Annotated in this window: 62 protein-coding genes, 1 tRNA gene, 8 pseudogenes and 1 other annotated feature (1 of these 72 cut by a window edge); of the genes and pseudogenes, 46 read left to right on the plus strand and 25 right to left on the minus strand. The window is 46.0% G+C overall.

Annotated elements, in window-relative coordinates:
• Positions 1-158, plus strand: the 3' end of a protein-coding gene (locus ACW5MY_RS19825; RefSeq protein WP_013352413.1) for a YndM family protein. 292 nt of this gene lie to the left of the window's left edge; 158 of the gene's 450 nt are visible here — the last part of the coding sequence; its start codon lies off the left edge, out of view; the stop codon is at positions 156-158.
• A gap of 27 nt (positions 159-185) precedes the next feature.
• Here ACW5MY_RS19825 and ACW5MY_RS19830 read toward each other — a convergent pair whose 3' ends face one another.
• The 3 genes and pseudogenes from ACW5MY_RS19830 to ACW5MY_RS19840 form a co-directional block, all read right to left on the minus strand.
• Positions 186-1,016: a prohibitin family protein gene (locus ACW5MY_RS19830; RefSeq protein ID WP_013352412.1), complete on the minus strand. Its 831-nt coding sequence runs from the start codon at positions 1,014-1,016 to the stop codon at positions 186-188.
• Entirely contained in the window at positions 1,003-1,152 is a 150-nt protein-coding gene (locus tag ACW5MY_RS19835) for a hypothetical protein (protein WP_013352411.1), read from the minus strand. The genes ACW5MY_RS19830 and ACW5MY_RS19835 overlap by 14 nt, the downstream gene beginning before the upstream one ends.
• Positions 1,153-1,258: 106 nt before the next feature.
• Positions 1,259-2,078: pseudogene (locus ACW5MY_RS19840) on the minus strand (poly-gamma-glutamate hydrolase family protein).
• A 205-nt stretch (positions 2,079-2,283) separates the two neighbouring features.
• Between ACW5MY_RS19840 and ACW5MY_RS19845 the strand changes: the two are divergent.
• The gene (locus ACW5MY_RS19845; protein WP_013352409.1) at positions 2,284-2,469 is read left to right on the plus strand and encodes a DUF4177 domain-containing protein; all 186 of its coding nucleotides are present in this window, start codon (positions 2,284-2,286) and stop codon (positions 2,467-2,469) included.
• Positions 2,470-2,519: 50 nt separating this feature from the next.
• On the opposite strand, the gene ACW5MY_RS19850 is transcribed toward ACW5MY_RS19845, so the two are convergent.
• Together ACW5MY_RS19850 and ACW5MY_RS19855 are read right to left on the minus strand one after the other, a co-directional pair.
• On the minus strand, positions 2,520-2,954 hold the full coding sequence (locus ACW5MY_RS19850) for a dUTP diphosphatase (protein WP_013352408.1): 435 nt from the start codon (positions 2,952-2,954) through the stop codon (positions 2,520-2,522).
• A gap of 170 nt (positions 2,955-3,124) precedes the next feature.
• Positions 3,125-3,364, minus strand: coding sequence for a TM2 domain-containing protein (locus ACW5MY_RS19855; RefSeq protein ID WP_013352407.1), 240 nt, complete (start codon positions 3,362-3,364; stop codon positions 3,125-3,127).
• A 287-nt stretch (positions 3,365-3,651) separates the two neighbouring features.
• Between ACW5MY_RS19855 and ACW5MY_RS19860 the strand changes: the two genes are divergently transcribed.
• The 4 genes from ACW5MY_RS19860 to ACW5MY_RS19875 all read left to right on the plus strand — a co-directional run bounded on the left by ACW5MY_RS19860 (position 3,652) and on the right by ACW5MY_RS19875 (position 7,761).
• Positions 3,652-6,069, plus strand: coding sequence for a peptidase G2 autoproteolytic cleavage domain-containing protein (locus ACW5MY_RS19860; protein ID WP_013352406.1), 2,418 nt, complete (start codon positions 3,652-3,654; stop codon positions 6,067-6,069).
• 165 nt (positions 6,070-6,234) lie between these two features.
• The gene (locus tag ACW5MY_RS19865; RefSeq protein WP_014472556.1) at positions 6,235-6,390 is read left to right on the plus strand and encodes a hypothetical protein; all 156 of its coding nucleotides are present in this window, start codon (positions 6,235-6,237) and stop codon (positions 6,388-6,390) included.
• Between the two features lie 328 nt (positions 6,391-6,718).
• On the plus strand, positions 6,719-7,255 hold the full coding sequence (locus ACW5MY_RS19870; protein WP_462061936.1) for a stress protein: 537 nt from the start codon (positions 6,719-6,721) through the stop codon (positions 7,253-7,255).
• Positions 7,256-7,671: 416 nt separating this feature from the next.
• Positions 7,672-7,761: a YjcZ family sporulation protein gene (locus ACW5MY_RS19875; RefSeq protein ID WP_016935991.1), complete on the plus strand. Its 90-nt coding sequence runs from the start codon at positions 7,672-7,674 to the stop codon at positions 7,759-7,761.
• 161 nt (positions 7,762-7,922) lie between these two features.
• Here ACW5MY_RS19875 and ACW5MY_RS19880 read toward each other — a convergent pair whose 3' ends face one another.
• The 11 genes from ACW5MY_RS19880 to ACW5MY_RS19930 all read right to left on the minus strand — a co-directional run bounded on the left by ACW5MY_RS19880 (position 7,923) and on the right by ACW5MY_RS19930 (position 15,469).
• The gene (locus tag ACW5MY_RS19880; protein ID WP_013352403.1) at positions 7,923-8,543 is read right to left on the minus strand and encodes a lytic polysaccharide monooxygenase auxiliary activity family 9 protein; all 621 of its coding nucleotides are present in this window, start codon (positions 8,541-8,543) and stop codon (positions 7,923-7,925) included.
• A gap of 195 nt (positions 8,544-8,738) precedes the next feature.
• Positions 8,739-9,812: an LLM class flavin-dependent oxidoreductase gene (locus ACW5MY_RS19885; RefSeq protein ID WP_014470356.1), complete on the minus strand. Its 1,074-nt coding sequence runs from the start codon at positions 9,810-9,812 to the stop codon at positions 8,739-8,741.
• A gap of 228 nt (positions 9,813-10,040) precedes the next feature.
• On the minus strand, positions 10,041-10,670 hold the full coding sequence (locus tag ACW5MY_RS19890; RefSeq protein WP_013352401.1) for a DUF3885 domain-containing protein: 630 nt from the start codon (positions 10,668-10,670) through the stop codon (positions 10,041-10,043).
• A 344-nt stretch (positions 10,671-11,014) separates the two neighbouring features.
• Positions 11,015-11,494, minus strand: a complete 480-nt coding sequence (locus tag ACW5MY_RS19895; protein WP_013352400.1) for a DUF4944 domain-containing protein — start codon at positions 11,492-11,494, stop codon at positions 11,015-11,017.
• Positions 11,495-11,573: 79 nt separating this feature from the next.
• On the minus strand, positions 11,574-11,975 hold the full coding sequence (locus ACW5MY_RS19900; protein ID WP_118977610.1) for a DUF3902 family protein: 402 nt from the start codon (positions 11,973-11,975) through the stop codon (positions 11,574-11,576).
• A gap of 123 nt (positions 11,976-12,098) precedes the next feature.
• A complete protein-coding gene (locus ACW5MY_RS19905) occupies positions 12,099-12,458 on the minus strand; it encodes a hypothetical protein (protein ID WP_014470358.1) in 360 nt (119 codons plus the stop codon).
• 279 nt (positions 12,459-12,737) lie between these two features.
• Positions 12,738-13,280 (minus strand): GNAT family N-acetyltransferase, encoded by a 543-nt coding sequence (locus tag ACW5MY_RS19910; protein ID WP_013352398.1) that lies wholly within the window; start codon positions 13,278-13,280, stop codon positions 12,738-12,740.
• A 142-nt stretch (positions 13,281-13,422) separates the two neighbouring features.
• Positions 13,423-14,178: an N-acetyltransferase gene (locus ACW5MY_RS19915; RefSeq protein ID WP_013352397.1), complete on the minus strand. Its 756-nt coding sequence runs from the start codon at positions 14,176-14,178 to the stop codon at positions 13,423-13,425.
• A gap of 138 nt (positions 14,179-14,316) precedes the next feature.
• A complete protein-coding gene (locus ACW5MY_RS19920) occupies positions 14,317-14,715 on the minus strand; it encodes a UPF0715 family protein (RefSeq protein WP_013352396.1) in 399 nt (132 codons plus the stop codon).
• Between the two features lie 315 nt (positions 14,716-15,030).
• Complete coding sequence (locus ACW5MY_RS19925) at positions 15,031-15,321, minus strand: YozQ family protein (protein ID WP_013352395.1); 291 nt, start codon at positions 15,319-15,321, stop codon at positions 15,031-15,033.
• 28 nt (positions 15,322-15,349) lie between these two features.
• Positions 15,350-15,469, minus strand: coding sequence for a hypothetical protein (locus ACW5MY_RS19930; protein WP_014470359.1), 120 nt, complete (start codon positions 15,467-15,469; stop codon positions 15,350-15,352).
• A gap of 863 nt (positions 15,470-16,332) precedes the next feature.
• On the opposite strand from ACW5MY_RS19930, the gene adhP reads away from it, so the two are divergent.
• Positions 16,333-17,349 carry an alcohol dehydrogenase AdhP gene (gene adhP, locus ACW5MY_RS19935; RefSeq protein ID WP_013352392.1) on the plus strand — a complete coding sequence of 339 codons (1,017 nt, stop codon included), beginning with the start codon at positions 16,333-16,335 and terminating at the stop codon, positions 17,347-17,349.
• Positions 17,350-17,499: 150 nt separating this feature from the next.
• On the opposite strand, the gene ACW5MY_RS19940 is transcribed toward adhP, so the two are convergent.
• On the minus strand, positions 17,500-18,000 hold the full coding sequence (locus ACW5MY_RS19940; RefSeq protein ID WP_462061939.1) for a DinB family protein: 501 nt from the start codon (positions 17,998-18,000) through the stop codon (positions 17,500-17,502).
• A 259-nt stretch (positions 18,001-18,259) separates the two neighbouring features.
• Between ACW5MY_RS19940 and ACW5MY_RS19945 the strand changes: the two genes are divergently transcribed.
• Positions 18,260-18,682 (plus strand): hypothetical protein, encoded by a 423-nt coding sequence (locus ACW5MY_RS19945; protein WP_013352390.1) that lies wholly within the window; start codon positions 18,260-18,262, stop codon positions 18,680-18,682.
• 14 nt (positions 18,683-18,696) lie between these two features.
• Here ACW5MY_RS19945 and ACW5MY_RS19950 read toward each other — a convergent pair.
• Both ACW5MY_RS19950 and ACW5MY_RS19955 read right to left on the minus strand, forming a co-directional pair.
• Positions 18,697-19,222: pseudogene (locus ACW5MY_RS19950) on the minus strand (hypothetical protein); the annotation flags it as partial.
• 65 nt (positions 19,223-19,287) lie between these two features.
• Positions 19,288-19,593: a DUF948 domain-containing protein gene (locus ACW5MY_RS19955; protein WP_013352493.1), complete on the minus strand. Its 306-nt coding sequence runs from the start codon at positions 19,591-19,593 to the stop codon at positions 19,288-19,290.
• Positions 19,594-19,722: 129 nt separating this feature from the next.
• Here ACW5MY_RS19955 and ACW5MY_RS19960 point away from each other — a divergent pair, with 129 nt between their 5' ends.
• From ACW5MY_RS19960 to proB, 4 genes are all read left to right on the plus strand, one after another.
• Positions 19,723-20,439, plus strand: coding sequence for a 3-ketoacyl-ACP reductase (locus ACW5MY_RS19960; RefSeq protein WP_013352492.1), 717 nt, complete (start codon positions 19,723-19,725; stop codon positions 20,437-20,439).
• A gap of 264 nt (positions 20,440-20,703) precedes the next feature.
• Positions 20,704-21,072 (plus strand): replication termination protein, encoded by a 369-nt coding sequence (gene rtp, locus ACW5MY_RS19965; RefSeq protein WP_014470319.1) that lies wholly within the window; start codon positions 20,704-20,706, stop codon positions 21,070-21,072.
• Positions 21,073-21,245: 173 nt separating this feature from the next.
• Entirely contained in the window at positions 21,246-22,094 is an 849-nt protein-coding gene (gene proC / locus ACW5MY_RS19970; RefSeq protein WP_013352490.1) for a pyrroline-5-carboxylate reductase, read from the plus strand.
• Positions 22,095-22,117: 23 nt separating this feature from the next.
• Positions 22,118-23,236 carry a glutamate 5-kinase gene (gene proB, locus ACW5MY_RS19975; RefSeq protein ID WP_013352489.1) on the plus strand — a complete coding sequence of 373 codons (1,119 nt, stop codon included), beginning with the start codon at positions 22,118-22,120 and terminating at the stop codon, positions 23,234-23,236.
• A 54-nt stretch (positions 23,237-23,290) separates the two neighbouring features.
• Here proB and ACW5MY_RS19980 read toward each other — a convergent pair whose 3' ends face one another.
• Positions 23,291-24,193: a LysR family transcriptional regulator gene (locus ACW5MY_RS19980; protein WP_013352488.1), complete on the minus strand. Its 903-nt coding sequence runs from the start codon at positions 24,191-24,193 to the stop codon at positions 23,291-23,293.
• A 145-nt stretch (positions 24,194-24,338) separates the two neighbouring features.
• On the opposite strand from ACW5MY_RS19980, the gene gltB reads away from it, so the two are divergent.
• The 5 genes from gltB to ACW5MY_RS20005 all read left to right on the plus strand — a co-directional run bounded on the left by gltB (position 24,339) and on the right by ACW5MY_RS20005 (position 34,609).
• On the plus strand, positions 24,339-28,898 hold the full coding sequence (gltB, locus tag ACW5MY_RS19985) for a glutamate synthase large subunit (RefSeq protein ID WP_014471884.1): 4,560 nt from the start codon (positions 24,339-24,341) through the stop codon (positions 28,896-28,898).
• A gap of 16 nt (positions 28,899-28,914) precedes the next feature.
• Positions 28,915-30,396, plus strand: a complete 1,482-nt coding sequence (gene gltD, locus ACW5MY_RS19990) for a glutamate synthase small subunit (protein ID WP_014470321.1) — start codon at positions 28,915-28,917, stop codon at positions 30,394-30,396.
• Positions 30,397-30,757: 361 nt separating this feature from the next.
• Positions 30,758-30,981 (plus strand) — a binding site (T-box leader).
• A 52-nt stretch (positions 30,982-31,033) separates the two neighbouring features.
• Entirely contained in the window at positions 31,034-32,962 is a 1,929-nt protein-coding gene (gene thrS / locus ACW5MY_RS19995; RefSeq protein ID WP_013352485.1) for a threonine--tRNA ligase, read from the plus strand.
• Between the two features lie 31 nt (positions 32,963-32,993).
• Entirely contained in the window at positions 32,994-33,296 is a 303-nt protein-coding gene (locus ACW5MY_RS20000; RefSeq protein WP_007407355.1) for an ArsR/SmtB family transcription factor, read from the plus strand.
• Between the two features lie 137 nt (positions 33,297-33,433).
• Positions 33,434-34,609, plus strand: a complete 1,176-nt coding sequence (locus ACW5MY_RS20005) for an MFS transporter (protein WP_462061943.1) — start codon at positions 33,434-33,436, stop codon at positions 34,607-34,609.
• A 46-nt stretch (positions 34,610-34,655) separates the two neighbouring features.
• Here the strand turns inward: ACW5MY_RS20005 and ggt are convergent, their stop codons facing one another.
• On the minus strand, positions 34,656-36,428 hold the full coding sequence (gene ggt / locus ACW5MY_RS20010) for a gamma-glutamyltransferase (RefSeq protein ID WP_013352483.1): 1,773 nt from the start codon (positions 36,426-36,428) through the stop codon (positions 34,656-34,658).
• Positions 36,429-36,671: 243 nt separating this feature from the next.
• Here ggt and ACW5MY_RS20015 point away from each other — a divergent pair, with 243 nt between their 5' ends.
• The 3 genes from ACW5MY_RS20015 to ACW5MY_RS20025 all read left to right on the plus strand — a co-directional run bounded on the left by ACW5MY_RS20015 (position 36,672) and on the right by ACW5MY_RS20025 (position 37,878).
• The gene (locus ACW5MY_RS20015) at positions 36,672-36,902 is read left to right on the plus strand and encodes an excisionase family DNA-binding protein (RefSeq protein ID WP_013352482.1); all 231 of its coding nucleotides are present in this window, start codon (positions 36,672-36,674) and stop codon (positions 36,900-36,902) included.
• Between the two features lie 315 nt (positions 36,903-37,217).
• A complete protein-coding gene (locus ACW5MY_RS20020; RefSeq protein WP_013352481.1) occupies positions 37,218-37,763 on the plus strand; it encodes a site-specific integrase in 546 nt (181 codons plus the stop codon).
• A gap of 42 nt (positions 37,764-37,805) precedes the next feature.
• Positions 37,806-37,878, plus strand: a tRNA-Arg gene (locus ACW5MY_RS20025).
• A 130-nt stretch (positions 37,879-38,008) separates the two neighbouring features.
• On the opposite strand, the gene ACW5MY_RS20030 is transcribed toward ACW5MY_RS20025, so the two are convergent.
• Positions 38,009-38,551, minus strand: coding sequence for an IseA DL-endopeptidase inhibitor family protein (locus ACW5MY_RS20030; RefSeq protein ID WP_013352480.1), 543 nt, complete (start codon positions 38,549-38,551; stop codon positions 38,009-38,011).
• A 228-nt stretch (positions 38,552-38,779) separates the two neighbouring features.
• On the opposite strand from ACW5MY_RS20030, the gene ACW5MY_RS20035 reads away from it, so the two are divergent.
• The 14 genes and pseudogenes from ACW5MY_RS20035 to ACW5MY_RS20100 all read left to right on the plus strand — a co-directional run bounded on the left by ACW5MY_RS20035 (position 38,780) and on the right by ACW5MY_RS20100 (position 64,597).
• A complete protein-coding gene (locus ACW5MY_RS20035; RefSeq protein WP_013352479.1) occupies positions 38,780-40,168 on the plus strand; it encodes an MATE family efflux transporter in 1,389 nt (462 codons plus the stop codon).
• A 114-nt stretch (positions 40,169-40,282) separates the two neighbouring features.
• Entirely contained in the window at positions 40,283-41,251 is a 969-nt protein-coding gene (locus tag ACW5MY_RS20040; RefSeq protein WP_013352478.1) for an aldose 1-epimerase, read from the plus strand.
• A gap of 18 nt (positions 41,252-41,269) precedes the next feature.
• Entirely contained in the window at positions 41,270-42,745 is a 1,476-nt protein-coding gene (gene dacB / locus ACW5MY_RS20045) for a D-alanyl-D-alanine carboxypeptidase/D-alanyl-D-alanine endopeptidase (protein WP_013352477.1), read from the plus strand.
• Between the two features lie 488 nt (positions 42,746-43,233).
• Positions 43,234-50,861, plus strand: a pseudogene (locus ACW5MY_RS20050) (amino acid adenylation domain-containing protein).
• Between the two features lie 19 nt (positions 50,862-50,880).
• Positions 50,881-54,680: pseudogene (locus tag ACW5MY_RS20055) on the plus strand (non-ribosomal peptide synthetase).
• A 72-nt stretch (positions 54,681-54,752) separates the two neighbouring features.
• Positions 54,753-55,133, plus strand: a complete 381-nt coding sequence (locus ACW5MY_RS20060; protein WP_013352474.1) for a DUF1360 domain-containing protein — start codon at positions 54,753-54,755, stop codon at positions 55,131-55,133.
• 121 nt (positions 55,134-55,254) lie between these two features.
• Entirely contained in the window at positions 55,255-56,799 is a 1,545-nt protein-coding gene (locus ACW5MY_RS20065; RefSeq protein WP_013352473.1) for a glycoside hydrolase family 10 protein, read from the plus strand.
• Between the two features lie 135 nt (positions 56,800-56,934).
• The gene (locus ACW5MY_RS20070; RefSeq protein WP_013352472.1) at positions 56,935-58,077 is read left to right on the plus strand and encodes an acyl-CoA dehydrogenase; all 1,143 of its coding nucleotides are present in this window, start codon (positions 56,935-56,937) and stop codon (positions 58,075-58,077) included.
• Positions 58,078-58,121: 44 nt separating this feature from the next.
• Positions 58,122-59,762, plus strand: a pseudogene (locus ACW5MY_RS20075) (AMP-binding protein).
• Positions 59,763-59,783: 21 nt separating this feature from the next.
• Positions 59,784-61,133, plus strand: a complete 1,350-nt coding sequence (locus ACW5MY_RS20080) for an acetyl-CoA carboxylase biotin carboxylase subunit (protein WP_013352469.1) — start codon at positions 59,784-59,786, stop codon at positions 61,131-61,133.
• Complete coding sequence (locus ACW5MY_RS20085; protein WP_013352468.1) at positions 61,130-61,342, plus strand: acetyl-CoA carboxylase biotin carboxyl carrier protein subunit; 213 nt, start codon at positions 61,130-61,132, stop codon at positions 61,340-61,342. The genes ACW5MY_RS20080 and ACW5MY_RS20085 overlap by 4 nt, the downstream gene beginning before the upstream one ends.
• A 15-nt stretch (positions 61,343-61,357) precedes the next feature.
• Positions 61,358-62,257 carry a hydroxymethylglutaryl-CoA lyase gene (locus ACW5MY_RS20090; protein ID WP_013352467.1) on the plus strand — a complete coding sequence of 300 codons (900 nt, stop codon included), beginning with the start codon at positions 61,358-61,360 and terminating at the stop codon, positions 62,255-62,257.
• A gap of 13 nt (positions 62,258-62,270) precedes the next feature.
• On the plus strand, positions 62,271-63,050 hold the full coding sequence (locus ACW5MY_RS20095) for an enoyl-CoA hydratase (protein WP_013352466.1): 780 nt from the start codon (positions 62,271-62,273) through the stop codon (positions 63,048-63,050).
• Positions 63,051-63,067: 17 nt separating this feature from the next.
• Positions 63,068-64,597 (plus strand): acyl-CoA carboxylase subunit beta, encoded by a 1,530-nt coding sequence (locus ACW5MY_RS20100; protein WP_013352465.1) that lies wholly within the window; start codon positions 63,068-63,070, stop codon positions 64,595-64,597.
• A gap of 55 nt (positions 64,598-64,652) precedes the next feature.
• Here the strand turns inward: ACW5MY_RS20100 and uptA are convergent, their stop codons facing one another.
• The 3 genes and pseudogenes from uptA to ACW5MY_RS20115 form a co-directional block, all read right to left on the minus strand.
• Positions 64,653-65,243: an undecaprenyl phosphate transporter UptA gene (gene uptA / locus ACW5MY_RS20105; RefSeq protein WP_013352464.1), complete on the minus strand. Its 591-nt coding sequence runs from the start codon at positions 65,241-65,243 to the stop codon at positions 64,653-64,655.
• A gap of 74 nt (positions 65,244-65,317) precedes the next feature.
• Positions 65,318-66,211 (minus strand): UTP--glucose-1-phosphate uridylyltransferase GalU, encoded by an 894-nt coding sequence (gene galU, locus ACW5MY_RS20110; protein ID WP_013352463.1) that lies wholly within the window; start codon positions 66,209-66,211, stop codon positions 65,318-65,320.
• Positions 66,212-66,217: 6 nt separating this feature from the next.
• Positions 66,218-66,677 (minus strand): annotated as a pseudogene (locus ACW5MY_RS20115) (GtrA family protein).
• Between the two features lie 223 nt (positions 66,678-66,900).
• Between ACW5MY_RS20115 and ACW5MY_RS20120 the strand changes: the two are divergent.
• The 12 genes and pseudogenes from ACW5MY_RS20120 to ACW5MY_RS20175 all read left to right on the plus strand — a co-directional run bounded on the left by ACW5MY_RS20120 (position 66,901) and on the right by ACW5MY_RS20175 (position 89,523).
• The gene (locus tag ACW5MY_RS20120) at positions 66,901-67,671 is read left to right on the plus strand and encodes a 6-carboxyhexanoate--CoA ligase (RefSeq protein WP_013352461.1); all 771 of its coding nucleotides are present in this window, start codon (positions 66,901-66,903) and stop codon (positions 67,669-67,671) included.
• Positions 67,668-69,014 (plus strand): adenosylmethionine--8-amino-7-oxononanoate transaminase, encoded by a 1,347-nt coding sequence (gene bioA / locus ACW5MY_RS20125; RefSeq protein WP_013352460.1) that lies wholly within the window; start codon positions 67,668-67,670, stop codon positions 69,012-69,014. Before ACW5MY_RS20120 ends, bioA begins: the two co-directional genes overlap by 4 nt.
• The gene (gene bioF, locus ACW5MY_RS20130; protein WP_013352459.1) at positions 69,004-70,164 is read left to right on the plus strand and encodes an 8-amino-7-oxononanoate synthase; all 1,161 of its coding nucleotides are present in this window, start codon (positions 69,004-69,006) and stop codon (positions 70,162-70,164) included. The genes bioA and bioF overlap by 11 nt, the downstream gene beginning before the upstream one ends.
• Entirely contained in the window at positions 70,161-70,862 is a 702-nt protein-coding gene (bioD, locus tag ACW5MY_RS20135; protein WP_013352458.1) for a dethiobiotin synthase, read from the plus strand. Before bioF ends, bioD begins: the two co-directional genes overlap by 4 nt.
• A gap of 2 nt (positions 70,863-70,864) precedes the next feature.
• A complete protein-coding gene (gene bioB, locus ACW5MY_RS20140; protein ID WP_013352457.1) occupies positions 70,865-71,884 on the plus strand; it encodes a biotin synthase BioB in 1,020 nt (339 codons plus the stop codon).
• Position 71,885: 1 nt separating this feature from the next.
• A complete protein-coding gene (locus ACW5MY_RS20145) occupies positions 71,886-73,082 on the plus strand; it encodes a cytochrome P450 (protein WP_013352456.1) in 1,197 nt (398 codons plus the stop codon).
• 181 nt (positions 73,083-73,263) lie between these two features.
• On the plus strand, positions 73,264-73,965 hold the full coding sequence (locus tag ACW5MY_RS20150; RefSeq protein WP_013352455.1) for a CoA transferase subunit A: 702 nt from the start codon (positions 73,264-73,266) through the stop codon (positions 73,963-73,965).
• A 17-nt stretch (positions 73,966-73,982) separates the two neighbouring features.
• Positions 73,983-74,639: a 3-oxoacid CoA-transferase subunit B gene (locus tag ACW5MY_RS20155; protein WP_013352454.1), complete on the plus strand. Its 657-nt coding sequence runs from the start codon at positions 73,983-73,985 to the stop codon at positions 74,637-74,639.
• A gap of 12 nt (positions 74,640-74,651) precedes the next feature.
• A complete protein-coding gene (locus ACW5MY_RS20160) occupies positions 74,652-75,437 on the plus strand; it encodes a 3-hydroxybutyrate dehydrogenase (RefSeq protein WP_014471876.1) in 786 nt (261 codons plus the stop codon).
• A gap of 61 nt (positions 75,438-75,498) precedes the next feature.
• Positions 75,499-75,609, plus strand: a pseudogene (locus tag ACW5MY_RS20165) (hypothetical protein); the annotation flags it as partial.
• Positions 75,610-76,353: 744 nt separating this feature from the next.
• Positions 76,354-77,556, plus strand: a complete 1,203-nt coding sequence (gene fabD, locus ACW5MY_RS20170; protein WP_289394417.1) for an ACP S-malonyltransferase — start codon at positions 76,354-76,356, stop codon at positions 77,554-77,556.
• A 19-nt stretch (positions 77,557-77,575) separates the two neighbouring features.
• Positions 77,576-89,523 (plus strand): annotated as a pseudogene (locus ACW5MY_RS20175) (non-ribosomal peptide synthetase/type I polyketide synthase).
• The last annotated feature ends 48 nt before the right edge of the window (positions 89,524-89,571 follow it).

Below are 89,571 nucleotides of genomic sequence, written 5' to 3' on the forward strand. Positions count from 1 at the left end.
TTACTGTTTTTGAAGCATTTTTTCATCGGTATTTGCAGCAATATGTGCTGCCTGAAGATTATCAGGCCACAACAGAGACAGACAACACGCTATTGAGCTATCAAACCGAGGCGTCTGAAGAGTTAATGCCGGAAAAGGATCCTCAGGAAAAAACATAAAAAGGAGGCATTCGCCTCCTTTTCTTTTTATTTTTGCTTCTGCTCGTCCAGCGGCAGCTGCAGCAGTGAGTCTGTGCCTGTCGCTTTCGGTGTTTTTCCGTCCCATTTTTCAATCCATTTATATTTGATCATTTCATCAGACATTGATTTTTTTATAATTTCGTTATAATCAGCGATCCCTTCCGCTTCAATTTTTTTCTTTTTCGCTTCGGCTTCGGCTATTTTAATTTCAGTTTGTGTCCGTTCAAGCTCCTGTGAAGACTTCACCCTTGCATCAATGGCTTCCTGTGTGGCTTTATCCGGCTTCGGTACGCCAAGCGTCAGATCATCAATTAAAAATCCGAGATTCTTCATATCATCAGCAAACCTTTTTTGAACATCTGCAGCTGCTTCCGCAGATTTTTGCCCGTATGTGTCAATAACCGAGTATTTGCTGATTGATTTTCGCGCCGCGTCCCACAGCCTTGTTTTTAAATATGTATTTTCAATCGTTTCAACGTCTACCGCTCCGAATTTGTTAAACAGATCCACTACTTTGTCAGGCTGAACGACATAGTTGTAAGCGATATCCATTTCAATATTTTTACCGTCTGAAGTTGCCACTTTTATATTTTCATTATTCACTGTCTGCATACGCACCGGATATTCCGTTACTTTATTAAATAAACCGACTAAGTGCCAGCCTTGGTCCAATGTTTCGGATTTTACCCCGCCGTTCGGTGAATATACAACCCCGACATAACCATTCGGTATTTTTTCAATGAATAGTGACGCTGTAACGCCCGCAATCAAAAGGGCTGCGCCTATTATCACACCGCCGAGTATTTTTTTTGTGTTTCTCCGCTTATTTTCGCTCATGCTGATCTTCTTCCTCCCATGACTTTTTGAATTTTTTGGCTTTGCTTCCCACTTGTTTAAAGATAGGACTCAGCATCAGCCATAAACCGAATCCGATAATGACAAGAAGAATGATAGACCCGATCATCACTTTCATTTGCCCACCTCTTTTCTTTCATCCTGTCAGTTATGTATACGATCTTAAGAACTTAAAGTTTCATAAATTTCAAAAGAAAAAGCTCCGCCACCCAAATGCGGCGTGCTTATTTATAATTGTCACTGATAAAATCAGAAATCGTTTTTGTGAATTGGTAAAAGGTATTGTTCTGTGTGGACGCTCTGCTTTTCAGCGTAAAAGTATCAAATAGTGATTTTCTGAAGCCGGTGCTCATTTCGATTTGAATACTCAACCCGGATGAAGAATGATTGGCAAGGTTATTCGGACTGACGCCTGCATACTTATCATTCGTGTCGAGAAAAACGGCAGGATACCCATGCCCTTTCAGCACATCTGTCAAAAGTTCGGCCCGTGCTCTGTCTGTACCGCCGATTTTTATCTTTTTATCGACGCTGCCGTAGCCGTGCAAAGAAATGACATTTGAGTGCTCTTGCACCATTTGAACAGCCCTAGGTTCGTCAAAATGCGAACTGGTCAAATGCAAATCAGCATTACCGGCTGATTTTAATCCTTCAAATAAATACAAGCTCCGGTTTTCAGCAATTTCTCTGGCTAACTCACTGGTCCCCGGCTCTATGCCTCCGCCGTGTATAGCTAATATGAGAACATAAGGGTCATGCTCTTTCGTTGAAATAGAATAAACGGAGGGATTCTCATGCAGCTTTAATTTCTCGAAACTGCCGTAAGTATCTGAAGCGGCATCAGCCCGTAAAAACGGCAGAAGCAAACGATAAAATTAAAACTAAAATTCCTTTTTTGGTTATTGATGGCAATTGTATGTTTATGTTACAATACAAATGCTTCAGCCTTTGAAGCGAACGGCAGAACAGGGTGACTTTGGACGGTTTCTTCTGCTCTGCCTCTTTGCCAGCAGCTCGGTTTTCTCTTCTAACCCTTTTTTTCATAACATCATCCTTTCTTTTATTTACACTTTTGTCACAATATTATATACGTTGGACAAGACCTCCGTTCATCTTAAAGAATAAAAACATCAGAGCAGCCTCCATCCTTTACGTAAAAAGCCTTTCTGTTCAGAAAACGGAATGCTTACATGATAAACATGAAACCCTTCTCCCTTTGTTCCGTATAAAACAAGAGGAGGATTTTTTTATGAAAGAATACGAATTTGTAAAAGTTGAGCTAAGCACGATGAGAAGAAGACCGAAGGAGGACTACCGGGAAATCATTCATCAATATGCTGAACGCGGCTGGCGTCTGGTTCAAATATTTGCTCCCAGCATAGACGGATATGGGGCAGCGGCTTATTTCGAAATTATATTTGAACGTGACATATGACTTTTTATTTCCATAGAAAAAAGACTGCCGTTGAGCAGTCTTTTTTCATTTTATTTTGTGCCTGTTGATCCCAGTCCTCCGCGGTCCTTGTTCCCGAGGTTATCTACTTCGATCAGCTCCACTTGAGGCATTTTCTTCATGATTCTGAATTGGCAGATCCGCTCTCCTTTGGAAATGTCGGTATCCCGAAGTGCGTATGCAGGAAAAAACCAGAAATCATTGTCACCTTTATAAGATTCATCAATGACACCCATTGAATTTGTCTGAATAATACCGAAATGCTTATATGTACTTGAACGCGGAACGACATGGGCCTCGTATCCTTCCGGCAGCTCCATCGCAACTCCCAGCGGAATAAGTTTGAATTCGTCTTTTTTGATTGTTATATCCTCTGCTGCCCGCAGATCAATCCAATCGCCCTGTTCAATTTTACTGATTCTCGTTTGTGTATCATCTGAATATTTAATTTTGATTTGTAAAGTCATGTTCGCTGCTCCTTTTGATTCCCTATTTTAGTCGTATTTATGACCAATCCGTGCCCCATTATACCATTTAACGTTGCTTTTTGAAGCCGGAGCAGCTGAAGGAGGATTAACCGTGAGGAAAAGAAAATGCAGAATTGAGAAGAAGCCTGAAATGAGGGGGACACCCCCTGTCAGGCTTTTGATTGCTGTTGGTAATAATAAAAATTATACTTTTGATCAAATGCTTCTTCGCTTCCGCACAGATAAATAATAAATTCAATAAATGCAATAATTGAAGGAATTGAAGTCCAGCAAAACAAAAGATAGAGAATTCCTTGTCCGACTCTTCCTAAATAAAACTTATGAATGCCGAAACCGCCTAGAAAAAATGCTAATATTGCAGCCACAATCCTGCTTTTCTTACTTACCATCATGTCCTCCTATGAGTCTTTTTTCGTCATTTTCATATGACAGCTCTAATTATAATACAATTTCTCTATATAGAGTAAAATTTTTTATATATTGTTACTGGTTTTCCCAGAACTTTTTCAGATCCGTTCTTTTCACTGAAATATTGGCATTTTTTTAAAATTCACCCGGGTGCAAAAAGGAATTTCGTCCCGAACAAAGAATTTGATGAATAAGCGCATAAAGGCGCGCGGCTATTTTCTGTCCTCTGCGTCAGGCGCTTATATCAAAAGAAAGAGGTGTCTTTAGAATGGTTCAATTTAAAAACTTTCCTGATCCGTCTTTAAACGCCGCATTGCAGTCTCACCCTGCCCATTCCTCTGAATTGGAACATCTCAAAGCAAGGATGCAGAATTTTATTAAGCATTCCGCAACAGATGATAATCTTGAGATCGCAGATGCCCGGGTGACGGCGGAAGGAATGGTCACCTCACTTTTAAAAGATCGGCTTGATACAGAATACAAAATGCTTATGAATAAAATCACCCGGGAAGTGAATGTGGAGGATTACGGAGCAGTCCCTGACGGCCGGGACAATACGGAAGCCTTTCGGAGAGCGATCGGGAACGGCCGCGTCAAAGTCAATGTTCCCTCAGGAGAATTTTTGGTTCAAGGGATAAAACTCCCATCGTGGACAACCATCTCCGGTGAGGGACAAGGGATTACCGTGATTAAACTCCATGAGGACGCTCCCGCATATGAATGGGTCATAACTAATAATGATTACGAAAATGGAAATCGTAATATTTTTGTAGAGGGCATGACTTTAGACTGGAATCCTGATCGTCAATGCGGAGTCAGAAACCCGGGAGGACAGTTTTACAGCTGTTTAACGTTTGCTAACGTGCAATACGGCTGGATTAAGAATGTTGAAGCGGTTAACGCAGGTCTGCATGGTATTGATATCACATCTCCCGCTTACGATCATTTGCCTGAAACTGAATGGACAAAAGACGGCTGCCGTTATATATGGATAGATAACTGTGTGGCGTACGGCGCCGGAGACGACGGCATTACCACCCATTACAGCGAATATATTTTCATTTCCAACTGCCATTCCGGAAATCCCCGCGGCACAGAGCATGCCGAGGGCAGCGCAAATTCGAACGGTATTGAAATTGATGACGGCTCTAAACATGTGTGGCTTTTGAATAACTATACGAGCGGAAATATCCGAGGGATTGAAGTAAAAGCGCACAGCCTGTGGCCGGCTTCTCAAAATGTTCATATTATCGGCCATGTGTCATATCGTGATGTACGTTCTTTTGATATTCGTCATATCGGCCACCACCAGGCCTCAGACCCTGAAAGCACGACGGCTTATGATGTTACTTTAACCGATTGCACCGCGATTGAACCGGTTTTCAATGCTCTCTATGACGGTGTAACCCCGCGGGCGCTGGTCATCTCCGCCTATAAAAATGTCAATGTAAACGGATTCACAGCCATTGGCGACCCTTCATACGACTATGGCGGGAATCCTGTCGTAGCTCTTCAATACCGCAGTCAAAATATTACGATCAGCGGCATTAAAATACGCGGCTTTACACAAGCCGGTGTTGACATCAATATATCCGGCGGATCAAATAAAACCGATTATGTTAAAATTTCAAATTTTGATATTTACAAGTCTTCTCCTAAAGGGATTTCAATCGGCGGAGGGCAATATAACGTAAATATTATGAACGGAACGATGATCGGAGACGGCGGTTCCGTCGGAATTACGTCCCCTAACAGTCAGGCTGTCATTCTCGGCGTGCAGGCGGAAGGTTACAGCGCTGCCGCTTCTATAAAAGGACAGACTTACGAGCAGATCCCGGTCAATTTAAAGGGAGGCGCACAGCTTGCGACGAGCTCTGGTTTTGCATTTAACCCGACAAGCGCCGTTATTGCGGGAACAGGCGATATTACGGCAAAGGGTGACAGAAATGCGATCATCAGCTCTTCTGGAGGTTCAAGTTCTGAAGGTTCAAGGGCATTTATCGCCGCTTCAAACAATGCCCATATTACGGGCAGTAAAGTCTCCAGAACAATTCTGTCATCAGAAAGCATTACCTTGGAAGAACCGTACACAGTTGCCGGAGGGCATCAGTCCATTAAATGGAAACTGGACTCAGCGGGCGGCCACGGAACTTTCGCCGGAGCTGTCACCTCTTCCCTGTCAGGATACGGAGAATATTTTGAAAGTGTAAACGGCCAGTTTATCCCCGCCGGGACGATCGTCACAGTAAGGGGAGAAAAAATCGAACCGGCTCACGTTGGAGATTATATGCTCGGCGTCATTTCAGAAACAGCCGCTTTTATATCAGGAGCTGCAAGCTTCGGATGGCAAAGCCGCTTTTTGACGAACGAGTTCGGCGGTTTTATATATGAAAGCGTGACTGACGAAGAAACAGGAGAAACGATACGCGTGCCGAAACAAAACCCAGACTACAGCCCGGCTCTTGAAGCTGACTATGAAGCACGTGCTGCCAGGGACGAATGGCATATTGTCGGACTAAGCGGCCGGCATTACGTACGGATTGACAGTACGGTCAACCCGGGAGATTATATCACGGCTCATAACGGAATCGGAACTAAAGCCGCGGAAGGCTGGAAGGTATTGAAACTGACGGCCTTATACAGTCCTGAAAAAGGGTACGGCATTGCCATTGCGGTTATCAAATAGCGGTTTTAATATCAGGATCATCTCCTCTCTTATCTATCGGCGGGTATGGTCCTGTTCTTTTATACCGAACGAGCCGCCTCTTTTTAAGCCTATCGTTTCATTTGTCCAAGCCATCAGGTCCTTCAGTCATAGAATATTACCGTCAGATGAAAAAGGAGGATGGATATGGATATGGATATGGATATGGATATGGATATGCATTATGATCACGGTGAAAAAGAACAAAAGCAGCCTAAACAAAAGAAAAAGAAACAAGATAAAAAGCATCTTGATTATGATTACATCGTCGTCTATAAAAGAAAATGCAAAAAATACTGCTGACCTGATATATCAACGCTTGTTACACCCGGTAAACACCGGGTGTTTTTGTTATTATGCGTTTCTGTATAGGCATGGAAGGAATACAGCCAAAAGAGTTCAGGTTTCCGGGCCATTTTCACCTAAAATCCGGTCATCCTATCACGATACATAAAAGCATTCTATTATCTTCTTCCCATCCCCGCCGAATTAAAAGTATTTTATTTACAGAAAACAACACAAATAGAATGACATGACATTTGAGAGGATGTGCTCTTTGCTTGATTAATTTTTCTGCGCTACCATGAATTTGCAACAATTTTTCAAAAAATTCCCTCAGGAGGTCATAGTCATGAAAATCGCCAGAACAGCAATCGGATCATGCTTAGCTTTATCTCTAACAATTCCTTTCACAGCCAGTGCCTCAGCAGCCAGTCAGTCTGAACACGCGAATGCGCCTCAAGTTGCACCCGTTGCAAATCCGTTAGAAAGTAAATTATCCCAAAAAGCAGACTCAAACGTGAAAGCAGTAGGTGTGGATGCCGGGCTGAATGTAGACGTAGATGTTCTCGGAATCTCTGATCGCATTGCTGAAGCGGTTAAATCAAATCAAAATCGAACCGGCTGGGTAAAAAATGTCATGGAAACAACATTTTACGCATCAGGACAGAAGTATAACGTCATGGTGTTTAATTTAAATCAAGAATACGAAGACCGCTTTAACGGTGTTCAATTTTACGGATCAGCCGTTTATGACGGCATTACTTACGGAATCTGGGTCTTCGAAGACGGGTCCTTTGATAACAAGGGAGACGGAGGCTGGATTAACTGGGCATTCAGAGGCTGGTTCGATCGTGATAATCAGCATATTGAATTCCACAGACCTTAACACGAAAAAACTTGCGGCTGCGCACCGCAAGTTTTTTTATTGCACCGGATTGTTACACATTTTTCACCCTTATAACGACTATACTTGAAGTGCGGGCCTCCGATCGCGGACCCAGTAAAGTGTTTCAAAGTGAGGGTGCGTCATGTCAAAATTTTTAAAAATAACTTTGTGGAGTATATTGGTGTTGATCATCTTGTTAGTGATTATCGGAATCGTTTCTTACAATCAAACTCCTTCCGCAGGTAGCACAGCTGAAAGAATGCTTAATGACGTCTTATCAGTTTAAAGTTCTGCATACTCCTCTATCGATTTTTTCATTTCTTTTTATAATTTTTCAGAAAAATAAACTAGCATCCCTATCAAACTTTTACATTCAGCATAATATGTATTAATCCTCTTAAGGGAGGTGAGATCATATGGGCGGTTATGGTAGCTCCTTTGCGTTAATCGTGGTGCTATTCATTTTATTAATCATCGTCGGGGCTTCTTTCCTCGGCGGTTATTAAGAGTCCCCTTGCCTCTGCATCCATGTGAGCAGCACCTTCATGATCGTACGGCGCCATAATGAATTTTTTATGGCGCTTTGCTGTTTCCTCATTTAACTAACTTTTTCAAACGAAAAAGATCGGCAATGCATGAACATGCTGCCGATCAGTAATTTCATAGATTATTTTGTGAGGTTTACATCGATGACGTTATAGAAGGCATTAGAAGTATCCGCAACATCCCACACCCCTAAAATGATATGGTAACCGCTTCGATCAGTCGGCACAAAAATCTTATGAGTCAGATTCGTATCTGCCTTGGAGCCGTCGTGGTTTACCGTCCCGATTAATTCGAATTCATCTCTTGACAAAGGTTTATTCGGATTCCAGTTTTTCTTGGTGATATAATAGTGCCACTTTGATGTCGCATGAGGTGCGGTGTAGTGCCAAGTAAAGGTGTTAAAGCCGCCGCGGATGTTTTGTTTTACCCAATGATCTGCAGTCTGCTTGTCCAAACCGAAATCAATTTGTCCAGATCCTCCGTTTGCAGACGCAATTCTACCATCCGGCGGACCTGCAGCCGGAAATCCTTTCGGCCCTTCCACAGACTGAGGATTATCAATGACGGAGCCATATTTCTGCGCAGCAGCCGTCCAGCCCATTGTTTGCTTCTCTAATGCCCCCATGTACGCTCTGCTGACGGGCTCTTTTATATACCCGTGTGCAGACGCATCACTTGAATAGAAAGCGCCTCCAATACCAAGAGTAACAGTTAAAACTGCAGCTTTGACTAAACCCTTCATCTCTACGTCATCCTCCCTTTTTTGTTAATGAAAACCTTTCAGTATATACATTTCACGATGGAGAATGAAAAGACCTTCCTTTTCTTGATAGGAAAAAGCAATGAGGTTTGCGCTCTTCCCTTTGTTTTTTATAATCATAAAAAAAGACGGGCCGTTTCTGTGGTCGAAAAACCGGCCCGCTCCGCCTGACTTCATTCAATCGCTTGCTTTACTGGTTTCTTTTCGGATAACCGGTGCTACTTCTGTTGCTAATCGTTCGATGTTTTCCGCGGCTTTTTTAAACGGCATACCGCCTATATCGATTTGCGCGAGGAACCGCTGATGTCCGAACAGCTCGTATTGGTGCATGATTTTTTCAATGATCTGCTGTGAGCTTCCCACAAATAAGGCTGTTTCTTTACCGGCTGCCCGCTCAAAGTCTTCCTTCGTTAAAGGCTCATGAATCCCGTGATATGAATGTACACGGGACCAGTAATTAGAATGATACGGATAAAATTCTTGTATTGCCTGTTCATTCGTTTTTGAAATGAACGTATGTCCGGTTACGGCAACCTTCACATTTTCCGGCGGATGACCGGCTTTAGAAGCCGCTTCCCGATATTTGTCAACAAGCGGTTTAGATGACCTCGGATCACCGCTCAGTACAGCTAATGCCAGACCGGCCCCTGCACTTCCGGCCCGTTCCGCACTTTCCGGAGTGCCCGAAACACCTAACCACAGCGGAATGCTTCCGTGAAAAGGCTGCGGGGAAATTTCTGCATTGTTAAGCGGCGGCCGGTAACATCCTTTCCAGGTAATCACTTCTTCCTCGGAGTTTAATGTTAAAAAAAGCTCAATGTGTTCTTCAAACAATTCTTTATAATGACCCACGTCATAACCGAAAAGAGGAAACGAGTCTAAAAATGCCCCCCGTCCCGCAATGATTTCTGCCCGGCCGTTTGATATCAGATCAAGTGTTGCAAAATCCTCAAATAAACGAACGGGATCTTCGGTAGATAATACAGTCGTGGCACTCGTCAGCTTAATGTTTTCGGTGAGCTGTGAAATCGCTGATAAGATGACGGGCGGCGATGACACCGCATAATCCAGACGATGATGCTCGCCTACGCCGAATACATCAAGACCCGCATCGTCAGCCAATTTTGCCAGCTTTATCAATTCATCTAACCGTTGCTTTGCGCTGACTGTTTTCCCTGTCAGAGGATCGGGGTATAATTCTGCAAATGAATAAATTCCAATTTCCATACAATCATGATGTTCAGCCCTCACATTTCTCTCCTCCTGCACTGTGTAAAAAAAGCTTTTATTTGTTATTCTATTCAGCCGTTTTCAAAAAGGAACTCATCCAAATAAATACAACAGACTAGAATCCAGAAGTTCCGATGTTTCTGGCCGCCTTATGCTTATGCTCTGCTCATTAGATTCCTGCTGCCGGATAGACCCGGATGGGATACCGTCCCGAGCAAGAACACAGCCATTCGAATTCATGTCATGCGTTCAATCTTCAATCCAATCATGATATTGATCATAAAGCGGACGTATTCTTCCGGCATCACGAGCGATGACTTCACACCCTCTGTCATCATATATAAAGAAAATAATGTCTTTTGTGATATTCACAAAGAAAACATCGGGATAATCAACAGAGTAACCCCCGAATCTTGGCTTCAGCGGAAAATCTTCGTGGGCAGCTGCCTTAAGTAATTGAGTAATACGCAAATCTTTCCGTTTACATATTAAAGAAAACTGCTGCATTTCGTATTCTTCTGCATCATCTGCTTCAAACGGGTACGGGCATGTTTTCACCTGAATCCGATATAAATCATCCTTACACTTCAGAAACGGCTGATAAATTTTTAATTTTCTTGCGTAAATATCCTTAGTTTTGTACTTATATACATTTGCAACAAGAAATAAGTCATCATTTTGTTCAAACAGTTCATCGAAAATAGCGGCAGTTTGATGATGGACAAGCTGAAAATAATCAAGATTCAAACCCCCGCTTTCATCAAATTGATACATATTGCCGCCAAGAGAAAAATGGATCCCAACGCCCCATTGGTGATAAATGCCGGGCATTAATTTTAGAGTTGGAAACCTTTCCTTCAGATAATCCTTTATTTCCATTTAAACAGACTCACTTTCTGTTATTGATCGGCTCACTTTTTTCTTTTTCGCTGTTGTAATATTATTCCGATTGGAATACAATGAAATAGAACACTGTAAACCCCATTGATCAGGATGGATGCTGGTCACATTCATCTTGATCCTTTTTTCACAAGCTCACCTCCACTGCGGACCCTTCCATTTCCGAAGCTGCTCATTGATTTTACACATTCCAGGGTATTACTTTCTTATACATAAGCAGCAAGTGACTCTTTTATCGACCCAGATCAATTTAGAAAATCGAGAAAAAACAGACAAAACTAATGGTTTTGGATGAAAGAGAGGGTTATACCGCCCTTTTTACTTCAGTCATACCAATGTATTCTTTTCAGTTTAAATTTTTCTTTATAGGACTCATGATCGGTTTTCCATGCTGCTTCAACAGTGATTTCATGACCGATTACTTCATTTTCCGGCATATATTCAAACGTCTGAATATGATCTTCCCCCGTTCCGCCGCCTTCTAATTTCTCTCCAGTGTATTCTGAAAGATGATAGTCTTTATCTTCTTCATATTTCCGGCCGTCAATAAATAATGTTAATCTCTTAATCACCGTTTTCTTTTCATTCTCTTTATTGCCTCTGTAGTACAAATTCAAGAAATAATTAGGACCGATAGAGGTCTTGCCTGATTTTTCAATTGACGCTTCCCACGTCTTGTTCTGGCTATAGCCGATATATTTGACTTTCTCTCCTGAAATTAAAGAAAACAGTGCAATTCCGGCCGTTATGGTCAGAACAGTGATAATAATCAGCAATTTTTTAATGACTTTATACTTCTTCATTGCATCCCGCCTTTATCATTTAGAACGTATGGACATTAGAATTGTTACATTTAAATTCAAAAACTTAATAAATAGAGGTTCAGATTCCAGTCATCAAAAAAATACGAAAAATAAGGCCATATTCCCCCTTAGCAGATTGCCACGCGATCATGATAAAAGTCGTCCAAAAAATTGTGACTAAAAAAAGCATAACAGTTACAATCATTAAAATGAGACAACTTATCGATAGAACTGAGTCTTTGTTTTTGTTAAGAATCAGAGTAACTGCTGCTCCGGCAGCAAATATATACGACAAAATCGCGCCGATCCAATACCATAGCATTGAGTCATTGCTCCAATAAGCCATTGATTGCATATAAATGCTGAATATAAATCCTATCAAAGCTAATACGAGCGAAACTAAATTTGACTTCAAGTCAGAGTTCCTTTCATCATACGTTTTATTTTTTAGCAACGACTTCGGACAACGCCTTCTCATCATTAGCTCCTGATCATAATTAATGTGAGCAATACAATAAAAACCATCTTCAAATAAGTTTTAACTGAACGCAGATGTACTTCCCCATCATTTCCAATGAGATTGACGGCAGGGACTTTTTAAAAATTAAATAGATGTTTTATACGCGTTCATTGCTTGATTTCTCAAAAGCATATTATCTTTCGTAACCATTCCAAGATTGTATGCTTGTTTGATTATAGCCAACACTTGATTATCAGTTTCAGTTACAGCTCGTCCTCCAGTTATTCTGGACTTCCAGTAATCGAACTGGTGATGTAACTCTGAACTGCTTTTAAGGTTTTTATGATCAACCACTTTCCCATTCTCCAGCGCATCTTTAAATTCATCAAAATTAATTGAACATTGCTGATTCGAACTGATTCCTGCACCTTCTGTCGCTAAACTGCAAAACGCTAAAAACTTCGGATCTTTCGTGATATTGTAAGAGTTATTTAGGCCTTCCATCACATTCACCCTCTCTCGAATTTTACAACGTTTGATCGTTACTAAACTAAGCATTTTTCTCCAATTTCGCAATCCATTGGTATTATCGGTAATTTAATTGAAGAATTTAACTTAAATGCAAAAAAACCTGCCTCCGGCAAGGTTTTTTTCGTGTTGAACGAAATAGAAGAGATATGAAAAACAGCCGCCTGGACAAAAAGCTGCTGTGCTCGTTATTCAGCTAAAGATTTCTTCATAAACGCAGGAGGAAAATGGGAGATTATTTCCCCACAAATTCTATTAACTATGTTTTTGGTTTAACCATTCTTTCTTTAGCAGTGCGTATTGGAAAGTGTTTTCATATTTAGGTGTTCCATCCTCGTATTTCGTAAATGAAATAAATTCAAGAAAATAACCTTCTTTACGCATACCTAATCTTTCAGATAATTTTTGTGACTTGTAGTTATCATCTTCAACATATGCATAAAGCCTTCTTGCGTCTTTTTGCATAAAGAGATACTCAAAGAAAGCCTTTGCACTTTCACTGGCGTATCCCATCCCTTCAAATCGAGCATTGAAATTCCAACAAACGGAATAAGTATCAGGCTCTTCTTTTAAATAAAATAGTTCTCCGATCAAATCATTACTGTCTTTTAAACAAACTGCAATATAAGAATCATCTCTGCTTCTTTTTTGAACGGTTAAGGAAGCTTCTTCTATCGTAGAAATTCTGTCATCAAGAAAGCAGTTCACTCTCGGATGTGCCGAATATTCCAAAAGGCCTTGCGAATCTGCCTCGGTAAAATTTCTTAAAATTAAGCGGTGGGTTTCAATTTTTTGCACTTGTTAGTCTCCTATTTTTGAAATGAACATCTTCAACAGGCCTCGCCCGTTTGTTAAAGAACTATCTCAATCTATTTGTACTATACGGTTTTTTAAAACCATCCTCATTTCTTATAATATGGATAATAATCAAATTAAGCCATTAATTAAGCTTATTGAGTAATTTTTCAAACTTATTCACGCTCATAATTTCATGAGTGAGAAATTCTCCATTATAAAACACGCTGAAAGTTGTCCAGATGGCCGGTGATGTTTGCGCCTTTTCTTTTGAGGATAATCGATGGGCCTGAAAATGAAGCCCTTTCTTTTCAGTCAGTTTCTTTAAATCCTCTAACACTCCGACTGCAAATGGGCATTGAGCTGTATAAAATATTGTGATGCCCTCATCATTAACGAAATAACTTTTAACCTGTTTTTTAAATACAGGAGGAGCTGCATGTTCATTCCAGGTCAATGACATTAACTGAAAATAGGGTTCTGCTTCATCTTGCAAAGTAAATCCCATATGCTCGAAGAATTGCTTATCACTTAAATAAGGGAGTTTTTTCTTACCGACTATATGAACGATTCCATCCATACCGCGGGCCTTTGCATCTGCCGCACATTTATCTAGCAAGTGTTTCGCATGGCCGTTATTCTTATATCTCCCCGACACCCAAAGACAATTAATAAACATAAAATTAGGTGCGCTTATCGGAACCCACGCTTTTTCTGCAGGTAAATATTCAATAAAAACTTTTGCCCGTTCGTTTAATCGATAAAATACCAAGCCATCAGCCATTCGATCTTTGAGCCAGCTCTTTTTTTCATTTACCGCCCCCTCATATTGTTTCGCACCTAATGCGCAGCAAATATGATTGTCATCAATATTCTCCTTTTTCAATTCAATGTATTCCATTTTCTCCTCACCTGCTTTCTGGATTCATCACATGATTTCAACTTGTACAATGCAGACTGGGCATGGCGGAATGAGTGAGCATCTATATTAGTAGTTTCGGTCCGTCTTTTTTACCCGGCGATATAAATATAAAACACACTACTTTCGCAGAAATATAGAGTCCCAAAACCAATATATTAGCGCAGCAACAATGCTCATTATGTAATAAATGAAATTCTCGAAAACTCTAACATCAATAGACGGATTGCCAATGCACCAAAACAAGTACACAGCTAAAAAAGCGGCTGCTGTATAAATGAAAAGATGAATCAACCTAAACTTTTCAGGCTTCTTTCTTAGCCATAACTGCACAGGAACAGCAAATAAAAAGTAAGTGATGAACGCGTAAAAAGCAATGATAACTACCGTGATTAATGCAATCGGCACAAAACCTGAGTATACAAACATATACAATCCGAAGATCAAACCATACGAGAAGCTTGAAAAAGCCAATGTGAGAGCATAACATTTGATTTTGCTCCAAGTCGCCATTTTCATTTATTTCACCTGCTTTTTAAACTAAGGTCTCGAATTTACAATTTCTCCCCATTGTTTAAATCAGTATATATTGATCGCTTTAAAAGATCTATGTTTTTTTAGACCTTTCTTGCAGATCAGCAATTCAATCAGTTTAATATCTAAATACCTGTAAATTTTATGGCATGAAAAAAGGTCAAGGTTATACCTTGACTATGATCTTGTAACCTGTAGTAATCCTACATGGTGTCAGCCGCGCTCTTTCAAAAAATCACCCAAGACATTCTTTGAATGGTGAAACGGAACTAACTCTTTCAAGAAAGCCCCGTTATATGACTATTCCAAGTTTTGATCAATAGTTCCTTCAAAATAGTCATCGCTGACTTGTTCATGTGTTTCAGCCAATCCTTTTTCCAATTGCGTTGTTCCCTCATAATCTGATGAATCAAAATATTTTCCAGCGACATTTGTTGTTTCAGTTTCTTTATGATTAGTTTGTGTTTCCGTGTCTGCCTGGTTTGTTTTGGTGTCGCCGGCCGATGATTGCTGCTGAAAATCATAATCCTTATCCAAAGAAGAAAATCTTTTATAGTCGTCCGGTCTGTCTGCTCCATTTTTTTCAGCCATGTTATTCACTCCATATTAAAAAATTTTGTTATTTCATTTGTTTACGGTTTGAACTTTGTTTGGGATCATCCGCTTTAAAAGCTGTTTCGGTCTCATGGTCTTTTTTCAATTGTTCAATACTTGAATTTTGAATTCCTTTTTTGCTCATTGGTTCTCACTCCCTTACCAATAGAATATAGTCTGTTTGTATTGTGTCTATGGAGATCATATTCATGCACTATTCAATGAATTTTTCTAAAAAAGAAGCTTCAGACAAAAAAGGTCAAGGATGTACCTCGACTATGTATCAGGCTCACCAATCTTCATCCGGCTCATCATGTTCGAAACCGTAAAAGCCTTTAATCCATACGTCACCGCATCCGGCTCCTTTTGTGATCTTTAAGTAATGGTTTCTGTTTGCATCACCATTCACCTTGTCAGATGCGCTTAAATGTAAGTGATTACCCGTAAAATTCTTTTCACTAAGAGTAAACTCATACCCTGCCAGCGTGATTCGCTCTGAAGTTTAACATTCAACGTACAGCCTTCTGCATTGAAAATGGTAAACCTGTACCCCAGCTTAGTCGGCCAATACCGCTCATTTGTGTCATCGGCCATAAAAAATCCCGCTTCATTCTCTGTCATTTTAAAGCTGACCTTATGCTTATCTTTTGTTCCTCCTCTTCCAGATTATACAATTTTAACAATCCGATGATACGTACTTCACAAAAAACAATCCCCTTCTAATGAGATGGGGATTTTCTGTCAGCTTTTTCTTGTGTATCTACGTCGGCTCCGTAGGGAATAAACGATTTGGTGCACTTCGCGGCCTCCTTTGAGAGCGTGTCTATACTATGGAAATTCCGTTCATGGAAGACGACAAAAAATCCGTGGGAACTTCCCTGCATGCCGCCTCAATCGATTTTTAGAAACACTTGTCTGCAAATAAATGTAAGGGTTTTCAAAAGGAGGTTATTGTGCTAAATTGTAATCCAAGTATTATTTTTCCAATAAATGAAAGGGGTGTATTTTTTGAAAGCCGTAATAGCGACGAAAGACAAAAATATAGCGATCGTACAAAAAGAATTACGTCCTTTGCGACATGGTGAAGCCAAAGTTAAGATGGAATACTGCGGTGTATGTCATACTGACTTGCATGTTAAAAATGCTGATTTCGGGGATGTGACAGGCGTCACTTTAGGTCATGAAGGAATAGGCATTGTAACCGAGATTGGTGAAGGCGTATCAAGCCTGAAAAAAGGAGACCGCGTCTCTATTGCGTGGATGTTTGAAAGCTGCGGCCGCTGTGAATATTGCTTAACAGGCCGTGAAACCCTGTGCCGTGATGTAAAAAATGCCGGCTATACAGTTGATGGCGCGATGGCTGAAGAAGCAATCGTAGCGGTTGATTATGCAGTGAAAGTGCCTGAACATTTAGATCCGGCAGCAGCAAGCAGCATTACTTGTGCAGGCGTAACAACTTATAAAGCAGTAAAAGTCAGTGAAATTAAGCCTGGTCAATGGATCGGTGTATTTGGAGTCGGCGGTTTGGGCAACTTGGCTGTTCAATATGCAAAGAATGTCTTTAACGCTAAAGTGATTGCTTTCGACATTAGCGATGAAAAGTTGAATTTTGCTAAGAGCTTAGGTGCTGACGCGGTTGTAAACAGTTTAAACGAAGACCCTGTCGAGAAGGCTAAAGAAGTGACCAGCGATTTAGGACTTGATGCTGCGGTCATTACCGCTGTCTCTAAAACCCCTTTCAATCAAGCGATTGATGTTGTAAAAGCAGGAGCGCGAGTAGTTGCTGTCGGTTTACCGGTAGATAAGATGGACTTAGATATTCCCCGTCTTGTGTTAGATGGAATTCAGGTAGTAGGTTCATTAGTAGGTACCAGAGAAGACCTGAAGGAAGCTTTCCGATTCGCTGCAGACGGTAAAGTTGTACCTAAAGTGACAAAGCGCCCGATCGAAGACGTGAATGATATATTTGAAGAAATGGAGCAAGGTAAAGTGACCGGCCGTATGGTTATAGATTTTACTTGTTAATATATAAGATTTCTAATCATTGTAGCTGCCGGGAATAAGCCGGCAGCTTTTGGTTCTATTCTTGCTCATTGCCCCATCTTGACTGAAAGAGACTTGCCAATTTAAAAAAGAAGTTTTAAGAGCCGCTTGACGGTTATTAATTTGCAATGACTATCTGGCCTCATCCTGATACCAATATAAAGAAAGGTCATTCATTGCCAAAGCGTAACTTTGTTGTCTTAACATAGTTGTTATGTTACCTCGATGATAAGTACCGTGATTCGCAACATGGAATAAAATTTCTGAGTAAGCAGTTTCTCTGGAACCTAACCAAGGATTCTTCAAATTTATTTTTTGTTCGAAATCTGTTTGGCTATTAATCCATTCTTCAAACTGTGAAGCCAGTTCTTCATAAGACTTAGTAAATTCTTCTGCAGAATATAAATGAGACCTTTCTGCATAAGCCATAGAAGGTTCTAATGCTTCCTGCATGTCTATTCCTTTAAGTACTTGCAGCCACATAACATCCGCCGCGTAGATGTGACTAAACGTTTGTGCAATTGTAGGATATGAACTGCGAACCTCTTCGTAAAGAACGCCGCTTGGTAATTCCTTCATTCTTTCTAATAGCGCCTTATTCGCCCAAACATGGTACTGATACATATTTTGCATGTTTATAAACTTTCATTATTTTTTCGGCTTCAGCGATTAATTTTGATTGCAGCTGCGCCGGTTCTGCTATAAGTTTGGCTTCAGAACATGGGGGTGAAATCATCTTCATGCTTTGAACCAGTCTGCTCCAGTATATTATGACATTTTTTTGTCTACCTTAAAATTTCCTTATTTCCTTATACTGAAAAAGGAGGGATTTTTTTATAAATATTGTATATATATAACTGTATCATATTCACTATTAAGAGGAGGAATACTAATGAAAAAGAAAATTATTGCCGGTGCTCTTGCTTTTGGATTAATTCCACTGATGGGGACTGCAGATGTATCTGCAAAAGCCTTGCCAAATCAAGATAAAGTCATGAAACCTGCTGGCTGGTCATGTGACGCTCCGTATATTGCTTGTCAGCCTTTTTCTGGTGGTACTGGTAAGGTTTCATTCAACTATCAGGGCAGCTCTCCGGGGAAAATCAGAGTTTTTGTTGCGAATGACGGCAGCAAATCTTTCAAATTCACAATTTATTATCCTAATGGGAATACACTCTTATCCACTACGACACTGAATGCAGGGAAAACTTTTATTCAAGAATTTAGTGTTAACCAAAAAGGAGAATACCTCCTGAAATATGATAGCGGCACTGGTGATAGTGTCGATGGTTTCTTTAGATCTGTTGAGATTTAAATTTTTTAGGAAGAACATTTCAGCGCATAACGGCTGAGGAGAGCCGACCTGCTGATTGTCGGCCGATGTCCCGTATAGTTTTTGTGTTTATAAAAAACAGGGTGTTTGATAACAGACGTTGTATGAAGCAGCTCCCGTTTCGTATTGAATAATTGGGATGAATCCTCAAGGTGAAGTGCGGCCGGCTGACCGCATTCATTAAGCATTTCAATGATATGCTGTCTCATTGAACCGGAAAGGCCGGCCGCTTTTTTTGTCTCATATGCTATCGTCTCAAGAGAGCCACCGCTTTTTAAAAGATGCGCCGCTGCTTTGTAAGCCCGCTGCATCTGAGAAAAACCGGGTGTGATTCCGGAAATGGCAATCACTGCACGGGGGTTGATATATTCATTTGTGGGGGGAATAAAACATGTCCAGATCTCCGTCCTTGGCTAAATGGAAATTCGCAGTCAGCAAATCCGCCTTTGTAAATCCTCCCGAAAACGAAGGTGATTTAAGCTTCTGCAAATAAAGCGAAAGCCGCTCACGGCCGCATATCATGTTACGCCTCCTTGAATCCGTCAGTTCCTTATAGTGTCATCAAAAACGGCGGATGACATCCAGGCTCATATATCGCTTTTTCCGGCATTCCAGAGCATTTTCAGGACGTGGGGCGTTCCTTTGACTTCGGCAGCCGTTGTTTGCATGGCTGTTTTTTTAGTGAGAAAGTCTTCCTGCAGTTCTTTCTGCTTTTGCGATAACAGCTGGGTTTCTGTTTTGATTTCTTCAACGGACGTCTGCATGGACGCTGCCGTCCCGTTGATCTTCTTTATATCCGGCTTTGTGTTTCTTTTAAAACGCACGGCGGATACGGCTAAATAAATCAATGCGGCAGCTGCTACGGCAGCACTGATATACAAGATGATGATCATCTCTTTTTCACTCCTTTTTCTCTGTTGATACCCTTTATGGAGAGTGTTGAATCGTTTTATTTGCTAATTGTTTTTTTTCTGCTTATAATGTGAAATCGTACATAAGGACATTCAGAAAGGGTGAAAGACATGGAAAGCTTACAGAACAAAACGGCTCTTATCACGGGCGCAGGCAGAGGAATCGGACGCGCCGCCGCTATCGCTTTAGCCAAAGAAGGAGTCAATATCGGTTTAATCGGCCGCACTGAAGCAAATGTCGAAAAGGTTGCAGAAGAAGTGAAAGCCCTTGGTGTAAAGGCATCCTTCGCTGCTGCCGATGTGAAAAAACAAAACGAGGTTGAACAAGCCGTCTCCTCTATTAAAGAAGAACTTGGTGAGATTGATATTCTTATTAACAATGCAGGAATCAGCAAATTCGGCGGATTTTTGGATCTCACGCCTGAAGAGTGGGAAGACATCATTCAAGTCAATGTAATGGGTGTATACCATGTGACACGCGCTGTTCTTCCTGAAATGATTGAGAGAAAATCAGGAGATATCATTAATATTTCTTCTACGGCAGGCCAAAGAGGCGCCGCGGCGACAAGCGCATACAGCGCTTCAAAATTTGCCGTTCTCGGCCTGACTGAATCTCTCATGCAGGAAGTCAGAAAACACAACATCCGTGTCAGCGCAATGACTCCGAGCACGGTTGCCAGCGACATGTCTATTGAATTAAATCTGACAGACGGCAATCCGGAAAAAGTTATGCAGCCTGAGGACCTTGCAGAATATATGGTGGCTCAATTGAAATTACATCCGCGCATTTTTATCAAAACTGCCGGTTTGTGGTCAACAAATCCTTAAACAAAAGGGGACCTGTCTTCATGACGGGTCTTTTTTTGTTACCGCAAACCGAATGAACAGACAAAAGAAGTGAAAAAGGAACCGAGATCAGTTATAATTAAACTAAATAAACTATGTACCAAATGTTCATTAAATTTATTTTCCCCGCTTCCAAAAAAACAAATAAACATGAGTCAAACTGTTCGCGCAATAAAAGGAAAAACGGGATATAAAGAGAATATTTAGTACATGGAATAATTTGTTAGAGGGAAGGGCGTGCACATATTGAAAGAAGAAAAAAGAAGTTCAACCGGTTTTTTAGTGAAACAAAGGGCTTTTTTAAAGCTTTACATGATTACGATGACAGAGCAGGAACGGCTTTACGGACTGAAGCTTCTTGAGGTGCTGCGCTCTGAATTTAAACCCATCGGTTTTAAGCCGAATCATACCGAGGTGTACCGTTCACTCCATGAACTTTTGGATGACGGGATTTTAAAGCAGGTAAAAGTCAAAAAAGAAGGAGCCAAACTCCAGGAAGTCGTTCTCTATCAATTTAAAGACTATGAAGCTGCGAAGCTTTATAAAAAGCAGCTGAAAGTTGAGCTCGACCGCTGCAAAAAGCTGATAGAAAAAGCCATTTCCGATAATTTTTAAATCCGTCCGGAACACATCGGCCTCCCGGGCTCAAACGGTGTGTTCTGTGTTTCATTATACATAATGACAGGCAGGGGACAATACATTTAATAAAACCTCAAACTTGACATCGAGTCCTGACATGGTAACATAAAAAACGTGTGAAAAATACGAACAAAATACGAACAAGGGAGATGTTACCGATCTTTGATCAAAAGAAAATTGCTTTTATCGGAGCAGGATCAATGGCTGAAGGAATGATATCAGGCATGGTCCGAGCAAAAAAAATTCCCAACCAAAATATCTGCGTGACAAACCGCCGCAATACAGAGCGTCTCGCTGAATTGGAACATCAATACGGAATTCAAGGCGTGCCTTTTGACAGCATGAAAACCGAAGACATTGATGTTTTTATTTTAGCCATGAAACCGAAGGATGCTGCAATCGCTCTGACGACGCTGAAACGGCGTATTCAACCCCATCAAATCATTCTGTCTGTCCTGGCAGGCATAACGACCTCATTTATACAACAATCATTACATGATCGCCAGCCTGTTGTCAGAGTCATGCCGAACACATCCAGCATGATCGGCGAATCGGCAACAGCTGCGGCTTTCGGAGACCATGTCTCTCACAGTGCAGCAAAAACCGCGGTATCCCTTCTGGAATGTCTCGGAGAAGTGTATGTGATCAAGGAAGAACAGATGGACATTTTCACAGGCATCGCAGGCAGCGGTCCGGCGTACTTTTATTATTTAATGGAGTTTATCGAAAAAGCAGGTGAAGATGCAGGATTAGATAAACGGCTGTCCCGCAAAATCGGCGCGCAAACGTTATTAGGCGCAGCTAAAATGCTGATGGAGACGGGAGAAAAGCCGGATGTGCTGCGGGAAAACATTACCTCTCCAAACGGCACGACGGCAGCCGGCCTCGATGCGCTCAGGTCAGAAGGCGGCGGGGAAGCAATCGCCAAAGCCATTAAACACGCAACCGAACGTTCTATTGAGATCAGTAAAACATTTGAAAAAACAGCAGCACTATAAAAGACAATAACAGGAGTGATACAGTGACGTCTCGGACAGAGATCAAAAGAGTCGCGGTGAAAATCGGCAGCAGCTCACTGACGAGCCTGCACGGAGAAATCAGCAGAAGAAAACTGGAAACTTTGGTGGATCAAATCGCACAGCTGAAAGACAGAGGCTATGAAGTGATTTTAGTATCTTCCGGGGCGGTGGCGGCAGGTTATCGAAAACTCGGATTTATTCAGAAACCGGAAAGCCTCCCTGAGAAACAGGCTTCTGCTTCCATCGGGCAGGGATTATTAATGGAGGCCTATTCAAAGCTGTTTTTAGCGCACGGTTATGTCGCGTCACAAATTTTAATTACAAGAAGCGACTTTTCCGATGAATACCGCTACCACAATGTCCGCAATACGATGAACGTCCTTTTGGAACGAGGCATTATTCCGATTATTAATGAAAATGACACCGTCACAGTCAACCGGCTGAAATTCGGTGATAACGATACACTCGCAGCAAAGGTGGCAGGTTTAATTGATGCCGACATGCTTGTGATTTTATCAGACATTGACGGATTATATAATGATAATCCGCGCAGCAACCCGAAAGCGCAAAGAATCCGGCATGTAAGTGACATCACCCCGGAAATAGAAGCAAGCGCGGGAGATGCCGGAAGTGAGATGGGAACCGGCGGAATGCGCTCAAAACTGGATGCTTTTAAAATTGTGATGGCCTCCGGTATTAAAGGCTTTCTCGGGCAGGCTAACGCTCCGGACATACTGCTGGAGGCGGTAGAAGAGGCGGCTGAAGGAACTTATTTTGAAGCGGAAGGAACCCTGCCGTTAAGCCACAAAGAACAATGGCTTGCATTTAATTCCGGCCCCGAGGGCGAAATTGTAATGGAAAAGGAAAGCAGCCGCGATGTAGCGAACGGAAATGTGGCGCTGTCACCGCAGGACATTGAACAGATTAAGGGCAAATTCAGCAGCGGGGCGGTTGTCAGACTGCTTGATCAGCAGGGAGAAGAGCTCGGGCTCGGCATCGTCAATTATTCCTCGGCCCAGCTGATGACATTTAAAGAAACGCCGCACAAACAGACCGAGCAATCGGTTATTGATCCAGAAGCGTTTGTCTGCCACGTTGAACTGTCCATCCCGATCGGCTGACAAAATTCAATATAAACATAAAAAAGCCCGAGGCTTCGTTTTGAAGCCCGGGTTTTATTGATATTGTTCAAGTTTGGAGAAAAATTGAATGACAAAATGATAGAAATCATTCGCAGATGGAGCCAGTTCTCTGTTTTTTGGTCTAATAATGCCTACGGTGCGCTTCACTTGAGGAAATTCAATGGGAATTTTGACCGTGAACCGAGGTGTGATTTCTGCAAAAGTGCTTTCAGGTAATAGAGTAACTCCCATCCCGGCGGAGACTAATCCTTTAATGGCATCTAAATCCTCGCCCTCCGTTGATACTAGCGGCGCAAAGCCGGCTTGTCTGCAAGCGTCAATTGCCATGTTGCGGAGAATAAATCCTTCAGGAAATAAAACAAATTGGTCACCGCGCAGATCAATTAAATGGATATTTTTCTGTTTTGCAAGCGGATGATGCAGCGGAACAAGCGCGTAAATCTTTTCCGTGAATAAGATATTGCCTGTTATGTCGGGAAATTCCGTCGGAACGGGGCCGAGCAGCGCCGCATCTATATCCCTGTTTCTTACGGCTTCAATTAAAAACTTATAAGATCCTTGGCGGAGCAAAAACTCGACATTCGGGTATTCCTCTTTAAATGCCGAAATCACCGTCGGTAATAGCTGGCTCGCAAGGCTCGTCGGAAATCCTATTTTGACGGTTCCGCGATTCGGGTCAAGGTATTCATCGATTTGTTCCTTCGCGTAATCAATTGCTTTCATTGCCGTTTTAACATGTTCTAAAAATTGTTTGCCGATCGGCGTTAATTTAATATTTCTGCCTTCCCGTTCAAATAAAGTGACCCTCAGCTCTTCTTCAAGATTTGCAATCTGCCTGCTGATGGCGGATTGTGCGACATGCAGATGATCAGCCGCTTCTGACACATGTTCCCGTTCTGCTACCTCCATAAAATACCGAAGCTGGCGTAATTCCATTGCGTCCACACCCATCTATCTCATTTTGAGATGTATTTGATCTAAATTATATATTGTTTATATTGTTTTGAAAACTTACAATTAATTTAAAGTTGTCAGATTTTATGACCGATAATTAACGGAAACTGATCGGGGGAGAGGAATTATGACTTACAATCAAATGCCGAAAGCACAAGGTCTCTACCGTCCGGAATTTGAGCATGATGCATGCGGAATCGGCTTGTATGCCCATTTAAAAGGGAAACCTTCACATGACATTGTCAAAAAAGGACTGCAGATGCTTTGCCAGCTGGATCACAGAGGAGGGCAGGGCAGTGACCCGAATACGGGTGACGGCGCCGGCCTGATGGTTCAGATCCCTGATGCTTTTTTTAAGACAGAGTGCGGAGAAATGAAGCTGCCGGAAAAAGGCCGTTACGGGGTAGGAATGGTCTTTTTCTCGCAAAATGAAGAAGAAAGAAAAAAGATAGAAAAACAGGTGAATACATTCATTGAGCAGGAAGGACAGACCGTGCTCGGCTGGAGAACCGTCCCTGTTAATGTCGGAAAAATCGGAACAGTGGCACAAAGTACTTGCCCGTATGTTCGCCAAGTATTCATCGGTGCCGCAAACGATTTGCAGGACAGCCTAGCTTTTGAACGCAAACTGTATGTCATCCGGAAACAGGCGGAAAATTGGGGCATTCAAGAACAGCTTGATTTTTACTTCGCAAGCCTGTCAAGCCAGACTATTGTTTATAAGGGTTTGTTAACGCCTGAGCAGGTTGACGCGTTTTATTTGGATTTGCAGGATGAGACATTCGTATCTGCATTTTCACTCGTGCATTCACGGTTCAGCACGAATACCTTTCCTACCTGGGAACGGGCCCATCCGAACCGCTATCTGATCCATAACGGAGAAATCAATACGCTCCGTGGCAATATCAATTGGATGAGAGCGAGAGAGCAGCAATTCGTTTCAGAAAGCTTCGGAGACGATCTTCATAAAGTGCTGCCGATTTTAAATGCCGAGGGCAGTGACTCATCCATCCTTGATAACGCGTTTGAATTTTTCGTGATGGCAGGGCGGAAACCGGCACATACGGCAATGATGCTGATTCCGGAACCATGGACGGAAAACACTCACATGTCTAAAGCGAAACGGGCTTTTTATGAATATCACAGCTCTTTAATGGAGCCGTGGGACGGACCGACCGCCATTTCATTTACGGACGGAAAACAAATCGGCGCCATCCTTGACCGTAACGGCCTGCGCCCGGCGCGTTACTATGTGACAAAAGATGACCATATTATTTTCTCATCTGAGGTCGGTGTTATTGAAGTGGAGCAGGAGAACATTCTTCATAAAAAACGCCTGGAACCTGGGAAAATGCTCCTTATTGACTTAGAGGAAGGCCGGATTATTTCAGATGAAGAAGTGAAAACAGAAATCGCCAATGAATTCCCGTATCAAAAATGGCTTGAAGAAGAATTGGTTCAAGTGAATCCTGATCCGGAAATTCGGGAAGAGGAACAATTTGATGATCTTCTCGTCCGTCAAAAGGCGTTTGGCTATACGTATGAAGATATTCAGAAATATTTAATTCCTATTATTAAAGAAGGCAAGGACCCGCTCGGCTCCATGGGAAATGACGCGCCGCTCGCCGTTTTATCCGACCGCGCCCAATCACTGTTTCATTACTTTAAACAGCTGTTTGCGCAAGTCACAAACCCGCCGATTGACGCGATCCGCGAGCAGCTTGTGACGTCTACGGTAACCTGGCTGGGAGCTGAAGGCGATCTGCTGCATCCGAATGAAAGAAATGCACGCCGCATAAAACTGTACACTCCTGTATTATCAAATGAACAGTTTAATGCGCTGAAAACACTTGTGCATCCAGATATTAAGAGCCAGAACATCCGCACGCTGTTTTCCGATGATCTTGAGAAAGGCCTGAAGGATTTGTTTCAACAGGCGGAAAAAGCGATCAAGCAAGGTGTATCTCTGTTAATTTTATCTGACAGAGCAATGAGTAAAGAATTGTACCCGATTCCTCCGCTTTTGGCTGTCAGTGCGCTGCATCAGCATTTGATCCGCCAAGGCCTGCGTACAAAAGCAAGCATTATCGTTGAATCAGGCGAAGCGCGTGAAGTTCATCACTTTGCGGCTCTCATCGGATATGGGGCCGATGCTGTCAACCCGTATTTGACTTACGCTACGTATAAGCAGGAAATCGATGAAGGCCGGCTTGACATTCCGTATGAAGAAGCAGTCAGCAAATACGGAAAGAGTGTGACAGAAGGCGTCGTTAAAGTGATGTCAAAAATGGGGATTTCAACTGTGCAAAGTTACAGAGGCGCGCAAATTTTTGAAGCGGTCGGCATTGGTGAAGATGTGATCGCCAAATACTTTACAGGGACTGCATCCCAGCTTGGCGGAATCGATATCGAAACTATCGCGCAAGAAGCTAAACAGCGTCATCAAGCGGCATATAAGGATGATTACAGCCAAACGCTTGAGCCGGGAAGTGAATTCCAATGGCGAAACGGAGGAGAGCATCACGCTTTCAATCCGAAAACCATCCATACTCTGCAATGGGCGTGCCGCAAGAATGATTACAGCCTGTTTAAGCAGTATTCTCATGTAGCGGATGAAGAACGAATCGGATTTTTACGCAATCTGTTCGCCTTCCAAGAAGACCGCAAACCTTTGAAATTAGAAGAAGTTGAATCAGCTGCGTCCATCGTGAAACGTTTTAAAACAGGGGCGATGTCATTCGGTTCATTAAGCAAGGAAGCCCACGAGGCTTTGGCGATAGCGATGAACCGGCTTGGCGGAAAAAGCAACAGCGGAGAAGGCGGCGAAGACCCGAAACGTTTTGCTCCGGATGAAAATGGTGACGACAGAAGAAGTGCGATTAAACAGATCGCATCCGGCCGTTTCGGGGTAAAGAGCCATTATCTCGTCAATGCGGATGAATTGCAGATCAAAATGGCGCAAGGAGCGAAGCCGGGAGAAGGCGGCCAGCTTCCGGGCAACAAAGTATATCCTTGGGTCGCGGATGTCCGCGGTTCTACACCTGGTGTCGGGCTGATTTCACCGCCTCCTCACCATGACATTTATTCAATTGAAGATCTGGCGCAGCTGATTCATGATTTGAAAAATGCCAATCGAAACGCGCGAATCAGTGTCAAGCTCGTATCAAAGGCCGGCGTCGGCACTATTGCAGCCGGTGTGGCAAAAGGCACCGCAGATGTCATTGTCATCAGCGGATACGATGGCGGAACGGGTGCTTCCCCGAAAACGAGTATTAAACATACCGGTCTCCCGTGGGAGCTGGGTCTTGCAGAAGCTCATCAAACGCTGATGCTGAACGGTTTACGGGATCGCGTGGTATTGGAAACGGACGGTAAGCTGATGACAGGGCGTGATGTCGTGATGGCCGCCTTGCTAGGAGCGGAGGAATTCGGCTTTGCGACAGCGCCGCTCGTCGTTCTCGGCTGCGTCATGATGCGCGCCTGCCATTTAGATACATGTCCTGTAGGGGTCGCGACGCAAAATCCGGAGCTTCGGAAAAAATTCATGGGCGATCCTGACCATATCGTAAACTACATGCTGTTTGTCGCGGAAGAAGTGCGTGAATATATGGCGCAGTTAGGGTTTAAAACGCTTGATGAAATGATCGGCCGTACTGACGTTCTTCGTGTCAGTGAACGTACAAAAGCGCATTGGAAAGCGGGGCAGCTTGATTTATCCACGCTGCTGTATCAGCCTGAAGGCATTCGCACTTTCCGCACGGCGCAAAACCATAAAATCGACCAGTCGCTTGATATGACGGATATTCTTCCGGCAGTGCAGGCTGCAATTGAAGCCGGTCAGGAAGCGGAAGCTGACATCAAGATCAATAATACAAATCGCGTAGCCGGAACCGTGACGGGAAGCGAAATTTCTAAACGCTACGGAGCGGAAGGACTGCCGGATGATACGATCAGACTTCATTTCACAGGGTCAGCAGGCCAGAGTTTCGGGGCATTTGTCCCTAAAGGGATGACGCTTCATTTGAATGGCGATTCAAATGACTACGTAGGAAAAGGGCTGTCAGGCGGAAAAATTATCGTAAAAGCACCTGATGCCTTCAATTGTGAAACACATGATAACGTTATTATCGGGAACGTCGCCTTTTACGGGGCAACAAGCGGAGAAGCTTACATTAACGGGCGTGCCGGTGAACGTTTTGCAGTCCGCAACAGCGGTGTCAATGTCGTTGTTGAAGGCATCGGGGACCACGGCTGTGAATACATGACAGGCGGCCGGGTTGTCGTCCTCGGTGAGGTCGGCAAAAACTTCGGAGCGGGGATGTCAGGCGGTATCGCATACGTCCTCTGTGATGATGCCAAGGCATTTAAACGCAAATGCAATACAGAAATGATTTCATTTGAAAAACTGACGGATGAGACGGAGATCAAAGAAGTGAAAGAGATGGTGAAACGGCATTCGGCGCTGACAAACAGCAAAAAAGCAGCAGGTCTCCTGGACAATTGGGAAGAAGCCGTACAAACCTTTATCAAAGTCATTCCGAAAAACTATAAACAAATGCTCCTCAGCATCGAAGAACAAAAAGCGGCGGGTTTATCAGAAGAAGACGCAATTATGTATGCTTTTGAAGCCAATACAAAGGCTCAGCAAACGCCGGCCAAAGATCAAAAACAAGCGGTAGTGCAGTAAGAAAGGGGAGAGGAACATGGGGAAACCAACTGGATTCATGGAAGAAAAACGAGAAAAACCGGCTGAGCGGGACCCTCTCACTCGCTTAAAAGATTGGAAAGAATATTCGGCTCCATTTTCAGATGAAGCGTCCAAGCGGCAGGGGTCACGGTGTATGGATTGCGGCACACCGTTTTGCCAAATCGGCGCTGATATCAACGGTTTTACATCCGGGTGCCCGATTTACAATCTGATCCCGGAATGGAATGATCTCGTCTATCGGGGGCGCTGGAAAGAAGCATTGGAGCGTCTTCTGAAAACGAATAACTTTCCTGAATTCACAGGGCGGGTCTGTCCCGCTCCTTGTGAAGGATCTTGTACGCTGGCCATTTCAGATCCGGCTGTTTCAATTAAAAACATCGAGCGGACGATCATTGACAAAGGTTTTGAAAACGGATGGATTCAGCCGAGAATTCCTGCGAAACGCACAGGAAAGAAAGTCGCAATCGTCGGTTCAGGCCCGGCAGGTCTGGCAAGCGCTGATCAGCTGAACCAAGCGGGACATTCCGTGACGGTCTATGAGCGTGCTGACAGAGCCGGCGGCCTGCTGATGTACGGCATTCCGAGCATGAAGCTTGAGAAAAATGTCGTCGAACGCCGGATTAAACTTTTGACGCAGGAAGGCATAGATTTTGTGACAAATACCGAAATCGGCGTAGACATAACAGCTGATGAGCTCAAAGAACAATTTGATGCCGTCATTTTGTGCACAGGCGCCCAAAAACAGCGCAATCTGCTGATTGAAGGCCGGGACGCAAAAGGCGTTCATTACGCAATGGACTATTTAACATTGGCGACGAAAAGCTATTTAGATTCTAATTTCAAAGATAAACAATTTATAGACGCTAAAGGGAAAGATGTCATCGTGATCGGCGGCGGGGATACAGGAGCTGACTGCGTAGCAACCGCCCTGCGCCAAAAAGCGCGCAGTGTGCACCAGTTCGGGAAACATCCTAAGCTTCCGCAGACGCGCACGAACGACAATATGTGGCCTGAACAGCCGCACGTCTTTACCCTTGAATACGCCTATGAAGAAGCGCAGGCAAAGTTCGGCAAAGACCCGAGAGAATATTCAATTCAGACGACAAAAATGGTGGCCGATAAACAGGGCCGCTTAAAAGAGATTCACACCGTTCAAATGGAAAAAGTAAGAAATGAATTCGGAAAGTACGAGTTTCATGAACTGCCGGGAACGGAAAAAGTATGGCCTGCTCAGCTGGTGTTCATCGCCATCGGTTTTGAAGGAACCGAACAGCCATTATTGAAACAGTTCGGTGTCGATTCGGCAAATCATAAAATTCAGGCAGCATATGGGGATTATAAAACGAATGTTGACGGCGTTTTCGCCGCAGGGGATGCGAGAAGGGGCCAAAGCCTGATTGTATGGGCGATTAATGAAGGCCGGGAAGCAGCGCGCGAAGTCGACAGTTATTTAATGGGGAGCACTGTTTTACCGTAAACAAAGGGGATTATTTATAAAACCGGCTGGAATCAGCCGGTTTTTTGCATTGAAACGAAACCTCTTTCTTCCTGCGTTGGTCATATAAGGGTAACATGATGGAAATGGAGGATAACAAATGGAATTTCGTTTTACAGCTTGGAGAGATTATTTTCATAGAAATCAATCAGCAGTCAGAGATATGAAGATATCATTCATTTACGGCGTTTGAAGAACTGCTGAATGGATTAAAAGCATTACAGAACGGAAGATGAGAAAACCGGAAAGCTGTAGACGCCAACCTTTTCTTACCGATATTTTTCAAAAAAACTTTCTTTTTCCGAAAATTTATGTATAATAAAAGAAAGTTTTTTCTGATAAAGAATCTGCAATGATAAGGACATGAGTCATTCTAACCGGCATACAGAGAGGGAGGGCGCGGCTGAGACCTTCCCGGCACGAAGAATGAGCTTACCGCCTTTTGAGCTGTATCGGTGAACGAAAGCAGCCGATACCGTATAGCCGCGTTACGGCAAAAATGAGCCGTCACTTGAAGTGACGGGAATTTGGGTGGAACCGCGGGTCTGACACACACTCGTCCCTTGCTTTGGGATGAGTGTGTTTTTATTTTTATCAAAAATAAAGGAGAGATCAGACCGTGAAGAAACCATATATTGTGATTACTTTTCCTAACGGGAAACAAAAAGAATACGAGAAAGGCATTACGTTAGAAGAGATTGCCCAATCCATCAGTCCGGGTTTGAAAAAGACGTCAGCAGCCGGCAAGGTAAACGGATCGTTATATGACCTTGGAAGAAGCATCCATGAAGACGCTGAAATTGAACTGTGCAGCTTTCAGTCTGAAGAAGGACTGGAAGTGATGAGACACACAGCAGCGCACGTATTGGCGCAAGCTGTAAAACGTCTGTATCCGAAGGTCTGTTTAGGAATCGGTCCCGTTATAGAAAATGGGTTTTATTATGATTTTGATATGGATGATACGATTACTGAAAAAGATTTGCCCGTCATTGAGAAAGAAATGAACCGGATTATTTCAGAAAATCCGAAAATCACTAGAGAAGAAATCTCCAGAGAAGAGGCAGAGCAGCTGTTTGCGCACGATCCGCTGAAGCTCGAGCTCTTAGCAGATATTCCGCAGACTGATACAGTCAGTATATACCGTCAGAGCGAATTCGTGGATTTATGCCGGGGACCGCACTTGGCGTCTGTCGGACAGATAAAAGCTTTTTCGCTCACTCATGTATCAGGGGCTTATTGGCGCGGCGACAGCAATCAAAAAATGATGCAGCGAATCTATGGAAAGGCCTTTGCTTCAAAAAAGGAGCTGAACAGGCATTTTCAGCTGTTGAAAGAGGCTGAGAAGAGAAATCATCGGAAATTGGGAGCGGAATTACAACTTTTTATGTTTTCAGAAGAAGCGCCGGGTATGCCTTTTTATCTGCCGAACGGTCAGTTCATCCGAAATACGCTTGAATCATTTCTGCGTTCAAAGCAGGATGCCTATCATTATCAGGAAGTGCGCACCCCTATGATGATGAATCAGCGTTTGTGGGAGCAATCCGGCCATTGGGATCATTATAAAGAGAATATGTATTTCTCTGAAGCCGATCAACAGCGCTTCGCGTTAAAGCCGATGAACTGCCCCGGCCACATGCTCATTTTTAAAGAAAGGCTTCGTTCTTATCGGGAACTTCCGATTCGGATGGCTGAGTTCGGCCAGGTGCACCGCCACGAATTCAGCGGGGCGCTCAATGGCCTCCTCCGCGTCAGGTCTTTCTGCCAGGATGACGCACACATTTTTGTAACGCCGGAGCAGATCGAGAGTGAAATCGCTTCAGCGCTGCAGCTGATTCACGAGGTGTACACCGCATTTGGTTTTTCCTATGATATTGAGCTGTCAACGAGACCGGAAGATTACATGGGAAGCGAACACTTGTGGGACCGGGCTGAGAGCGCATTAGAAAGAGTATTAAAAGAACAGGGATATGATTTTCGGTTTAACCGGGGGGATGGCGCATTTTACGGACCGAAAATTGATATTCATATAAAAGATGCGCTGAACCGAAGCCATCAATGCGCCACTGTCCAGCTGGATTTTCAAATGCCGGAGAAATTTGATTTAACATATATTGATGAAAAAAACCAAAAAGTGCGTCCTGTTGTCATTCACCGGGCAGTATTCGGATCTCTCGACAGATTCCTCGGAATCATTACCGAACATTACGGGGGAGCGTTCCCTTTATGGCTCGCTCCGGTACAGGCAAAAATCATCCCCGTGTCAAACACCGCACACCGGGACTGCGCAGAACAGGTGCACCGGCAGATGAAGAAAGCGGGCATCCGTGCTGAGCTTGATCAGCGGGATGAAAAACTCGGCTATAAAATCAGAGAAGCACAAATGAAAAAAATACCGTATATTGCTGTTGTGGGGGATCAAGAGTGCCGTCATCATACTGTACACGTAAGACAATACGGGCAGGAAAACACATTTGAAGAGAGTGTGAGTGATTTTATTTCCCGGATCATAAATGAAACAAAACAAGTGATAGAAGTAAATCGACATTGACATATCGTAAAATCACGATATAATAATACGTATGAAACCTATTGATGTTTTTAAAGCGTTGTCTAATGAGTCGCGGCTTGAGATTTTACAATGGCTGAAAGAGCCGGACCGTCATTTCGCCCCGCATGATGGCATTGATATGAATGAGATCGGAGTATGTGTGAGTCAGATCACCGATAAGCTTCAGATGACACAGTCAACGGCGTCTCAATATCTTTCCATCCTTCAGCGGGCGGGCCTTATCCAAACAAAACGGATTGGCAAATACACCTATTATAAAAGAGATGAAGAAGCGATAAAGGCGATGGCCGATTATTTTCAGCGCGAAATGTAGGGCTGAATCCTTTAGAAAAGGGATTCAGTTTTCTTTTCCAACATTACATCGACATATTGCGATTTGTTTCTTTAATATTTTATATCGATATATTCCGATATATCTTTATATAAAACATCTATGAAGGAGTGTGTCATGTGCAAAATACATGGAAGGTTTATATTTTGGCGATTATCAGCTTTTTGGTGGGGACGTCTGAATATGTGATATCCGGGGTGCTTGATAAAATTGCTGGTTCCTTGGGAGTCACTGTAGCAGCGGCAGGGCAGCTGATTACGATTTTTTCGCTCGTTTATGCAATCGGAACGCCCGTCATGATGGCTCTTACAGCAAGGCTGGACAGAAGGAAGCTCATGATCTATGCTCTTGGACTGTTTGTTATCGGGAATATAAGTTCGTTTCTTGTGCAGGGATACGCCTTATTTGCTGCAGCTCGGGTGATCATGGCGCTTGGAGCGGGAACTGTGGTGGTTACCGCGCTTACGATCGCAGCAAAAATCGCTCCCCCGGGAAAGCAGGCAAGCTCTCTCGCGACAGTCATTATGGGATTTACGGCAGCACTTATTATCGGTGTGCCGATCGGAAGAACCGTGTCGGAAGCTTTTGGCTGGAAGATGGTCTTCGCCGGTATTGCGGCAATCGGAATCATTGCTATGTTCATTATACGTTTCGCATTGCCTGAGATAAAAGGGGATAAACCCGTGCCGCTCATCAAGCAATTCTCTCTCTTAAAGAGACGAAAGGTGGCTGTCGGCCTGGCCATCACGTTTTTTTGGCTCGGAGGCTATTCAGTTGCGTATACGTACCTTTCTCCGTATTTACTGAACGTCACTCATATCGGCAGCGGAATGCTGAGTACATTGCTGCTTATTTTCGGTGTCGCCAGTCTTGCCGGTTCTAAAGCCGGCGGTTTCAGCGCAGACAGAGGGGGGGCGCGTGTCACATTAACCGGCGGAATGGCGCTTCATGCTATCAAGCTCATGTTGTTGTCGTTTGTTACACATTCTGCTGCCGGAGCGGCGGCCGTGCTTATATTTTGGTCCTTTGCCGCCTGGTCATCAGGGCCTGCCCAGCAGTATCATTTGGCAACGATGGAGCCTGAATCATCGGGGGTATTACTTGGCCTTAACCAGTCTGTGATGCAGCTGGCTATGGCGGCGGGGGCCGGAATTGGAGGCGTTGTTGTCACTCATCTGTCTCTTGCGTCAGTGACATGGATCGGAGCAGCCGGTGTTATCGTTGCGATGTGCAGCGTGCTTTCGCTTGCATCGTTAGCATCTGAAAAAACTTCATCTGAATACAGCGCAGAATAAACAAAAGCCTCATTTCTCAGCTTGAGAAACGAGGCTTTTTGTCTTGTTATTTTTCACATTTTTTCAGGTTTACACCGATTGCGGCTCCGTTTCGGCTTGAGTCGGCAACTCCGGTGAAGGTGCCGTTCTCACGGTCGATTAGTATGCTTTGCACGTTTCCGATATCAACCGGGCTTGCGCCGAATTTATGTCCCATTTCGTTCAGTTTTGTGCGGGCTTCCGGCACTCCTTCTTCATATCGATAGGATGTCATGCTGTTTGTGTAAATTCTCGGCTCTTCGACAGCCGCTTTCAGATCCATGCCGTATTCGACTTTGTTCAGGATCGTTTGCAGAACGGAAGAGATAATCGTTGCTCCGCCAGGGGAGCCGACAGTCAGGACAGGTTCGTTATTTTTAAATAAAATGGTCGGGGTCATGCTGCTTAGCGGACGTTTATTCGGCTGCACTTCATTTGCGCCGCCCGGCACCGCATCGAAGTCTGTTAATTCATTGTTCAAAACAACGCCGTATCCGGGAACCATAATGCCGGAACCGAACAGCTGTTCAATCGTTGTCGTGTAAGATACGACATTTCCGAAGCGATCGGCTACCGTGAAGTGAGTCGTTTGGCCTTCTTGTTTGTCAGTCGGCTGCTTCACTTGTTTATAGTTTGCAGAACCTTCCTGATAGGCCCAAGGATCGCCGGCTTTCGGTTTTTTATTCACTTTATTAATATCTATCAGCTGTCTGCGGGCATTGATATAATCTGGATTCAAGAGACCTTTGAGAGGAACGTTGACGAACTCGGGATCTCCGGCAAATGCAGCCCGGTCAGCATAAGCTAAATGCATTGTTTCAGCGAGAAGCTGATATTTTTGCCAAGAACGGATATCATATTGAGAAAGCTTAAAATCATCCAGGAGGTTCAGCATTTGTAACAAGAAAACACCGCCGGAACTTGGAGGAGGAGCAGTCGCGATATGATAGCCCTGATAATCGCCCCAGATCGGCTCGTCAATCGTTACGTTGAAGTTTTTAATATCCTTTTCTGTCATTGAGCCGCCGAATTCCTGCACTGTTTCCGCAAGCTTTTTGGTGAATGCTCCGTCATAGAATGCTTTTGTGCCTTTATACTTAATGGCAGTGAATGTTTTGGCTAAGTCTTTTTGGACGAGTGTGTCTCCTTCTTTCAGAGGTTCTCCGTTCGGAAGAAACACGTCTTTTGCAGCAGTGTGTGATAATTTGTCTTTATAATCTGAGATGGCATCAGCTAAAACCGAATCAATCGGAAAGCCCTTTGAGGCAAGTGCAATGGAAGGGGTGATGAGTTGTTTCATGGAGCGTGTGCCCCACTTGTCGAGCGCTTTTTCAAGGCCTTTTAATGTTCCCGGAACACCGACGGCAGTCCCTTTTGTAACCCGTTCAGAGAAAGGAATGGCTTTGCCGTTTTCGTCAAGGAACATATCCGGTGTTGCGCCTGCCGGTGCGCGTTCCCGGCTGTCGATAATGGTGGTGTCTTTTGTCTTCGCATCATAAACCATCATAAATCCGCCGCCGCCGATCCCTGACATCATCGGTTCAGTTACGTTTAATGCGAATTGAATAGCAACCGCAGCGTCAATTGCATTGCCGCCTTTTTTCAGCACGTCAGCACCGATTTGTGAAGCGAGAGGATGGGCGGTGGCGACCATGCCGTCTTTGCCGACATCCACCTGTTTGTAGTCATCATAGGAAAACGGGTGTTTCTTAGCCTGGGCGTGATAAGGGATGCTGCCGGCCGTGAGCAAAGCACTGAGCAGAACGATAAAACAGAAATTCATAAACTTTTTCTTTTTCATAGTCTGCCTCCTTTGTTTTCCGCTTACAATTATAGAGTAAGTAAAATGTGGTGTTTTCACAAGTGACAAACGGAATAGTCCGGTGTGCAAAAAGTCAGGGTTTCTGTGTGAATGTAATCAGTCGGGAATGGGATAAATGGGAAACCGGACAGTAAAAGCTGTGAAACAAGCATAAAGACAAAAAATAAGCTACAATAAACAAAACAGAATTCACTCACATGACATATGAAAGGAACGTGAGCCATGTATTTAACCATTAAAGAGACAGCGGAGTTTACCAATCTTCCTGAAGAATATGTGCATAATCTTGTTTTAACGAATAAAATAAGGGCCGTCCATGACGGACAGCAATATTTAATCAACAAGGAACAATTTCACACCCATCTCGAACAGCTGGAAAAATATAAGGAAATGATTCAGGAGTTTTTAAATGAACCGCTCCCTGAAGATATTGATGTAAAAGATGAGGATTAGGACACAATTTCATATTGTGTCTTTTTTTGTATCTTTTTTTCGGTTGTTCTCAAAAAACGGATGCTCAGATTTCGTTTTAAGGGCGTTATTTTTATTTTTTAATACCATGTGTATCTATTTGGTTAAAATCCCGTCACGGGGGTAAAAATGGTGTTTATGAGGATCACGCTGAAAATACGTGTCTATTTCTTCTTATGTAACACTATGTATATTATGTTACATAAGGGGCTTTATCCTTTATCATTCAATGGGTTTCGGCTATAATAGTAACATAAAGCTCAATATGTTACTTTACCATTTATAAGGGGTTTTTTGATGCACATCGTACAGCCGATCCGAAGTTTGGAGAAGATCCAGGAAGTCAAACAGTATTTAAAGAAGAAAAGTGAACGTGATTATTTTTTATTTATTTTCGGCATGAACAGCGCACTGAGGATTTCTGACGTTCTGCCGCTTCGTGTGAGAGATGTCAGGAACAAAGATCATGTCTGGGCAACCGAAAGCAAAACGAGAAAGAAAAGAAAAATTCTGATATTGGAGTCTCTAAAGGCAGACATATACGCTTACACAAAAGACATGAAAGAGAATGACTATTTGTTTAAATCGAAACGGACGAACAAGCCCATTTCCCGGATTCAGGCATACAGAATTTTAAAAGAAGCAGCTGCTGCGTGCGGATTGGAGGAAATCGGGACGCATACGCTGAGAAAGACGTTCGGGTACCATTTTTATCAGCGGACGAAAGATATTGCTGAACTCCAGCGGATATTAAACCATTCTTCTCCGTCTATTACGATGCGTTATATCGGAATAGATGAAGATACGACGAGAGCCGCCTATAAAGTATTCGGAGGACTGTAGGCTTGAAAAAAACAGCCGCCAGCGTTACTATAATAGAAGCAGGCTCTAGTAGCACAGCGGATAGTGCAGCAGTTTCCTAAACTGCAGGTCGGGAGTTCGAATCTCTCCTAGAGCGTTTTTTTATATAAAAAGGTGCAGATTAATAGTCTAAAAAAGAAAAACCCTTGTTATACAGGGGTTTTTCTTTTTTTGTGAGTTCTGGGTAAGAACCCATGGAAAAAAGCCCGCTGTAAGCGGGCTTTTCTTTATATAATAGCATCAAATTGGTTGACTTTCCAAACGTTGTTTTCTTTTACAAATGTAACGTCGCGTTTTGCTGACGGAGATCCGTCAAGAGTCGGTACAGTGAAGCGGTATGTTTGGACGCTTCCTTTTTTAGAAAGAAGGGTCATTTTTGCTTTTTTCCAATTCAGGAGGTTGTCTCCGTCGCCGACCGGAACAGCCAATTTGCCGTCTTTTACAGTGAAGTGGTAATCTTTGAGCCCTTTATCAATCGCTTGCTTTGTAAAGGCGGGTGTCAGGTATTTTACGGCTTTCGCTTTTGTTCCGAGCTCTTTGCACATGAACACATATTGCATATTTTGATATTCGAACTGTTCAGATGTACAGTTTGTGTTTGATTTAAGCGCGCCTCCGCTCATCGTGTTCCAGAAATGTTCTCTTGCTGACAGAGCCAGCTGCAGTGCTTGTTTTTGTGTAAGGTCATTGGGCGTATTTTTGGCAGTCGCCGCAGTGCCCAGTGATAGAATCAATGTAATAGTAGTAAGGAATAATAGCCATTTTTTCATGATTTAATCTCTCCTTCAACGAATCTCTTTCTCTTATGTTACAAATGTTACAATAATTACGTTAAGATTACAATACCTTTTCAGAAATATTTTCCGAACTTTTTATTTTTATGATTTATTTCCATGTAAGACGCAAGAAAAAGATAAAGAGTTTCATTGAACAAAAGGTTTTTACAAGCTGTCTGCTGAATAATAAAATGGAAGAAAATCAAAAAAGGAGTCCTACATATGGAAGTACAAGATAATCTGGAGACAGCGGAAGGCCGCGGCCAATCTGTCTGGCGATCGATGTCACTGTTTTTAGTGCCGCTGCTTTTAAGCAATGTATTGCAATCTGTCGGCCAATTGGTCGGAATGGTATTCGTCGGAAGGTGGCTCGGAGTCGATGCGCTTGCCGCCGTATCGTCTTTTTTTCCGCTGTTTTTTCTGCTGATTTCCTTTACGATCGGAATCGGTTCAGGAAGTTCCATTCTGATCGGGCAGGCTTACGGCGCGAAAAACGAAGAGAGGATGAAGGCGATTGTCGGCACGACACTGACTTTTACCTTTATGCTCGGGATTGTGCTGGCAGTTGTCGGCAGTGTGTTTACACTTGATATTTTACGGCTGATGGGAACGCCGGAAAATGTAATAGATGTCAGTGTCCGATATGCGCGCATTTTGTTTTGTGCAATGCCGCTGATGTTTTTATATTTTGCTTATACGACATTTTTACGCGGAACGGGAGATTCAAAGACCCCGTTTTATACGTTAATCGTCAGTACAGTCATTAACATAGGGCTATTGCCGTTATTGATTCTCGGACTTTTCGGGCTTCCGAAGTTCGGCATTTACGGATCGGCGTATGCAACGGTGATTTCAAACATCGTGACATTTATCGTACTCATGGTTTATTTGAGGAAAAAGAAGCATCCATTGGCATTTGACCGGGCTGCTTTCCGCTCTCTTAAAATGGACAGAAAGCTGCTTGCGCTTTTACTGCGGCTCGGTATTCCGTCGAGTATCAATATGATTCTCGTATCACTTTCTGAAATCGCGGTCATCTCTTTTGTTAATCATTACGGATCAAACGCGACGGCGGCTTACGGGGTCGTCAACCAAGTGGCGAGTTATGTGCAGATGCCGGCGGTAAGCCTCGGTATCGCCGTTTCAATTTTTGCCGCCCAGTCCATAGGGGCTAATCAATTCGGCCGGCTGAAACAGGTCATCAAAGTCGGCATCGGCCTGAATTATTTGATTGGCGGGGTATTGATTCTGCTGATCTACACCTTCACCCGACAGATACTGGCCTTGTTTTTAACAGATCAGGGTACACTGCATATTGCCCGCAATCTTATTATGATTACACTTTGGAGCTATTTGATTTTCGGTCACGCTCAGATTGTTTCAGCGACAATGCGGGCGAGCGGTACGGTGTTATGGCCGACGATTATCAGCATTTTTACAATTTGGGGAATTGAAGTGCCTGTCGCCTTTATTCTTTCTCATTACACAACACTCGGTATTCTCGGCATCTGGGTCGGTTATCCGGCGGCTTTCGTCGTCAGCCTGCTGCTGCAATACGGGTATTACCGATTTGTATGGAAGAAAAAGCAGATTACCCGGCTGATTCAATAAGGTTTTACAGCACATCGCTCAGTTCATACGGGCGATGTTTTTTTATAGAAGGAAAATGAGTTTAGAAAATGGAATTCCTATACATGCTAGAAAACAAGGAAAGGGCAGGTGCTTATGAAGATTGAACATACGACTTATTTAGGGGTTTCAGCTGTAAAAGCGGAGACTGACCAGGCTGAATGTATCATTGTGCCTGAATGGGGCTCAAATGTCATATCGATTCGGGATAAAAGAACAGGTATGCGGCTTCTGAGAGAACCGGAAACTGCGGAACAATTCCGTGAAACACCGATGCTGTACGGTATTCCCGTTTTATTTCCGCCGAACCGGATTACGGACGGGACGTTTCGTTTTGACGGCCGCACATATCAATTTGAGATAAATGAAGAGGATAAACATAATCATATTCACGGCTTTCTTTACAATCAGCATTGGAAGTTGGCGGGTGCGAAAGAAGAGGGGGATGAATTGACAGTCGAAACAGAAATTGACCTATCAAAGATTCCGCGTGTCCATAAACAATTTCCGCACGATGTTATTGTGCGGATGACATATACATTAAAAGACAATGTCTTTACCCAGCGCGCGCTGATTATCAATAAGGGAACGGAGGCTTTTCCGTGGGGGCTCGGCTATCACTCCTCATTCGTTTTTAATGAAGAGCGGGCACGCCTTTTTCTGACGGCTGACCGCATGTGGGAATTAAATGAACGTTTCGTGCCGACGGGCCGTTTATTGGATGTTCCTGATAAAGAAGCGTTCCGTAAGGGGATGTCTTTGAAAAATAAGCAATTTGATGATGTTTTTCTTTCTTCCGGACGGAATGGCGGCAATAATGAAGCGGTTATTTATCATCCGGATGAGCAGATATCCGTTTTGTATGAGGCAGACACGTCTTTCAAGCATTGGGTGGTATTTAACGGTGACGGTAAGCAAGGGTTTGTCAGTCTCGAGCCTTATACTTCCGTCACAGATGCGTTTAATCTGAATCAGCCTGCATCACTGACAGGGCTTCAGATTCTGAAACCGGGCGAAGAAGTGGCTGCGACATCCCGGATCACCATTTTGCATGACGAAGAATAGGAAAGAGGCGGGATAATATTGAAAACATATGTCAAACGCTTGAGCGCGGTGATTCTGCTTTTGATTATAGCCGCAGTTCCTTATATTGATGATTCCGCCAAAGCGGCCGAACAAAAAAATGCTTTGCAAAAAGAGCTGCAACAAATTCTGAATGAAGAGCCTGCTTTAAAAGGCGCTGCAGCGGGTGTCAGTGTACAATCAGCAAAAACGGGAGAAGTGCTGTTCGCAAGCGGGGAAGATATGCGGCTGAGGCCCGCATCACTGATGAAGCTGCTGACGGCATCTGCGGCGCTTTCTGTGCTCGGAGAAGATTACAGGTTTAAGACAGAAGTACGGGCAGATGGCGCCGTGAAAGGGAAACAGCTGCACGGAAACCTTTATCTGAGAGGGAAAGGCGATCCGACTCTATTGGCTTCTGATTTTGAGAAGATGGCAAAACAGGTCAAAGAAAGAGGCATCCGCGTCATTAAAGGAGAACTGATCGGGGATGATTCGTGGTATGACGATACCAGGTATTCAGTTGATCTTCCGTGGAGCGATGAAGGCCAATACTATGGCGCGCAAGTATCAGCTCTTACCGCTTCCCCAAACGAGGATTATGATACCGGAACGGTGATGGCGGAAATCAGCCCGGCAAAACAGCCCGGTAAAAAACCGCGTATTTCGATTTCCCCCAATACGGACGTCGTTCGCGTGAAAAATGAAGTGAAGACCGTCGCTTCTGATGAAAAGAAAGATTTGACCATTGAACGGGAGCATGGGGGCAATGTGATTACAGTAAAGGGAACCATACCGGCGGGTGCGGCAAAGGCAAAAGAATGGGCTGCAGTGTGGGATCCGTCGTCCTATGCTTTAGATTTATGGAAACAAGCGCTTAAAAAACAGGGGATCACAATAAAAGGGAAGGTCAAAACCGGGCGCATGCCCCGTCACACCAAGCTAGTCACATCACGGACATCCATGCCTCTTTCAGAATTATTGATTCCGTTTATGAAACTGAGCAACAACGGTCACGCCGAAATTTTGATCAAGGAAATGGGAAAAGTGAAAAAAGGCGAGGGCAGCTGGGAAAAGGGCTTAGATGTGATGAAATCAGAGCTGAAATCGTTCGGGCTGAATCCGGATGAATTGATTGCAAGAGACGGATCCGGTGTTTCTCATATTGACGGTGTATCCGCCGGCCAAATCGGAGAGCTTTTGTATGCGGTTCAAAAAGAAAAGTGGTACCCGGCTTTCCTTCGTTCTCTTCCCGTCGCCGGGGCGAGTGACAGAATGACGGGAGGCACCCTTCGGAATCGGCTGAAGGATACTCCGGCAGAAGGCAAAATTAAAGCGAAAACCGGGTCATTAACGTCAGTCAGTTCGATAGCCGGCTATGCAGATACAAAAACAGGAGATACTCTTATTTTTTCCGTGCTTCAAAATGGGCTGCTAGACGAAGATGACGGAAAAGACATTGAAGACAAAATCGCAGTCGTGCTGGCAAATCAATAAGAAAAGCCGATCCTTACAGGATCCGGCTTTTTTTGATGGAGAACGAGATCTGCAAAACATTATATTGCCATTATGAATCGATCTTTTCAAAAAGTAATATCTGCAAAATTAGGCTTTTTTTTATACTTTCTTTACTTATATGTTCACCGATTTTTCATTTTTATCGTAAAAACTTCTTTCCGGGAGGCAAAATCTTTTTAAAGACGCGATTAATTATACATTTTATTCCTTATTATAGTGTTTAAGAACTGGTTTGCATTGTGCATACATACCGTTTTACATGGTATAAAGATAATAGAAATGAAGAATCAAAGTAAGGAGATTATACTATATTCTAAAAAATGTTAGAAAAAATTTAATTTTTTATTGTGATTTCTAAAATATGTTTTAAAATAATGCTTATATGGATGATTTAGTCATATGCTGTCGAATTTTAATTGTAATTATTTCACTTTCTTATCCTCTTAAATTGAAGCGGAGGGATTCCATTGAAGAATACTGTTTATGCTTTAACTCACGCCCAAAGAAGAGTGTGGTTTACGGAGCTGCTCGAGCCGGGCACAAGTATCTGCAATCTTGCGGCGTGCGTCAAATTCAGGGGAAACATCGATTTTGACGTACTGCGCCGTGCTTTAGATTTCTCTATCTTGCAAAATGATTCGCTCAGGTTTCAACTGACGGAAGGCGACGGGTCAGAACCCCAGCTGTATTTGACCGGGCATTCGCCGATTTCTTTAGAAACCGTTGATTTTACTCATACTGATCAATCAGAGCAGGATGCATGGATTGACACACAGACGCGTGTTCCGTTCAAGCTGTTTCATTCACCTCTGTATCAATTTACTCTGCTTGTCATGTCAGACGAAGAAGTTTGGCTTTATTCAAAATTTCACCACATTATCATGGACGGCATCTCGCTCAATCTGCTCGGCAACCAGCTTATTGATATCTACCAAAAGATTATGCGGAGCGAGGATTTAACTGATCATCACAGACCTTCCTATCTCAGCTACATGGAAAAAGAACAGCAATATTTACAGTCCTCCCGTTTTCAAAAAGATCGTTCATTTTGGACTGAAACGTACCGAACTGTTCCGGAACACCTTTCATTGGCGGAACGAACCTCTCACCTTAGACAAAGCACTGCAGCTTCCAGAGATACAATTACTCTTTCTCACTCCTTAGAACAATCAATCCGGCGTTTTTGCAAAGAAAATAATCTCAGCATCATCTCTCTGTTTATGGCTTCGTTATACATATGCATCAGCCGTCTGACGGCTAAAAAGGATATTGCCATCGGTACTTATTACGGAAACCGGGGTTCCAAGCTCGAAAAGGATATGCTCGGCATGTTTGTCAGCACACTGCCGATCAGAATGACGGCAGATCCTGATGCGGAGTTCCTGTCCTTTGTCCGCAGTGTAGGAAAAGAGCAGCTGTCTGTTATGCGGCACCAGAAATATCCTTACAATCTTTTTGTCAATGAATTAAGGCAGGTTCATCACGACCTGCAAAATATCATCGGTATTTCGATGCAGTACCAGCCCCTTGAATGGCGTCAGGCAGAGGGCTTCGATTTTGAAACGGCCATGTTTTTCAGCGGGCATACCGCAAACGAGCTTTCCATTTTAATTAAGGAGCGGACAGATACGGGATTGATTGAGCTGAATTTTGATTATCAATCCGCTTTATTTACTGAAAAATCAATCAAACGCATTAGCTGATTCGGCATATTGATATGGCGGATGAAGAAGAAAAACAACGGGTGTTAACTGAGTTTAACCGAACAGAAACGGTTGAACCGCCGGCCCCGACGCTTCACGGGCTGTTTACCCGAGGCGCCGCGCTTTCGCCGGATCGTCCGGCGCTCCGGTTTCCGGGCGGTATGCTGACGTACGCCGAGCTTGATCAGTACACAGACAGACTCGCTGTCCAGCTTCGTCAAAAAGGCGTCTGTAAAGAAAGCATCATCGGCGTGCTCGCTGAACGCTCGCCGGAGATGGTGATTTCTGTGCTTGCCGTGTTAAAAGCGGGCGGCGCTTATGTGCCGCTTGATCCGGAATATCCTGAGGAAAGGTTGCGTTATATGCTCGCTGACAGCGGAGCCTGTCTCCTGCTTGCACAGTCCGGGTTATCCGTTTCCGGTTTTTCCGGTGAGACGCTTGACGTTTCTCTTTCTGCTCTTACAGGTGAAACGGAGACAGGGGCTGTCTCTGAAGAAGCGGATGCCGATTCGCTCGCTTATATCATTTACACGTCCGGTTCGACGGGAACACCGAAGGGAGTGGCTGTTGAACACCGACAGGCCGCAGCCTTTTTATCCGGCATGCAAGGGCAGTTTCCGTTAACGGAAGAGGATATCATCGTACTGAAATCATCCTTTTCTTTCGACGCTTCCATCTGGCAATTGTTTTGGTGGACGATGTCAGGCGCTTCTGTGTATCTGCTTCCGTCCGGCTGGGAGAAAGATCCTGCCCTGATGATTGAAGCCTTTGTCTCTGAAAAGGTGACGACCGCGCATTTTATTCCGGCGATGGTCAACAGCTTTTTAGACGCGCTGGAAACGGAGCCTGAGGAAACAAGAATCCGCCTCGGCAAAACACTGACTCGCGTGTTTGCCGGAGGGGAAGCACTTTCACCGCTTACGGCTGCCCGTTTTGCCGATCTTTTGCCGGAGACCGTGCTCATTCACGGCTACGGGCCGACAGAAGCGACGGTTGATGCGGCCTTTTACGTCTGTGACCGAAAACGGGACAGCGGCAGGACAAGGCTTCCGATCGGAAAACCCGTTCCGGGTGCCCGTCTGTATGTGTTAGACGGCGGAGGAACCGTTCAGCCTGCGGGTGTGGCCGGAGAGCTGTACATCGCGGGGACAGGTGTGGCGCGGGGCTATCTGAACCGCCCTGAGCTGACGGAGGAGCGTTTTCTCGATGATCCGTTTTATCCGGGGGAGCGCATGTATCAGACAGGGGACATCGCCCGCTGGACAGAAGACGGGCTTGTCGAATGGCTCGGCCGTTCAGACGGACAGGTGAAAGTCCGCGGCTACCGGATTGAACCGGGAGAAATCGAAGCGGCGATCCGGCGTATTGACGGCATCCGTGAAGCGGCGGTCACCGCCCGGACCGACCACGGCGATACCGCGCTTTACGCTTATATCGAAGGCCGAAAAAGCGATGACGTGCGGGCGGAGCTTGCGGCACGCCTTCCGGCTTACATGATGCCGGCTCAGTTCATAGAGATGACCGAGTGGCCGGTCACGCCGAGCGGAAAGCTTGACCGCCGCGCGCTGCCGGCTCCTGACGGAGCGGCAGACAGACAGGCGTACACCGCACCGCGGAACGTCACGGAAATGAAGCTTTGCGCCCTTTGGGAAGAGGTGCTGAAAAACGGCCCCGTCGGCATCCGGGATCACTTTTTTGAGCGGGGCGGCCATTCGCTGAAAGCGACGGCTCTCGTCTCCCGCATCGCCAAAGAGTTCGGCGTTCAGGTGCCGTTACAGGACATCTTCGCCCGGCCGACGGTGGAAGAGCTCGCTTCGGTCATTCAGGACCTCGAAGAGAGCCCGTATGAAGCGATTCAGCCTGCAAAAACACAGGCCATCTATCCGGTGTCTTCGGCACAGAAACGGATGTATGTGCTCCAGCAGCTTGAAGACGGCGGTGTCGGCTACAATATGCCGGCTGTGCTGGAACTGACGGGCCCGCTTGACCGCGTGCGGCTGGAGGAGACGTTCCGGCAGCTTGTTGAGCGGCATGACTCGCTCAGAACGTCCTTTGAAACGGGGCCTGACGGCGAACCGGTGCAGCGCATCCATGCCAGCGTGCCGTTTCAGCTGGAGGATGCCGGGTCAGCTGACGCATTTGTCCGGCCGTTCCGTCTGGATGAAGCGCCGTTCTTCCGTGCGGCCCTCGTGAAAGAATCGGATGAACGCCATCTTTTATTGACGGATATGCATCACATTATTTCAGACGGTGTGTCCGTCAACACCCTGATTAAAGAATTCGGCGAGCTGTACGCCGGCCGTACGCTTGCGCCGATGCGCCTTCAATATAAAGACTATGCCGTCTGGCAGCGGGAATTTCAACAGAAAGAAGGGTACCGGAAACAGGAAGACTATTGGCTGAAGCGGCTTGAAGGAGAGCTTCCGGTGCTTGAACTGCCGGCTGACAAGCCCCGTCCGGCTGTCAGAAGCTTTGCGGGCGGCACGGTATCGTGCGCGCTTGACGCTGAAACGGCATCCGGACTTCACCGCATCGCCCGGGATCACGGCTCCACTTTGTATATGGTGCTTCTTGCCGCGTACAATACGTTACTCGCGCGTCTGAGCGGGCAGGAAGATATTATCGTCGGCTCGCCGATTGCCGGGCGCCCGCACAAAGACCTTGAACCGATTCTCGGGATGTTCGTCAACACGCTCGCCATCAGAACGGAGCCGAAAGCGGACAAACGGTTCACCGATTACTTGGCGGAAGTCCGCCAGGCCGCGCTTGAAGCGTACGAGCATCAGGACTACCCGTTCGAAGAGCTTGTGGAACGGCTCGGCGTGCAGCGTGACACAAGCCGCAATCCGCTGTTTGATGCGATGCTTGTCGTTCAGAATATGGAGCATGCGGAACTGCTGCTGGACGATTTGCATATTCAGCCTGCGGACATGTCCCGCCCGGTTTCCAAATTTGATTTCACTTTGCAGGCTTCTGAAGGCGGGGGACAGATTCATTTTCTGTTTGAATATGCGTCGGCTCTATTCCGAAAAGAAACGATGGAGCGCTGGGCTTCCCACTTTTTGACGATGCTTGAACACATTGTCCGTGAACCGGAATCCTCTTTACGGGAGATCAATATGCTGACTGTCCCGGAACGAAACCGGATTCTTTCAGACTTTAACGGCATGACGGATAAACAGCTGCCGGAAAACACAGTTCATGAACTGTTCATCACCCAGGCGCGAAAAACACCTGATAGGGCGGCTCTTATCAGCGGGGATAAGTCAGTCACATATAAAGAATTAGATGAATGGTCGAATAAAATCGCCAGAGCTCTGCAAAAACGGCAGATCGGACCAGATGCCGCCGTCGGCATTGTGATACCAAGATCACCGGAACAAGCCGCGGCAGTCTTCGGAGTTTGGAAAGCAGGAGGCGCCTACGTCCCGATAGATCCTGAATATCCTGAGGATCGCAAGCAATATATCATCGCAGACAGCGGCACAGCGCTTCTCCTTACCGTAGACGATGCGATAGATCAAGTGCCTGACGGTTTCAACGGTGAAGTACTCGCGCTGGAAGATATAAAAGAATCGGACGCTTCACCGGTTCAGTCACTGTCAGCGCCGGGGGATTTGGCTTACATCATTTATACGTCCGGGACGACAGGAAGGCCGAAAGGGGTGATGGTTGAACATCGATCCGTCAGCCAAACGCTTCAATGGCGAAGCAGTTTTTATGATCTGAATGAGAAAGATACCGTTCTTCAGCTCTTTTCATTTTCCTTTGACGGATTTGTAACAAGTATGTTCACACCGCTGATTTCCGGTGCGAAAGTGGCCGTTTTAGCTGAAGATGAAGCGAAAGATATTCTTGCCATTAAACACTATCTCGCTTCGCAGCGCATCACACACATGATTATTGTTCCTGTGCTGTACCGTACACTGCTTGACGTACTAGAGCCGGGAGATGCCGAGTCTCTCCGGTTTGTCACATTAGCGGGAGAAGCTGTCGATCAAAACATTATCAGCCGCAGTTTATCGGTTTGTCCTCATACGGAGCTTGCCAACGAGTACGGCCCGACGGAAAACAGCGTCGCTACTACAGCGGCAAGGCATATAGAACAAAATGAGGACATTACGATCGGCCGGCCGATTGATCATTCACAAGTTTATATTTTAAACGGAGATCATCCGCAGCCGATCGGTGTAACAGGGGAACTTTGCATCTCGGGTTCCGGCCTTGCAAGAGGGTACCGTAATCTTCCTCAGCAAACGGCTCAAGCCTTCGTCCAAGATCCGTTTCGTAAGAATCAGCGCATGTACCGGACGGGCGATCTGGCAAAATGGCTGCCGGACGGCACGCTGCAATATATCGGCCGAATGGACGAGCAAGTCAAAATCAGAGGCTACCGGGTGGAGCTGAAAGAAATTGAGGCCGCCTTAACAGGCATAAAAGGCGTTAAAGAAGCAGCCGTCACCGCTCAGCCCGCATCAGCAGGCCAAACGGAACTATGCGCTTATATCGTGACAGAAGAAGGAACAGACAGCGAAACCGTGCAGCAGGCGCTCAGAAATGAAATGCCCGCTTATATGGTGCCGGCGTTCTTTGAAACGCTTGAGTCACTGCCTGTCACACCAAACGGGAAGCTTGACCGCCGCGCGCTTCCTGAGCCGCGGAAAAAAGCACAGACGGGACGGGCGTTTACGGAACCTGCCGGCGCCATTGAAAAAGAGCTGGCAGCGATTTGGAGCGAAGTGCTCGGAACTGAAAATATTGCAGCGGATCAATCATTTTTTGAGCTTGGCGGCGATTCCATCAAAGCCCTGCAAGTATCGGCACGATTACACCAGGCAGGAAAACAGATAGCTGTAAAAGACATTTTCAGCCGGCCTACAATTAAAGAGCTGGCGCCTTATGTCCGTACAGAGCGGCAGCCGGTCAGCCAAGCTCCCGCACAAGGAGAAGTGAAGTGGTCGCCTGTTCAAAAATGGTTCTTCACACAAGACATGACGGAAGCAAACCATTTTAACCAATCCGTTATGCTGACGAGAAAAAATCCAATAGATGAAGAGGCCTTAAGGAAAACGTTAAAAGCCATTACCGTTCATCATGATGCCTTGCGACTTGTGTGCAAAAAAGATGGAGAGAAAGGCTTTTTCCTCTTCAACAGACCGGCTGATCTCGCAGATGAGCAGCTTTACAACCTGGCTATTTTAGAAGTGTCAGGCGAAGAGCATGAAAAAGAACGTTTTATAAAGCGCCGCGTTTCAGAGCTTCAAAGAAACATGGATTTAGAGAACGGGCCGCTGGTACAGGCGGGGCTGTTCCGCTCTGAATCGGAAGATTACTTATTTCTTTCCGTCCATCATCTCGCCGTCGACGGGATGTCATGGCGGATTTTACTGGAAGACTTGGCTTCTGTCTATGAACAGGCGGCTTCAGGAAAGGAAATCAATCTTCCTCCGAAAACAGTGTCATTCAAAACATATACGGAGCAGCTGGCCGATTACGCCGAAAGCCGGCAGCTGCTTCAGCAGGCGGAGTATTGGCGGGAGATTGAACACTATGAAACAGAAAGTCTCCCTTACGAGCAGGCAGATCTATATCAAGCTTCTGCGAAAAAACGAAACACGGTATCTTTCACATTGACGGAAAGTGAAACAGACGCCCTGCTGAGAGATGTGCACAGCGCCTACAATACGGATACGCAAGATATACTTTTGGCTTCCGCCGTACTGGCTGTTCAAAAATGGTCGCCGCGGCATGCTTTGAAAATTGCCCTTGAAGGACACGGACGCCAAACGGAGCAGGGCGGTGCGGATATCAGCAGAACGGTAGGGTGGTTCACTTCCATTTACCCGGTGCTTTTCCGGAGCGGGGCTTATGAACCTCTTGAAGAATATGAAATTCGCACATTGAAAACTGTCAAAGACACATTGCGGCGCATTCCGGAGAAAGGGAACGGATACGGCGTCCTCAAATATTTGACCCCGCCGAAGCTTGCCGGGATGACCTTCGGGAAAGCACCTGAGATCAGCTTTAACTATCTCGGACAATTCGATGCGCCCGGCGGGAATCCGGCAGAAACCGAACAGCCTGACGCATTTCTGTTTTCTCCTTTGGGAGGCGGAGATGATATGACGGATACATGGAAACGGGAGCAGTCACTTGAGATCAGCGCGATTGCGGCACAAGGCCGGATAACCGTTAACATGTCCTATGATACAGGACGCTTCCGGCAAGATACGATCGAACGGCTGTCCGAAAGCTGCCGGTATTTTCTCTTGAAACTGTCGGAACACTGCCTCGGCAAAACCGATACGGAGAAAACGGTCACTGATTTTGATGATCGGGAGCTGACTGAGGAAGCATTACAGGATATTGCCGACTTACTCAGCTTTCACTAAAACCGAGCGGGAGGAAAACATGGACAAAACGAAAAATATCCAAAACATTTATCCCCTCAGCCGAATGCAGGAAGGAATGCTTTTCCATTCCTTTCTGCAAAAGGAGGGGTCTGCATATATCGAGCAATCCGTCTTCACCATAAAAGGCCGGCTTCGTCCGGAATTGTTTGAACAAAGCGTGCAGTCTGTCATCAGCCGCCATGACATTTTCAGAACGGTTTTTTTACCTCATGTCGCTCAGCTGAACGGACCCCGCCAAGTCGTGCTGCGTGAGCGGGAATTCCGATTGCGCAGCGAAGATCTTACACATTTGGATGAAGCGGGACAAAACAGCTTTATACAGCAGTTTAAGGAACGTGACCGCTTAAAAGGCTTCGATTTGCAAAAGGATATGCTGATGCGTGTTTCTTTGTTTAAAACGGCAGACGAAGAATATGTATGTGTCTGGAGCCATCATCACATCCTCATGGACGGCTGGTGCCTCGGCATCGTCCTTCAAGAATTTATGCATATTTACAAGACGATTGAATCAGGTTCGCCCGTCACACTGGCGCCCGCAAAGCCTTACAGCACGTATATTACATGGCTGACTGATCAGGACAAAGACGCAGCTTCTGATTATTGGAAAGGATATTTATCGGACTGTGAGACACCCTCACGAAAATATCGGCCCGTCCCCCGGAGGAAAAAGGCTACCGGAAGAAGGAGCTGCTGTTTTCTTTAGACGAAAACCTGACAGCCAAGCTGAAAACCATTGCCAAAGAAGAGGGTGCTACACTCGCGGTGCTTATGCAGACCGTATGGGGCCTGATGCTGCAGCGCTACAATCGGACGGACGATGCCGTTTTCGGAGCCGTCGTATCAGGGCGGCCTTCCGTTATTGCCGGAGTGGAAAACATGATCGGGCTGTTTATCAATACCGTGCCGGTACGCATCAAAACCGGTGATGAAAGCTTTAGAGAACTGCTGGGCCGCTGCCAGAAAGAAATGCTTGATTCAGAGGCGTTCAGCTACCATCCGCTTGCTGACATCCAATCTCAGACTGAGCTGAAACAGGATTTAATCGACCATATCATCGTGTTTGAAAATTATCCGATTCAGCAGCAGATGAAAGACGCGGAAAAGGAATCGGATGCACCGTTTCGAATCGGGAATGTCAACGTGTCGGAACAATCAGGCTACGATTTTAACCTGATCATAGCGCCCGGCGATGAGCTGCTCATCAAATTCAGCTACAATGCGAATGTTTATGATGAAGTATGGATAGAGAGCGTAAAAGGACATTTAGAAGAAGCCCTGCGCGGCGCCGCCTTCAATCCCGATGTTCCGGCTGACCGGCTTCCGATGCTCGGACAAAAGGAAAAATCAAGAATAATCGGCGAATTTAATGATACGAAAACAACTTATGAAAGAGATGAAAGCATCATCAGCCTGTTCAGCCGGCAGGCGGAAAAAACTCCGGATCATCAGGCGCTGCACGCCGGCGGGCTGACGTTGACGTACCGGGAGCTTGATGAACGGTCAACTGAATTCGCCGGCATCCTGCTGGAAAACGGTTTGACGCAAAAGGGAATCGCCGGGATTCTGGCCGAACGCTCACCGGAATTTATCATCGCTGTTCTCGCTGTATTAAAAGCGGGAGGGACGTACCTTCCGCTTGATGCAGATCTGCCTTCCGACAGAATCGCCGATATGCTCAGTGAGAGCGGGGCACAGCTGTTAACGGTACAAAAAGGGATTGAGACTGACATTGACTTTTCCAGTATCATTTCAATCCCGGTTGCAGCTGAGAAACAAACCGCTGACATGAGAAAGCTGAATACCGTTACAGCACCTGATGACCTTGCCTATATTATGTATACATCCGGTTCAACAGGAAAACCAAAGGGCGTGATGATTTCCAACCGAAACGTCGTATCACTCGTGTCAAACAGCAATTACTCGTCGGCCGGCACGACGGATCGTCTCATTCTGACAGGGTCCATCGGTTTTGACGCAGTGACGTTTGAAATATTCGGAGCGCTTTTAAACGGGGCATGCCTTCATGTGGTTGACCGCTCGACAATGCTTGCCCCTGAGAGGTTCGGCAGCTATCTTTCTGCCAACCGTATTACGATTCTGTTTTTGACTACGGCGCTTTTTAACCAGTTCGCCCAGGCAGACCCGGAGATGTTTTCCGGATTGCACACCTTATATGTCGGCGGAGAAGCTTTGTCGCCGGCACTCATCAATAAGGTCAGACACCGCTGCCCGAATCTCAGCCTTTATAACATATACGGACCGACGGAAAATACGACGTTTTCCACCTTTTACGAAATCACGCATGATTTTTCTCAGCCGATCCCAATCGGAAAACCGATCAGCAATTCAACCGCATTCATTATCGATAAAAATGGCGGGCTTGCGCCGATCGGCGTGCCGGGTGAGCTTTGCGTCGGCGGTGACGGGGTTGCCAAAGGCTACTTAAACAGGCCTGAATTAACAAGTGAAGCATTTGTCAGCCACCCGATTCACCCTGAAGAAAAAATCTACAGAACAGGCGACTTGGCGCACTGGCTGCCTGATGGAAGCATCGGGTACATCAGCCGTATCGACCGCCAATTCAAGATTCGCGGGAAGCGGATCGAGCCGGCCGAAATTGAAGCGCGGCTGACTGAAATTGACGGGATCAGGGAAGCGGCTGTCACCGTGTCACAAGAAGGACAAGAAGCCATTCTATGCGCGTATTATACGGGCGCACATATTGAAGAAAGGACCATTCGATCCCTATTGGCAAGGTCGCTTCCCGACTATATGATTCCGCAGTATGTGACTAAGCTTGACCGTATGCCGCTAACCGCAAACGGCAAAGTGGACCGCCGCAGACTGCCTACGCCAGAACGAAAAAAAGCCTCATCAAAAGCCGTTCCGCCCCGAAACTGGGTCGAGCGTGAGCTGATCGACATTTGGACGCCGATCCTCGGCTGCGGGGAGCTGGGCATACAGGATGACTTCTTTGAGCTGGGCGGCCACTCTTTAAAAGCATTGCAAGTCATTCATCAGCTGAAGACGAGGCAGCAGATGGATGTGCCGATTGAAATGATATTTGAATATCCGACAATTGAGCAATTGGCTGAAAAACTGTATTCCAGCAAACTATCAGAAGCTGCCGAACAGCATATCAGCAGACTGAATCAGCCGAAAGGACGCAATCTTTTCTGTTTTCCGCCTATCTCAGGTTTCGGGATTTTCTTCAAAGATCTTGCGGCGGCATTAAATGGACGGGCTGCTGTGTACGGCTTTAACTTTATTGAAGAAGACAGCAGAATGGAACAATACATTGATAAAATGCTGGAAATCCAGCCGGAAGGCCCTTATATCCTCTTCGGATATTCGGCAGGCGGCAATACGGCATTTGAGGCGGCAAAAGCGATGGAAAAACGGGGCTTAAAAGTCAGCGATGTCATTATCGCAGACGCGTACAGAAAGCTTGACGCACTTCCGCCGCAGCCAATGAACGCAACAGCCGAAAATGTCCCGGAAGCGGTCAGAGAAGCGGTCATCAAAAAGACAGAGGGCTATCAAACGTACTGGGCGGAACTGATAAATGACGGCCAAATCGCGGCAAACCTCCACTTTATTGAGGCCGGCATAAAGGAAGAGCACAGCGATAAGCCCGAGCCGAAGAAATGGGAAGGCGCCACAACGGGTCTCTATCAGGAATATCAAGGCGAGGGCGCCCATAAAGATATGTTTGAACCGGCCTTTGCACACCAAAATGCTGAGGTCATACTGGAGATCGTTGCAAACAGCGGCAGACGCTTGGAACGGAATCTGTAACATCCGGCAGAATGGTTCAAGAAGACAGAGGGCAAGATAGGGGAATCAAACCCAGTTTTTTGGAGGCTTGTCATGACGAACCTATCTTGGCTTACGTATGTAATGATCATCCTTGCCAGCTACCGGCTGACCCATTTAATTGTATTTGATAAGATTACGGAATTCATAAGAAAACCCTTTTTAAAGCAAGAAAAAACCGTCGATCAAAACGGGCGCACCGTGCAAAAAAAAGTCCCGTCCTCCACATTCGGTTATATGCTGCAATGTTATTGGTGTGCGGGTGTCTGGTGCGCCATATTAATCGGCATCTGCTATTTGGTCTGGCCCCGCTTTGCTCATCCGGTTATTTTCATTTTGTCCATTGCCGGAGCGCAGGCCATTCTTGAGACTTGCGTCGGCGTCGGAACGAAGGTCATTGACGTGCTGGCCGCCATAAAACATAAAAAGTCCTGAAGCGATTTGTTTCGCTTTAGGACTTTTTTCTTTCTCTTTTAGTCTTAGAGGAGCAAAGAAGACTTTCTGATTCACCGCCCGGAATGCTTCGGAATACCGTAAAGCAGAGAGGGGGAAAAACATGAAAGGCTGCCGTTCCAGCATGATATGGTTTTTGGCCGTTTTACTGACAGCCGGCATCTTTACAATGTCAGCATCAGCAAAAGCAAGCGGCACTCAGCCGGAGAGAGAAATGAGAGCCGTATGGATCGCGTCTGTCACCAATATCGACTGGCCCTCTAAAAAAGGGCTGTCACCTGATGAGCAAAAAAAAGAATACAGCAAGCTGCTGGATGACGTTCAGGCAATGGGGATGAACGCCGTTATCGTCCAAATTAAGCCGACGGCTGATGCTTTTTATCCATCAGATTACGGACCTTGGTCAGAGTATTTGACAGGAACTCAAGGTAAAAATCCGGGGTACGATCCGCTTGCTTTTTTAGTTGAAGAGACACACAAACGGAATCTTGAATTCCATGCTTGGTTCAATCCTTACCGGATCACGATGAATCACACAAATTTGAATGCGCTTTCAAGTGATCATCCCGCCCGTTCCCATCCGGACTGGGTCGCTGCATATGGAAACCAGCTGTATTATAATCCGGGCATTCCGGAAGTAAGGCAATTTATAACGGATGGGATCAAAGAGGTGGTCAGCCGTTATGACATTGATGCGGTTCATATGGATGATTATTTTTATCCTTATAAAATTGCCGGACAGGAATTCCCCGATCAGGCGGAATACGAACGGTACGGAAAAGCTCACTTTGCATCAATTGATGACTGGCGCAGGGATAACGTCAACCGTCTTGTAAAAGAGATCAATCAGACCATTAAACGAGAAAAACCTTATGTCAAATTCGGAATCAGCCCGTTCGGCGTATGGAGAAACGCCGCAGATGACCCGACAGGCTCCAAAACGGCCGCCGGGGTGCGGAACTACGATGACTTATACGCTGACACAAGAGAATGGATCCAAAAAGGATATATTGATTACATCGCACCGCAGATTTACTGGAGCATCGGGTTTAAAGCAGCAGCATATGACGTCTTGACGGATTGGTGGGGGAAAGAAGTGAACAATCGCCCGGTGCATTTATATATCGGGCAGGCGGCTTATAAAATCAATAACAACGCTGATCCTGCCTGGGCCGACCCGGAGGAATACGGAAGACAGATTGCTCTTAACAGGGGATCGGCATGGGTTAAAGGCAGCATGCATTTCAGTTTAAAGGATCTGAACCGTAATCCGCTCAATGTGAAAAGCCGTTTGCTCAAAGACATGTACAGCCGTCCAGCATTAATTCCCGAGATGCCATGGCTTGGACATTCCGCTTTAAAAAAGCCGGCTGTCAAACGAGCGGAAAAAAATGCTTCAGGCAATACACTCTATATCGAAGATGCGAAATCCAACGGTAAGAAAACGGCTTATTACGCCATTTACCGCGCAGAAAAGGGAAAGCAGCCTTATTTAGTGGATACAGTCAGAAAAACAGCGTCACGGACGCAAACATTTTCAGATACTGATACTGATATCCGGGCGAAAGGCGCCTGCACCTATATCGTTACTTCCGTTGACAGGCTCCACCATGAGAGCCGTCCCTCCGCAAAACGGACGGTTAAATAACATTTTTACAAAACTGACAGCTCCTGAGCTGTCAGTTTTTTTGCAGATGAGTCGGAATGTTCAGACTTTATTTGAATGGAATGAATAAAGACCCCCATTAATAAAATGTAGAAAGCAGCAGAAGGAGGAAGATTAATGAATTTTCAACTGACAAAAGAACAGCAGCTGGTGCGCGAAATGGTCAGAGATTTTGCCAAAAATGAAATTGCCCCGAAAGCCCATGAGGTTGATCAATCAGCCGTCTTCCCGGCAGACACATTTAAAAAAATAGGCGAACTCGGTCTGCTCGGAATTCCGTTTCCGGAAGAATACGGCGGGGCGGGCGGTGACACCATTTCATATGCAATAGCGGTTGAAGAAATCGGAAAAGCCTGCGGAAGCACGGGGCTAAGCTACGCGGCGGCCGTGTCACTCGGCGCAAGCCCATTATACTATTTCGGTACTGAACAGCAAAAACAAGAACACCTTACTCCGCTTGCTTCCGGAAAAGCGCTCGGATCATTCGGGCTGACAGAGCCAAATGCCGGTTCAGACGCTGGCGGAACACAGACAAAAGCCGAGAAAAAAGGCGATGACTATGTAATAAACGGTGAGAAATGCTGGATCACAAACGCCAATTACGCCCGCACGGTCATTGTCACCGCCGTGACGGGAAAGAACTCCGCCGGAAAACCGATCATCTCAGCCCTCATTGTTCCGACAGACACACCGGGATTTACGATCACAAACCCGTACGACAAGATGGGTGTGAGAGGATCGGATACGGCCGAACTTGTGCTGGAAGATGTCAGGGTGCCTGCCGACAACCTGCTTGGCGATCCTGAGAAGGGGTTTAAACAATTTTTATATACGTTAGACGGCGGACGGATTTCAATTGCGGCGCTTGCTGTCGGTATCGCTCAAGGGGCATTGGAGGCGTCTCTGTCATATGCGAAAGAACGCAAGCAGTTCGGCAGCCCGATCTCATCATTTCAAGCCATTCAATTTAAACTCGCTGACATGGCGATGGAAATTGACCTTGCCAGACAAATGGTGCTTAAAGCGGCATGGCTGAAGGATCAAAACCTGCCATTTACGAAAGAAGCGGCATTCGCCAAGCTCTATGCTTCAGAAATGGCCGTCAGAACGTGCCTTCAGGCCATTCAAATTCACGGCGGTTCCGGATACATGAAGGAATACGGGGTCGAACGCATGCTTCGTGACGCAAAGCTGATGGAGATTGGCGAGGGAACGTCAGAAATTCAAAGAATGGTCATCGCGAGACAGCTGTTGAAGTGAAATGAAAACGTTTACCAAAGCAATGATGGAAGGAGGCAGGTCATATGGCTGAACTTATCCATTTAACAGCGGGAAAGCTGCTTGAGCGGACCGTGGAGCTTTTCCCGGACCATGAAGCGGTTGTTTACCCTGAGCGCGGCCTCCGTTATACGTATGCCGAGTTTGACCGGTTATGCCGGCAGACCGCAAAAGGGCTGATGAAGCTGGGAATTGAAAAAGGAGATCATGTGGCCATATGGGCATCCAACATACCGGAATGGCTCGCGGCGTAATTTGCAACGGCGAAAATCGGCGCCGTTCTGATCACCATCAATACGAATTTTCAAATCGCAGAGTTGGATTACCTGCTGACCCATTCAGACGTCTCGGCCCTGATAATCATGGACTCCTACCGGCAGACATCTTATGTCGAGTTGGTGAATAAACTGATTCCGGAGCTGAAAACTTGTGAGCGCGGCAGACTGCGTTCGAAACGTTATCCTTTTTTACAGACAGTGTTATATATCGGTGATCAAAGCCCGCCCGGAATGCATCATTGGGATGCTCTGCTGAAGGATGCAGAAACCGTAACGGATGCAGAGCTTGACAGAAGGATGGACAGCCTGAAAAAGGATGATTGCATTCATATGCAATATACGTCAGGTACGACGGGATTTCCGAAAGGCGTCATGCTCTCACATTTTAATATCGTAAATAACGCGGCCAACATCGCAGAATGTATGAAGCTTACCTCAAGTGACCGTTTATGCATCCCCGTGCCATTTTTCCACTGCTTCGGGTGTGTGCTCGGCGTGCTGGCATGTGTATCCGCGGGGGCGGCGATGATTCCGATCGAGCAGTTTTCTCCGCCATCCGTTCTGAAAACGGTGGAACAAGAAGCCTGCACGGCTCTGCACGGTGTGCCGACGATGTTTATCGCCCTGCTTCATGACAGCGGTTTTTCTGATTATGACCTTTCTCACGTCCGAACCGGCATTATGGCAGGCTCGCCATGCCCGGCGGAAGTCATGAGAGAAGTAATCGGCAAAATGGGGATGACCGACATTACCATTGCCTACGGACAGACTGAAGCATCACCTGTCATTACGCAGACTAGAACGGATGATCCGTTTGAAAGAAGAGTGGAAACAGCGGGGCGCGCGCTTCCCCATATCGAAGTCGGAATTGTTCGGCCCGGAACATCCGAGGAGGCTGCACGGGGCGAACAGGGAGAGCTCTGCACCCGCGGATACCATGTCATGAAAGGCTATTATAAAAATCAAGAAGCAACCGAAGAAGCGATAGATAAAGACGGCTGGCTGCATACCGGTGATTTGGCGGTCATGGACGAGGACGGGTACTGCAAAATCACAGGCCGTCTGAAAGACATGCTGATCAGGGGCGGCGAAAATATCTATCCCCGGGAGATTGAAGAAATGTTATATCGGCATCCAGCGGTAGCAGACGTTCAGGTCGTCGGTGTCCCTGATCCGAAATACGGCGAAGAGGCCGCGGCGTGGATCAGGCTCAAAGACGGACAAACCGCTTCTGCAGAAGACATCAGAACCTTTTGCAAAGAAAATATAGCCCGCTATAAAGTCCCCCGGTATGTGTTGTTCACAGATGAATATCCCATGACAGCCTCAGGAAAAATCCAGAAATTCAAACTGCGGGAAAAAACGATTGAAGAGCTCAAGTTAATTTAATGAAAAAGGAGTGCTTCACAATTGTTTAAAAAAGTTCTGATTGCCAATAGAGGAGAAATCGCCTTAAGAATAATCCGCACCTGCAAACGTCTCGGCATCCCCTCGGTATCTGTCTATTCAGAAGCCGACCGGGATGCGCTCCATGTAAAAGCGGCTGATGAGGCCTACCTGATCGGTCAATCGAGAGTAAATGAAAGCTATTTACATATTGACAGAATCATAGAAGCCGCTAAAGCCGCCGGAGCCGACGCCATCCATCCCGGCTACGGGCTGCTGTCAGAAAACAGCCGGTTCGCCGAACGCTGCCGAAAGGAACACATCACATTCATCGGCCCGCCAGGTGACATCATCGTTAAGATGGGAAGCAAGATAGAAGCGCGAAAAACGATGCAGCAGGCAAAAGTCCCGATCGTTCCCGGTGTTTCAGAGCCATTGCCCGATGTTCACTCGGCCTTAGCCGAAGCCCGTGCCATCGGCTTTCCGGTCATGCTGAAAGCGTCCGCAGGAGGAGGCGGAATCGGCATGCAGATCGTACATTCGGAAGAAGAACTGGCAAAAGCGTTTGAAGGCAATCAAAAGCGGGCCGCGTCTTTTTTCGGCGACGGCGCAATGTATATGGAAAAAGTCATTGAAAACGCCCGTCATATTGAAATTCAGATTCTCGCAGATTCTTTCGGCAATACCGTTCACCTGTTTGAACGTGACTGTTCAGTGCAAAGGCGCCATCAAAAAGTGATAGAAGAAGCGCCATCGCCGTTTGTTGATGAGGAATTAAGACAAAGACTCGGTGAAACCGCCGTTAAAGCCGCTAAATCTATCGGCTACCAAAATGCGGGCACAATAGAGTTTCTTGTCGACCAAAAGAAACAAATCTATTTCTTAGAGATGAATACAAGACTGCAGGTAGAGCATCCGGTGACAGAAGAAATTACGGGACTGGATCTTGTGGAAGAACAGCTGAAAATTGCCGCGGGACAGCCGCTGACTTTCTCGCAGAAAGACATCACCCATCACGGGCATGCGATAGAAGTGCGGATTTATGCGGAAGATCCGGTCACCTTTTATCCGTCACCCGGCACTATCTCCTCTTTCTCCGTTTTACGGCATCCGTCAGTGAGACACGAATGCGCCGTTGAAAAGGGCAGCACCGTTTCTCCGTTTTACGATCCGATGATTGCCAAAATGATTGTTACGGCAAAAACGAGAAAACAAGCCATTGAACAACTGAAAACCGCCCTTGGCGAATATCATGTAGAAGGAATTAAAACCAATATTCCGCTGCTGACAAAAATCGCCTGTTCAGAAGCGTTTGAAAAGGGTGAAGCGACAACCGGATTTTTACAAACAATAAACGGGGAGGCGTCAAAATGAGCGTCATAAAAATTCAAATGGCCGGTAACCTGTGGAAAATTCATGTGAAACCGGGCGATGTCATTGAGGAAGGACAGGAAGTGGCTATCTTGGAATCTATGAAAATGGAAATTCCGATCATCGCTGATGCATCCGGAACGGTGAAAGAAGTGAAAAAAACGGAAGGCGATTTCACTGATGAAGGAGAGGTCCTGATTGAGCTTCAATAAAACGGGAGGTGCAGCATGAACTGTCCGAAGCATGTCCGCATCAACGAAGTAGGGCCTCGTGACGGCCTGCAGAATGAATCGGCGTGGGTGGATACAGAAGATAAGATTGAGTGGATCAATATGCTGTCAAAGACAGGACTTCCCTATATCGAAGTGACATCATTCGTGCATCCGAGATGGATTCCGGCTCTTCGTGACAGTCTGGATGTCGCAAAGGGGATTGCCAGATCAGAAGATACGGTCTACGCGGCTCTCGTTCCAAACCTCATCGGACTGGAACATGCAGCAGAAGGCAGAATTGATCAAGCCTGTGTGTTTTTATCAGCAAGCGAAACCCATAACCAAAAAAACGTAAACAAACCGATTGACCGGACCGTTCAAGAACTCAGGCGGGTCATTACTGAAGCAAAAGCTGAAAAAATGGCGACGAGAGCGTATCTGTCCACTGTATTTGGCTGCCCGTACGAACAGAACGTGCCGGTCGAACAAGTCGTCCGCCTGGCAGACACCCTGATCGAAATGGGTGTTGATGAATTATCGCTCGGCGACACAATCGGCGCGGCGAATCCCTTGCAGGTCATCGCCGTGCTTGAAGCCCTTTTGCCGAGAATTCCGGCATCAAACATCGCACTCCATTTCCATGATACAAGAGGCACGGCTCTTGCGAATATCATTCCCGCCCTTGATATGGGCATTACATCCTTTGATACCTCCTCAGGCGGGCTTGGCGGCTGCCCGTATGCCCCGGGATCAGCAGGCAACGCCGCCACAGAAGATGTCATTTATATGCTTGAACAAATGGGGATTGATACCGGGACGGACTTGAATAAACTTCTTGAGGCCGCCGGCTGGATCGGGGACAAAATCGGCAAAGACCTGCCAAGCAGAAACCTGCAGGTATTCAGAACGAAATGAGAAAGGAGAAGCCATGGGAGATTGTGTCTTGTATTCCGTCTGTCAAGAAACGATCGGTCTGATCACACTGAACCGCCCGCATGCAGCCAACTCGCTGTCTTCTGAAATGATTGATGATTTACAGCGTGTAATTACAGACATCAGAAACTCGCCGGCTATTCGCTGCGTCATTCTCACCGGCTCCGGAAACACATTTTGCGCCGGTGCTGATTTAAAAGAAAGAGCAGGAATGAATCATGAACAAGTCAAGCAAAGCGTCAGGCGTATCGGCGAAACAGCCGCCTCAATTGAAGCTCTCCCGCAGCCGGTCATTGCAGCGCTGAACGGAACTGCTGTAGGAGGAGGTCTTGAACTTGCTCTCGCCTGCGATATCAGAACAGCCGTCAGCCGGGCGGGTCTCGGCCTACCTGAAACAGGCCTTGCGATCATTCCCGGGGCGGGGGGAACACAGAGACTGCCGCGGCTTATCGGTCCCGGCGCTGCAAAAGAATTGATTTACACCGGCCGAAGACTCACGGCTCAAGAAGCAAAAGACATGAAGCTGGTCGAGCATGTATGTGAAGCCGGGGAGCTTATGGAAAAAGTAAAAGCACTGGCCGGACGCATCGCCGCCAATGGACCGATCGCCGTCAGACAAGCAAAATTCGCGATAAACAAGGGTCTGGAGACAGATCTCAATACAGGGCTCACCATCGAACGAAAAGCATATGAACAAGTCATCCCGACACTTGACAGAGAAGAGGGCCTGCGCGCCTTTAAAGAAAAAAGACCCCCTGAATACAAAGGAAAATAAAACATGGAGGGACTCGGATGGATTACGAAAAAGAACGGCAGACACGCAGCAAAACGATTGAAAAAGGAGGAGCGGAGAAATATCACGCAAGCAACGAAAAAAAGGGAAAACTGTTTGTAAGAGACAGGCTGAAGCTTCTATTCGATGACGGCATATCCGTAGAAGATGCTTTTTTCGCCGAATGTATGTCAGACGGACTGCCGGCTGACGGGGTCGTCACCGGAATCGGAACTATCGGCGGCAGAACCGTTTGTGTGATGGCAAACGACTCAACCGTAAAGGCGGGTTCATGGGGCGCGAAAACGGTGGAAAAAATCATCCGCATTCAGGAAACGGCGGAAAAGCTGCAGTGTCCGCTTCTGTACTTAGTCGATTCAGCAGGTGCGAGAATTACGGATCAGGTCGACATGTTCCCGGGCAGGAGGGGAGCCGGACGCATTTTTTATAATCAAGTAAAGCTGTCGGGACGCATTCCGCAAATCTGCTTATTGTTCGGTCCTTCCGCTGCGGGCGGCGCTTACATCCCGGCATTTTGCGACATCGTCATTATGGTTGAAGGCAATGCATCCATGTACTTAGGCTCTCCGCGCATGGCGGAAATGGTAATCGGCGAAAAGGTATCGCTTGAAGAAATGGGCGGCGCCCGTATGCATTGTTCCGTATCAGGCTGCGGTGATCTTCTCGCCCGGACGGAACAGGAAGCAATTACGATGGCGCAGACATATCTCAGCTATTTTCCGGCAAATTATACTGAAAAAGCACCCGTCAACACATCCAAGAATCCGAAAGCTTTTGAAAAACCGCTCTCAGATGTCATTCCGGCACATCAAAACGCGCCGTTCAACATGATGGATTTAATTGAACGTGTCATCGATGAAGACTCCTTTTTTGAGATCAAACCATTATTTGCGCAGGAATTAATAACGGGGCTTGCGCGGATTCACGGACAGCCGGTCGGCATTATCGCCAACCAGCCGCGTGTCAAAGGCGGGGTTTTATTTCTCGATTCGGCGGACAAAGCCGCAAAATTCATCGCTTTGTGCGACGCATTTCATATTCCGCTTCTGTTTTTGGCAGACATCCCCGGCTTTATGATCGGAACGAAGGTTGAGCAGGCGGGCATCATCAGACATGGCGCAAAAATGATCTCCGCAATGGCCGAAGCGACTGTTCCGAAGCTTTCCGTTATTGTCAGAAAAGCCTACGGTGCCGGATTATATGCGATGGCGGGCCCGGCTTTTGAACCGGATTGCTGCTTAGCGCTGCCGACTGCGCAAATTGCCGTTATGGGGCCTGAGGCAGCGGTGAATGCGGTATATGCAAACAAAATCAGCGAACTCGCTCCTGAAGAAAGATCGGCTTTTATTCAAGAAAAGCGTGATGAATACAAGGAAGACATCAACCTTTACCGCCTCGCCTCTGAAATGGTGATTGACGGCATCGTTCCCGCTGATTCCTTGCGGGAAGAACTCAATAAACGCCTCACTGCTTACATGTCCAAACAACTGACATTCACACACCGGAAACACCCCGTATACCCGGTATAAAGAAAAAAGACCGCATAGATCCGGCCCGCGGCCGTTCTTCTATGCAGTCTTTTTTTCATAGTCTTGATCTCATCTTTTTCACGACAAAATAAACAACAATAAATACAAGAGCCAATATAATGATCGGAGTCGTATACATTCCGGCATAGCTGTCTACATCTTTCCACTGTCCGCCGAGCTGATACCCGAGATAAACGAAAATGATAGACCACGGAATAATCGCAAGCGTCGTCAAGGTGACAAACTTGGAAAGAGGCATTTTCGCGAGTCCGGCAGGGATGGAAATCGCGTGTCTGACGACCGGGATAAACCGTGCCGAGAATACCACGCCCGCGCCGTAACGGCGAAACCAGTTTTCCGCAACATCAATATGATGCTTTTTCAGCAGTAAGTACTTGCCGTACTTGTCCAAAAACGGACGTCCTCCATAACGGGCGATCCAGTAAATAAAACATTGCGCGATCGTTCCCCCGATGACACCGGCGATAATGGCGCCGATAAAACTGATCGTACCTTCTGACACCATATAGCCTCCGTAAGCCAGAACGATTTCACTCGGAATGATTTCGATCATTAACCCGAGCGCAATCCCTAAATAGCCCATACTTGTCAGCCAGGATAATATTTCACTAATAAAATTGCCCACACTGTTCACAACCTCTTTATCTTTTTACCCAATTATATGACTGATTGACAAGCAAAATGGTTACAAATTATTTTTTAATGCGTCATTTCTTCAGATTCTCTTTTTAACACCTCTTCTAAATAAGCTAAAAGTTTCGGTCTCATTTCTTTCCGCAGAAGCCCGATCTCCGTCCCGGCTTTAAAACACCCGAGCTTATCGCCTATATCGAACCGGCTTCCTTCAAGTTCCCGCGCGTAAATGCTCCGGGTGCGGCACACTTTGCGCAGCGCATCAGTTAATTGGATTTCGCTGCCCGCGCCTCGTCCGATCGTTTTGAGCGCCTGGAAAATGGCAGGGGTTAATATGTATCGGCCCATCACGGCAATACGTGAGGGCGCCTTTTCAGCAGCCGGCTTCTCAATCAGGTCTTCAACCTGATACACATGACCGCTTTGCCGCCCCGTCTGTATAATACCATATTTGCTGACATCAGCAGGCTCGACGGGCTGTACGCCGATTGTTTCTGTGCCGTGCTGGTTATAGACGTCTATGAGCTGCGAAAGCGCGGGGGTGTCAGATACCATAATATCATCTCCTAAGAGAACGGCAAAAGGCTCATCTCCGATAAAATGCTCCGCACACAATACCGCATGTCCTAAGCCGAGCGGCTCTTTCTGGCGGATGTAATGAATATTGGCCAAATCGGCAATCTGCTGCATTTCCTTAAGCATCTCCGTCTTGCCTTTTTCCTGCAGATTGAATTCCAATTCCGCCAACCGGTCAAAATGATCTTCAATCGAGCGTTTGTTTCTCCCCGTAATAATCAGTATATCTTCAATTCCTGATTCTGCGGCCTCTTCTACAATATATTGGATTGCCGGTTTGTCGACAATCGGCAGCATTTCTTTCGGCTGCGCCTTTGTCGCCGGCAGAAATCTCGTGCCTAAACCCGCTGCGGGGATGACCGCTTTTCTCACTTTTTTTCTCATTCATCTTCACTCCTGATCCTGTATGTTTTTCAGCGAATCCCCAAATACCCAGATTCGGTTTCCGATAAAATTCATCATCATTCCGCCGATAGTGGCGGCAAGCTTACTCACCAAAAGCGTACAGCCGCTTTTTTGAAACGCGTAAAGCAATAAAAAGGTGATCACCGACGCGGCGGCATTAATCATGAGAAAGCGCACGATCTCTTTCCCGTCGGCCTTGCGTTTTACACGAAACGTCCAGTTTCGGTTCCACACATAGCTGTTGATGATCCCCGCCGAATAGGAACAGATCTGAGCCGGCAGATAAGGGACATGGCAAGCGGTGAGAAGGAAGAAGACACCAAAATCTATTAGCGTATTTCCCACGCCCACGGTGCAAAAACGGCCTAACGTCTTTATTTTTTCTTTCAGCATAACGGCACCCGGTTTTGACCTCCCTTCATAATAAAATGCGGATGGCTGTCATAGTTGTTGATAGGGATTACTTTAGCGGACAGTGTTGAATAAACAATTACTAAAATATGAACAAAACATGAAAACGTAATGAGGCCTTGCCGTTCCATTATGTTAACAGTTTAATAGTTTTGGTTGACATATTTCGTGAGGGACACTAATATTCTGTATAAGTGTTAACCTATATTTATTTTGGTTTACATTAATTTTCAAGGTAAGAGAAAGCAGGGGAGAGAATGGAGGAAGAGATATATTACAGCGTCAGAATGAGAGCTTCCCGGGACGCACCTCATGAGCAGGGAGGAAAACACATTTCCGGCGGAGAACGGCTCATCACTTACAGCGGATTACAAGAAGCGGTGAATGGCTTATTACATAAAGGCTTCTCGCATTCAAGAGGGACACCTGATTTTATGCAGATACAGCTTGAAAGCATCAATCAACCGATCAAAACGATCCGCCCGTTACCGGTTGCCGTACATCAAACAGATACGGCAGAGAAAGGACAAGCAGTCGCCCGGAAGCTTCTGCAAAAAGCCGGGATTCCTCCGCACATGATAGAGAAAGCCTATCAAAATATCGCGGAATATGCAGAAGTAAGAGGAGCGGTCCTGTTCGACATTCAGACGGGAAAACGCATTGACGGCAGAAAGGAAAGAGGTGTACGGGTATCCCGCATGGATTGGCCGGCACACGATTTTCAAAAATGGACTCTCGAGCACAAAATGCCGGAAAATCCAAGAATAAAAGAAGCGCATGCCATCGCGGCAAAGGTTTGTGCGCATCCGGGCATCATAGCTGAACTGTGCTGGTCGGATGACCCTGATTACATAACAGGCTACGTTGCCGCAAAGAAGCTGGGCTATCAGCGGATTACCAAGATGAAGAATGCCGGAGATGAAAGCGGCTGCCGGATTTTCTTTACAGATGGAGCCATAGATACAGAGAGCTGTATACATTTTTTAGAGAAGCAGCCTGTATTCATTCAGAGGGAGGGGAAAATATGAAACAATCAATGATTGAAAAAAGCAAAAAGCATCTTTGGCTGCCCTTCACACAAATGAAAGATTACGATGAAGATCCGTTAATCATTGAAAGCGGAAACGGAATTATGCTGAAAGATACAAGCGGCAAAGAATATTATGACGGCTTTTCTTCAGTATGGCTCAATGTACACGGCCACCGCAAAAAGGAAATGGATGAGGCGATTCAAAAACAGCTTGAAAAAATCGCTCATTCTACTTTGCTGGGCATGACGAACGTTCCCGCAACAGAACTTGCCGAGATGCTGACGAGCATCACACCGGAAAAGCTGACGCGCGTTTTTTACTCTGACAGCGGAGCGGAAGCGATGGAAATCGCTCTGAAAATGGCCTTTCAATACTGGAAAAACATAGGGCGGCCTGAGAAGCAGACATTCATTTCTATGCAGAACGGCTATCACGGCGACACGATCGGAGCCGTCAGCGTCGGCTCTATTGAACTTTTCCATCATGTGTACGGCCCGCTGATGTTTGAAAGCTACAAAGCCCCGATTCCTTATGTATACAGATCTGAAAACGGCGACCCCGTTCAGTGCCGGGATGAATGTCTTAGCGCGCTCGAACAGCTGCTTGCGGAGCATCACGAAGAGATTGCGGCACTTACGATTGAATCGATGGTGCAGGGGGCATCCGGCATGATCGTCATGCCTGAAGGCTTTCTGGCAGGCGTACGAAAGCTGTGTACGGCATATGATGTGTTAATGATCGTTGACGAAGTGGCGACGGGTTTCGGCCGTACCGGAAAAATGTTTGCCTGTGAGCATGAAAATGTCCAGCCTGATTTGATGGCGGCAGGGAAAGGAATTACCGGAGGCTATTTGCCGATTGCCGTGACGTTTGCCACAGAAGCGATTTATGAAGCCTTCTACGATGACTATAACAAAATGAAAACATTTTTCCACGGTCACTCCTATACAGGAAATCAGCTTGGTTGTGCCGCGGCAATTGAAAATCTGCGTTTATTTGAATCAGAGCGCATCGTTGAACAGGTCGCCGAAAAATCAAAAACAGCAGCGATGTTTCTTCATGATCTGAAGCAGCTTCCTCATGTCGGCGATATCCGTCAGCTCGGTTTGATGTGCGGCATAGAGCTTGTGCAGGATAAGGAGACGAAACAGCCTTATCCGCCTGAAAAGAGGATAGGATACGAGGTATCTTTAAAAATGAGAGAGCTTGGTATGCTGACGAGACCGCTCGGAGACGTAATCGCCTTTCTTCCGCCGCTTGCCAGCACAGCTGATCAGTTAAAAGCCATGATCTCCATTATGAAAGAAGCGATAGCCGAGGTGACCGGCCGTGGATTTTGACGGATGGCTCCTCGGAAGGCTCGATGCGGTGAAAACAGACGGGCTGTATCGGACGCTGCGAACACAGGAAACCGCTCTCAAAACCAAGGGGCAAAAGCGGCAGATCTGGGCGTCTAATGACTATTTGGGTCTGTCAAAAGACGAACGGCTGATCACAGCCGCGCAAACGGCGCTGAGCCGATTCGGGGCAGGAAGCAGCGGCTCACGGTTAACCACCGGAAATACGCTATGGCACGAAAAACTTGAAAAAACAATCGCGGACTTTAAACAGACGGAAGCTGCTTTATTGTTTTCAAGCGGTTACTTGGCAAATATCGGCGTGCTTGCTTCACTGCCGCAAAAAGGCGATGTCATTTTAAGCGATCAATTGAACCATGCGAGCATTGTGGACGGCTGCCGTTTATCAAAAGCGGAAACCATTGTGTACCGACATATTGATATGGCAGATCTCGAGAACAAACTTGCCTCCGTCCAGTCTCGGAACCGCCGCTTTATCGTCACGGACGGCGTATTCAGCATGGACGGCACCATTGCCCCGCTTGACAGCATAATGGCGCTTGCAAAGAAGTATCAGGCATTTGTAATAGTAGATGACGCGCATGCAACCGGGGTACTCGGGGAAAACGGCGGAGGAACCAGTGAATATTTTGGTGTTAGGCCTGATGTTGTCATCGGCACATTAAGTAAAGCTGTCGGAACGGAGGGCGGTTTTGCCGCAGGATCAAACATTTTCATTGATTTTTTGCTGAATCATGCGCGGACGTTTATTTTTCAGACGGCCGTCGCGCCGGCGATTTGTGCGGCTTCGCATACGGCATTTGACATCATAAAGGGCATGCACGGTACACGCCGTGTACTGCTGTCATCTATCAAAACGATAAAAACCCGTCTCGCCGACATGGGATTTACCGTAAGAGGCGGAGATACACCGATTCTCCCCGTCATCATCGGTGATGCAAAAACAACGGTCTCAGCCGCTGCGTTACTGGAGAAAAAGGGGATCTGCGCCCCTGCCATCCGCCCGCCAGCCGTTCCGGATGGTGAAAGCAGAATCAGGCTGACCGTCACGGCGGACCGCAGCTTACAGGACATAGATGAGCTGACAGAAGCATTTGATTCCATTAGAAAAGAGCTGAACATCAACCAATGAGAAGTTTTTTTGTCACAGGAACAGATACCGGCGTCGGAAAAACCATCGTCTCTTGCGGACTTGCCGCGGCATTCAGGCAGAGACAGGCGGATGTCGGAGTATTTAAGCCGTTTTTAAGCGGAGTGCCGCGGACTCATCCGGAAAGTGACACTTCTCTGTTGAAAGATATGTCACAAACCGCACTGTCTCATGAAGAAATTACGCCATTTGAATGGAAAGAGCCGCTTGCACCGTACACGGCCGCCATGCTTGAGGGAAAATCCGTAAGTATGGAGGAGGTCACGGTTCACTGGAAAAAGATTAAAAATCGTCATGAGTGTTTCATCGTCGAAGGAGCAGGCGGCATTTCCGTACCGCTCGGTGAAAATTACTTAGTCAGTGATCTGATAAAAGCCCTGGAATTGCCGGCGGTGATTGTGGCCAGGCCTGATCTCGGAACCATCAACCACACATATTTAACCGTTGAATATGCGAAAAACATGGGAATAGACATTATCGGCATCATCATCAACGGCGTAAAAAGCCGGCCGGGGCTGGATGAAAAGACAAACCCGAACATAATTGAAGCGCTGTGCGGAGTTCCGATTTTAGGAATCACACCGAAGCTGGAACACGTTTCAGCGGAAAACATTCAACACATGATTGAGAAACATGTAGATGTTTCTACTTTCATGAATCTGACACAAATGGGGAGATAAACATGAATCAATGGATGGATCTTGCAGAGAGAGTGCTGGACGGGGCGGAAGTAACGAATCAGGAAGCGCTTGCCATTTTAAATTGTCCTGATGATGATCTTTTATTGCTGATGCATGCCGCTTTCCATATCAGAAAACGATTTTACGGAAAAAAAGTAAAGCTGAATATGATTATGAATGCTAAATCAGGGCTGTGTCCGGAAAATTGCGGGTACTGTTCACAATCTTCAATATCAAAAGCGCCGATTGAGTCTTATCGGATGGTGGATAAGCATATATTGCTTAAGGGGGCAAAACGCGCCCATGACCTGAATATAGGAACATACTGTATCGTCGCCAGCGGACGGGGCCCGTCAAACAGAGAAGTAGACCAAGTGGTTGATGCCGTCAAAGAAATTAAAGAAACGTACGGTTTAAAAATTTGCGCATGCCTCGGTCTGCTGAAGCCGGAACAGGCAGAGCGGCTGAAACAGGCAGGAGTAGACCGGTACAATCATAACATCAATACATCACAAAGGAATCACTCAAACATTACAACCTCTCACACGTATGACGACAGGGTTAATACGGTGGAAACGGCCAAACAATCGGGGATGTCGCCTTGTTCGGGTGTCATCGTCGGCATGAAAGAGACGAAACAGGATGTCGTTGATATGGCGAACAGCTTAAAAGCGCTTGACGCCGACAGCATCCCTGTTAATTTTCTGCATGCGATTGACGGAACCCCGTTAGAGGGGGTAAGCGAATTAAACCCGGTATATTGCCTGAAAGTGCTCGCTTTGTTCCGTTTTATCAATCCGGCAAAAGAAATCCGCATCTCAGGAGGCCGGGAAGTCAATCTTCGTTCACTGCAACCGCTCGGTTTGTACGCAGCAAATTCCATATTCGTCGGCGATTACTTAACAACCTCAGGGCAGCACGAAACAGAGGATCATAAAATGCTCCATGATTTAGGGTTTGAAGTCGAATCCGTTGAAGAAATGAAAGCCGACTTACAATCCGCCTGCAATACGGAGATATAAAATGACGGCGGGCCTATCGATTGCACATCCGTCCCTCCATGCGGATTCAGATTTTTGGAATAACCCTTATCCGTTTTATGACAAACTGCGGGCCGTTGATCCCGTGTATCAAGGAACCGTTTTAAAATACCCGGGGCGCTACATCACCGGATATCAAGAAGCGGAAGCCGTCCTGAAAGACACCAGATTTAAAAACCGCATTCCGATGCCTGAAGCGTCAGCTAAATATAAACACCTGAAAAACTTGCAGAAGGATATGCTGCTGTTTACGAATCACTCAGACCATAAGCGGCTTCGCATGCTGATCGGCAAAGCATTCACTCTGAAAAAAGCGGAGCGGCTGAAACCCTTTATAACAGCAACGGTTCATGATGTGTTAGACCAAATAGATCACAGTAAAACCGCAGACCTTGTATCAGACTTCGCCTTCCCAGTGGCGAGTCTCGTCATTGCGGACATACTCGGGGTGCCGAAAGAAGACAGAGCAAGCTTCAGGGAGTGGACCGCGGACGTCATTCAGGCCATTGACCTGACACGCTCTAAAAAGTCGCTGCTTAAAGCCGGCGGTACAGCCGGCAAGCTGACGGCGTATTTTAAAGATTTGATTCAAAAACGGAAAACAGAGCCCCAAAAAGACGTCATCACCACACTTATCAGCGAAGAACAGCTTACAGAAGAAGAAGTGCTCGCATCCTGCATCCTGCTCATTATCGCCGGACACGAAACGACGGTGAATCTGATCTGCAATGGCGTGTTTTCATTATTGAAACATCCGGCCGAGCTCAGCAAATTGCTGGAAAATCCGCAGCTGATTGCATCTGCAACTGAGGAATTTCTACGCTTTGAAAGCCCGGCGCAGCTGACGGCTCGTACAGCTTCAGAAGACTGCGTCATCAATCAGCACCTCATAAAAAAAGGAGAGCAGGTATATATTCTGTTAGGCGCAGCCAACCGCGACCCGGAGGTATTTCATCGTCCCCATCAGCTGGACATTACGAGAAATCCCAATCCGCATCTGGCATTCGGAAAAGGCGCCCACGTCTGTATCGGCTCCTCATTAGCGCGGATTGAGGCCCAAACGGCCATCCTCACACTGCTGGAGCGGGCCCCTGATATTCGCCTTGTGAAAACAGATGTTACATACCGCAAACTCTTCGGTTTCAGGTCGCTTTCAGCGCTTCCGGTTGTTCTCAGCTGATGACATTGCAGAAGGGGCAGGTTTATCAAGCCCCTTCTCTAAGATGAAACAGTTCCTCTTATCATGTACCGGAAACATGTCACAACACACCTGCACTCAAACCCTTCAATATAACTGCAACCGCTTACAGATCTGCCGCCTGACAGTCCTTATGAAGATATAACTGAAAGGAGAAGTGAATATGGGAAAAGGGAAAATCATGGATTCATTTAAAGAAGCCGCGGAGCTGATCAATGACGGTGACACTCTTATTGCAGGGGGCTTCGGTCTTTGCGGCATCCCCGAGCAGTTAATTCTCGCCATCAGAGACCGGGGGACAAAAAACCTGACTGTCGTCAGTAATAACTGCGGCGTTGACGACTGGGGGCTGGGCCTCTTGCTTGCGAACCGTCAGATTAAAAAGATGATCGCTTCCTATGTCGGAGAAAACAAAACTTTTGAACGGCAATTTTTAAACGGAGATCTGGAAGTTGAGCTGGTTCCCCAAGGTACGCTCGCCGAACGGATTCGCGCGGGAGGAGCGGGTATCCCGGCGTTTTATACCCCGGCCGGCGCGGGGACCTCAGTCGCTGAAGGAAAAGAGCAGAAAACATTTGACGGACGGACCTGCCTTTTGGAAAGAGGCATTAAAGGACACGCCAGCATTGTAAAAGCGTGGAAAGCTGATCCGCTCGGCAATTTGATTTTCAGAAAAACGGCAAGAAATTTTAATCCGCTCGCCGCTATGGCAGGCAGGGTAACCATTGCCGAGGCAGAGGAAATCGTCGAGGCAGGTGAGCTTGACCCGGATCACATTCATACGCCGGGTATTTTTGTCCAGCATGTGCTCAAAAGCACGAATCTCGAAAAAAGGATCGAACGCCGCACCGTCCGGGAAGCATGAAGAAAGGAGCTGATCAAATGAAAGATGGCAGAAAACGAATGATCGCACGGGCAGTAAAAGAAATTAAGGACGGAATGAATGTGAATTTGGGAATCGGCATGCCGACGCTTGTCGCAAATGAAATACCGGAAGATTATAACGTGCTGCTTCAGTCGGAGAACGGCTTGCTCGGAATCGGCCCTTATCCTCTTGCGGGAGCGGAGGACCCGGATCTCATTAACGCCGGCAAAGAAATCATCACCGAAGTTAAAGGAGCCTCTTATTTTGACAGTGCCGAATCGTTTGCTATGATTCGCGGGGGCCATATAGATGTCGCCATCCTCGGCGGCATGGAAGTATCCGAAAAAGGGGACTTGGCCAACTGGATGATACCCGGAAAAATGATCAAAGGAATGGGCGGGGCTATGGACTTGGTTCACGGAGCAAAACGGATCGTTGTCATTATGGAGCACGTAAATAAATTCGGTGAATCTAAGGTGAAATCGGAATGCACTCTGCCTCTGACCGGCAGACAAGTCGTCCATCGGCTGATAACAGATTTGGCGGTGTTCGAATTTCACCAAGGCCGCATGATGCTGACAGAATTGCAGGAAGGTGCGTCATTAGAGGAAGTCATTGAGAAAACAGAAGGCCGTTTCACTGTCAGTGAAGCATTAACGTCCGGGCGGAAATAAGGAGGCATTTTCATGGACCCATTGCTGAAAGACAAAGCGGCTGTAGTGACAGGAGCAGCCAGAGGAATCGGATTTGAAATCGCTCAAGAATTCACCCGTGAAGGAGCCGCCGTAATCATAGCGGATGTCAATGAACAGGCGGGAAAAGAAGCCGCAGCAAAACTCAGTGAAGAAGGCGCTCATGCCAAAAGCATCACGTGTGATGTAACCGATGAAAAGCAAACGGCTGATATGATTCAAAAAGCCGTGACAGAATTCGGGCGACTCGATATTCTCGTGAATAACGCGGGCATTCAGCATATCGCCCCCATTGAGGCATTTCCCGCGGAACAATTTGAACGGCTCATCCGTGTCATGCTGACCGCGCCATTTATCGCCATGAAACATGCATTTCCCGTCATGAAAAAACAGCAATTCGGACGAATCATAAATATGGCGTCTGTCAACGGGCTCATCGGTTTTTACGGAAAAGCCGCATATAACAGCGCCAAGCATGGCGTCATCGGCTTAACGAAAGTCGGCGCACTTGAAGGCGCGGCTGACGGCATCACCGTCAATGCCCTCTGTCCTGGGTATGTTGACACACAGCTCGTCCACAATCAGCTGAAGGACATTTCTGACACAAGAAATGTGCCGTATGAACGTGTTCTGGAGGACGTCATCTTTCCGCTCGTTCCCCAAAAACGGCTGCTCTCAGTGAAGGAAATCGCTGATTACGCCGTGTTTTTGGCCAGCGACAAAGCAAAAGGCGTCACCGGTCAGGCCGTCGTCATGGACGGAGGATATACCGCTCAATAGTTCGTTTGAAAAAACAGCCGCACTGAACGGCTGTTTTTTTGTGCCTTAAAATAAACATATTGAAATCTTCCGAATGGTGCTTGATATCGCCAGCGGCCGCAAACAAACATGGGCGGATCATTGGGGGCTTCACAATGATTTATGTCTGTTCAACCCCGCTCCCGTGACCTGATTTTCAGTTTGGCTGAAGAGACGAATACCGACGCGATGAAAAAACGGAATTTATGATAAAGCGGTTTCGTGAGAAACAAGATGACAACATATGACGGTTTTCACAAGGAATTTACGAAATAACGATAAGCAGAAGAAATAGCCGGAATTCAATAGATTGATAAGTTCCGCGTCATGATTCCATATGAGCCTCCAGCAAGACTCAACCAAAAACATTTTGCTTCTACCGATAAATTCCTCTTATGATGAAGCAGCTCGTATTCAGCTGTGTGATGGGCCGATTTACTGCGGCAATCGGTATCCGGGCAGGTCATCCATATATTCTGCATCGCGTTTTATCTTTACAGATTTTCCTCATCCAGATCCATTCCTTGCGCATCAAAGCGCATCAGTTTACAATCCTTCACAGATATACAAATGAATGTTTACAATAAACATAAAATATGTAATTTCTGACACAATTATGCCAATAGACCTAAAAAATAAGCAGCATCAAGGGCGTGCACTAAGTGAAGAAGAGTCGGTAACCGGCTTCCATTCCGGCTCTTATCACCTCTTTTTAAGACTGTTTTTTCAGTGTCAGCCCCAACTTATATTTTATGAATAATTGTAACCGGTTCGTTTGTAAAATCGAACAATAACTCCTCCGAAAGTATTCTATACACCTTTGTTATAATCATGCTAGGATGTTAGATAAAGGGATATATTGTATGATATTGGATCTCGATGCGATCGGAGGGAACTCATGAACAATCTTGCCTTTTTATTTCCTGGACAAGGGTCTCAATTTGTAGGAATGGGCAAACATTTTTGGAATGAATTTGCGCTTGCAAAGAGATTATTTGAAGAAGCGAGCGATGCGATCTCCTTGGATATAAAAAAGCTGTGCTTTAACGGTGATATGAATGAATTGACAAAGACAATGAATGCGCAGCCCGCTATTTTAACAGTCAGTGTGATTGCTTTTCAAGTGTATATGCAGGAAATAGGGGTTAAACCGCGCTTTCTTGCAGGTCATAGCTTAGGAGAATACTCAGCGCTCGTCTGTAGCGGGGCCCTTTCTTTTCATGATGCCGTTACACTTGTAAGGCGGCGGGGTATTCTTATGCAAAATGCGGATCCTCAGCAGCAGGGGACAATGGCCGCCGTGACGCATCTCTCTCTCCAAACATTACAAGAAATATGTTCGAAAGTGTCGACGGAAGACTTTCCGGCAGGTGTAGCCTGTATGAATTCAGATCAGCAGCATGTGATTTCCGGACACCGGCAAGCTGTGGAACGTGTCATCAGGATGGCTGAGGAAAAGGGAGCTGAATACACTTTTTTGAATGTCAGTGCGCCTTTTCACAGTCTGATGATACGATCGGCATCCGAACAATTCCAGACCGTACTACACCAGTATTCCTTTCGGGATGCCGCATGGCCGATTATTTCGAATGTCACCGCACGGCCTTACAGCACCGGCAATTCGGTCAACGAACATCTCAAGCAGCACATGACGATGCCGGTAAGATGGGCGGAATCAATGCATTACTTGCTTTTACACGGAGTCACGGAAGTTATCGAAATGGGCCCGAAGAATGTTTTAGGCAGTCTGCTGAAAAAAATAACGAATCATATTGCTCCTTACCCTTTAGGACAGACATCTGATGTTCACCGGCTGTCGAATTCAGGGGAAAGAAATAAAAATATTGTCCATTTACGCAAAAAACAACTGAATAAATTGATGATTCAATCCGTCATTTCGCGAAATTACAACAAAGATTCATTGGCTTATTCCAACATGACGACGCGATTATTTACGCAAATCCAAGAGCTGAAAAAGAGAATGGAAAGAAATGAAGATGAGCTTTCAGAACAAGAGCTCGAACATTCAATCCATTTGTGCAAATTAATTTGCGAGGCTAAACAGCTTCCGGCTCAGGAACAATTACGGATTTTAAAATAAAGCGCCCAGGAGGGGACCTATGTATACCAGTCAATTCCAAACCTTAGTCGATGTCATTCGGGAAAGAAGCAATATTTCTGATCGCGGAATCCGTTTTATCGAATCCGATAAAAACGAGACAGTTGTCTCTTATCGCCAATTGTTTGAAGAGGCGCAAGGGTTTCTTGGCTATTTACAGCATATCGGCATTCAGCCGAAGCAGGAAATTGTATTTCAAATCCAGGAAAACAAATCATTTGTCGTTGCTTTTTGGGCTTGTTTATTAGGAGGAATGATCCCGGTTCCGGTCAGTATCGGAGAAGATGATGACCATAAGCTGAAGGTCTGGCGGATTTGGAATATATTAAATCATCCGTTTCTGATTGCCTCTGAAAAAGTATTGGACAAAATAAAGAAATACGCTGCAGAACACGATTTACAGGATTTCCATCATCAATTAAACGAGAAATCTGACATTATTCAAGATCAAACCTACGATTACCCCGCTTCGTTTTATGAACCTGATGCGGATGAACTGGCTTTTATCCAATTTTCTTCAGGATCGACAGGAGATCCAAAAGGAGTCATGTTAACGCATCATAACTTAATACATAATACGTGCGCCATTCGAAATGCTCTGTCCATTGACTCAAAAGACTCTTTCTTATCTTGGATGCCCTTAACGCATGATATGGGGCTCATCGCCTGCCACCTAGTTCCCTTCATAGTCGGAATCAATCAAAATCTAATGCCTACAGAATTATTTATTCGCAGACCTATTCTTTGGATGAAAAAAGCTCATGAACATAAAGCCAGTATTCTATCCTCTCCTAATTTCGGATACAACTACTTCCTTAAATTTTTGAAAAACGAACCAGACTGGGATTTATCCCACATCAGAGTCATCGCAAACGGTGCAGAACCGATATTGCCGGAGCTCTGTGACGAATTTTTAACAAGATGCGCAGCATTCAATATGAAAAGATCGGCCATTTTGAATGTTTACGGTTTAGCGGAAGCTTCGGTCGGCGCAGCGTTCTCTAAAACAGGAGAAGAATTCGTTCCCGTTTATCTGCATCGCGACTATTTAAACCTCGGTGAAAGAGCTGTAAAAGTCAGCAAAGAGGATCAAAATTGCGCTTCATTCGTCGAAGTGGGACAGCCTATTGACTATTGTCAGATTCGAATCTCCGACGGAGAAAATGAAAGAATAGAAGACGGAATCATCGGCCATATCCAGATCAAAGGAGACAACGTGACTCAAGGGTATTATAACAACCCCGAAAGTACGGACAGAGCGCTGACTTCTGACGGCTGGATAAAAACGGGAGACCTCGGATTCATTAGTGAAAGTGGCAACTTAGTCGTAACCGGAAGAGAAAAGGACATTATTTTCGTGAACGGAAAAAATATCTACCCTCACGATATTGAACGGGTTGCGATTGAAATGGAAGAGGTTGACTTAGGAAGGGTTGCCGCCTGCGGTGTATATGATCAAAATACGCGAAGCGGAGAAATCGTGCTCTTTGTTGTTTTCAAAAAATCACCTGAAAAATTTGCGCCGCTTGTCAAAGAGATTAAAAAGCATTTGTACCAGCGGGGCGGCTGGAGCATAAAAGAAGTCCTTCCGATCCGCAAGCTTCCAAAAACAACCAGCGGAAAAGTGAAGCGATATGAACTGGCCAGACAGTACGAAGCAGGGGAATTCTCGGTAGAGTCTGCCGCCATCAATGAATTTTTAGAGGGCAGCCCGGAAAAATCAGGACAGACTCCGATTCATGAGATAGAAACGGAATTGCTGTCTATCTTTTCCGAAGTACTGGCCGGGAAAAAGGTTCACCTTACTGATAGTTATTTTGATATGGGCGCAAATTCTTTACAGTTATCGCAGATTGCCGAGCGCATAGAACAGAAATTCGGACGCGAGCTTGCCGTTTCCGACCTCTTTACGTATCCTTCTATCACTGATTTAGCGGCATATCTGTCTGAAGGCCGTGCTGAAAACAAGCCTGATGTGACAGCGGAGCCAAACCATGTTTCTCCGAAAGATATCGCCATTATCGGGATGTCGCTCAATGTTCCGGGAGCATCGACTAAAAGTGATTTTTGGAATCTCCTTGAAAAAGGGGAGCACAGCATTCGAGAATACCCTGTATCTCGGATGAAAGATGCGGCGGATTATGTAAAGGCCATCCAAAGTGATTTCAATGAGAATCAGTTTGTGAAGGGCGGCTATTTAGATGAAATCGACCGATTTGATTATTCGTTCTTCGGGTTAGCTCCTAAAACGGCTCAGTTTATGGACCCTAATCAAAGACTGTTTTTACAGTCTGCATGGCATGCGATTGAAGATGCGGGCTATGCCGGCGACAGTATGAACGGGAGTCAGGTCGGGGTATATGCAGGGTATTCGAAGGTGGGCTACGATTATGAACGCCTCCTTTCTGCGAGTTACCCGGAGGAACTTCATCAATATATTGTAGGCAATCTTCCTTCCGTGTTAGCCAGCCGAATCGCTTATTTCTTAAATTTAAAAGGGCCGGCGGTCACAGTGGATACGGCCTGCTCTTCATCGCTTGCCGCCGTTCATATGGCATGCAAATCTATCATTTCCGGCGAATGTGAAATGGCTATTGCCGGAGGTGTCCGAACATCGCTCCTGCCGATCTGTATCGGGCTTGATATGGAATCTTCGGACGGGTACACCAAAACGTTCAGCAAAGATTCAGACGGCACGGGCACAGGAGAAGGGGCGGCTGCAGTCCTGTTAAAACCTTTGCAGGATGCGGTTCGCGACGGAGACCATATTTACGGTGTGATCAAGGGAAGCGCGATGAATCAAGACGGAACAACTGCCGGCATTACCGCCCCGAATCCGGCAGCTCAGACTGAGGTCATTGAGACGGCTTGGAAAGACGCGGGTGTTGCTCCTGAAACGCTGTCTTTCATCGAAGCGCACGGCACCGGGACCAAACTCGGCGATCCGGTTGAATTTAACGGACTTTGTAAAGCGTTTGAAAAGCATACGTCAAAAAAACAATTTTGTGCGATTGGTTCTGTTAAATCAAACATCGGTCATTTGTTTGAAGCGGCAGGCATCGTGGGGCTGATCAAATCTGTCCTCATGCTGAATCATAAGAAAAACCCGCCGTTAGCGCACTTTAATGAACCTAATCCGCTCATTCACTTTCACTCTTCACCTTTTTATGTAAATCAGGAAGCTGCGGAGTTCACACCTGGTGACGGGCCTCTGCGGGGCGGAATCAGCTCGTTTGGTTTTAGCGGAACGAATGCGCATGTGGTGTTGGAGGAATATACTGCCCAAAATGAGTATGCTCCCGAGGACGAAAATGAGCCGCACCTATTTGTTTTGTCTGCTCAAACAGAAAATTCACTCTATGAGCTCGTACAACAGTACCGGCAATATGTATCGAATGACAGCCAAACCTCATTGAAGTCCATTTGCTATACAGCCAGTACGGGCAGGGCTCATTTGGATCATAGGATTGCCATGATTGTATCAAGTAAACAAGAGTTATCTGATAAGCTGACCTGTCTGGTTCAGGGAGACAGAAATATCCCCGGAGCATACGTTGGTTATCAGAATATGAAGGAAATGCTGCCTGCTCATAAAGAAGAGCTGAATAAACAAACCGCTGATCTGATCAAGCGGAGTACACATACACAGGATGAACGAAACACACGGCTGAATCGCGCCGCCGAATTATTTGTGAAAGGAGCCGTTATAGATTGGCGCGCGTTTTATTCCGGGGAAACCGTACAAAAAACGCCATTGCCTTTGTATCCGTTTGAACGGAATCGCTGTTGGGCTGAAGCTGCCCCTTTGAGCGTAAACGAGGGAGAAGAGAGAGGAGAAGCAGTATTGAATATCAATCAATCGAAGGCGCATATTGAATCCTTCCTGAAAACTGTAATCAGTAATGCTTCGGGGATCAGAGCGGATGAAATCGATCTGAATGCCCATTTTATCGGACTCGGAATGGATTCCATCATGCTGTCACAGGTCAAAAAGGCCATTGCGGACGAATTTGGGGAAGACATCCCGATGGATCGTTTTTTTGATACGATGAACAACCTTCAAAGTGTCATAGATTACTTGGCTGAGACCGCTCCAACATCCTTTGCATCCGCTCCGCCTCAAGAAAATGTTCCGGCGCGAGAAAAACCGGTCATTTCAGAAGCACAGCCTGAGTCGGAGCACAGAGAAGACCGCCAAGAGCATATGCTCGAAAAAATAATCGCTTCTCAGAATCAATTAATTCAGGATACCTTACAGGCTCAATTAAATAGCTTTAATTTACTGAGAACCAGCGGGCATCATTCCGATGTGAAAGAATACTCTAAAGCGCAAAAAAAATCAATTTCTTCAGTCGAGCAGGGGCCTCCTGCTGCTGCCGGAGAAAAGAAATTGACTCAAGAAGCGAAACCCTATGTTCCTTTTCAGCCTCAGAGCCTGCATGAACAGGGACACTATACCGCACAGCAAAGACAATATTTAGAAGATTTCATCAGGAAATACGCAGACAAAACGAAAGGTTCCAAACAATATACGGACAAAACACGATTTGCTCATGCAAACAACCGTAATCTGTCCAGCTTCCGTTCATATTGGAAGGAAATCGTGTACCCGATTATTGCCGAACGTTCTGACGGTTCCAAGATGTGGGATATTGACGGAAACGAATATATCGATATCACCATGGGATTCGGAGTTAATCTTTTCGGACATCATCCATCGTTTATTACACAGGTGATCGATGATTCAACCCGCTCATCCTTGCCACCGCTCGGACCGATGTCGGATGTCGCCGGGGAAGTTGCCGACCGAATCCGCACATGCACTGGCGTAGAAAGGGTCGCTTTCTATAATTCCGGAACAGAGGCCGTCATGGTTGCCCTACGTTTGGCAAGGGCGGCAACAGGAAGAAAGAAAGTTGTGGCGTTCTCGGGCTCTTATCACGGGACGTTTGACGGCGTATTGGGAGTTGCGAGCACAAAAGGCGGGGCTGCGTCTGCGAATCCGCTGGCTCCGGGCATACTGCAGAGCTTTATGGATGATTTGATTATTTTGCATTACAACAATCCAGATTCGCTGGACGTGATTCGCAGTCTCGGGGATGAATTGGCCGCCGTACTGGTGGAACCGGTACAAAGCCGCAGACCGGATTTGCAGCCGAAAGCATTTCTGAAAGAACTGCGGGCGATTACACAGCAATCCGGGACGGCTCTGATTATGGATGAAATTATTACGGGATTTCGGATCGGTCTCGGCGGCGCGCAGGAATGGTTTGGCATTCAAGCCGATTTAGTGACCTACGGAAAAATCATCGGAGGCGGACAGCCGTTAGGGATTGTTGCCGGAAAAGCTGAGTTCATGAATGCGATCGATGGGGGAACCTGGCAGTATGGGGATGATTCCTATCCGCAAGACGAGGCGAAACGCACCTTTGTGGCCGGCACCTTCAATACTCACCCGCTTACCATGAGAATGTCATTAGCCGTGCTTCGCCATTTACAAACCGAGGGAGAACACCTGTATGAGCAGTTAAATCAAAAAACAGCCTATCTGGTCGATCAGCTAAATCGCTGCTTTGAACAATCAGAAGTGCCTATCCGCATGGTTCGATTCGGTTCTTTATTCCGGTTTGTTTCATCGCTTGATAACGACTTGTTCTTTTACCACCTCAATCCTAAAGGGATCTATGTATGGGAAGGACGCAACTGCTTCTTGTCCACGGCGCATACCGCGGATGATATTGAAAACATCATTCAAGCCGTTAAAGACACGGTGAAGGATCTTCGCCGAGGCGGATTTATTCCGGGTGGCCCGGATTCCCCTGATGACGGAGGCCATAACAAAACCGGAATACACGAGCTTTCACCTGAACAAAAACAATTGGTTCTGGCATCACATTATGGGAATGAAGCTTCTGCAGCCTTAAACCAGTCCATTATGCTGAAAGTGAAGGGGAAACTGCAGCATACGCCCTTAAAACAAGCAGTCCGGCATATCGTCGGCCGCCACGAGGCTTTACGTACGGTGATCCATGTTGATGACGAAGTACAGCAAGTGCAGGAGCGGATAAATGTAGAAATTCCTGTCATTGATTTTACCGGTTACCCGGAAGAGCAACGGGAGCCGGAAATTCAGAAATGGCTGCAAGAAGATGCCAAGCGGCCGTTTCATTTCCAAGAACAAAAACCCTTGTTTAGAATCCATGTGCTTACATCGGGCCAAGACGAACATCTGATTGTGCTTACATTCCATCATATCATTGCCGACGGATGGTCAATTGCTGTCTTTGTTCAAGAGCTGGAGAGCAGCTATGCGGCAATGGCAGAAGGAAAACCGATTCCTCCGAAAGCGGCCGCTGCTTCATTTCGCCAATATTTAGACTGGCAGCAGGCCCAGATTGACAGCGGCCATTATGATGAAGGAGTCCGTTATTGGCGTCACCATTTCTCTGAACCGATACAGCAGGCAGTCCTGCCGAGCATCGCTTCTGCCCGTTTTCCGAACGGGTATGAGGGTGACCGGTTCACCGTCAGGCTTGGGCGGCCTTTAAGCGAGGCTTTAAAGTCATTAAGCATTCGGAGGAAAAATAGCGTATTTGTGACGATGCTGAGGCATTTCATCTTTTTCTGCACCAGCTTACCAAACAGTCCGGTCTTGTGATCGGAATTCCTACAGCCGGTCAATCGCATATGAAACAGCATGATCTGATTGGAAATTGCGTCAATATGATTCCGGTAAAGACCACATCTTCTTCAGAAAGCACCTTATCCGGTTATCTTGGCAGTATGAAAGAAAGCGTGAACCATGCAATGCTTCATCAGGCCGTTCCAATGACACTGATAGCCAGAGAACTTCCGCACGATCAAGTGCCGGAAATGCGTATTATTTTTAATTTGGACAGGCCTTTTCGAAAGCTTCATTTCGGAAAGGCGGAAGCCGAGCTCGTTGCTTACCCTATGAAATGCATTTCATATGATCTATTTCTTAATGCTACGGATGTGGGCCAAGAATATGTTCTTGATTTCGACTTTAATACGAATGTCATCAGTCCGGAGATCATGAAAAAGTGGGGAGCAGGCTTTACGAAATTACTGCAAAAAATGGTTGAGGGGGATTCAGTCCCTCTTGACGCCCTGACGATGTTTTCCGATGAAGAACAGCATGATTTACAACAACTGTATGCCGACCATCAAAATCGGATCTCTTCAATAGTCAGCAATACGGCAAACTTCGCTGACGCCTACGAGGCGCCGGCAAATGAAACGGAGCGGCAGCTGGCGCAGATTTGGGAGGAACTTTTCGGCCTTGACCGGGTTGGCAGATCAGATCGCTTCCTGGCATTGGGAGGAAACTCACTCCAAGCGACGCTTATGCTTTCCAAAGTTCAGAAGACATTTCATCAAAAGGTTTCCATCGGACAATTTTTCAATCACCAGACTGTTAAGGAATTAGCAAGTTTCATTCAGAATGAAAAGAAAGTCATGCACCTCCCGATGAAGGCGGCTGAGAAAAAAGCGCATTACCCGACATCACCGGCGCAGCAAAGAGTATATTTCCTTCACCAAATGGAACCGGATCAGCTGGCTCAGAATATGTTCGGCCAAATATCAATTATAGGGCAATACGATGAGCAAGCCCTGATTTCTTCTCTTCAGCAAGTCATGCAGCGGCATGAAGCGTTTCGCACGTATTTTGACATTTCAGATGGCGAAATTGTCCAGAAACTTGAAAACGAAATTGATATTAACATTCATGTCCGGACAATGAGTCTGGACGAATTTGATGCCTATGCAGACCGGTTTGTAAAACCGTTCCGCTTGGAGCAAGCTCCTTTGGTCCGTGCGGAGCTGATCAAAATTGATAACGGGCAGGCCGAGCTGCTCATCGATATGCACCATATCATTTCGGACGGTTATTCCATCAACATACTTACAAATGAATTGCTGGCTTTATATCATCAGAAACCATTACCGGACATTGAATTTGAATATAAAGATTTCGCAGAATGGCAGAACCAATGGCTGAATGAGGATGCCATGAAGCAGCAGGAGACATACTGGCTTGAACAATTCCAAGAAGAAATCCCGGTTCTTCAACTGCCGACAGACGGTTCAAAAGCGGCGGAACGGTCTTCCGACGGGCAGCGCGTAACGTGCTCCTTACAGCCGGATGTAATCCGTTCGCTGCAAGATCTGGCGCAAAAGGCGGGAACGACGCTTTATACGGTGCTTCTGGCCGCCTACAAAGTGCTGCTTCATAAATATACAGGACAAGAAGATATTGTCGTAGGCACGCCTGCTTCAGGAAGAAATCATCCGGATGTCGAAAATATCATCGGGATTTTCATTCAAACCATCGGAATCCGGACGAAGCCGCTCGCTAATAGAAAGTTTACGGATTATCTGGAAGAAGTAAAGCGGCAGACGCTTGACGCTTTCGAAAACCAAGACTATCCATTCGACCGGCTGGTGGAAAAATTAAATGTACAACGGGAAACAACAGGCAAATCACTGTTTAACACAATGTTTGTGTTTCAAAATATTGAATTTCATGAAATCCGGCACGATGAATGTACATTTAAGGTGAAAGAACGAAATCCAGGGGTCTCTTTATATGATTTGATGCTGACGGTTGAAGATGCCGGGCAACAGATTGAGATGCACTTTGATTTTAAACCGGGACAGTTTGAAAAAGACACCATTGAACAGATCACAAGACACTATGTCAGTATTTTAAAGAGCCTTGTGAAGCAGCCGGAGATGACGTTGTCTTCCGTTCCTATGCTGTCTGAAACCGAACGGTATCAATTGCTGACGGAGTTTAATGACACAAAGACTCCGTATCCGCATAACGAAACGGTATCCCGGTGGTTTGAAAACCAGGCAAACCTGCGGCCTGATCATGAAGCCGTTATTTTCGGCAATGAGCGGTATACGTACAGACAGCTCAATGAACGGGCAAACCAATTGGCGCGGACGTTACGGACAATAGGCATACAAGCGGATCAATTCGTTGCCATCATCTCTCCGCATTGTATCGAGCTGATTGTTGGAATTTTGGCTGTTCTGAAATCCGGCTGCGCATACGTGCCCATTGATCCTGAATATCCGGAGGACCGGATCCATTATATGCTGAGTGACTCAAAAGCGGAGATTGTGTTGACACACCGCAGCCTGCAAGTTCAGTTACCGTATGATGGTGACGTTGTGCTTCTGGATGAGGAAAACTCTTATCATGCAGACCGCTCAAATCTTGAATTGTTCAGCGATGCGCATGATTTAGCGTACATGATCTATACGTCGGGTTCGACCGGCAATCCGAAAGGTGTACTCATTGAGCACCAGGGGATGGCCAATTATATTTGGTGGGCGAAAGAAGTTTATGTGCGGGGAGAGAAAACCAACTTCCCATTATACTCTTCCATCTCTTTTGACCTGACGGTGACTTCGATATTTACACCGCTGGTGACGGGAAATACCATCATCGTCTATGACGGAGAAGATAAAAGCGCTGTTCTTTCTGCGATTATGCAAGACTCAAGAATAGACATGATCAAATTGACCCCGGCACATTTGCACGTCATCAAGGAGATGAATATAGCAAGTCACACCACAATACGGAAAATGATTGTAGGCGGAGAAAATTTTAGCACCCGTCTGGCCAAAAGTGTCAGCAAGCAGTTTAAAGGACGGCTGGACATATTCAATGAGTACGGTCCGACGGAAACTGTCGTCGGATGTATGATTTACCGTTACGACGCAAAACGGGACAAGCAGGAATTTGTACCGATCGGCACTGCGGCTGCCAACACGGACATTTATGTGGCTGATGCAAGCAGAAATCTGGTTCCAATCGGGGTAATCGGTGAAATGTATATCAGCGGACCCGGTGTTGCCAGAGGGTATTGGAATCGCCCGGATTTAACGGCAGAAAAATTTGTTGAAAACCCGTTTATCCCGGGAGCGAAGATGTACAAATCAGGGGACTTGGCTAAGCGATTGAGGGATGGAAATCTTGTATATGTGGGCCGCATCGATGAACAAGTCAAAATCAGGGGACACCGAATCGAACTTGGCGAGATCGAAGCAGCGATGCATAACGTGGAAACGGTGCAAAAAGCCGCGGTTACAGCCAGAGAAGCAGAAGACGGCTTAAAACAATTGTGCGCGTATTACGTAAGCGACAAACCTATAGCGGCTGCGCAGCTTAGGGAACAATTGTCATCGGAGCTCCCGGACTATATGGTTCCGTCCTATTTTGTCCGTCTTGAGCATATGCCGTTAACGTCCAACGGGAAAATAAACCGTAAAGCACTGCCTGCACCCGAAGCAAGTCTGCAGCAGACAGCTGAATATGTTCCGCCGGGCAATGAGGTCGAGTCCAAACTGACAGATTTGTGGCAGGAAGTGCTCGGAATAAGCCGTGCGGGGATCAAACATAATTTCTTTGATCTCGGAGGAAATTCCATTCGTGCAGCGGCCTTAGCCGCACGAATTCATAAAGAGTTGGATGTGAACCTGACGTTAAAAGACATATTCAAGTTTCCTACCATTGAACAATTGGCTGACAAAGCGTTACACATGGGCAAAAATCAATATGTACCGATCCCGGCCGCAAAGGAAATGCCCTATTATCCGGTTTCTTCAGCTCAAAGGCGCATGTATTTGTTAAGTCACACAGAAGGCGGCGAGCTGACTTACAATATGACGGGTGCCATGAGTGTGGAAGGGACGATCGATCCCGACCGGTTAAACGCCGCTTTTCAAAAATTAATCGAACGTCATGAAGCTTTGCGGACAAGCTTCGAATTATACAAAGGCGAACCGGCACAGCGTATTCATCAGAGCGTCGAATTTACAATAGAACGAATTCAAGCTAGCGAAGAAGAAGCGAAAGACCGTGTGATTGATTTCATCCAAGCGTTTGATTTAGCCAAGCCGCCGCTGATGCGGGCCGGTCTGATTGAAGTTGAACCTGCGCGGCATGTGCTTGTGGTTGATATGCATCATATCATTTCTGACGGGGTGTCCGAGAATATTCTGATGAAGGATTTAAGCCTGCTTTACGCGGGGAACGAACCGGAGCCGCTTTCTGTTCAATATAAAGACTATGCGGTTTGGCAGCAATCTGACATTCAGAAACGGAATATCGAGAGCCAGGAAGCGTATTGGCTGGATCAGTTTCGTGATGACATTCCTGTACTGGAAATGCCTGCGGATTACGAGAGACCTGATATACGCGATTACGAAGGAGAATCCTTTGAATTTGTTATACCGGAACACTTGAAACAGCGTTTAAGCCAACTTGAAGAAAACACAGGAGCAACACTGTATATGATTTTATTGGCAGCCTATACGATTCTTTTATCCAAATACAGCGGACAAGAGGATATTGTCGTAGGAACGCCATCTGCCGGGCGGACTCATTTGGATGTAGAGTCAGTCGTGGGAATGTTCGTCAATACGTTAGTCATTCGCAATCACCCGGCGGGCCGTAAAACATTTGATGCCTACTTAAACGAAGTAAAGGAAAACATGCTGAATGCCTATAAAAATCAAGACTATCCGTTGGAAGAATTGATTCAGCACTTGCATTTCCCAAAAGATTCAAGCCGCAATCCTTTGTTCGATACGATGTTTGTGCTGCAAAATCTCGATCAGGCTGAATTGACATTCGATTCCCTTCAGCTCAAGCCGTATCAATTTCATCATCCGGTTGCCAAATTCGATCTGACCTTGTCGATTCAGGCGGACCAGGACAACTATCACGGTCTGTTTGAATATTCTAAAAAGCTGTTTAAAAAAAGCAGAATCGAGGCTTTATCAAACGACTACTTACACATCCTATCAGCGATTCTAGAACAACCGAACATAACAATCGAATATATCGGGTTGAGCGGCGGCGATGAGGAAGAAGAGAACATGCTGGATTCTATTCAATTGAACTTTTAGGAAAAGCATTTATTTAGTTCCTTAAATTATACAAAACGAGGTGCTCCA

The organism is Bacillus sp. Bwzl_19 (assembly GCF_054900515.1).

Bases quoted from the DNA above. Each gene is read 5' to 3' on its own strand.
- ACW5MY_RS20155 (WP_013352454.1), top strand. From the start codon at position 73,983: ATGAAAGATGGCAGAAAACGAATGATCGCACGGGCAGTAAAAGAAATT.
- ACW5MY_RS20120 (WP_013352461.1), top strand. From the start codon at position 66,901: ATGGAGGAAGAGATATATTACAGCGTCAGAATGAGAGCTTCCCGGGAC.
- ACW5MY_RS19920 (WP_013352396.1), bottom strand. From the start codon at position 14,715: ATGAAAATGGCGACTTGGAGCAAAATCAAATGTTATGCTCTCACATTG.
- ACW5MY_RS20145 (WP_013352456.1), top strand. From the start codon at position 71,886: ATGACGGCGGGCCTATCGATTGCACATCCGTCCCTCCATGCGGATTCA.
- ACW5MY_RS20150 (WP_013352455.1), top strand. From the start codon at position 73,264: ATGGGAAAAGGGAAAATCATGGATTCATTTAAAGAAGCCGCGGAGCTG.
- ACW5MY_RS19870 (WP_462061936.1), top strand. From the start codon at position 6,719: ATGAAAATCGCCAGAACAGCAATCGGATCATGCTTAGCTTTATCTCTA.
- ACW5MY_RS19860 (WP_013352406.1), top strand. From the start codon at position 3,652: ATGGTTCAATTTAAAAACTTTCCTGATCCGTCTTTAAACGCCGCATTG.
- ACW5MY_RS20100 (WP_013352465.1), top strand. From the start codon at position 63,068: ATGGATTACGAAAAAGAACGGCAGACACGCAGCAAAACGATTGAAAAA.
- ACW5MY_RS19915 (WP_013352397.1), bottom strand. From the start codon at position 14,178: ATGGAATACATTGAATTGAAAAAGGAGAATATTGATGACAATCATATT.
- ACW5MY_RS19930 (WP_014470359.1), bottom strand. From the start codon at position 15,469: ATGAGCAAAAAAGGAATTCAAAATTCAAGTATTGAACAATTGAAAAAA.
- proC (WP_013352490.1), top strand. From the start codon at position 21,246: ATGTTACCGATCTTTGATCAAAAGAAAATTGCTTTTATCGGAGCAGGA.
- ACW5MY_RS20060 (WP_013352474.1), top strand. From the start codon at position 54,753: ATGACGAACCTATCTTGGCTTACGTATGTAATGATCATCCTTGCCAGC.
- ACW5MY_RS19845 (WP_013352409.1), top strand. From the start codon at position 2,284: ATGAAAGAATACGAATTTGTAAAAGTTGAGCTAAGCACGATGAGAAGA.
- ACW5MY_RS19835 (WP_013352411.1), bottom strand. From the start codon at position 1,152: ATGAAAGTGATGATCGGGTCTATCATTCTTCTTGTCATTATCGGATTC.
- ACW5MY_RS19925 (WP_013352395.1), bottom strand. From the start codon at position 15,321: ATGGCTGAAAAAAATGGAGCAGACAGACCGGACGACTATAAAAGATTT.
- ACW5MY_RS20090 (WP_013352467.1), top strand. From the start codon at position 61,358: ATGAACTGTCCGAAGCATGTCCGCATCAACGAAGTAGGGCCTCGTGAC.
- ACW5MY_RS19830 (WP_013352412.1), bottom strand. From the start codon at position 1,016: ATGAGCGAAAATAAGCGGAGAAACACAAAAAAAATACTCGGCGGTGTG.
- ACW5MY_RS20070 (WP_013352472.1), top strand. From the start codon at position 56,935: ATGAATTTTCAACTGACAAAAGAACAGCAGCTGGTGCGCGAAATGGTC.
- ACW5MY_RS19850 (WP_013352408.1), bottom strand. From the start codon at position 2,954: ATGACTTTACAAATCAAAATTAAATATTCAGATGATACACAAACGAGA.
- ACW5MY_RS19980 (WP_013352488.1), bottom strand. From the start codon at position 24,193: ATGGAATTACGCCAGCTTCGGTATTTTATGGAGGTAGCAGAACGGGAA.
- ACW5MY_RS19890 (WP_013352401.1), bottom strand. From the start codon at position 10,670: ATGGAAATAAAGGATTATCTGAAGGAAAGGTTTCCAACTCTAAAATTA.
- ACW5MY_RS20085 (WP_013352468.1), top strand. From the start codon at position 61,130: ATGAGCGTCATAAAAATTCAAATGGCCGGTAACCTGTGGAAAATTCAT.
- galU (WP_013352463.1), bottom strand. From the start codon at position 66,211: ATGAGAAAAAAAGTGAGAAAAGCGGTCATCCCCGCAGCGGGTTTAGGC.
- ACW5MY_RS20000 (WP_007407355.1), top strand. From the start codon at position 32,994: ATGAAACCTATTGATGTTTTTAAAGCGTTGTCTAATGAGTCGCGGCTT.
- ACW5MY_RS19875 (WP_016935991.1), top strand. From the start codon at position 7,672: ATGGGCGGTTATGGTAGCTCCTTTGCGTTAATCGTGGTGCTATTCATT.
- ACW5MY_RS20040 (WP_013352478.1), top strand. From the start codon at position 40,283: ATGAAGATTGAACATACGACTTATTTAGGGGTTTCAGCTGTAAAAGCG.
- bioA (WP_013352460.1), top strand. From the start codon at position 67,668: ATGAAACAATCAATGATTGAAAAAAGCAAAAAGCATCTTTGGCTGCCC.
- ACW5MY_RS20095 (WP_013352466.1), top strand. From the start codon at position 62,271: ATGGGAGATTGTGTCTTGTATTCCGTCTGTCAAGAAACGATCGGTCTG.
- ACW5MY_RS20035 (WP_013352479.1), top strand. From the start codon at position 38,780: ATGGAAGTACAAGATAATCTGGAGACAGCGGAAGGCCGCGGCCAATCT.
- ACW5MY_RS20015 (WP_013352482.1), top strand. From the start codon at position 36,672: ATGTATTTAACCATTAAAGAGACAGCGGAGTTTACCAATCTTCCTGAA.
- ACW5MY_RS20065 (WP_013352473.1), top strand. From the start codon at position 55,255: ATGAAAGGCTGCCGTTCCAGCATGATATGGTTTTTGGCCGTTTTACTG.
- ACW5MY_RS20020 (WP_013352481.1), top strand. From the start codon at position 37,218: ATGCACATCGTACAGCCGATCCGAAGTTTGGAGAAGATCCAGGAAGTC.
- ACW5MY_RS19855 (WP_013352407.1), bottom strand. From the start codon at position 3,364: ATGGTAAGTAAGAAAAGCAGGATTGTGGCTGCAATATTAGCATTTTTT.
- ggt (WP_013352483.1), bottom strand. From the start codon at position 36,428: ATGAAAAAGAAAAAGTTTATGAATTTCTGTTTTATCGTTCTGCTCAGT.
- ACW5MY_RS19960 (WP_013352492.1), top strand. From the start codon at position 19,723: ATGGAAAGCTTACAGAACAAAACGGCTCTTATCACGGGCGCAGGCAGA.
- gltB (WP_014471884.1), top strand. From the start codon at position 24,339: ATGACTTACAATCAAATGCCGAAAGCACAAGGTCTCTACCGTCCGGAA.
- ACW5MY_RS19940 (WP_462061939.1), bottom strand. From the start codon at position 18,000: ATGCAAAATATGTATCAGTACCATGTTTGGGCGAATAAGGCGCTATTA.
- bioD (WP_013352458.1), top strand. From the start codon at position 70,161: ATGAGAAGTTTTTTTGTCACAGGAACAGATACCGGCGTCGGAAAAACC.
- ACW5MY_RS19880 (WP_013352403.1), bottom strand. From the start codon at position 8,543: ATGAAGGGTTTAGTCAAAGCTGCAGTTTTAACTGTTACTCTTGGTATT.
- bioB (WP_013352457.1), top strand. From the start codon at position 70,865: ATGAATCAATGGATGGATCTTGCAGAGAGAGTGCTGGACGGGGCGGAA.
- ACW5MY_RS19865 (WP_014472556.1), top strand. From the start codon at position 6,235: ATGGATATGGATATGGATATGGATATGGATATGCATTATGATCACGGT.
- fabD (WP_289394417.1), top strand. From the start codon at position 76,354: ATGAACAATCTTGCCTTTTTATTTCCTGGACAAGGGTCTCAATTTGTA.
- ACW5MY_RS19945 (WP_013352390.1), top strand. From the start codon at position 18,260: ATGAAAAAGAAAATTATTGCCGGTGCTCTTGCTTTTGGATTAATTCCA.
- ACW5MY_RS20160 (WP_014471876.1), top strand. From the start codon at position 74,652: ATGGACCCATTGCTGAAAGACAAAGCGGCTGTAGTGACAGGAGCAGCC.
- ACW5MY_RS20030 (WP_013352480.1), bottom strand. From the start codon at position 38,551: ATGAAAAAATGGCTATTATTCCTTACTACTATTACATTGATTCTATCA.
- ACW5MY_RS19955 (WP_013352493.1), bottom strand. From the start codon at position 19,593: ATGATCATCATCTTGTATATCAGTGCTGCCGTAGCAGCTGCCGCATTG.
- ACW5MY_RS19900 (WP_118977610.1), bottom strand. From the start codon at position 11,975: ATGATGAGAAGGCGTTGTCCGAAGTCGTTGCTAAAAAATAAAACGTAT.
- gltD (WP_014470321.1), top strand. From the start codon at position 28,915: ATGGGGAAACCAACTGGATTCATGGAAGAAAAACGAGAAAAACCGGCT.
- ACW5MY_RS19895 (WP_013352400.1), bottom strand. From the start codon at position 11,494: ATGAAGAAGTATAAAGTCATTAAAAAATTGCTGATTATTATCACTGTT.
- ACW5MY_RS19905 (WP_014470358.1), bottom strand. From the start codon at position 12,458: ATGGAAGGCCTAAATAACTCTTACAATATCACGAAAGATCCGAAGTTT.